We start from the raw sequence: 112,169 nt of genomic DNA on the forward strand, positions 1-112,169 counted from the left end.
GGACATCGTGTAATCCTTGGGATCAATTGTGCAGAGCCTTTTGCCCAACCGATGCACATGAATGCGGTCGGCAACCTCAAAAACATGAGGCATGTTGTGGCTGATCAGGATGATCGGAATGCCACGCGCCCGCACGTCCTGGATCAGCTCAAGCACCTTGCGGCTTTCCTTAACCCCCAAAGCAGCGGTCGGTTCATCCATGATGATAAACTTGGTTGCAAAGGCAGCGGCACGAGCAACGGCAACACCTTGGCGTTGGCCACCAGAGAGAGTCTCAACCGCCTGATTGATCGACTGTACAGTCATCAGCCCAAGCTCGGTCAGTTTTTCTCGGGCAAACTTCTCCATCGCTGGACGGTCAAGCTTACGCATGTATTTGCCCATGAACCCCTGCTTGCGGATTTCGCGCCCCATGAACATGTTGTCCGCAATCGAAAGGGCAGGAGACATGGCGAGCTGCTGATAGACAATCTCGATCCCCATATTCCGCGCATCGATCGGAGAGCTGAAGTTAACCTTTTTGCCCTCGATCAGAATCTCGCCTTCATCCGGGATTGTGGCGCCGCAGATCGCCTTCACGATGGATGATTTGCCCGCGCCATTATCTCCGATCACTGCCAGGATTTCCCCCTGGCGCAGTTCAAAGTCGGAATGGTCGATGGCGGTAACGTGGCCATAACGCTTTACGATCCCGCGGCCTTGGACGACTGGAGTTGAGTCTGACATTAGCCCGATACCTTTCTAATCCACTGGTCGACGGCAACCGCAGCGATAATGAGAAGTCCGATAAGTAAGAAGGTCCATTGTGCGTCTGCGCCCAGAAGCCTAAGCCCCAAAGTGAACACGCCAACAATCAGCGCGCCAAACAGCGATCCCAGGATGGATCCCCGCCCGCCGAACAAAGAGATGCCCCCGATCACAACCGCGGTGATGCTTTCGATATTGGCCAATTGACCGGATGTAGGTGAAACCGACCCGATGCGTCCGATCAAAGCCCAGCCCGCAAAGGCACAGATCAAACCGGATAACATATAAACGGACATCAGCGTTCTGTGCACGTTCACACCGGATAGTTCAGCCGCCTCAGGGTCATCCCCCACTGCATAGACATGCCGGCCCCAGGCCGTGTGTTTGAGCGCGTAAGCCAGAACGAAAATCAGAACGAGCATGAATATCACGCCAACCGTGAAGGTCGCGCCACCGATGCTGAATTTGGTGCCAAAAAATTGCAGGAACGGGGCGTTGGCCTCGATATCCTGACTGCGAATTGTTTCGTTTGCGGAATACAGGAAGTTTGTCGCCAGAACGATCTGCCACATGCCAAGCGTGACAATAAATGGCGGCAGCTTTACGCGACTGACCAGCCAGCCATTAAGAGCCCCGATCAGCGTTCCCATTGCCAGCCCGCACATCACAGCAATGGGCACGGGGATACCGTAGCGGAAGGTGAACTGACCCATGATGACGGATGAAAACACCATGATCGCACCGACGCTCAAGTCGATGCCGGCGGTCAGAATGACAAGGCTTTGCGCTGCGGCCACGATGCCCACGATCTGAACTTGCTGCAAGATCAGCGTCATCGCAAAGGGGGAGAAGAACTTGGACCCCAGCAGCAGACCGAAAATTACGATGGCGCCGACCAGAACGATCAACGGCACAAAGGAAGGGTTGACATGGAGAAGATGCTGCAACTTCCCCAGAACACCACGACGGTGATCTTCAAATTCCGCTACGGTTTCTGACGCGTTGGCGGCGGTTTCGAATTCCTGGGCGTTTTGGTTTGCTTCAGACATCTCTCCCCCTTTTCGTGGCTGGCATCGCGTCCACGAAATCAGTTTACAGGAAGTTTAGGTTTGCTGGTGAAAGGATTGATGAGGCGCTGCGGCGCGCCTCACCTTGTAGGGCTGCCTTTAGCCCCAGCAGAGATCCAAGCCTTCTGCGACAGACAACGACTCGACCCCATCAACCGGCTGGTCGGTGATGAGCGCCACGCCCGTGTCATAGAAGTCTTTGCCGGGTGTGTTTTCCGGCTTCACGCCCTCTTCGGCCCATTTTTTCACGGCCTCAACGCCAAGCGACGCCATCAACAGCGGGTACTGTTGGCTTGTCGCCCCGATCACACCGGCTTCGACGTTTTGGACGCCGGGGCACCCCCCGTCAACCGAAACGATCAGTACGTCGTTTTCACGCCCGATGGATTTCAGCGCCTCATATGCGCCCGCAGCAGCCGGTTCGTTGATCGTGTGAACAACGTTGATGGATGAATCCTTGGCCAGAAGGTTTTCCATCGCGCGGCGCCCGCCTTCTTCATTGCCGTCGGTCACGTCACTGCCAACCAGACGCGCATCGGTTTCGTCACCGATGACATTCGGGTCCGCCAGGTCCACGCCGAACCCGTCGAGGAAACCCTGATTGCGCAGAACGTCTACTGTCGGCTGACTGACGTTCAGATCCAGCGTCGCGATCTTGGCATCGGCTGCGGCGTCGCCCATTTTGGCCTTGGCCCATTGACCGATCAGAAGGCCGGCCTTGTAGTTGTCCGTCGCGAATGTCGCATCCGCCGAGTCAATCGGGCTCAGCGGCGTATCCAGCGCAATGACCAGAACGCCTGCATCTCGCGCCTGTTTAACCGCAGGAACGATCGAGCTGGTGTCGGATGCCGTCAGCAGAATGCCTTTTGCGCCATCGAGAATACATGTCTCGATAGCCTGAACCTGAGTTTCATGGTCGCCATCGACCTTGCCGGCAAACGCCTTGAGCGTCATGCCCAGCTCTTCTGCCTTGGCGGTTGCGCCTTCCTTCATCTTAACGAAAAAGGGGTTGGTGTCGGTCTTGGTAATCAGGCAGACGGTTTCACCAGCCGCTTGCGCGGATGCAGCGGCCAAAGTCAGCGCAGTCGCGGATGCGGCGAGCTTGAGTAGATTTCTCATGTTGTCCTCCCAGAAAATTGTTGTGGCCCCGCGCGGAATAGCGACAAGGCGGGCCTCCATCCTCCAATGAAGGTCCCGTTCAAGAAACCGTGATTCTAGCCTCTGTGTCAATAAATAAATAAAGTTTATTTATTAATTTGCCCACGTATCTTTTCATAAGAAAACAAGGTGTTTATGTTTAAGGTTATGGAAAGAGAGGCGTTGAAAATACTAACCGGCGGGGTAAGCCAAAGCGGTGTTCGTGATCATAACGAACGCCTCATTCTGACGGTTTTACAACGGCATGGACCTGCTGCCGGGGCGGACGTCGCGCGGCTGACGGGCCTGTCACCCCAGACCGTGTCGATCATTCTGCGTAAGCTCGAAAAGGACGAGATTCTCAAACGTGGGACGCCGTTGAAGGGCAAAGTTGGGAAACCTTCGATCCCCATGGAGCTCAATCCCGAAGGCATTCTGTCGGTGGGAATGAAGATCGGTCGCCGCAGCGCCGATCTTCTTTTGATCGACTTCACCGGTAAGCCACGCCAACAGCTCTCGACGACTTATGACTACCCGCTACCCGAAGCAGTGTTCGGGTTTCTGGAGGTAGGATTGGAAGAGCTTCTGGCCAATGAACCCCAGAAACTTCGGGACCGTGTATGCGGGATTGGAATCGGAACACCGTTCGAGCTGTGGAAGTGGCACGACCTTTCTGGGCTTGCGGCTCAGAAATTCAGGTCCTGGAGAAACGTGAACTTCTTTTCCGAGGTGGCCAAGTTCAGCGAACTGCCGGTCTTTGTGGTCAATGATGCTACTGCCGCGTGTCACGCGGAGCACCTCTATGGCCGCGGGGCTGAGTATCGAGACTATTTTTATTTCTTCATAGGCTCAATGATTGGCGGAGGCGTTGCATTGAATGGCACCGTATTTGAGGGCAACCAAGGCAATGCCGGTGCCTTGGGTGCCATGCGGACGACGGGCCCTTTGGGTGAAAGCCAGCAACTGATTGACACTGCATCACTGTTCCTGCTCGAGGACAGGTTGATAGAAGCGGGTGTTGATCCGGGAATTTTGTGGAAAAAGCCGCAGGACTGGAGCGGCATTTCTCGCTATGTCGAACCATGGATCGGTACCACCGCGCAGGAACTGGCCAAAGCTGCGCTGTCTATTTGCGCGGTCATCGACTTTGAGGCAATTTTTATCGACGGCGCATTCCCATCTGAAATACGTGAGGAGCTGGTCTCACGGGTTCGTCGTTACCTAGTCAACCAAGATAAACGCGGTTTGATTCCTCCGGTTGTAGAAGCTGCGGCTGTCGGAGAAAACGCCCGCGGGATTGGGGCGGCAAGCAGCCCGATTTTCCGCCAGTTTCTATTGAACACTAATGCTGGGCTTTCTGGGATGTAGTCGAAATTCATAGGGGTCAAATTTCCTAAGTAGAAAGGAACCGCATAATGTCAATCTTCTCAAAACTCTTTGGTGGCGGTGAAAAGTCGGAGCTGCAACCGGTCTCGTACAAAGGGTTCGACATTTTCCCCGTTTTGATTGCCGAGGGCGGAAAGTATCGCCTGTCGGCCCGTATCGAAAAAATCATCAGCGGAGATCGTAAGTCCTATGCGCTGATCCGGGCGGATGTCTTCGAAAGCCGGGATCAGGCCGAGAGCTTTAGCATCACCAAGGCGAAACAGGTGATCGACGAGCAAGGCGAGTGTATTTTCGGTTAACCGAAGGCAATGAAGGGATGCTGAAACAGCTCTGCACAAACCTTTTGCAGAACTCAAACGGTCATTGTCCAGAACAGTCCAAAACTGTCCTGATTGTTGAGCAAGAAGAAAGCACCATTACGCTCTCGGTTGTTGGCGATGGTCCTGGCGTTCCCGAAAACACACTGGGTAAGCTTTTTATTCCATTCGATAAACTAGAAAGTGAACGGAACAGTGTTGGGAATGGTTTGGGATTGGCGCTGTTGAAAGCTATCGCATATCATCATTCATCGCTCTTATCGACCACAAATAACTCAACTGGGTTGACTGTCTCAATTCAATTCGAAGTTGCGTGGTGACACATAATAAGTGAGCGAAGCTAACTTGGTACTTATGAAACATGGGGCCATAGAAGGTAGTCAAACGATCGAGGCCGGGCGAAATTGTCTCGAAACAGCGTTAATTTAAGGTGCTGACAGGGCGAGGGATGTCCCGCTTTGATGTAATCGGGTAATTCGGCGCGGTGGTGTGGATCAATTAGTGGACCATAATTGGCTCAAGAAGAAGGACGAACTGCTGAAACGAGCTGAGTCGGATCTGACGTTGTACGACTTGATCCTGATAATGGCTTTGACAGCACCTTCTCTGTCCCGCTGGTCGTCGGGCCTCGATTGATCGAGTGTTCTTCAGGTTCAGCGTATTGGAAACGTCCCAGCGATTGACATCGAGTAGCCGAACCGAATTAAATCGGTTTGTTCGGTCTTGATATGGTTGGCGAACTGCCTGAGGACCGTGCGGACCGGAATATCGGGCTGCTCTGATGTAATGGAAAACCTTTGAGTTGCAAAAGGCAAAACCAGTGCGCCCAAAAAAAGATCGAATGCCTCAAATTCAATGGTTTGCGTGTCGCCGAATGGCAAAAACTATGTGTCGCCCCAAATTCCTGTTGAACTTCGCACCAACCTGACCCTACCGTCTCAGTTGGACCAGAAACGAAGTGAGCGTTCGATATCGGAAGGCACCCCAGATGTTGGACATTAACTGATATTGACCTTCGCGTTTTAAACTGACCCAAGTTCCCCATGTTAATACTCCAGCAGAGAGTTACGTGTGATCTGGCTTTCCTTTTGGAGGATCAGGTCTGATTTGCAGATCAGACAGCGAAGCTGCCTGTTCCCGCTGATCTGCCACGTGGCGAACGAGGGAGAGGGCGAGGCTATGCTATTCGACAGGGGAAGTGCGGCCCGCAGGCATAGCCGTGGACACAGTATTGTCTAATAGGGGTGCCCGTGGGGAAGGCAGAGCCTTGTCCCTTACGGCCAGAGGTGTTTGGCGCGTCCAAATCCCGCTGGCCCAAAACAGGAGCGGCTGGGCGAGCTAAATAGTAACTAGTAGGGTCCAAACCAGCCTAAATTGCTGAGGTACGTCGTTAAGGAACATGCCGAGACCCAAACCGCCATTGTCGAGGGTATGTGACAGCATGTCGGGTACTCAACCAAAGATCGCTTCACTTAACATCCCTAGAGACATTCGCGCTTCCCTTCGATGTGGTCAAATCGCTCAGCGCTTGCGAAACTAGGCAATTTTGATGCCGTGCAGCCACAACCGCAATTCGTGCAATAGCGACGTTGGGACTACCATAGCCCCGCTACCAGCAGAGGTGCAGAGATAATTCAAAGCTGACAATGGATTGGATCTTGAGCGATCGATACTTTGCGGGCGAATGTCGTCTTTTGATTGCTTGCGATCAACGACTATTTCTAATCAGATGCGGCCACCTTTAGCTTGATATAAGTACTCGGCAGGCCAAGCCGCCAAGGTCCGCTGATTTCTCCAGTTTCAGTTTGCCACCATAAGCGTTCATCAGATCAACACAGATTGCCAAACCCAATCCTGTGCCGCTGACAGAGGTATCCAACCGACCTCCGGATCGAACTACTCCGTCAAGTGCATCCTCCGGAATTCCTTGTCCGTCATCCTCAATGCAAATCTCAATGCCGCCGTCTACACGCTTTGCCGCGATGTGAATTGTTGTCCGACACCACTTGAGCGCGTTGTCGAGGAGGTTTCCAATCACCTCTTCGATGTCCTGAGTATCCATTCGAACCTGAATCCCATCCTCGCAATCTGTCGTCAGAGATTTTCCTTCGCGTTCCGCCATGACCGAAAACAGTCTGGATAACCTGTTGACGGAATTGGTAAGGTCAGTTCGTGAATGCGTAAGTTCTGCGGTGTTCGACGCACGCAAACGCGCAAGTGAGCGCTTTAGCTGAGCATCAATTCGATTTAACGCGTCATCTGCAGGTTCGATATCTGCACCCGCGTCCGACAAAGTCGCCAGTTCATTTCTGAGAATTGTCGTCGGTGTTTTGAGCGCATGTGCCAGATCCGCAGCTTGTCGTCGAGAACCAGACACAATTTCACGATTCCTGTGCAACAATTTATTTAGGTCCTCAACAAGCGGCGAAACCTCTTCTGGGTAATCTTCCGGAATCAAGTCATCTCCCTTGTCCCAGCGATGCGCCACATCTGCACGCAACTTCCTGAGGGGGCCGATAATTGCTGACATCAACAACAACGAACCGGCAACTCCAATCAAACCAACCAATCCAAAAACCGGTAGCAAGTTGTTTTGCGCTGCTCTGCGTTCGCTTATCAGCTCTCGCTTGCTTTCGGCGACCGTTACGCCCCACTCGGTTCCGTCTTCGAATGTGATTCTCTGATATGCGCTACGAACGGCTTCGCTGTCCGGACCTGTGGTGTTCCAAACGATTGCCTCTTCGCTCACACGTACAGGTTCGGAAATTGTCTCGTCAAAGAGCGAGGCTGATGTGAATGTAGCCCCGTTTCCATCGGTAACCTGCCAGTATCTGCCTGAATACGGCGTTCCATAGGCTGGATCGAATATCAGTTCGCGCAGTGCCTCAGGGTTGTGCGTCGTTGCGCTCAAACCGACAACGAGTTGGGTGTGCCGGTCACGTAGCGTCTGGTCGAATTGTTCCAGAACACGGGTGTTGATGTACGAAAACACAATCAACGTTCCGACGCCGACAGAAAGCGCGCCTGTCGCAAGGCCGCCAAGCAAAGCGCGTTGGCGCAGCGATAACATCAGGCCGTATCGATCATATAGCCGCGTCCTCTGACCGTTGTAATAAGGTCAGAGCCCAGTTTCTTTCGCAGCCGGGTTATGAAGACGGCAATGGTGTTCGAATCCCTGTCACCGTCATATTCATAGATATGCTCTGACAACTCGGTACGTGACACCATGCGTCCGATGTTGTGGGCAAGGTATGTCAGAACTGCGATCTCTTGCGCCGTCAGATCAACAGGAATGCCGCCCACGCTGACGCGACCGTTTCGCGTATCGAGCATAACGTCCCCCATTTCGATAACCGGGTTCAACTGACCGCTTTGTCGGCGCAGGATGGCACGTACACGAGCGGCCAGCTCGGGCATGTGAAATGGCTTCGTCATGTAGTCATCAGCACCTGCATCAAGACCATCCACGCGCTCGCTCCACCCATCGCGGGCGGTGAGGATCAACACGGGTGTCTTGACGCCCGCGCTGCGCCATTCGCGCAGGACAGAAATACCGTCGCGTTCCGGCAACCCGATGTCGAGGATGATCATGTCGTAAGGTTCGGTCGCACCCAGGTGCAGGGCGTCAGTACCATTCTTGGCCACATCTACCACGCGGCCTTCTGCGCTAAGAAGTTTCTTAATCTGCTCGCATAGCTGCGGTTCATCTTCGGCCAGAAGTACTCTCATATTCAAAAACTACAGTCACAAGGGCTTTGGTTTAAGCCCTATTTTTTACCGTTGCCCTTGCCGTTCCCGCCAGAGTTGCCGCCGCCGTTACCACCGCTGTTTCCGCCACCATTGCCGCCGCCGTTACCACCGCTGTTTCCGCCACCATTGCCGCCGCCGTTTCCACTACCATTTCCACCTCCATTGCCGCCGCCGTTGCCATTGCCACCGCCGTTTCCACCAGCATTGCCATTGCCACCGTTGTTTCCACGGCTCGCAGAAGCTCCACGATTGCTGTTGGTGTCGCGGCTGTTGTTGGTGTTGGCGGGGTTCGAACGGGCTGCTTTCGATATTTGACGCCCAACACTGGATCGATTGGAAACGACTGTACCGGACTGGGCATTCACAATGACACTGACAATCTTTCCATCAGGCTTTTTGACAAGGATGCGATAGTATATCTGATCAGCTTGAAACGCCCGCGCATCAACTGGAGTGCCGCCATAGGCTTTCTCGACACCTTTGATAACGCGTTTCAACCGAATGGTGTCACCATTCAGAGTGGCCTTGCGAAGTTCACCTTGCCTGAGCTCGCGTGTCTGCGCGGTCGCCTGCCCAACGGGCAAAGCAACAAGCAAGCTCGCAACCATCAAGATCACCTTCGCACGCATGAATGTCCTCGTATTTTGCGGCTATAGACTACGCCTTTCGACATGAACCGATGATGAACAAGCAGTTAGCCCTGCGTTCAAGCGCTCTCAAGTTAAATGGGAACAAGCATATGAGATTCGGGCGCGAATCGTGACGATAGAACACAGCGAGTTGTTTCAGAAAACTGCTACCCGCTGAATTCCACCGAGGAGGTCAATATGAAAACCACCAGTTTGGGACTGCTTAAAGCATCGACCCTGGCAATTGCGTTGCTGGGTTCAACCGCCATCGTAGCCACCGTCGCCGTGCCGGATGTTGCCTTTGCAAAGGAAGGCAAAGGCAATGGCGGAGGAAAAGGCAACGGTGGAGGAAACGGCAAAGGCGGCGACAACGGCAACGGTGGCGGTAAGGGCAACTCTGGAAAAGGAGACCGCGGCGACCATAGCTCTGCCGGGAACAAAGGCGGAAAGAAGGGTGTTGACAAAGGTCAAGCTGGCCGGACTGCAGGAAAATCCAACAACGGCAACTCGAAGTCCAAAGCTTCGCGGTCTGTATTCGGCAATGGCGGTCGTATTTCATTGAAGGACATCTTCAGCGGAAAAAGTAAATCGAGAACGGTTACCACCTCCAGGAAAGGGTCAACGACCGGTAGCGGCAAGCAAAAGCCCCGGACGTACAAGAAGCCTTCAAAAACCGTGATCGTTGAAGAATCCATACGTCCGGCCGTCCGGACCAAAGGCAACAGGATGGCTGCGCTTCTTGGTGCCCATCCGTCCGAGTTGGGTGCCCTGAACGCAGCCAACGCCAGCGCAACCGCACTGGCGAACGCAGCGCCCAACTCTCGCGTCGGTCGAATTGCCTACTATCGCGATACCGTTTTGGCTGGCGAACCGTTGCGTGAGGAGCTTGCGGAGCAATTGGAAGATCTTGCCGGACTGGAGCCGCCGGAGCGGACTATACCCGAAATCGAGGAAGACCTGCGAACTGCGTTGGATGATGTGCAGGAGAACCAAGAGAGGGTCGAAGAACTTGAACAGGCGCTGGAGGATGCAGGTGGAGCTGATCCTGAGATTGAGGAACAACTTGATCAGGCCCGCGCAGATTTAGAGAGTTCGGTCGAAGAAGCACAGGACCTGAACGATGAAAGACAGGCCGCTGTCGAATACGAAGAAGCGACTGAGGAAGTGCGGGAACTGGCTGATCTGGTTGAAGAACAGGAATTGACCGAGCGGGAAGCCTTGGAAGCTGCAGCCAACAAACCCGTCACAGATGCCGTTGAGCAGGAGGTAAAGTCGCTCCTGGGCCTGTAAGAACAGGCAACAGCTTATTCGCCTCACGATACACGCAGTACTGACCACTCACGGATGTACTGAATGCCGGGCCAGCCATACGCTTCGCAAAGGCGGGAAATGGCTGGCCCGCACAATATGAGGCCGAGCCATTACATCGATGGCTACAAGCCTCGCATCCCTCACATTGACCACGCAGAAAAAGAAACCCCGCTCCATGTTGGAGCGGGGTTCAGTTTTCAATTCCAATATTTTGGACAGATATCGGGAATTGTGTGGGGGTCTGCTGAACTGCCTTCAGACGTTGTTATGTGCCTCGGAAAGCCGCTTGTTTTTGACGATCTGTGTTAATGCACTTTCGATAGGAGGGAAGCGACCACTGCTCGATTTGGTCGTGGTTAACAAACGCTCTTCGGCAATCTTGCCGGAGGTTTGCATCACAGCTGTTGTGCTGGACTCTTCAGTCACAAAGGCAGACTTGATCATGCGTTTCCCCTTGTCAGCGATCAAACGGAACAACGTCCCGTATGATCTAACACCGTCACTATGCCTGAGACTGTTTGAACACTCTGAGAATACATTGTTCACGTTCAGTTAATGTTGTTCGCGAAATAAAGACAAACGAATAGGCGGGCGACTAGATGGAGGAAGAACATCCCGTTTTGATGCTTTAGTTGAATTTGCGATGACAATCGCAGCCGATGATTTCAGCTCGTGAACAAACTGCTGCATCGGAAAGCAACTCTTCGCTTATGAACTCGCCAAGGCCCATTCAAGATCATATCTAAGCTAAGAAGCTGAAAAAGGCGCTGGGAATGAAAAAGATTGTTGGGATTCTGGCGGTGGCACTGACCGTGCAAGGCGCGTCATTTGCGAACGCCAGTGTCAGCTTGTGGAGCCTTAGCACGGGGCACGTTAGCGGAACCGGCGCTACCTCGCCGATCCATGTGAAATCCAAATCCGGACATTGTCCGCCGGGCTTGGCAAAAAAGGCAATCCCGTGCGTACCGCCTGGACAGGCAAAGAAATATCGACGTGGCGATTACATCTATGATGGGTATGTCCGCATTGATGATCCCAGCCGTTGGGGACTACGGCGCAACGGATATTACGTGCGTGCCGGAGATTATGTTTACGAAGTAAACCGTGAAACACATGAAGTGCTGAACCTGATAGGGGCAATCGCCGACATTCTGAATTGATAGATGTTATCGTTCACTTACTTGCATCTCTCTTTGCCGCCATTCGGTTGGATTGCGGCAGTCAAAGGTGTGGGGGGTAGAAACTGACATTCTTCGCGTGAAGGATCAATTACTGCTATCTGGCTATTGAAGTAGTGTTTCGTTTGGTCCGTAAGCGAGCTGATCATTCAACTAGAGATCGCTTCGCAATACATCCGTTCAGAGATGTTTGCGGTTTATTGGACGGTACATCGACTACAAATCTGTTGGGCACATTAGATGAGTTGCAAAATGGGTATGTGTGACACACGAACCAGGGGCCGTTTTTGCTGCCATCAAAATAGCCCAAGCTCTAAATAGACATCAGCCAATTCTTGAAGGCTCTTACTGTGACCCGATCTTGATCTCCTGGGCGACAAACTAAGTAGAGGCCCCGGTTCAATGGAACGCGGCTTTCGTCCAAGCGAATTAGCCGGCCAAGCTTAAGGTCTCTCTCCGCCAAGAGGTGTCTCGCCAAGGCGACGCCTTGGCCGTCGATCGCCGCTTCTAGAAGGACGGCGCTGTCCACAAAATTGATGTTCCGCGCCTTAATGTGATCCGCGTCCAGCCCAACTTGTGTGATCCAACTGTCCCAACCTGCGTTGAAGTTGTCATGCAACAATGGGAAGTTTGCCACATCCTCGGCGCGCATCGGAAGCTGTGATTTTTCGACGAGCGTTGGTGCAGCGACGACGATCAATTCCTCTTGTCTGATTTGCTTATGATAAAGCCCATCCCAACCGGGTTCTCCAAACCTTAACGCAACGTCGACATCGGACCTGTCGAAATCTGCAAAGGTATCATTTGTATCCAGCAATAGCGCAATTTCCGGGTGCTCTTGCTGAAACAAACTCAGCAATGGCACAAGCCACTTCAGGGCCAGAGACGTCGACAAAGACACTGTGATCGACTGGCGTTGATGAAGGCGTCTCACCTCTGTCACGCCCATCTGCAACGCAGAAAACGCTCCACGCGTTGATTGATGCAGGCGTTCCCCGGCGTCTGTAAGATTTACGCCATTGGGGTGGCGGTGGAAGAGCGTTACGCCAAGATGCTGCTCCAGCAATTTGATCTGCCGGCTGATCGCCCCATGCGTTACGTTCAACACGCCCGCTGCCTTGGTCAGGCTGGAATGTGTCGCGGTCTCGTCAAAGGCCTGAAGGGCGCGAAGATGTCTAAGGCTTTTCGACATGTGAGAAAAACTAACAGGCTTATCAAATAATATCGATAGGATCTATTGGTTACAAAGAGTTATAACGGGGTGACTCTAAGAAATCTCACGGGTTTATTTGGACGAAGGTCACATGTCAGCTTTCAAAGTTGCGCTCATGACAGGTACGGGGCAAGGCATCGGCCGAGGGTGCGCCGTTGAAATGGCTAAAGCCGGCTACAAACTCTCTTTAATGTCCCCGTCCAATCGTTCGTTAGCGTTGGCGGAAGAGCTTGGCGGCATTGGCCGTCGAGGCTCGGTTCTTGATGCGGATGATCTGCAGGCGTTGGTTGACGACACTATGCGCGAGTACGGCCGGATTGATGCCATTGTCAGTAACATGGGGCATGGCGGATCCGTGCCTGAGGCCATCAAAACCGTTGGCTTCGATCCTGACTTTGACGGACCGCTTTTGGAACTCAGCGACGAGTTATGGCACGAAAGTCTGGACATGTATGTGCTAAATGTCGTCAAGATCGCCCGTATCGTCACGCCCATTCTGATCGAACAAGGCGGTGGTGCATTCGTTAATATCTCATCCATGAACACAATCGAGCCACGTGCGCCCTATCCCATGAGCATGCTGCGTGGAGCATTGCATAGTTTCTCAAAGCTTTACGGGGACCGATATGCACGGCACAATATTCGCATGAACAACCTGCTGCCGGGGTTCTGCGAGAACGTGAACCTGTCCGAACAGGCTCGCCGGGAAATCCCCGCTCAGCGGCCCGCAACGTTCGAAGAAATTGGACAAGCTTGCGTGTTTCTCGCCAGCGAAGGAGCTCGCTATATCAACGGCCAGAGCATACTGTCTGACGGAGGCATGAACCGCGCGGTCCGATAGAGAACAGTGAAATGATTGTCAGAGCACTCAAAGATATTCTTGGAACAGAGCGGGACGTCTTTGGCCCGGGCTGGAACAGCAGACGGCTGCTTCTGGCCTCAGATGGTATGGAGTTCACGCTCACTGACACACTCATTAACCAGGGTGCAGAGTTGGAGCTTGAATACACCCATCATCTGGAGGCGTGCTATTGTATCGAGGGTAAGGGCAGAATCAGAGCAGCCGACGATGAAACCTGGCATGCCCTTGTGCCATTCACCCTTTACGCGTTGGATCAACATGACAGGCATGTGGTGCAAGCCACAAAGGCCGATCTGAGGCTTGTCTGTGTCTTCAATCCACCGCTCAGCGGGCGTGAAGTGCACCGCGAAGACGGAAGCTACGGCCCGGGAACCTAACCGGGACAGCTATTAGCAGAAAAACAAATTCCGGTCGCAAGGGCGTAATTGAAAGCGGCAACAAGCAGTAAAAACAGAACGGTAAACCGGCTAACATTACATTGCTGCCTTTCTTGGCCGTGCTTAGTGTCGCAGCAGCGTTGATAGAAGCGTGTCAATCGTATCTGGGATAACAGCAGTAAGAGCGACCTCAACGAATATCAGTTGCGCATCTGGGAACGCAGGATGAAAGGCCGCAAAATAACTACAATCTGGCTGATAGCGCATTCGCCCCAAATCGTCCAGATCGTTGAACTCGTGCATCGCCTCATAGGTGATGATCTTGTAAGGAAAACGGGCGGGGCTATCTCGGCTGATTTACTTTAGGACAAAGAAGCCTAAATTGAACCGGCTGCACAACAAATGGACGAAATAAATATCTGTTCGCTTGAGTTCCGGGTTGGATTGGAGAAAGCGCAGCATGTCGACGCGCATGGCCACAAGTTCCTGCGTCGCACCAGACGGCAGGTTCAACCGTCGCAACAACTCTTGCCGCCTTGGCCCTGAAACTTCACTAAGCCTTTATAAAGACTCACACTTCGATCAGTGTCGTAGCGGCGCGCCGTTTGGAAAAGCTGATCGGCGTCTAGCTCTAGATAGCTCTTCAAACAGGCAAATAAGTTTAGTTTCTCCGCATCATCCAGAGTTTGGAAGCGATCAAGAATCGTAGACACCATCGTGAAACCCGATACTTCACCGTCTGCGGACAGAAGCGCCTCAAATAACTAGACAATGGATCGTTTATCATCCTTGCCTCACGTTTTGTCAGGACGGTCTAGCAGTTGGTTTAATAGGTCACCTAGAAACCAATTCCGCTGCATTTCAGGGCTCCATCTGGCTACTAAGGTACTCACCTGTTCGGCGGTAGTGATCGATTAGGTGCCGAGTCGCGCTGTCTGCGTCGTGGTTTAATGCGGCGTCCAAGATTTGCTGGTGCTCAGCGGCAATGTCCCGCTTCTTGTAGCTCGAACCGCCAGCCGCCAGATAGCGATAGCGAATGTTCAGGTCGTATAGCTGCGAGCAATACCGTAGCAGCAACGGCAGTTTTGCATTTTCCAACAAGGCCATATGAAACGCTTTGTGGGCGTCTTCGAAGTCAGGCGCACCTTTTTGACTGGCCTTTTTCATATGATGGTGACGCAAGACTAACCTGTCCTCCCAAGCTCCGTCTGCATTGACGATGGAAGCGCGCAGCGCTGTTTCCTCGAGGTTGCATCGCAACAGAAGTATTTCTTCGAAGTTACACTTGCTGACCGGTGCTGCCCGAAATCCGCGCTGATCAATCCGCTCGACCAACATGTCCGATGTCAAAAGGCTAAGCGCTTCGCGAACCGGACTAGCGCCGGTGTCCAAAAGCCCCCGAAGCTGCTCGATCTTGAGTTTTTGCCCCGGAGGTAATTCTCCGGTCAGGATCATTTCGCGCAGCCTTCGATACGCGCCATGCGTGGCTGATGTCTCTTTGCCCTGAGTATCAAGCATGGCGTCCATATCCGACTGTTCCTATTTCGCGGCAAATACTCTTGAGTGCACTTAACTGAAGGCACTTGTTCCAGTCGATAGGCCAACTGAAAGGCTCAGCGAGCCTTCGTTGATCATCCAGCGCCGAAGTTCAAATTCGCGCGCACCGCTTTGGTGCATCGGATCGTCCTCGGCCAGTTTTCGGGCAGCCTCAAGACTGTCAGCACGATAGATAATCAGGCCCATTCCTTGCATGTGCTCACCAGTCTCATCCGACATTGGCCCTGCAAAAGCCAGCTGTCCCGCGCGTTCAAGCTGTGCCTGATAGGCCAGGTGGTCAGGTAGCGACGCCTTTACATCTTCGGGTTTTTTGGCAGGCGTGCTGAGTACTACGTAGAGTTCCAAAGCAAGTGCACCACGGCTTTTTGCTTCTGATTTGTAGTTCGCCCAGGCAACCATTTGCGTCCTCCAAAAATATCGATATTATTTGACATATTGCAAAATAGTCGGCAAAAATCAAGTGAACTGACATGGATGGTGAAAATGAAATACCTGGTGGGAGAGACTTTGGATGGCACAGCGGTTTTTGCTGTAAACGGCGAAAATGCAGTGAATCTAACGGCTTTGCACCCTGCAATCGGTTCGGATTTGATGGGTTTGATAGCCGAGCCTGAACTGGCCGACTCACTTGCCCCCAAAATTGACGCGGCAGGCAGTGTGCCCGTGTCTTCCATCACTCCGGCATTGCCCGTTGCCGCTCCCGGAACGATCATTTGCATGGGGTTGAACTACACGGACCACATCAAGGAAGGCGGGTATGATATCCCGGAGTATCCGACGCTGTTTATGCGTGGGAAGAATTCGATCATGGCGGCAGGGCAACCTATGGTGCGGCCGACCTGTTCCGAGAAACTCGACTACGAAGCCGAGCTTATGCTGATCGTTGGAAAACGCGGCCGTCATATCTCGGAAGAGGACGCATTGGATTATGTCTTCGGCTACACCGTGTTTAACGACGGGTCGCTGAGGGATTACCAGCGTAAAACCGTTCAATGGACGCCCGGCAAAAACTTCGATGACACAGGCGCGATCGGCCCTTTCACCGTAACGCCGGAAGACTTGCCGGAGGGAGCATCCGGCCTGAAAATCGAAAGCCGAGTGGGGGACGAAACCCTGCAAAGCTCGAACACCGCCAACATGATCTGGGGGGTCCCTCAGGTCATCGCCACGATCTCGGAATATACCACTCTCGAACCCGGTGATCTGATTGCGTTGGGTACGCCGCCGGGTGTTGGTCACGCCAAAAAGCCCAATCCACGTTGGTTGAAGCCGGGTGAAACCGTCGAGGTCGAGATTGAGGGCATCGGCATATGCGCCAGCCCCGTCATCGACGAAAAGGACGCCGAGACTAAGGTGGCCGCAGCATGAGCGCACCAACCGGGGCAGAGCTGGAGGCACTTCGCGCAAAGGCGCAGCAAGATCATCGCGATCTGCGCGAGCGCATCCCACGTCTTTCAGACGACGCAATTGCTCTGATCCTCCGCGAATCCAGATCTCATTACGCCTGGACCGACAAAGCTGTTTCTAACGAATTGCTTGAAGAGATCTATGACATCACGATCAACGGCGCGACCAGCATGAACACGCTGCCCGCCCGCTTCGTTTTCGTTAAAAGTGCGGAAGGAAAAGAGCGCCTAGCCAAGTCGTTAAAGCCGAAGAACGTGCCAAAGATGATGGATGCGCCGGTCACTGCGATCATTGCTTATGACATGGACTTCTGGAAGGAATTACCTTTTCTTTTCCCGCACGAAGATCGACGGTCACTTTTCGAAAATAATCCCGAATATGTAGCCGATACAGCGTTTCGCAATGGAACGCTTCAGGGCGCTTACTTCATGATCGCCGCGCGTGCGGTCGGGTTGGACGTCGGCGCCATGTCTGGCTTTTCAAACAAGGTCGTCGACGAGGAATTCTTCGCAGGTACGACGCTCAAGTCGAACTTTCTTTGCAACCTGGGCTACGCAGACGAAACAGGATTGTTTCACAAGCTGCCTCGCTTCTCATTCGAAAAGGTTTGCTCTTATGCATGAGGAGGTGACCCTGTGGCGATGAAAGTCAAACCTGTCGTAACCTACCGTACGACAGCTCAATGCCCGACACACGCGCGAACCGAGATCCCAATTCGCGATCTGGACGTGATTATCGACGAGCCCGTGGAACGAGGCGGAACAAATCTTGGCCCGTCTCCGACCGAAACCGCAATGGCTGCTTTGATCGCCTGCACGAATGTCATCGGGCACAAGAATGCGCACCGTTTGGGAATTGATCTTGGCACCGTGAAAATCGACGCGAAATGCAGGCTGGATCGGCGCGGTGTCCTGATGGAAGAGGAGATCGATGTTCCGTTTCCCGAAATCGAACTCACTGTGAATTGCGATACGCCCGCCAGTCAGGAGGAGCTGACACGCGTGGGCGAGGAGACAGCCAAGTATTGCGCCATCGCAAAACTGTTTCAAGCGGCAGGCACGGACCTGACCGTCAACTGGGTCAAAACCAACCAATAAAAATCGACAGGACCCGACTTTCTGGGAGGAGAGAAATGAAAAACTGGACTAAACGCAGCCTAATGGGATTTGCTCTGGCAGGCACCATGGCGTTGCCTCTTGCAGCAGAAGAGACCATTTCCGCCGTCGTGATTGATGGCTATCCCGATCGGGCCTTGTGGGTGAAAGAACTCTCCAACTTCTTCATTCCAGAAGTGGACAAGCGGCTGGCCGACTCCGGCAACTACAAGATGAACTGGCAAGAGAACTATGGCGGTTCGATCGTAAAGCCGAAGGGCGTGCTGGAAGGGATCCAGCTTGGCCTTGGCGACATCGGCATTGTCACAACTATCTTCCATTCGTCCAAGTTGCCCAGTCAGGGGATATCGGGGTCGACCCCCTTCGTGTCATCGGACTCTCGCGCGGTAGCCAAAGCCGTGGATGAGATCGCGCGCGAATACCCAGCGATGCAAAATGAGTTCGCTGCGCAGAACCAAGTCTATCTGGCGACCGGTGTAGTGCTCGATACTTATCAGGTTTTTTGTACAGAGCCGGTCTCGGCTGTTTCTGATCTGGAAGGCCGAAAAGTGGCAGGGGCGGGACTGAACCTCCGATATCTCGAAGGTATCAAAGATGCCGCGGGGGTTCGTGGTGGCCTGACCGATTTCTACAATATGCTGCAAACCGGCCTTGTTGATTGTGCGATGCTGTGGCCTGAAGCAGCCAAGACCTTCAAGATCGCCGAAGTGGCTCCCTACATGCTCAAAGCTGACTTGGGTGCCGTGAACTCCAAGACGATCACAGTGAATTCTGACTATTGGGCAAAGTTGCCGGATGAAGTCAAAGGCGTTCTGCAGGCCGTCGCAATTGACTACCGTGATCATGTGGCTGGCATCGCTATGGACCGGGCTGCGGCCTCAAGGGACGCATACACCGAAGCCGGCGGGACGATTGTCGAAGTTTCGGACGAAGACCGAGCGGCCTGGGCCAACGCAATGCCAAATGTAGCACAGGAATGGGCAGCCACACTGAATGAGAACGGTGAACAAGGCGACGCGATACTGGCCGCTTATCTCGGCAAGCTGCAGGACGCCGGTTTTACCGGAGTGCGTGACTGGACAGCCGAGTAACAGTCTGGCGATCCACGAAAGGGGCCTTTCATGCTGAAGACCGCAGTTGCTGGCTTGTCGCGGGTCGCCAATTCGCTTGCTATCGCCGCCAACGCATTGGGTACGCTTGTCGTCCTTGCGTTGGTGGTCATTCTGAATGTCGACGTCATTGCGCGCGGTCTGTTTTCGGCACCTCTGCGTGGCACCTATGAAATGGTGCAATTTTCGGTCGTGATGATCGTTTTTTTGCAGCTGGCCGACGTAGTCAGAGTGGATCGGCTGACGCGCTCGGACGGGTTTCTGAACCTGCTACACCACCGCCGTCCTGGGCTAACGGCCAACCTGAGGCGCATTATCAATGCCATCTCCGCAATCTTCATGGGTCTGATTGCTTATGTAACCTTTCCCGAGTTCCTGCATATGTGGGAGACACAGGACTACTTCGGAGTTCCGGGTCTTTTCACTCTGCCATGGTGGCCGGTCAAACTGGTCATCGCGTGCGGTACTGCGCTTGCCTGCGTGATCTTCCTTCTCAAGGTTGTCACGGCGCAGGACCGCCCGCATCTAATTCGTGCACCTGAACATGACGAGGCCGCAGAATGACGCCGATTGAGATTGGCCTGATCTCGGTCATAGCCATCGTCTTTCTGATTTACGCAGGCGTTTACATTCCCATCGCATTGGGCGTGGTCTCGTTCGTGTCGATCTGGCTGATGCGGGACAATTTCACGCTTGCGCTCAACCTGCTGAAAGTGGCGGTCGGCGACAGCGCGATGGAATACAGCTTTGCAACCATCCCATTGTTTACTTTCATGGGGCTCATTGTCTCAAAAGCCGGGTTGGGCAGGGACATCTACGAAGTCATGACCATGCGATTTCGCAAAGTCAAAGGCGGTATCGGTATGGCAACCGTTGGAGCCAACGCCGTCTTTGCCGCAGTGACTGGGTCGTCAATAGCCTCCGCATCCGTGTTCACCAAGGTCTCGGTCCCGCAGATGATGGCGCAGGCTTATAACCCACGCTTTGCTGTTGGCGTGGTCGCCGGGTCTTCGGTTTTGGGGATGATCATCCCGCCCTCGGCGATGCTGATCATCTATTCCTTTGTCGCCGAGCAATCTGTGGGGGACATGTTCCTTGCGGGCGTTATGCCGGGGATCATGCTGGCGATCGCTTATGTAGGCGCGATTTGGGTTATGGGTCGTTTCACCCCAGCATTCGTCGGTGGCCGCGTTGTCGAAGACACCGAGTGGATGTCAGGGCGCGAGATAGCCTCCAAAACACTGCCGACACTGTTCATCATTACCATCGTCCTTGGTGGTATCTACACAGGTTGGTTGACTGCCGTAGAAGCTGGGGCCGCCGGAGCTCTCGTTGCGCTAATCATCGCGGTTGCCCGTAAGTCGATGTCTCCACGCGCATTCTGGGACGCGTTGCTGGAAACCGGTCACATCACAGCCGCGATCCTGTTCCTGATCACGGCCGCTTCAATCTACAGCCGCATGCTGGGGCTGGCCGGGCTGCCCAATCAACTGCAGGATATGCTTGCGGGGAATTCCGCATCTTTCTGGTCGATCATGCTGCTCTATGTTCTGTTGATGCTGTTTCTGGGAACATTGCTCGACACCGCATCGATCATTCTGATTGTGGTACCGCTGTTCCTGCCCATGGCCGAAGCGCTTGATATGTCGCTGATCTGGTTTGGCATTATCACCGTGGTCGGGGCTGAAATCGGTCTTTTGACACCACCTTTGGGTATATCCTGCTTCGTTATCAAATCCACGATTAACGATGACCGCATATCACTTAAGGACGTGTTCATGGGCGCGCTTCCCTTTGCGTTCGTGATGCTGATCGTTCTGTTCATTCTGATCGAGTTCCCGATCCTCAGCCTTGCCCTGATTTAAGGAGGACAAGATGCGCTCTGTCACCAAAGACAATATCACCGACGTCTTCATGGGGTACCTGTCCAAAGATACTGATCCACGGATGCGTGAAATCATGGGCTCCCTGGTCAAACACCTCCACGACTTTGCGCGGGAAACCAACCTGACGCATGACGAGTGGCGGGCCGGGATTGCGTTTCTGGAAGGCTGCGCTGCGGTGGAAACCGAGGATAGGCATGAATTCGTGCTGGCCTCGGACGTGTTGGGCCTGTCGTCATTGGTTGATATGCTGCATTCCAGTGCCGATGCGACCAGTTCGTCCGTTTTAGGTCCATTTCACGTCTCGGGCGCCCCCCCGCTGCCAATCGGTGGCGATATGAAGCGTCACTACGGCGGGCCGGTTCTACTTGCAGAGGGCGTGATCCGCGATACCGAAGGTCATCCGATTGCCGGGGCAGAACTGGATATCTGGCAAACGGCACCCAACGGCCTCTACGCCAGTCAAGATGAAGAACAGGACACCTATTCTTTCCACGGGCTGATGTCAGTTGGCGATGATGGCAGATATGCGTTCACCACAGTTAAACCAGTTGAATACACCGTGCCGTCTGACGGGCCAGTCGGTGATATTCTGCGCGCTTGTGGTCGCCATCCATGGAGGCCCTCACACTTGCACTTTATCGTCAAAGCCCCCGGGTATCGCTCACTCGTGACGGAGATTTTTCCGGACAATGATCCCTATTTAGATCAGGATACTGTCTTTGGCGTTCGGGACGATCTGGTAATGACATATGTTGAACGACCTGCATCAGAATTTCCCGATGGCATGGAGCTTTCTGGTAAGATTGCCGAACCTTTCTTGCACGTGAATTTCGACGTGACGCTTGCCAGGGTCTGAATGATATTGAGGAGGCTTGAGGTGCTGAAACATATCTCCATTTTAAGTGCAGCGTTATTTTGCAATACCGCCGTCGCAGAACAGCGACCGATCTTTGACGCACATATTCACTACAGCCACGATGCTGTCAAACTGGTTCCGCCTGAACAGGTGGCCGAAATCCTTCGAGATGCAGGCGTGCGTAAAGCGCTGATTTCCAGCTCGGATGACAATGGCACTCAGCTATTGTTGGCAGTGGCACCGGACATCGTTGTTCCGGCGCTTCGCCCTTATCGTCGTCGCGGTGAGATCAACACCTGGATGCACGATGAAACTGTAATCGAGTATCTGGAAACAAACCTGGCAAAAAACAACTACGAGGCCATCGGCGAGTTTCACGCTTACGGAGATGACATCAAGACGCCGGTCATCCAGCGTATGATTGCACTGGCGAAAGAGCGGAACCTAATCCTGCACCACCATGGTGATCGCGAGGCCGTTGACTTGATCTTCGAAACATGGCCGGAAGCTCGGGTATTGTGGGCCCATTCTGGGTTTGACGATCCAGCCAGTGTGGTCGATGCGCTAGACATCTATCCCGGGCTATGGGCCGATCTGGCATTTCGTTCGGACATGGTTTCGCGAGGCCGTGTCGACCCGGATTGGAGGGCTGCGTTCCAAGCCCATCCCGATAGGTTCATGGTCGGTACGGATACGTTCGCACCTGAACGTTGGTACTACGTAGGCCCTCATGCCGATTTTTCGCGTGAATGGTTGGATTTGCTGCCGGACCAGATCGCAGACAACATTGCCTATGCTAACGCAGAACGTTTGCTGGCATCAGAATGACCCACTGCGCTGCTTGGTTTCTTATATGGTCCAGCGCGGCGGTTGCTTGTGAAGCGACGGGGCAACGCATGAATTCGGAAGTTCAAAACGCACCCAAGGTTTATCTGGCGGTCGACGAAATTCCGTTGGCCCAACCGTTTTCGGTGTTGGTTTCAGTTTGTAGTGAAACTGCTGTGGGCCAAATGCGTGTGGATGCAATCATGCCCGCTCATCAACATGGTATGAACTATACTCCCAAGGTTACCGCATTGGACGGCGGAGTGTTCCGAATTGATGATATGTTGTTTCACATGCCGGGTTTGTGGGAACTGCAAATCAATGTCGACGTCAGTGGCCAATCGGTGTTCTACACGTCAGAAATTGCGCTGAAATGAAGCTGTGGATGACAGCTGCGCTAATTTTTCTGACCGGGGCGGTACGTGCAGATGTCTTGTTGACCGAAGACGAAATTGAACAAACGTTGTCCTTTGGGCCGTGGCCACTATCCTTCCAGCCGGATCCAAGCAATAGATTTTCCAAAGACGCCACGGCAATCAAGCTCGGACAGGCTTTATTCAACGATCCGGTGTTGTCGGTCGATGGTGCATTTTCCTGTGCAAGTTGTCATGATCCTGAACAGGCATTTACGATGCCGGAGGCGCGGGCACTCGGTCGTGATTTGTTAAATCGAAACACACCATCACTGCGAAACCTTGCCGGGCTGCGCTGGTATGGTTGGGGCGGCAAAAGCGATAATCTTTGGGCAGCCAGCCTGCATCCGATCATCGAAGAACAAGAGATGGCGCATAGTGCCGAAAGCCTAAAGATAGCTATCTCTGAAAGTACCTACATTGATGATTTTGAAGCCATATTTGGTCACCTCCAGGATCAAAGCCCTGAACTTTTTCTGGTGAATACTGCAAAAGCTCTTTCTGCTTACTTAGAGACCTTAGCCACCGACCGGACGATATTTGACGATTTTCGCGATGCTTTGGAGCGCCGAGATATTGCAGCGGCTAAGGAATACCCCGAAGCAGCTCAGCGAGGTCTTCAGCTCTTTTTAGGGCGCGGGAAATGCGTATTTTGCCACAACGGTCCGAGGTTTTCCAACAACGAGTTCCATGACGCTGGTGTGCCATATTTTCTGAATGAAACCGAGGTTGACCAAGGTCGGTTCGGAGGATTGAACATTTTACTCTCAAGCCCCTACACATTGGACGGCGACTGGAACGACGATCCAGAAAAGAAAGGTGCCTGGGCCGTTCGAAATGTACGCAGGAGCCATTCTGATTTTGGGACCTTTCGGACGCCCAGCCTGCGGGGAGTGGTTGAAACCGCTCCTTACATGCATGACGGCAGCTTAGGTGATCTGAAATCTGTGATACGGCATTACAGCAAAATTGATACTGAAAGGCTGCACGCCGATGGTGAAGCCATTCTTTCGGAATTGAATTTGTCTGAGCAGGAGATTGCAGACTTAGTTGCGTTTTTGGTCACGCTCTCCAAGGATTCTTAATAAAGCACTGGTGTTAAGGGCTTGGGAATGGGCTAATTGGCGAGCTATCTTAGCCTCTTCGTCTCGGGGATTAATTCGCTTCCGAAACTCTTAAACCTCCGCCTTTCACAAGCAGATCCACAATTGCGTCGACCCCGCTTCTGTGACGAAGTGACGAAAACAAGAAGGGCCTTCCTTTACGCATCATTTTCGCATCACGTTCCATAACTTGCAGCGAAGCGCCAACATGCGGTGCAAGGTCGGTCTTGTTGATTACGAGGATGTCTGATTTCGTAATCGCCGGCCCGCCTTTCCTGGGTATTTCTTCGCCTGCAGCGACATCGATCACGTAGATGGTCAGATCCGCCAGTTCCGGGCTGAATGTGGCTGATAGATTGTCGCCTCCGCTTTCAATCAAAACAATATCGAGATCCGGATGACGTGTCTGCATCTCGGCGACGGCGGCCAAATTGATCGAGGCGTCTTCGCGAATTGCTGTATGCGGGCAACCGCCAGTTTCGACGCCGATGATCCTGTCCCGCGGCAGGACCTGCATGCGCATCAGCGCTTCGGCATCTTCCTGCGTATATATGTCGTTAGTAATAACTCCCACCGAACAGACATCGCGCAGCGCTTCAGACAAGGCGGCGGTCAAAGTGGTTTTTCCGGCTCCTACTGGGCCTCCAATACCTACGCGAAGCGGGCCGTTCATACTGGTCATGTGCGGAAAATCCTCGAATATTGTGTTTCGTGCTTCATGGCCGCAATGTCCCCCAAGAACGCGGTAGAGCTTAACTCATCCAGGCTCGCCTTTTTTGCCCTTTCAGCAATCTGGGCACACAACTGTGTCAGCTGGCGGATCAACCGCTGCGCATCGGTCTGTCCCAGTGGTACAAGACGCGTCGCACAGGCGACAAGGTTGCTTGCGAATGCTTGCAGAAACATCTTGGTCGTCAGCTGCAAGGGAAGGTTTTGAAGTCTTGCAGCCCGTCCAATCGAGACGGGGTAGGTGAATTGCCCAAGGTCCAATTCCCAGACACCTTTAGTGACGTTTCCGAAGGCCTGTCCCAGCAACTCGGTTTCCATGAGCCTTTCGGATGTCGCACAAAAGGCGCGCGCCGCGATATCGACGTTGATCAGTTCTTCTTTGTCATGCGCGTTGAAGGCCGCCACAACGAACACAGCATCATTCCACCCAGAGCCATGTTCCAGCACATCTGAAATCCAGGCTTCAGTATCCCGAGAATTCGCGACAGTTCCCCCGTCAATCGCAGCTTCAAGCCCGTGAGAGTAGGCAAACCCCCCTACAGGATAGGCAGGGGACAACCATTGTGTCAGCGTCAGGATGTCGGCGTCAGTGGGTGTGGCCATGGGTCCTGCCGTGGCCATAGGCCCCGCCTTCGGGGTTGAATGGTTCATTCACCTCTCGCACCTTTGCTCCGATTTTAAGAAGCATATCACGGATGACGTGATCGACTTGGATCAACAGGCGGGTCTTTTCGATCTGACAAGGCGTGTGCCGATTGCCGATATGCCAGGCGATACGTGTCAGGTCCGGTGCTTTTACCTCCAGCAACACTTCCGGTGCTGCCTGTATTTCCACTTCGCGACCGTCGTCCAAAACCAACGCGCCACCGTGGTTCAGTGAGGTCGTTTGCGCGAGATCGATGAGAATCTGTTCGCCGCTTTCGCAGGTAAGAACCTTACGCCGCAAAAAACGGTCGTCGTAGGTCAACGAGAGACAGTCTGCCGGATCGCCATGCGTGTGATCCGAATACTGGCGCGCAGTGCAGAGCAGGGCGGTCATACCATCACCTCCTCTGCAGCGGGAATAGTCAGAGCCAGATTGAGTCCGAGAACACTCGGTGCACGATCCGTTCGCGCGTCAGACCGCGGTTTTTCAGCTCTTCGTCGCTGAGCGATTGCAGGAATTCGACTTGCCGGACGCGAGATTGTGCTTCGGCTACGCTGATCAGGGCCGAGTAAATTGACGACCCGATGGATACGATTAAACCGGCCAGCGAAAAGCGCGTGTTTGTATGTGTTGCTGAGTGTGCCATTTGGACCCTCGTAAACGTTGGTCCTCCCATGGGTTTTTATATCTGTCATATTGGCCTCACTTAGAAGTGCGTATTTGGTCATTGCTGCCTTGCACGCGCCGCAACGCAGCACATTTTTTGATCAGAATAAAAAATATCGTTGCGCCATCGGCAGCGTTTCGGCGGGTTGGCAAGTCAGCAATTCGCCATCCGCACGCACCTCGTAGGTTTCCGGGTCGACCTCGACATGCGGTGTCGCGTTGTTCAGCAGAAGATCCTGCTTGCCAATTTCTCGTGTGTTTTGGACGGCGACGGTTTGCTTTGCCAATCCCAGTGTATCACCGATCCCATCCGCGTGGGCCGCCTGCGAGACAAATGTGATCGCCGAGTTTTCCACCGACCGTCCGTAAGCGCCAAACATCGGCCGACTATAAACCGGCTGCGGTGTAGGGATCGACGCGTTGGGATCGCCCATTTGCGCGCAGGCTATGGTGCCGCCTAGCAGAACCATCTCGGGCTTCACGCCGAAAAAGGCCGGGTTCCAAAGGACGAGGTCAGCGCGTTTGCCTTCCTCGATGCTCCCGATCTCGTGGCTGAGCCCATGGGCAATAGCAGGGTTGATCGTATATTTGGCGATATAGCGACGGACGCGAAAGTTGTCGTTCTCACCGGTTTCTTCGGCTAGGCGCCCGCGCTGTTTCTTCATCTTGTCAGCGGTTTGCCACGTGCGGATCAAAACCTCTCCGACCCGACCCATAGCCTGACTGTCAGACGCGATGATGCTGAATGCGCCCATGTCGTGCAGTATATCTTCGGCTGCGATCGTCTCACGCCGGATGCGGCTTTCGGCAAAGGCCACGTCCTCGGGGATGGATTTGTCGAGGTGGTGACAGACCATCAGCATATCCAAATGTTCCTCAACCGTGTTCACGGTGAAGGGCCGCGTGGGATTGGTGGAGGACGGCAGAACGTGGTTCTCGCCGCAGATCTTGATGATATCCGGGGCATGGCCTCCGCCTGCGCCTTCGGTGTGGAAGGCGTGGATAGTGCGACCCTTCATGGCCGCCACGGTGTTTTCGACAAAGCCTGATTCATTGAGCGTGTCAGTGTGAATCATCACCTGCACGTCCATCGCGTCGGCCACCGACAGGCAGCAATCAATGGCGGCCGGGGTGGTTCCCCAGTCCTCGTGCAGTTTCAGGGCACAGGCTCCGGCTTTGACCTGTTCTTCGAGCGCGGCAGGCAGCGAAGCGTTGCCCTTACCCGCAAAGGCCAGATTCATCGGGAAAGCATCCGCCGCTTGCAACATCCGCCCGATATGCCATGGACCGGGGGTGCAAGTGGTGGCCAATGTCCCATGCGCAGGACCTGTGCCACCGCCCAGCATGGTGGTCAGGCCGGAATGTAGTGCGTCTTCAATCTGTTGCGGGCAGATAAAGTGGATATGACTGTCGAACCCACCTGCCGTCAGGATACGACCCTCGCCAGCAATGGCCTCGGTTCCGGGTCCTATGATGATGTCGACACCGGGTTGTGTGTCGGGGTTTCCCGCCTTGCCGATCTTGGCGATCCGCCCGTCTTTCAGGCCAACGTCGGCCTTGTAGATGCCCGAGTGATCAACGATCAGAGCATTAGTGATGACCGTATCCACAGCGCCTTCGGCACGCGTGGTCTGAGATTGCCCCATCCCGTCGCGGATTACCTTTCCGCCACCAAACTTGACCTCTTCGCCATAGCTGGTCAGATCACGTTCGACCTCGATCACAAGATCGGTGTCGGCCAACCGCAGCTTGTCCCCTGCGGTCGGGCCGAACATCGCGGCGTAGTCTGAGCGCTTGATCTTTGCTGGCATCAGAGTGCCCCCATGACCTTTTGATTGAAGCCGTAGACCCTGCGCGCACCACTGATCGGGATCAGCGAAACTTCGCGGGCCTGCCCCGGTTCGAACCGCACAGCGGTGCCTGGCGCAATGTCCAGGCGCAGGCCACGCGCGGCAGTTCGGTCAAAGTCGAGCGCCGGGTTGGTTTCGGCGAAATGGTAGTGTGAGCCGACCTGAACCGGGCGGTCGCCGGTATTGGCAACCATCAAAGTGATCGCATCAGTGTCGGGGTTCAGGGTGATTTCACCATCAGCTGGGAATAGCTCCCCGGGGATCATTTGTTCAGCTTTGTGATTAGCGCGACAGCAGCCAGCGCAACAACCGCCAGCCCAACGCCCATCGCCGCATAATCGGCGCCGTGCGCGTGGATATGCGTTCCGTTGTGGGCTGCTGCGGGGCCAGCGAAGATCAGGGCGGGGAAAAGCATGCGGGTCATTTTGGTTTCCTTTTCAGCGAATGGGATTGTGGACGGTCACCAGCTTGGTGCCATCTGGAAAGGTGGCTTCGACCTGAACCTCGTGGATCATTTCGGGCACACCTTCCATGCATTGCTCTCGAGTGATCACCTCGGCCCCGGCCTGCATCATGTCAGCAACTGAACGTCCATCGCGCGCACCTTCGAGCACGGCGTCGGTGATCAGAGCGATCGCCTCTGGGTGGTTCAGTTTGACGCCGCGTGACAGTCGCTTTCGGGCGACCTCGGCGGCCATGGCGACCAGAAGTTTGTCTTTTTCACGAGGTGTCAGGTTCATGTCAGAGCATCCAGCATCGGGGTAATGTGTCTTTGTTCAACCGGCGCAAAATCGGCATCAATGTGCGGCGAAGAGCCAGGCTGTTGTCGGCCAGAATACGGATAGCCAGAAGGCCGTCTTGGACTAGTGTTGCCCCTGCGTCCTCGGGCAGCATTTTGCGAATGGAATCCAGATGACCTTCGGCCGACTCCGAAGCAAAGACGATCAGCGCCATCGCTCCTGCGCCGTTTGCAATATGCAGCTTGGACAGATGCTTGTGCCAATCACCAGAGAACCGGATCGCGTCAAGGAACACCGTCTTTCCTTGGCGTTGTATCTCGATTCGATCGTTTAGGCGGATATCGGTCAGCGTCTCTCCCATCGCAATGCGGCCGAAGACCAGCGGCTCTACCATCAGCATCTCGGCATCTGGCGCCATCTCGATTTTCAGGCGTCGCTCCAGAGCGCTGCCATTGAACAGAATAGTCTCTTGCGGCAACCAGTTCAGCCGGGCTTCAGTCTCAACAGTCAGATGATTGGTAATCTGGCCACATTCTTGCGGCTTGGCCTTGTAGGCGCGCTCGCACGCTTGTGTTGTCAAAGTCAGCGCCGTTCCTTTTGCTGCCTTACCGGAAAGTCGAAATGAGTCGCCTCCGGTTACGCCGCCTGCCGTGTTAAGAAGAACCGCGTCAAGATCAGGTGTGTTGGTTCTGGGGAACAGACATTTATAAGACCCGGACTGGCGAAACTTGTTCAGCACCGTTCTGTCACCCAATTGCTTGGTACTCAAACTGACGGCGCCTGCAGCGCGCGGTGGAATAGCACTGTGCATAGGCAATATGGCTGCAACGTGGGTAATAGGGCACCTTTGGAACTTTGATTGGTGCCACTTGTTTCTCTGTTGAAGGGGCGGAACACTAATCTACAGAGTCGAAATCTGCTTAATTCGACATCGCGCGGCTAAATTTTAGACAGCGACCTCGGTCTTGGATGAAAAAATAGGCGCATCGCGCCGATTTTTCGAATTGGGTTAAAGGTAAGTTGCCAAGCTTGCTGCGATGCAGAAACCGTATGGGTGCCACCGCGGAGATGACCCGGGGGTGTGTGACGGCTGCGCGAATTGGACCTCGAACACAACCGCCACACGGAACGCAACAACAGTTGCGGGGATCAGGTAGAAGAAGAGTGTGCCTTTGTGCAAGCCCTCTCTCCCGGCCCCGCCAGGAGGATCACATGAAATCGCTCAAATCCACACTCGCCGGATCGGCAGTATTTGCTGTCATGGCCACCGCCGCCTTGTCGACCGAAGACACGATCAAGGTTGGAGTGCTGCATTCGCTTTCCGGTACGATGGCGATCTCGGAAACGACGTTGAAAGACACCATGCTGATGCTGATTGACCAACAAAACGCCAAGGGCGGTCTGTTGGGTAAACAGCTTGAAGCTGTCGTGGTCGACCCGGCCTCTGACTGGCCTCTGTTTGCCGAAAAAGCGCGTGAGCTGCTAACCGTCCATGAGGTGGATGTAATCTTTGGCAATTGGACTTCGGTGAGCCGCAAGTCGGTTCTGCCAGTGATCGAGGAACTAAACGGTCTTCTGTTCTATCCGGTCCAGTATGAGGGCGAAGAAAGCTCTAAAAACGTCTTTTATACCGGTGCCGCTCCGAACCAACAGGCCATCCCCGCCACGGACTATTTCCTGGAGGAACTGGGGGTCGAGAAATTCGCTCTGCTCGGCACAGACTATGTCTACCCCAGGACCACCAACAATATCTTGGAAAGCTATTTGAAGCAAAAAGGTATCGCGGAAGCAGATATCTTCGTCAATTACACGCCTTTCGGCCATTCCGACTGGTCCAAGATCGTGGCGGACGTGGTCGCGCTGGGCGCGGATGGTAAAAAAGTCGGTGTGATCTCGACCATCAATGGTGACGCCAATATTGGTTTTTACAAGGAATTGGCAGCGGCTGGTGTTTCGGCAGATGACATTCCGGTCGTGGCCTTCTCGGTCGGTGAGGAAGAACTGTCCGGTTTGGACACCACCAACCTCGTCGGTCACCTCGCCGCTTGGAACTACTTCCAGTCGGCGGATACTGAGGCCAACGCGGAATTTGTGGACACCTGGAAAGCCACCATGGGTGATGAACGTGTGACCAATGACCCGATGGAGGCGCATTACATCGGCTTCAACATGTGGGTAAACGCCGCGACCGAGGCCGGTTCGACCGAGGTCGATGCCGTGCGCGCCGCGATGTATGGGCAGGAATTCCCGAACCTGACCGGAGGCACCGCTGTGATGCTGCCGAACCATCACCTCGCGAAACCGGTTCTGATCGGCGAGATTCAGGAAGACGGCCAGTTCGATATCATCAGTGAGACTGATGTCGTGCCGGGTGACGCCTGGACCGACTTCCTGCCGGAGTCGGCTGTGCTCGTCTCGGATTGGAAAGAGCTGGGTTGCGGTATGTACAACACCGAGACCAAGACCTGCGTTCAGACCCTGTCGAACTACTAACAGACCACGCAAGGCGGGTTTGTTTGCCCGCCTTGCCACAAAAGACATTCGGGTTTCACCACATGGTACGACTTTTCCTTGCGGGCCTCGCAATCCTGTGCGCCTGCCTGACTGCCAACGCTCAAGAGGTCGGTCTACAACCGATCCTGCAAGAGCATCAGGAGATCATCGCCAAAAGCTCGCGCAAGACGATCAAACCGGCGATTGATGCGATTGCGTCAAGCGGCTTGCCCCAAGCGCAAGTGATGCTTGAGACATGGGCAGCCAAGAACATGTGGATGCGCAAGTCGGACGGTCTGTTCTTCGCTGGCCAGAAAGGAGAGGGGCGGTCGTATGAATTGACCGACTTCGATACCGGAGAAGTCGTCGGTACATTTGAGAAATCCGAGCTTAGGCAGCTGAAGCCCAACAGCGGTATCCGCGCGATGATCGGGACCGCTCTGGTCCGGTTCCAACTGACCGATCCGGATCGCGCAAAACGTCTGGCCGCATTGCAATCCATCCAACGTGATCCCGAAAGTGCACTCTTGGAGCCACTTCGCGCTTCGATAGGGGATGAACCCGAAGCAGAATTGAAGGCGCAAAAGCAGCGGCTGGAACGGTTGCTGACGATCGGTTTTGACGAAGATGCCGCAGCCCGCGTGGCCGCAATCGAAGAAATGTCCGGCGATCTGGGCGTAGACGTTCGTGCGGCTCTGAACCCGTTGGTCGTCACTGCCCGCCAAGCCGCTACCGAATTGCCCCAGGACCTGAACGTCGCCGTTATTCTTGAAGCGGGGTCAGACGCCTTAACGCCTGATGAAGCATATGACTTGCTCGTTGCAGGAAACCTGGCCGCACCGCGTGTTTCGGCGGAAGATATCAGATCGGCACTGGCGGCCAATATAGAAGGTGGTCGTGTAGGTGGTACTCCCGTCGCACAGCTGAATTCAGATGCAATGCGCGCGCGTGCGTATACCTCTCTGGCAGAGGCGGGGACTGTGCCAGCCTTGGTCACGAAGGCGGATGTCAACGCTGCAGTTAACACGCATGTATTCTTCGAAACCTACAGTGAGCCATCTGCCGAGGTCACTGAAGCAGCAGAGAAAGCCCTGCAACAGATCGAACTGAAGGTCGGCCTGAACCAAACACTCGACCTGACGCTGGACGCGATCTCACTGGCGTCGATCTATTTCCTCGCCGCCATCGGTCTGGCCATCACCTTCGGCGTGATGGGCGTGATCAACATGGCCCATGGCGAGTTCATCATGATGGGTGCCTATACTGGCTACGTGGTGCAGCAGATTATCCCTGATCATACGCTTTCGATCATGGTTGCTATTCCAATGGCTTTTGCCGTCACCTTCGCGATGGGCGTCGCTATGGAGCGGTTGGTGATCCGCTGGCTTTACGCTCGCCCGTTGGAGACGTTGCTGGCGACTTTCGGCATCTCAATTGCCCTACAGCAACTGGCCAAGAATATCTTTGGCACGCAGGCGCGCCCGCTGACTGCTCCAGGTTGGTTGGATGGTTCGTGGATGCTGAATGACGTGGTTTCAATCAGCTACATCCGCATTGCGATCTTCGTTCTGGCGCTTATTTTTCTGGGACTTTTCCTCTACATCATCAAGCGGACGAGGCTAGGGCTTGAGATGCGTGCAGTAACGCAGAACTCGCGCATGGCGGCGTCAATGGGGATTAATCCCGGGCGAGTGAATATGCTGACCTTTGGGCTTGGCTCCGGCATTGCCGGCATCGCCGGGGTCGCGATTGGCCTATTCGCCAAGGTCACGTCCGATCTGGGCAGCGACTATATCGTGCAAAGTTTCATGACAGTGGTTGTGGGTGGTGTTGGTAACATCTGGGGCGCGCTTGCAGGTGCGGGCATGATCGGCTTCTTGCAGAAGGGGATCGAGTGGATGAACCCGTCGAACACCCTCGCGGCCCAAACCTACATGATCATCTTCATCATCATTTTCATCCAGTTTCGGCCGCGGGGCATTATCGCCCTCAAGGGTCGCGCGGCGGGGGATTGAGCCATGGAACGCAGCTTTATCGCCAAGAACCCATCCGTGCTGGTCTTTCTTGCCATCCTGTCCCTGTTCACCCTGAGCGTAACCATCCTGTCCGAGGGATTCGGGATCGGTGTAATCTCGACCAGTTTCGTCAAAACGCTGGGCAAAACCCTGTGCCTTTGCCTGATCGCAGTGGCGATGGATCTGGTCTGGGGCTTCACCGGCATCCTGTCACTGGGTCACTTCGCCTTCTTCGGGCTGGGGGGCTACATGATCGGCATGTGGCTGATGTACGAACGCACCCGCCTGATCGTGGTCGACTCGCTGGCACAGGCCGAAATTCCACCGACGTCGTCCGAAGTGGTGGACGCGATTGGAACACAAGTCTTTGGCGTTGTCGGATCGTCGGAGTTTCCGTTGATCTGGGCGTTCTCCCACAGCCTGACCCTGCAACTGATCCTGGTTGTGCTGGTCCCGGGTCTGTTGGCGCTGGTCTTCGGATGGTTGGCTTTCCGGAGCCGTGTCACCGGTGTATACCTATCGATCCTGACACAGGCGATGACGTTGGCACTGGCCCTGTATCTGTTTCAGAACGACAGCGGGTTGCGTGGGAACAACGGCTTGTCCGGCCTGCAGAACCTGCCAGGTGTCACCGCCTCGCAGGACGTGGTGTCGATCTGGTTCCTCTGGGCCTCGGCGCTGGCCTTGGGTCTGGGCTATATGCTGGCAGCCTGGATCGTGTCAGGCAAGTTCGGCTCGGTCATCCGCGGCATTCGCGATAACGAGGCACGGGTGCGCTTCCTTGGCTATTCAGTCGAGGTATTCAAGCTGGCCGTCTTCACCCTGACTGCTTGTATCGCAGCCATTGCCGGCGCGCTTTATTACCCGCAAGCAGGCATCATCAATCCCGAGGAAATGGCCCCTATCGCCTCGATCTATTTGGCCGTCTGGGTCGCCATCGGTGGACGAGGCCGATTGTATGGCGCGGTAATTGGTGCAGCTTTTGTCAGTCTTCTGAGCACGTGGTTCACGGGCGGACAGGCCCCGGATATTCCGCTTGGATTTTACACGATCAAATGGGTCGACTGGTGGCAGGTGCTATTGGGCATAACTTTTGTGTTGGTTACGCTGTTCGCCCCGCAGGGTATCGGAGGATTGTTCGACTTGTGGACCGACAGCCGCCACCCGGACAGGCATGGGGCAAATCTGGGACCGGATGACGGCGCTCTGCGCGAGAAGGAGGCCATCGAATGAGCACTTTGCTTGAGGTTAGCGGCGTTTCGGTCACTTTCGATGGTTTCCGTGCTATCAACAACTTGTCGTTTCAGATCGGCGAGGCCGAGCTTCGCGCCGTGATCGGCCCAAACGGGGCAGGCAAGACCACGTTCATGGACATCATTACAGGTAAAACCCGGCCCGATGAAGGACGTGTCATCTGGGGGGAGAAATCGGTATCTTTGTTGGGGCTGTCCGAGGCAAAGATCGCGCAGGCTGGGATCGGAAGGAAGTTTCAGAAACCCACGGTTTTCGAAGACCAGACCGTGCAGGAAAACCTGTTGATGGCGCTTCAGAACAAACGTGGCTGGCTTCACGTGCTTTTCTATCGAACCTCCACTGACGATTTGCAAAAAGTTGAAGATCTGGCTGTCGAAATCGGTCTGAATCAGAGTTTAAGCCGCAAAGCTGGTGAACTGAGCCACGGTCAAAAGCAGTGGCTGGAAATTGGCATGCTGCTGGCTCAGGAGCCACGACTTTTGCTGGTGGACGAGCCTGCCGCTGGCATGACACCGCAGGAGCGCGAACACACCACCGACTTGCTAGTACAAGCCGCCAGAACCCGTGCCGTTGTCGTGGTGGAACACGATATGGAATTTGTACGACGCCTGAATTGCAAAGTCACGGTTCTACACGAAGGGTCCGCCTTGGCTGAAGGCAGTCTTGATCACGTGACATCTAACCAGGACGTCATCGACGTATATCTAGGGCGCTAAACAATGCTGAAGCTAACAGAACTGACTTTGCATTATGGGCATTCGCAAATCCTCAACGGGATTTCCATGGAAGCCAGACAAGGTGAAGTGACTTGCGTCATGGGGACCAATGGTGTCGGGAAAACCAGCCTTATGAAAGCAATATCAGGTACGCATCCGCGATCGGGCGGCAGTCTGGAACTGGACGGGGAAATTCTGGGCGTCCTGCCTGCTCATCAAATGGCGTGGAAAGGTGTGGCCTATGTCCCACAAGGTCGTGAGATATTTCCTTTGCTCACAGTTCGCGAAAATCTTGAAACGGGGTATGCCTGTCTGCCTGCCAGCGAACATTTCATTCCAGGTGATATATTTGATATGTTCCCGGTCCTCAAACAGATGCAAAACCGTCGCGGAGGTGACCTTTCTGGCGGTCAGCAGCAACAGCTGGCGATTGCACGGGCATTGATAACACGACCAGGCCTGCTTCTGTTGGACGAGCCGACCGAAGGTATTCAGCCCAACATCATCCAACAGATAGGCGAAGTCATCCGACACCTCAGAACCACGAGCGGAATGGCAATCATTCTGGTGGAGCAATACTTTGACTTTGCCTATGAACTTGCCGACAGATTTATCGCGTTGCGACGAGGAGAAGTCATAAGCAACGGCACCAGGGAAGACGTGACACGCGGTGAGTTGCTGCAGGCTGTAACAGTCTAGTGCTGATACTTGAAATTGCTTTCGGAAGTGAAGGATGAAATCCAGATTTAGTTCGGGACATAGTTTGACCCTACGAACATGTTAAGTACTAACAGTTTTTCCTTTTGAGATACCGTCGTTCGCTGACCCCTGCCTTGAGCGGAGAATTGTTTTGATCAAGTGAAGGACTTCATATCGTACTGAGGTTATGCTTGGCCTTTCCCCCAATTTGTATCGCAATTTGGGTAGTGGCGTGCAGGCTCCGTGGCCTACGAGCCATATTGCGTCAGGTTTCTATTATGCGTGTAAGTTTCGTACGATCGACTTTGGAGGCATGACGCTTGTCCATAGGGATGTTCTTAATCGAAATCACATTTGGAACGCCAAAACCAAGCGCAGATTCACTCCAATCGTCGATGTGATCCGCGGAACCTTGGACGCAAAGTGTGGGGCCTGCTTTGGTATTGACGAGCGCGCATCGATCTACACCTGGCCATCGCTGTGCCGCGACTTCGATAGCAAAGGGGAAGAGCGTACCTGAAAAGACTTCAATTTCGGACTCGACGCGCCCCCATAACCATAAACGCCCGTCATCATCCAGCGCGCCAGCGTCACCGGTCCGGTGCCATATGACACCACCTTCTTCGATTTTATTGTTCTTCGAGTGGGTCGGGTCCAAATACCCGTCATTCACATGTGCGCCGGCGACCTGAATTTCATTGTCGCGGATGCGGAGCGTGATTTCGGGCACTGGGTATCCCACAAGAAGACCCCTTCCAACAGCCATGTCGTGGTGATCCTTCACAGTGATATCCGCGGCGTCGAGATGGGCAATCGGTTCAGCCTCGGTCGACCCATAGACGCACACAACCGACAGACTGTGCCGGGTTCTCAACGCCTCGACAAGATTCGGAAACACCGGACCGCCGCCGGTGAACACCGTGTGCAACGGACCGGTATCGTCGGATTGAATCAGTTTTTCACATAGCGATGGTGGGATGAGGGCCCGGGTGATCTGTTGCGTTTGAAGCCAACTTTCCAACTGCACGGACGACAATCGGTCCAGCTTGCTAAACCTCCAGTTCGGTAAAACACTTGTGCGCCCGGCCGCCAGATTGATCAGGGTGAACACCGGAAAGGCCACCAGATCGCGCTCGGCCTTGCGGCTGTCGAGGAGGGGTGCGATGGCATCGTGCTGCGCCATCAGAAACGCGTGCGAGCGCGGAATGGCCTTGGGCTGGCCAGTAGTACCAGAAGTAAAGGAAATAAGGGCGATATCGTCCGGTTGTACCTTTTGCGCCACCGGGTTGCTGCGGCTTTTACCAGGCGTCAGCAGGGGCAGGGCCCAGAGATCCGGAACCAGAAATTTCAGCAAAGAATACGCACCCGCTGCACAGAACGCTTTTGGCTTCGTTGTTCGGGCGGCGTGGCGCAGACCGGCCAGCCCCAAGGCTGGCTCTGGTAAGACAACGGTTGCGCCAAGGGTCCAAAGCGCAGCCAGACTCGCATATAGGTCCGCGTTGACAGGCATGGCCAACAACACGCGATCACCTGACTGGATACCCTTGTCCTGCCACCGACCTGCCAAGTGCTGAACGCGCGTGTGCAGGGTTTGAAAGGTGATCTCGCGGCCCTTGCCGTCCACTATGGCTGTCCGGTCAGGAACCCGTTTAACCGCCGCGGCGAATTGGGACAGCAGGTCAGCCATTCAGCTTCCGTCCAAGCAAAGTATAGCGCCGGAATATTGTCGCGCCTTCCGCTGCACTGCGCTCGGCGGAGGTGTTGTCATCATGGATCAGCGCATGAATGGCGGTTTCGTACCCCATCCTGAGCGCCGCCTTGTGAAACCGGTTAGCCAGATGCCGTCCGGCGCCCGGTTCGAGACTTGCATAGGTCTTGAGGATTGCGGATGCCGGATTGGGGCCTTCGGCATAATTGGGAATGCCAAACAGAAACCCGGCCAATGTCCCGTCATGGCGGCGCGCAAAAAGGATCAGATCGCGCTTCATCATCGGCACAACTGGCATATACATGGCCAGAAAATCTGCCTCGGCAATCGGCTTGTAGAACGCGTTGTTTGAGAACGCACGGGTTGAAAGTTTGAAGACCTGACGAAACAGGGCCTCGGGGTCTGTTCCATCCCATTCTTCCACGACAAAACCATCGGTTACTGGCGGTGCTGATCCAGCGGCGTTCCGCAACGACACCCGGGCCGAAAAATACCGGCTGATCTCTGTAAATCCCGCCGACTGGAAAACCCTGGGCTCATGAAGTTTGTTGGTAGGCTCCATCAGGAACGGAGCGGACCCGTCGCTATCCGAGACGAACCGGTAACTGTGCCAGGTGTCGCCCGACATTGGCCCAATAATGCGGTTGAGGCCGGCGTCTTTCACCCTCTCGATCCCTTTGCACAGGATTTCGGCACCGGCTTCGGGCGTTTTGCAGGAAAAATCGCCGAAGGTCGCGGCGCGCGCGCCCTCCCAGATCGGACCGTTCAGATAAACGGTCAGCTTTGCATCCGCCGTTCTGATGATCTCATTGGTCATGAAAAAACTCTGGCAAAGAACCCAGCACTTAGCGATCCAGCAACGATCCAAACGTAGTAAAGCAACGGCGGCGCGAGGGCCAACAGCGTCAGCCTGAGCACCCTATCTTTTTCGAACCAATGTGGTCGGAGCAACGGCGCTGCGGCTGAACAAGCTAATGAGAACAGGGCCAGTACAGTCAGCGGTTCAGCCCAGTTCGACTGTTCAGAATTCTGGGAAACAGCCCAAGTTCGAATGAAATAAAGGACAGCCGCAGCAAGTGGTATAACAACAGGAATGGGACGCAGCGCCACAGCAGCGAGGCCCATAGCCAGCCCCATCGCACTGAGCCCAAAAAAGGAAACTGCATCCCATCCCGTTGCATTTCCCACCGCAAGCCAACCAAATCCCAAAAGCCCCAAGGCGGCTATGATATCCAGATCGGGGTACTTACTGTCACTAGGAGAAGCGGTACGCGCCCAGCCATGTGCGGCAAGAACCATGATCGGCAGTACTGTGTTCTGCAGCTTTGCGGCGGCCAGCAGCAAAAAAACCGCGACAACATAGACACGGGTCGCATGTTTGGTCAGGCCCAGTTTGGTTCCCACTACGCCGAAGCTGGCAAGGGCGGCAAAGAACATGGCGGCCAACAGCGCGAGCTCTGCCAAAGAGCTGAAATAGTGGCCGTTTAGGAAAATCAATAAGCCAAGCGGCAGGAACAGGTTGTCAAACCCGCGCCAGCTTTGTGCCTCGACTAATGTACCAAAAGCCGCAACCATAAGGCACAACATCATGATGTTAGATGGCGGGAGTTTCGATAAGAACAAAAAGCAGATGATCGCAACCAATAGTGTTACGACAAAAAACACCACTGATCCTTCTAAGCTCTTGTCGCCATCTTCTACCACGTAGCGTTTGGTTCCATACGTGGTCCCGGCAAGCGCAGCGGCTGCATCCGCGAGTGTCAGAACGGCGATTGGCAGTATGTAGAACAGCGTGTTTTCCCCGGCTAGCAGAAAGCAAAGCCCAACTGACAGGGCGAGCAGAAAGTCGCCGTAGGACGTACGATCCACACCATGCAAAGTTGCACCCAGACCCGACGAAAAACGAGGCAGGCGCAGCACCAGCATCACCAGGATTGTGGCCGCAATCAGCATGTAAACCGGCCAGCGATCGGGAAACAACCAGGGCAGCAACAACGCAAAGAGGCCGGTGCTGACATGCATAAGCTTGCGCTGCACTTCGGGTTTCAGGCCCGCTGTATTAGCCAGATTGCGTATAATCATCATTACGCCGACCAGAGCCAGCACCGACCCCGCCGCCAGCAGAATCTGCCCAATAACAGTCACGGTTGAAACTCTTCGACGACGAAATCCGAATAGAAGAATGCCATGTCGCGGGCCTTCTGCTGTGTTTCGATGTCGGTCAGGGTTTCAACCTTGTTTCTGAATTCCGGCGGAACCCTCCGGGGTGCCATCATGTTCCAATAGACTAGTCGGGCATTTGGCTCTGCAGCGGTCAGGATCGACCCGTAAACCTGATGGAAGGTCTCGGGCGACATGTACTCGAAGATGTCGGACAGGTTGAATCCTCTGGCTTTTTCGTCGGTCGACACAAAAGCCTCAAGCGATCCAAGGCGGATGTCGAGACGATCCAACCGGGATCGGATTGTCTCATAATGCTCGGAACGCCACGCCATCGGCAGCGCGTCGCTATGATCGCCTTTGAGAATCCAGTGCAGATAGGGATTTTGCGAGGGATCGGTGGTGACTCCCGCATGACGGATGCGGCGGGCGACATGTTGGGCCGGACTACCCTCTACATGGTCGAAAAACGCACTGTCCCGGCCCATGCGGCCCATGACGAGGCGAGAGAAGAAGATGTTCAGCAAAAGACGCCATCGCACCGTGTTGAACCGCGTGTCGAAGAATGTCAGTCGCTCTGCGGGCGAGCGGGGAACAAACACTGCGTCGATGGTTCGGCGTGAATGCACAAGAGGCAGTAGCCAAGTTCGAAAGATGCGAAAATAGCGCTCGAACTTGCCGACGCCACCGATGCCGTGTTTTTCGACTTCCGTGATCAGAGTCCGCCAGAAAGCGCGCGTTTCGGCATCTGTGGCTTCCAAAACCTGGTTCAGCAATGCGCCCCGTCGGGTACTTCGCCGCGAGCCGGTGAGTTCAATGAATTCGGGATGGGTCAGCACCTTATAGGCCGCGATCCTGAGCTTAAGGCAGGCGATCTGGGCCGGTGAAAGATCCAGAACTACAACGCGCGCGGGATCGAGTGTCAGCATTGCCAGCGCATTATCCCCGGCAGAGCAGATGGAGACCAATGTCTTGCCCGCACAATCGCCCAGGGCGGAGGTGAGAACATCCGCGTCTTCCCACAGTTGGGCATAGCGGATATGGTCGAAATCCGCCTTTTTCTCAATCTCACTGCTACCCATCGCAGCGTTCCACCGCACCGCTTGCCCCGTCGACCCGGATCATCTCGCCATCTTCGATCCAGTTTGTGGCGCCTTTCAGGCCAACCACGCAGGGGATACCCAGTTCGCGTGCGACAATCGCAGAATGTGACAACAGAGATCCCCGTTCGACGACGATGGCGGATGCGTTCGAGAATACGGCGATCCAGCCCGGATCGGTGTGGCGCGCCACAAGTATATCTCCGGGGTTCAAGGCCTCGGTGCGCGGGTCGCGGATCACGCGCGCGCGCGCCTTGATCTGACCTGCGGAACAGCCCGTGCCCTGCTTCATCCGTGCAGGGTCCACCTCGGCGTCTACGCTCTCGGACCAGACCGGCGCGATGGCGGGGCCACGGATTTCGATGCGTTCCGGCGGGTCGGGGCGTCGGGACGAGGCTTCGTCTTCCAGTTTGCGCCGCGCAACGATGCCTTTCAGATCAGATGTCAGGCTATAACCTTCGACTGCTCCGAGAACTTCATGTGTTGTCAGGAAGAATACATCCTTTGGCGATGAAAGCAGGTCACGCGCAGCGAATTCGCGGCCGATGCCCAGAAACACGCGCCGCGCATAACCAAATATGCGCGTGCGTTCAAAGCGCAGGTTTTCTCGGTCGCGCACCCGCGCCTTGGTCCAGCCCAAAATCCATTTGGCGAAGTACCGTTTGAGTGGGTTTGACGGAAACAGAGCCTTCCAGTCCGGTTCATCGCCGTCCTGACGCCCGGAAGGTGGACGTTCAGCGCTGGCTGCAATGGCCAGCAACAGACTGGTCGGGTCATCGCGTAACGGAACGCTTTCTAGCTTGAGCTCTTCCGTACACCGGTCGCCGAACTTCTCAAGATACGCATCAACCTCGGCTTCGATTTGTCGGTGTCCTGACAAAACCGACAGATTTGCATTGGCCTTCAAAGGAGCGGCAAGCCCTGCCTGCCGAACCAACTCTCCCATCCGGGCGATGCGTTGCGCGGGTTCCGCCGAAACGATATCACCTTGCCCGATCATGAGGTCGTTGTGCAGGGTCAACCCGGCCTCGCCCAGCCACTTTTGCAGCAGGTTGCGCGAGCCGCCAAAGGCAATCATGCACAGGAAATCGTTGATCAGCGGGGCATCCCACCGATCCAGCAGAGTGCTTTCAATGCGCCGGTATTCCGCAGCCAGTTGGGTCGCGTTAGAGGCATCCACGTTCAGCCCCGTCTGTAATATGTCGTTCAGCCTGCGGTAAAAATCACGCCGGGTCTGCGGTAGGCGGATGGCCTGCCAGATCAGGCCGCCCGCAACCTTGGCCAGTTTCGCGTACTCCACGATCTTGTGCCAGCCGGTGGTGGGGGGTGGGGCAAGAGCATCCGTGACCTCACGCGGCATCGGTTCAGAAACGCCCATCATCGTTTCCATATAGTTGCGGTTCAGTGAAAACCCGGGCAACAGTGCCAGCGCGCGATACCAGTTGATCAGATTGTAATAGGCGCGCCCGTCCACCCGCCCCAGTAAATTGTCAAACACAGTGGGGTTCAGCGCGACCGTGTGCCGGGACACGCCCAGCAGCCTAACGAAAGCGCGATATACCTGAGAATACACGTGCAGGGCAAAGGAATAAGTCAGCGGGCTGACGATGCCCGGATAGCTTTCGACGATATTGGAATTGTCGAAAATGGTAAGCGTCTGATCTTCGAGCGGGGCAGGGCGCAGGGCCGTGGTGATCGGGCGGGCCTGCAGAATATGCAGCCCTTGCGCATCAATGGCCCATTCGATGTCCTGAGGAGAACCAAATAACGCCTCGGCCTTTCGGGCGAGGGCCGCGATGGATCGCGCCTCCGTGACGGTCAAATGTGCAGGGGCGTCAGGAGCGCTTTCCGGTACGCCATCTGCATCGATGACCCAGTCTTCTCCGTCCGCTTTCCCCGACACAAGCTGCTCTGCAAGCCCGTCAATCGCTGAGATCACGACCACATCGCGCCGGCCACTGACCGGATCGGCGGAAAAGGCTACCCCGGCCGCTTTGGCATCGATCATGCGTTGCACGATGATTGCGGGGGCCTCGGCCTCGCCACCGGATTTGACCGCGCGGTAGGTTTCGATCGTTGATGAGAAACCGGATTGCCAAACCTGCTTGGCCGCCGCGATCACACTCTTGCCGGGAACATTCAGGACCGTTGCGAACTGTCCTGCATGGCTGTGGTCCACGCCATCTTCGGACTGGCCAGAACTGCGTACCGCGTAAGGCCCGGACCCGAGTGTTTCAAGCGCGGTGGACACCGCCGGTCGCAGGCCTTTTTGCGCGATCGGGCCCGATTGCCCCATACGAAACGCGTCATTTGTGATGACAAAGAATGCGGGCGGGGAAAACCCGTGCTGTGACAGATGCGACAGGGCTGCCGCTTTGCCTCCAACCACAGAGATGTCGTTGGCATCCATTTGGTCGACGATGAAAGTCATGCTACGGCTCCGATCAGGTAGGGTAGGAAACCAGCCGTGGCATAGCTGAAAAATACCCACAGACCGGAAACAGCGTCCATCCTGTTTTGTGCTTTCTCAGTGGGTGTCTGACTGTAGTGGAATACAGCAACCCCGCAGGGAACCAGCGCCAGTGTGCCGATCAGGGCGCTTGGCCAGCCAACCCCGGTGGCGCTTCCTGTGCCGGCGAGAAGCGCGTAGGATAACAGAACGCAGCCGATCCAGATACGTCCCGCCGTACGCGGACCCCATAGGGAGGAATAGGTGTCGACCCCTTCGATCTCGTTTTCGGGCGCCCACAATTTCCGCCCGATCTCAAGGACGCAGCCATTCACAAAGGACAACGCCAGGAACAGCCATATTGAGGGTGCCGCGCCGCCTGCCGGCAGCCATTCGAGGCCAGTCAGCAATAGATCGATCAAGGGCATGATTGCCATATGGCTGAGCAGGTACAGAACCGGCCGGGCCTTCAGCCAGGCCGGGACACCGAATTCAATTGTCATCGCAGCGAGCCAGATCCAAACCGCGCCCAACAGCCACAAAACCGACGGGTGCCAGAACCAGGCAGCCGCAAGTGCAATTGGAATGGTCAATAAGCCCAAGCTCAAAACTTCGCCTGGTGAGACCAATCCGCGTGGGATTGGCCTGTTGGGTCGGTAACGTCGGTCATCCTCGGCGTCCTTGAACTCGTCACAGACCCGCATCTGGAAGAACAGCGCCATGGCCAGCACAAAACCGGCGGCAAAGGCAGGCCACTCGGGCAAGGGGCGGTCTGCCAGACGGGCAGACACACAAATGCTGGCCGAGGAAAACACCAGCAACAGGGGGACGGTTTTCTTAAGCGGAAAGCGCTCGGATTGGTAAATCCAAAATCGGTTCTGAAAGCTCATCTGTGGCGGGCCAGACTTTCATGGGCGCGGGTGAAATGACCGGCAGCAATCGCGGCGACAATGGAGATTTCGCCGCATAAGCACGTGGCCGCAGCAACTTCGGCCAAAGCCGTGCCACACCCGCTGCCCCGTAGACCGAGTATGTTCAGTGCTGCTGCCTGGCTTGGCAAACCGGTTCCGCCGCCAACCGAGCCGACAAGGATATTCGGAAGCGTAACCGAGCAGAATAGATCGCCGCCCCTAGGTTCCATACGCGTGACGCCCATTGCACTTTCGGCAACGCAGGCCGCGTCCTGTCCGGTTGCGATATAGAACGCAGCCAGCCCGTTGGCATAATGCGCCTGTGCGCCAAACTGGCCAGACAAATGTGCGCCCAGATTGGCGACACGGCCATAGTCCAGCATCGCCTCGACCGTCGTTCCCAGTGTCTTTTCGACAATCTCAGCCGGAAGCGTAACCGAGGCGCTGACTTTCCGCCCGCGCCCCGTCACCAACCCCAGCGCCGAGGCCTTTTTGTCGCCCGAGAAATTACCTTCGACATACCAGTTCTCAATCGCAACAGGACAGCTATCCGCGATTGCGTGGCAAAGGGCGTCGGTGGCGATTGTCACCATGTTCTGACCTGCAGCATCACCAGTGGTATAGCGGCAAATCAGGAAAACGACGTTGGTGTCAATGAATGGCTCCAGCGATACAAGCTTGCCATGACGGGTCGTCGCTTCGGCCGCAGATTTGAGCATGTCAACATTGGTCACCACCCAATCCACAAATTGCCCCGCTCTTAGCAGGCTATCGAACACAAAGGCCGGGGTCCGCAGCACGCCTTCGTATAAAACAGCGGTACTGATACCGCCCGACCGAGTGGCGGCGTAGGCGCCCCGGGCATAAGATGCGACCAGCGCTGCCTCGGTTGTTGCGAGGGGGACATGAAAGTCGCCGTTGGCGTTCATTCCGTTCAGGCGTAAGGGGCCAATAACCCCGACTGGAAGCTTAACCGTCCCGATGAAATTCTCGATATTGGCGCCATAGGTTTCGGCATTTTCGATAGCCGCCGAATCTGCAATTTGTGCCTGATCCTTGTCGCTGGCCGTTGGTTTCAACTTCTCCCAGAATCGTGCGACCATCTCCTTGGTCGGCTTGCGAGATGGGCGTAAGGTTGAAAACTCTGCATCGCTTGGCGCCATCTGCTGAGGTATCTGGTCAGCATCAAATCGTGCTTTTATGCGTTGAAGCATTTCCCGGACATGAAACGGAATTACCAATAGCGCGCTCCAATAGATTTTCTGTGCAACGCTGTTGCAACCAAAAACCGCTGCGAGGCAAGTTATCAGTCGTTTGATCGAAATCCAGTCAAATGTTCATCGATCAAGTGTTTGATCCTAAAGGGTCTCGCATTTGTCGCAGTTGAAAGTTCCGGTAGGCCTTAGGACGATGATCTTGGCGCGACACGCATCGCAAAAAGGGAGTGTAACCCTTTTGAAACTAAACGCTAAGCGTTCAAACTGGGGGTGCTTTTCAGATGCCTTGCTCTTTACCTGAGGTACAACCAGATCTCGCATCAAACATTATGACCAGCGAGCTACTCGGTTCATTACTATGCCGTCATTCACACGGTGGGTGCAAGAACCCGCCATCCAAGATCTGTTTCGGTGATGACCGATCAAACGTCTGCTTTGTAGTGTGCCAGAAACATCGCGACGCAATCGTCCAATACATCTTTGGGCGTCGGGTTCTCGCCAAGGAAGAACTCTGGCCAGAAGAAGAAGTTTTTTACAAGCGCCAGAAGCTGGTTGGTCGCAAGAACCGGATCAGCCTTTCGGATCACGCCTGCATCCATGGCTTCGCTGATCAGCCTCGTTATTGGGTAATCATGTGTTGCTGTTTCAGTGAAGAATTGCCGGGAACGTTCAAGGTCACGGATCAATTCTGAGATGACCATCCGGTTCAATCCGATGGCGGTCTCATCGGTGATCACCCCAATGTAGCGCCACAAGGCGTTCTTCAGTTGCTCAACGAAGTCTCGATCCGGATCATAGGGCACTGGCTCCATGCTCCGGTTCTGCTCCAGCATGATCTGTGAGATCGCCTCGAAAAGGGCCTCCTTGCTCTCGAAGTGATTGTAGAGCGTGCGACTCGATACGTTCGCTTTTTTGGCAATGGAGGTGGTCTTGGCCCCCAGAAACCCCTGTTCTTTGAATTCATCGATGGCTGCGTCGATGATATCTTTTCGTTTTTTTTCAGTGCGCTTCAAGATTTCAGCCTCAAAAAGTAAAAAGACATGTTTACAAAACACTGCCCATCACCATAAGTAAACACAACGATTTACTTTAGCAAGGCGCAATGCTGCCTGATCCCGAAAGGACCAAGACCATGACAACTCAAAATCTCACAGCGGGCAAAAACGAAGTCACCTTCAAATCCTTTGGCGTGGATTTGGCGGGCGATCTCTACCTGCCCGAAGGCTTTGATGAGACCAAGACCTACAAGGCCATCGTGGGGGCCAGCCCGTTCCCTCAGGTCAAAGATCAGATCCCGGCTACTTACGGGCCGGAAATGGCCGCGCGGGGTTTCATCTACCTCGGTTTCGATTACCTCGGCATGGGCTCGTCCCCTGCGCTGCCCGGAGAGTACAAGCAATCCCGCTACATGTTCCGGCTGATCGAAAACACCTGGGACGCCGTGTCTTACCTCGGCACTCTGCCGTTCGTTGACGAGATTTACGGTCTGGGTGTTTGCCAAGGCGGCTCGATCATCGCATCCGCCGCCGTGACCGATCATCGCATCAAGAAGATCGCCATGGTGTCGGGCATGATGGCGGCTGATGGTTTTCAATGGACCGACCGCGATATGGTCAATCAGCAAATCGCGGCCTCGAACGCCTCGATGCAGAAGATGTATGAAACCGGCGAGCCGGATTATGTCGAACCATTTGGGCTAAATGATGAGCAAACCCGAGAAGAATTTGTTGGATCGGGTGTCAACCCGATGGCCGGAGAATCCTATGACTACTACGGACGCGATGGAGTCAAAGGCCCGGTTGCGGTTCCGACCTATACCAACATGCATATCGGCGATCAGGGCATGCAGTCTCTGATTTCCATTGGAGAGGCTTATGCCGATAAGATCGTGCAGCCGTCCCTAACCATCTACAGCAGCACGGCCTTTACAGCGCCGTGCTCCACCCAATTTGTCGCGAAGTTGACGAATGAACATGAGGAGTTGGCTTTCGATGAATTCAGCCACGTGGACTTCTACTACAAGCCAGATGCTGTGAAGGCGTCGACGGACGCTGTTGCTGAATTCTTTGGCAGATAAACAGATTAGGCGGAGGTCATTCCGTGACCTCCGCCATTTCGATTGATGGAGCGCGTATCAATTGATCGTGCACTCGGGAATTTTACCGTCATCCCATGTGCTTGTCGAAGAACTCAATCATCGTTTCGGGATGTTCCCCGAAGAAGTTGTAGCCGATGAAGCGCCGCGTATCGCCGTCCTCGATCCAGTGCAGTTTCTTTTCTTCACCCGGATTCAGGTCAAAAGTGGTCTGAACGTCTTCGGGGATCGTCCAGACATCATCCTTGTTCTGCACAGTGTATGTCGGCATGGTAACGTTTTTGGCGTGAAGATGAGGGGTCATTTTGTCCAAGGGCAAGCCTTTAATCTTTTCAATCTCTTCGCCCAGAACGTTATGAAACGCAGCCAGCCCCATCGCGTCCATCGATACCTTTGACATGACATTGATGGACGCGGGTTGCGTGCAAACAAACGCTTTCACGTCATCAATGTATTTGAGGCATTCCGTCATGGTGTGCATCACGACACTGAGCCCGTGAATTGGTAACTTTTGCACTCCTGCGAAACACAATTGACAATTTTGGACTCCATTTTACAGAATCGGCCATGATCCATCCAATTGATCGCAAGCTAGATATCGTTGTCCTGGTGAGTCCGCATTTCAATGTTTCGGCGACTACGTCTTTCGTGGATCCTTTCAGAATAGCCAATTACCTGACAGGTTCGGCTCGATTTTCTTGGACCTATGTCTCGGACCTCGGTGGACCAGTTGAGTCTAGCAGCGGCCTAGTCGTTGACACTGCCCCATTGGCGGCCGTGACGGGGCGCAAGCCCTGGCTGGTTCTGGTGAGTACAAGTTGGTCACCTGAACGTCACGGAACATCTCAGTTTAAGGTGGCCCTTCAGAAGTGGGAGGCGTGCGGAGCAATCGTTGGCGGCTTGGATACTGGTGCGATTGTTCTTGCGGCTGCTGGACTGCTTAACGGCAAGACAGCGACGGTTCACTATGAGCACATCGATGCCTTTGCTGAAATGGCCCATGATACCACAGTGTCAGAGAACATGATTGTTATGGATGGAAAGATGTTCACTTGTTGCGGGGGTTCCGCAGCGACTGATCTGGGTTTGCGGTTTGTGCACTCTGTCGATGGTGAGAGTATCGCCAATGCATCTGCGCGATATCTTTTTCATCACAATGTACGCGGTGAGGGCCAATCACAGAACCCCAAAGACGTGGAGCCACTGGGGTATGTCACCTCTGGGGTGGTAAGGGACGCGATCGACTTGATGGAGGCACATTTGGAAGCCACTTTGTCGATCCCTGAAATATCAGCGAGGTTGAAGATTTCGCAACGACAACTTAGCAGATTGTTTCGGCAATATGTCCAGAAGTCGCCGATCGAGTACTACCGTGACATACGCCTTGATCGCGCGCGTGGACTAGTAACCCAAACAGAGCTGAAATTCAGCGAGATTGCAGAAGCATCAGGATTTAACGGGCAAGTTCATTTCAGCCGGGCATATCGAAGCCGTTTTGGCCTCACACCAACTGCAGACCGTATTGAAGGCCGTACTCCATTCGAGTTCCGCGCGTGGCCAATGTTCAAGCCTGATATTAAGTCCGAAGGTGTTGGGTAGCTTTTTGCATCGCCGTAAGCATCTTGTCGCGTTGCGCTGATAACTCTTCGGTGCTTTGCCCTTGAGTTTGATCGTTAATGCCATCGACCAGTTTATTGATGACATCCTCATCAAGACGAGGGTTGCCCAGGTCGTCCCACCAGCCATTGAATGTATCCTTGAAATGGTCACAGAAGGCCCGCAGACCGCCGTCGCCTGCACCCAGGTGGAAAAGCGTCGTCGGACCCATCGCGGCCCACCGCAATCCCGGGCCGGCCCACATCGCTTTGTCGATGTCTTCGACGCTCGCAACGCCTTCAATCGCCATATGGACGGCCTCGCGCCATACTGCAGCTTGTAAGCGGTTTGCGACGTGTCCGGGCATGCCCTTCTTGATCCGGATCGTGACTTTACCCAGATCTTCGTAGAACGTCTCTGTTCGGTTTAGAACATCTGAACCGGTTGCGTCGTTCGCCGTCAACTCGACCAGCGGAATGAGATGTGGCGGGTTGAACGGATGACCTAAGATGAGCTTACTCGGATCGCGCCATCCCTGTTGGAGAGCCTCGAGTGTTAAGCCGGATGTTGAGCTTGAAACTATTGCATCAGCACCCAACTCTGGCTCAACTTCCGCATAGGTGGAATGTTTGATCGGCAACCGCTCGGGCACATTCTCCTGAATGAACTGCGCGTTTCGCACGGCCTCAGCTGCGGTCGGTGCAAAGGTGATCGCATCTCGGGTGGCGTGGCCAACTTGGCCCAATTCTTCCAACGCAGGCCACGCCTTTTCAATGTATTTACGGACGGATGCCTCAGCGTTCGGATCGGGATCAAATACAGTCACACTGCGACCCGACGCGAGGAACAGCGCTGCCCAGCTTGCCCCGATGACACCGGCTCCGAGAATGGCGGTTCTTTCGATTTCCGACATCAGAACAGTCCCGGATTCAGGGGGGATGCCGCAGTCATACCACCGTCCACAGTGAACAGTTGGCCAGTCGCAAAAGACGACTCGTCAGAAGCTAGCCAAACAGCCATCGCAGCAATGTCTGCGGGCTTACCAAAGCGTTTGACCGCATGGCGTGCCAGCGCGTCTGATCTAGCCTTTTCCGGGTCATGGGCGAGTTCGAATGCTGCGTCCAGCATGCCCGTCTCAATCCATCCCGGGCAGATTGCATTGCAGCGCACCGCAGGTCCATGGTCCACCGCGACAGAGCGTGTAAGCCCATGCACAAACGCTTTTGAAGCATTGTAGAGCGCCATCGACGGGTCAGCGGCATTGCCCGAGATCGAACCAATGTTGATGATCGAACCACCCTGAGACATTTTCGGAACAAAGGCGCGGCAACAGTTAAAAACGCCTCGTGCGTTTACTCCCATCACCAAATCCCAATCCGCGTCTGAGCTTTCGGTCACTGTTTTTTCGACCTGAACGCCGGCGTTGTTTACCAGGATATCTACCAGGCCGATTGTTCGGGCAGTACGTGCAACCGCTTCGGGATTGGATACATCCAGCGTATACCATGCTACGTGATCCGGTAGATCATCTGGCTTAGGGCCGCGCCCGCAGGTGGCGACAGCCGCACCTTCGGCTGCGAAGGCCTCAACGATGCCGCGACCAATGCCCTGTTTGCCGCCGGTAACAAAGGCGCGTTTCCCAGCTAACCGCATCAGTGTGCCACCATAACGTGACGGACTGCGGTGTAAGCATCCAGCGCATAGACCGACATATCGCTGCCCGTGCCTGAGCCCTTCATCGCGGCCCATGGCATCTCGGGGGTCGCAACCCCATGCGTGTTTACCCAGGTGAATCCATAGCGCAACTTGGACGTCATTTGCATTGCTCTCCCAACATCTCGTGTCCAAACCGATGAGGCCAACCCGTAAGGTCCGTTGTTGGCGGTCTTCAACGCATCTTCTGCCTCAGAAAACCGAGAGACAGTTACAACGGGTCCAAAAACCTCATTGCAGGCGATCTCTGCTGTGTTGTCGACATTGGCGATGACTGTCGGCTGGTAGAAAAAGCCGTCTTCTTCGCCAGACACCCCACCGGAAACGATTTCAGAGCTGCTGCGCGCGCGATCCACAAAACCCGCTACACGATCCCGCTGTGTCGCAGAGACAAGCGGGCCCATTTCCGTTCCTTGAGCTTTCGGTGCACCGATCTGGATCTGGCCAACCTGATCGGCAATCGCGGCCACAAGTTTGTCGTAAACTCTGTCTGCAACCATCACGCGGCAAGGCTGTGCGCAGTCCTGACCGGCATTGAAGTAGCTGCCATATCGGATCGTCTCGGCCACAGCATCGAGATCAGCATCATCAAAGACAATGACTGGCGCCTTGCCGCCCAATTCCAGATGAACGTGTTTAATTTTCTGGGAAGCAGCCCGCATTGCAGCCATGCCTGTCGCCGGAGAACCCGTAACACTGATCCCTTCCATCTGTGGGCTGTTCATCAGGGCATTCCCCACGCCGGGCCCGCGACCATGGATCACGTTAAGCACGCCTTTTGGCAGAACATCTTGTAACAGTTCTGCAAGTCGCAGAGTAGATAGCGGCGTGATCTCGGACGGTTTCAACACCACCGAACATCCTGCCGCAATTGGTGCAGCAATCTTCCAGGACGCCATCATCAGCGGGTAGTTCCAAGGGGCGATGGCGGCGACAGGGCCAATGGGGTCGCGCCGGATCATCGACGTATGACCCGCGACATACTCTCCAGAGGCAGACCCCATCATGGTGCGCGCAGCCCCGGCGAAAAAGCGAAAGACATCAATCGTCAGCGGCATTTCATCATCATGAGCCGATGGCCAGGGTTTTCCCACATCTAGGCTCTCAAGTTCTGCCAACTCATGGCTGTTCGCCTCGATAACATCAGCTATCTGACGCAAGATTGTAGCGCGTTCTGCAGGGGTCGTAACCGAAAAGGTCTCAAATGCCTCTGCTGAGCCGCGCACCGCCGCCTCGATCTGTGCATCGCTGGCTTCTTTTGCGGTACCAATAACCTCTCCTGTTGCAGGGTTCAGGATGTTCAAGGCGTCGCCGGTGCCTTCAACCATTTCGCCGTTAATCAACATGTTCGTCTGCATATGCGTCTCCTCAGAAGCCAACCTGATCGCCGCCTTTTAGTGCGAGCCGCATGCGCGCTTCTGCTGGCGTCGCGACCGTAAGGCCAAGGTTTTCAACGATTGATCGGATGCGCGTGACCTGTTCCGCGTTAGATTTTGCCAACTCACCCTTGCCGATGAACAGGCTGTCTTCGAGACCGACACGCAGGTTACCGCCCCGCATGGCGCTTTGGGTCGCAAATGGCATTTGGTGACGACCAGCGGCAAGGACCGACCATTCGTAATTCTCTGCTCCGAACAGCTTATCGGCTGTGTTGTGCATGTGGGTCAGATGGTCGGCATCTGCGCCAACGCCACCCAAGATGCCAAATACCATCTGAATGAAAAATGGCGGTTTGATCAGGCCCTGATCCACGAACCATTTGACGTTGTAGAGATGTCCAAGATCATAGCATTCGAACTCGAACTTGGTGCCGTGATCTCCACCAAGTTTTTCGATGGCGTAACGAATTGTTTTGAAAGTGTTGGGAAAGATAAAGTCTTCCGTCATCTCCAAAAATGGCCGTTCCCAGTCGTGCTGAAACTCGGTGTATTTCTGCAGCATCGGAAAGATACCAAAGTTCATGGATCCCATGTTGAGCGATGCCATCTCTGGGCTGGTAGATGTCGCCGCCAGCAGCCGCTCATCCATCGACATCCCCAAGCCGCCGCCGGTCGAGACATTCATCACAACATCGGTGGACTGCTTGATTACGGGTAGAAACTGCTTGAACAGCTCAGGTCGGGGATCGGGTTTTCCTGTCTCCGGGTGCCGTGCGTGCAGGTGAATGATTGATGCCCCTGCCTGGGCCGCCTCAATACTGGCCGTCGCAATCTCGGCCGGTGTAATCGGCAGATGCGGTGACATTGACGGCGTATGGATGCCTCCGGTCGGCGCGCAAGTGATAATGACTGGCTTGGGCATCAGAGCTTCATCTGCTGCACTTGTGCAGACAGCCCCCCGTCCAGAACCCACAACTGGCCAGAGGCATAGCGCGCCTCGTCCGAGGCAAGCCAGTTGACCAGATTTGCAATATCCTCGGGCGTCCCGTAGGTCCGCATCGGATGAACATCGCGCACGGCCTTTTGCAGCGTTTCAATGTTGCCACCTCCTCCGCCGGATCCATCGCCGTTGAAGAAGCTCTGCAGCATTGGAGTGTCGATATAGCCAGGGCAGATGGCATTCACCCGGATACCTTCTGGGCCATGATCGCAAGCCATTGCGCGGGTCAAAGCGTGAACTGCACCCTTGGTCGCGCAATAGGCCGCAAGCCCAGGGTCTGCGATGAACCCGTCGTAGGAGCCAAAATTGATAAGGCTTGCGCTATTCCCTGTCTTCGCCGCTTCGCGCAGCAATGGGATGGCGTATTTCGAGGTCAGGAACGTGCCCGTGGAATTAACCGCAAAGCTTTGATTCCATTCCTCCAACGTGGTCTCTTCAACCGTTTTTTCGATCTCGATCCCCGCCGCGTTCACTAGGATGTCCAACTTTCCGTGTGCGGCGCGCACATGATCCATCGCCGCAACCGAGTCTGCTTCTTGAGTCACATCCAGCTTTACAAAATGACTGCCGTCGTCGTCGTGTTGATCTAACGACCCTTCCGGTGTGAGGTCAGCGGCAAATACCGTTGCGCCTTCTCTTAGAAACCGAGCGACAATCGCGCGCCCGATCCCACCGCGGGCACCAGTCACGAGAGCAACTTTTCCGTTCAGCATCATTGGTTTCAATCCTTCAATGGCGGATAGCGGTAGCGGCGTGCAGCCACTGTCCAATCCATATTGTTGCGTACATACTGCTGACTTGCATCGGACGGCGGGTTGTAGTCCCAAGGCTCGCTGGCACCGGCCTTCATCGCGGCATGTAATGCACGGCGCGATTTTTGCGTGGCGATTATCTTCTTTCGCAAAGCACTGCCGTCCCACCGTTCGGCGACTTCGGCTGCAAAACGAGTTTTCGCGTCGGAGTAGCTTGGGTCCGAAGCTAAATTCTTCGTTTCCATCGGGTCAGCACCCAGGTCATAGAGCTGCGGTGGGTCGCTATCACAATGAATATATTTTAAGGGCCCGCGCCGGATCATGATCACAGGATAGCCCGTCATCTCGGCACAATATTCTCCGATCGCCTCATCAACTGAATCTTCTTCACCCCGAGCCAAAGGCATAAGGCTACGACCGTCGATCGGCTCTCCGATCATCGTCTCATCACCGCCGCCGATGTCGATAAATGTCGGCAAAAGATCGATCAGTGACACTGCATTTTGAGCGGCCCCAACTGAGATGCCTGGCCCGGCCATGACCAGTGGAACGCGTGCGGAGTGTTCGAAGAAGTTCATTTTGTACCACAGCCCACGTTCACCCAGCATGTCGCCATGGTCGGCTGTGACAATCACAATGGTGCTGTCCAACTCGCCCGTTTCTTCGAGTGTTTGAACCAGCTCTCCGATTTTGCTGTCGAAGTAACTGACGTTTGCCAGGTAGGCATGGCGCGCGCGCAGGATTTCTTCCTCGGTCAGTGGCACATAAGACGCTTCGATCCCATCCAATAAACGTCGTGAAAAGGGGTCTTGATCCTCCAACGCGGGCACAAACGCGGGCAAGTCAATTTCATCATCCGTATACAGGTTCCACCATTCGGGCCGCGCAACGTAAGGATCATGCGGGTGAATGAAGCTCACCACCATCGCAAAGGGCGCATCGTTCCCACGTGCTTTGTCTCGGGCAACATCGAAGAGCCAGCGATTGGCGGCAAAGCCAACTTCGTCGTCATAGTCGATCTGGAAGGTAGCGTGGGCAACGCCGCTTTCCTTCACCGTTTGCATGTTGTGATACCACTTGTCGATCCGCTCGTCCTGGGCCTCCCAATCCGGGGTCCACGCAAAATCAGCAGGATAGATGTCGGTTGTCACACGATCCTCAAACCCATGCATCTGATCCGGTCCGACAAAATGCATCTTGCCTGCCAAACAAGTACGATAGCCCAGCGATTTCAGATAATGCGCAAATGTCGGCACCGAAGCCTTGAACTCGGATGCATTGTCGTAAGCTGCGATGCGACTGATGTGCTGACCCGACATAAAGGAAAACCGTGAAGGCGCACAAAGAGGGGAATTGCAGTAAGCTGCATCAAAGCGCATGCCGCGCGCGGCCAACGCGTCAAGATGTGGCGTCTTGGCGACCTTATGCCCGTACGCCCCTGTGAAATGCGGAGCCAATTGGTCCGCCATGACCAAAAGGATGTTTGGCCGCGTCACGTGGCACCTTTTGCGTAAGCGTCCAAGACTAAGCCATGGAAGTGATGAACGGCGTGCTCGGACTTGCCGGACCCGTCCGGGTCATTGACGATCCGACCTTGGGTGAACGCAGGTGTATTCATCCCGCGCTGCACACTTTCGACGAGGCTGATATCTTCGACCTGAAGTACCTCGTCCAGATAGCGAATTGCATCCAGCTCCATCGCGTCAGGTTCCGGCGTCTCAAGGAAGAAGTCATAGGTCTCAAGCGTCCGATCTGGCCCAACAGGGATGATGTTCAACACGATCATGCTGGACCGTCCGGGATATCGCATTAGGCAAGTGGTTGGATAGAGCCACCAAACCGCGTGAGTTTTCACCGTGGCGTTCGAAACGTCATAGGCGGTATTTGGACTGTTGCCTGCGTCAGCCATATGGCTGGAGTAAATGCCGTAGGTTGTAACCTTGTAGGTATCCATATCCACGAGGTCACAAAAATCCTTATGGGCCGTAGGGCAATGATAGCACTCAAGGAAATTGTCCACGACGTTCTTCCAATTCGACTTGATGTCGTAGGTCAGACGGTGGCCAAAAGTGAGTTGATCCACATCCGGTGCCCAATGGCGCACCTCGGTTTCCAGGTTTCCGGATTGCTCTGACAAAGAGGCAGCCGTCGGATCCAAATTGACAAAAACAAAGCCGCAAAACTCTTCGACCTGCACTTCGTCGAGGCAAATCTCATCCTTGTTGAAGTCTTCGAGGTTTTCAGTATGTGGCGCACGCGCCAATTGCCCGTCAAGCTTATAGACCCAGGCATGATAGGGGCACATAATCCGTGTGGTATTGCCTTCGCCTGATAGCAGTTCATGGGCACGGTGTTTGCATACGTTGTAAAAGGCGCGAAGCTTACCCTCTTTGTCGCGCACAACCGCAATAGGTTGACCGGCAACATCCACTGTTACAAAGGACCCCGGCTCTCGTGTTTTCTCGACATGACACACCCATTGCCAAGTTTTGGAGAGGATGGAGCGAAGGTCTGCGTCAAACCACTTGTCCTGTGTGTATGCCGCAGCCTGTAACGAGCTAGAGCGTGATGGATCGACGTGATAGCCCAAGGAAATTGTTTCTGAATCGGTCATGCTGCCCTCTCCCGTTAAACTTAAACCTATTTCAAGTGAGATTCGGGGATATGCTTAATCGGCCGCTAGTTTGATCATTTTCGACAGTTATTTGACCTGCGGGGACTCTGTTTCAATCTCTCGAGCGCCGGATTTAGTCGAGGAGCAATTCAACCCTTATAGGTGTCGGACTTGTCAAAAACGAAACAATTCAAAGGATTATCGGAAGCTCAAGCGTAACGCTCGCTCCTCTTTCGACTTGGTTGATTAAGACTGATCCGTCGTGGCGCTGCGCCACCGCAGAGACGATTGACAAACCCAGGCCACTGCCTTCGGAATATTCCAACTGGGAGAACCGACTAAATGCAGTTTCGCTTTGGTCGGGCGAAAGGCCAGCGCCGTCATCAGCGACAGTAAGCCTAACGTTTCCGCCGTCAGAACGCAGGACGACTGAAATGCGGCTCAGTTTAGCGCCACCGTGCTTAACAGCATTGTCTAACAGGTTCTTTAGAGCTTCAGTTAGAAACACCTGATCACCTGATACTATGACCGCCGTCTCGGGCATCGTGACATCAAACTCGATGCCTTTTGCAAGAATGTGAACTCCCATTTCTGCGCAGGCTTCTTCGACAACCGAGCGGAAATCAATTTCAACCATTTGATCTTGGTGCGTCGGTTGCCTGAGCCGTTCAAGTGATAGCAGTTGTTCAGCGACTGTTGCTGAGTTCTTTGCCGCTGCGACAAGCTCGATGATGCGTTTATCGCGGTCTTCATCGGTTTTCGCATCTCGAAGCGCTTCGGCCATCGACTGAACGGCGGCCGCAGGGTTACGTAGCTGATGTGCCGCTTCGGATATGAACACCTGATGGGCATTGATACTTTTTTCCACCTGTCCAAAGAGTCGATTCAAGGTTTTGACGACACCTTGAACCTCGACCGGTACCGGGCGTTTGATCTCACTCAGGTCATCTGGTGAGCGCAGGTCGATTGCGTCCTGTAAATCCAGGAGGGGCCGCAGCCCGCGAGCAACTCCGAACCATACCACAAATGCCAGAGTGGCAAGTAGGATTCCCATGAGAATTCCTGCGCGGATTGACAGCTCATTTGCAAACGCGTTGCGATCCGCCATACGTTGCCAAACTGTGACCGTCGCATCTCCTATGAGATTTTCTATGGTCACACGTTCTGTCAGCTTAAGAACTCGCACCGGCTCGTCGCGATAGAGTGCTTCGAAAAACTGCGGCCTGTTCGCCTCTTGTGCAAACGGGTTCGCGGGTGCCGGAGGGTATGCATAGCCAGTCACGTAGATGCCACCCGGGCCCGTAACATGATAAAAGATCTCTCCGCCCGACGCGTCGCGGATCAAGCTGCGCGTGGTGGGCGAAAGTGCGTCACCTCCTGAAATCGCAACATCTCGTGAAATTGCAAGACCGGCAGATAGCAGGCTGTCGTCAAACAGCTCCTGAGCCGTTTCCTGGGCAATCATAAAGCGCCAAAGCCCAAGAAGGATCGCAAGCAATACCAAGGGTGTCAGGATAAGAATGAAGAGTCGTAGCCTGAGGGAGCCGTGCCTGATCACTTCTGCACCTCAAGAAGGTACCCCAGACCGCGCGCTGTCTTGATCTTAATGCCGAGATTCTGAAGGCGTTTTCGTAACCGCGAAACATGAGGTTCAACAGCTGAGTCATCGACATCGGCCCCAACGCCATAGACATAATCTGTGAGTTGGCTTTTAGGAACAATTCTGCCCCGACGCTCCAACAGGCATTCAAGCACCGCTATTTCCCGCCGTGGTATATCCATGACTTGGCCCTGAACACTAACCTGACGCGATGCGCGGTCGAATTCGAGGCTACCGATGCTCTCCCGCGCTCCGTAGTCAAGTTCTTTGCGCCGAGAAAGTGCTCGGACGCGTGCTTCTAACTCGTCCATTTCGAAGGGTTTTACCAGATAGTCATCTGCGCCCATATCCAAACCGGTCACCCGGTCGCTTGTTTCGGTGCGCGCTGTTAGCAGGATCACGGGCGCACTGTCACCACGTTCGCGAAGCGACCTCAGGATGTCCAACCCTGACCGGCCGGGTAGGTTGATATCCAGAACGATCAAATCCGCGCCTTCTTGTTGAAGGTACAGGTCAGCCGCATCTCCGTCAGTCAGTATATCTGCCGCATGACCTCGGTCACGAAGGCGATAAGCAATGGCATTGGCGAGTGGCTCATTGTCCTCGACTATGACGATCCGCATTGGGTCTCCTGCAAGTTTCGCGCAAGGTTGGCGCTCCATGATTGCCAGATGGGAGGGGGAATCAACCCCACAGTTCTATTTGCGATCACGGTAGCGCCGGGGGCGATGACGTGATTGTCTGGTCAACAGGGAGGAACCAATGACCATTTCCAACTTCACCCGTCGCGCCGTCGTGGGGCTGATCGCCGCCGCCGGTATCGCTGCACCTGCCGCTGCCGAGGTTGATTTCTCGGGCAAGACCATCGAATGGGTCATCCCGTTCTCGGAAACGGGTGGTTCGGCGAAATGGGCCAACTTCTTTGCGCCGCTTCTGTCCGAAGCTCTTCCGGGTCAACCGACCGTGGTCGTGAAATTCATGCCGGGTGCTGGTTCGACCAAAGGCGCAAACTGGTTCCAGGAACAAAGCCACGATGATGGAACCTTGTTGTTCGGCACTTCCGGTTCAACTCAATTCCCTTATCTGCTGAGCGATCCGCGCGTGCGTTATGAATACAACGACTGGATCCCGGTTATGGCGTCCGGGACGGGTGGTGTCGCCTATCTGAACGCAGAAGATGGTGCCAAGTTTGATGGCTCCGCAAATGCGTTGAAAGACACGAACTTCATCTACGGCTCGCAGGGCGCAACGCGTCTGGATCTCGTGCCGCTGTTGGCATGGCAAATGCTGGGTATGAACGTTGAGCCAGTCTTTGGCATCAAAGGCCGTGGCGATGGTCGTCTGATGTTCGAACGTGGCGAAGCTAACATCGACTATCAGACCTCATCCGGCTATTTGGGTGGATCCGCCCCGCTGGTTGAGGCCGGTCAGGCTGTGCCGATGATGACCTGGGGGGCGCTGGATGCCGATGGAAACATCGTCCGCGACCCGACCTTCCCTGATATTCCAACCTTCAAAGAGGTTTGCGAGGCAACGGATGGTTGTGAAACCAGTGGCGAGGCGTGGGACGCTTGGAAAGCGTTCTTTGTCGCAGGTTTCCCGGTTCAGAAGTTGGCTTTTCTGCCTGGTGATACACCACAGGAAGTGGTCGACGCCTACACCGCAGCGTTTCAGGCTGTGACCGAGCGCGGCGACTTTGCTGATATTTCGTCCAAACGCGTCGGTAAGTACCCGGTATTTGTGGGCGACGGTTCCAAGGCGGCGCTGCAAACCGCGACAAACGTCGACGACAATGCCAAAGGCTACGTTCTGAACTGGCTCAAAGAAGCCTATGGTGTCGAGCTGAACTAAGCCCACACACCACAGCGCGCACTCCAATGTCGGGTGCGCGCTTTTTCAAACACAAGACAGTATATGAAAGGCGGCCGCTATGGAGGTTTTCGCCACCGCTCTTCCTGCGCTCAATGATGCGTGGGGTTTGATCCTGCAACCTATCGTACTGGGGTATCTTGTTCTCGGTGTCGTTATGGGACTGGCCGTAGGTGTTTTCCCGGGACTTGGCGGTATTGCCGGTTTGTCCTTGTTGCTTCCTTTCATGTTCGGGATGGACCCAATCCTTGGTTTGGCGCTGATGATCGGGATGGTCGCCGTTGTTCCGACCTCTGACACCTTTGCTTCTGTTCTTATGGGGATCCCCGGCAGCTCCGCCTCTCAGGCAACTGTCCTAGACGGCTTCCCAATGGCGAAGAAGGGTGAGGCCGCGCGGGCACTATCTGCCGCGTTCGCTTCATCGCTGTTTGGCGGTTTGGTCGGCGCAACCTTCCTAACAATGTTCATTCTGGTCGCGCGGCCCATCGTTCTGGCGTTTGGTCTACCAGAGATGCTGATGATCACCATCCTCGGCCTTTCCATGGTTGCCATTCTGGCTGGGCGCATCCCCTTAAAGGGCGTCGCAGCTGCTGGGCTTGGGTTGATGGTTGGCACAATTGGTGAGGCGGACGCTGGCGGTTCGCTCCGTATGGCAACCTATGACATTCCGTATCTGACAGATGGTTTGAAGCTGGTCATCGTTGGATTGGGCATCTTTGCCGTTCCCGAAATCGTCTCGCTGCTGCGGCAGGATCGATCGATTGCCAAAGGGGCTTCGCTGGGGGCGGGTTGGCTGGACGGCGTCAAAGACTGGGCCGCGAATATCTGGCTGTCTGTTCGCTGCTCGATCATCGGGGTGGTCGTTGGCGTCATTCCCGGCCTAGGCGGTTCGGTCGTCGACTGGATCGCTTACGGCCATTCGGTTCAATCGACCAAAGATAAAAGCAACTTCGGCAAGGGCGAAGTACGTGGCGTCATCGGGCCGGAAAGCTCAAACAACGCCAAGGAAGGCGGCGGGCTGGTGCCTACGCTACTGTTCGGCATTCCCGGCTCGGGCTCGATGGCGATCTTCATCGGTGCAGTGGCTCTGTTGGGATCTGGTGACATCGAGGTCGGTCCAAGCATGCTCAAGGACAATCTCGACATCACCTATTCGATCGTTTGGCTTTTGGCGCTTGCCAACGTCGTGGGCACCATCCTGTGCATCGCGGCTTCCGGAGGCATCGCCAAGCTGACAACGATCCGCTTCACCTATCTGGCACCTTTCCTGTTCATGCTGATCAGCTTTGCAGCCTTCCAGTCCGGTCAGAACTTCGAAGACCTTCTGGCGCTGTTCGTGATCGGCCTGATCGGGATCTTCCTGCGCCGGTTCGATTGGTCGCGCCCTGCCTTTCTTATTGGGTTCGTGCTGTCGAACCCGGTTGAGAAGTTTACCAATCAGGCGTTCCAGATTGCCTCATTCCGGTTCCGCAAAAGCTTTGGTGAGGGCATGGAGTATGTCTTCAGCCCGATCGTGATTGTTCTGATCTTGGTCACTGTGGCTTCGGTCATTTTAGGAATTCGGCAGGCTAAGATGATCATGGCCGAAGGTGAAGTCCAGTCTGGCAGCAAGCGCGCGCCGTTGATCTTCCTGCTGGTGATCATGGCCTACCTAATCGCGGCATTGATCAACGCCAACATGATCCCAGACTACAACATGACCGACAAGATCATCCCGTTGGTGATCGGCAGTGTGTCCTTGTTCTGCTGCGTGATCCTGCTGATCCAGATGATGCGGAGACCCGAGGGTGATGCAATCTTTGCCGATAAGGAAATTGCCGGTGAAGATGCGAGCGCTCCGCATGGGCTTTGGTCGACGTTGGCGTGGTTTGCAGGTCTTATCGCGGCAACGTGGGTTGTTGGTTTCATCCTAGCCCTGATCGGGTTTCTGATTGCCTTCTTCCGCATTCGAGCCGGTTCAAGCTGGCAGATGACGCTGATCCTGACAGCCTGCGGCATCGGTTTCATGTGCGTCATGGCAGGCGCTCTGAACCGGGATTTCCCACCGGGACTGTTGCAAGACATGGTGAGCCTGCCATGGCCACTGAAATGAATGCTCCACTGAGGTCCGGTCTGCGAAGCAGGCAGGTCGGACAAAGCTGAAAACACAACAGTTTTTGACGGTTTGTAGAGGAGGGGTTCGAGATGACCCAGACAGCAATCCCGTATATTTTCATGCGTGGCGGCACTTCGCGGGGGCCCTATTTTCGTCGCTCTGACCTGCCCGTGGATATGGACACGTTGGCTGATGTGCTGGTCGCTGCCCTAGGGGCCGGGCAGGCGTTTAACATTGACGGAATCGGTGGCGGTACTGCTGTGACGACCAAGGTAGCCATGTTATCTGTCAGCGATGATGAATGGGCCGATATCGATTATTTCTTCGCGCAGGTTTCGGTTGAGGAAAAGCTGGTCGACTTCAAGCCAACTTGCGGAAACATTCTTTCCGGCGTCGCTCCGGCCGCAATTGAAATGGGTTTGTTTCAGCCTCAAGGCGATGAGACCGTGGTCCGGATACGCGCAGTTAATACGGGTGCGCGAGTGGTTGCCAAAGTGCAGACCCCGGGTGGTGAACTGGCCTATGAGGGCGATGCCGAGATTGCCGGAGTTCCCGGGCAATCTGCACCGGTACAACTGAGTTTTATGGGAGTTGTGGGTTCGGCAACGGGTGCATTTCTGCCCACCGGAAATCTGCGCGATACGGTGCAAGGGGTCGAACTGACCTGTATGGATGTCGCCATGCCTATGGCTATGGCCCGCGCCACCGATTTTGGACTAACTGGGTATGAAAGCGCAGAAGAACTGGACGCCAACCGCTCGTTCTTTGCCCAGATGGAGGCAGTTCGGATCGAAGCCGGGGAACTGATGGGTATGGGGGATGTATCGAAATCGGTAACCCCCAAATTCGGGCTGTTGGCACCAGCCGAAGAGGGCGGAACCCTTGCAGTTCGGTATTTCATGCCATGGAAAACTCACCCGACAATGGCCGTTACGGGTGCGCAGTGCATGGCGTCTTGTGCTTTGACGCCCGGAACCGTCGCTGATGGGTTGTTGAACCGACCTAAGGCAAGCCCGGCTGAAGTTGTGCTGGAACACGCTTCTGGGAAGATTGATGTGCTGGTGGACTTCTCGAATGACGGGGACTTCAACGTAAACTCTGCTGGTCTGGTGCGGACTGCGCGAAAGCTTGCAGATGGGCATGTTTACATACCCGGATCTGTGTGGAGTGGCAGTTGAAACTGGGATCTCCGTTATGTATACTAAGGTATACAATATGAAGGTGCCACGATGAACAATTATTCTGAATGCCTCGATATTGCGCGTCAGGAACTAAGGCTGGCGCAGTCGGTCCTGCGGCGGGACATTGCGGAATACCCGACACCGATCGCCGGGTGCGATGAGCAGTTCAACCATTTGCTGGATCAAAGCGAGCGGGTCCGCAATGCGCTTGCAGCACTCGATACGCTGCATTTTGTGCCGACGCCAAGAAAACTGAACACCGGGCAGGGTGTGGAAAGTCGATGAAGGTTCACATTCTGGATGATTGGTTTGATACACTGCAGGGCTTGCCTTGTTTTGGAAAGCTATCCGACCACGAAGTGAAGATCTGGACAGATCATGTCGAGGATACCGATGAATTGGCGGCACGGTTGCAGGAGGCCGAGGCGTTGGTTCTGTTTCGCGAACGCACCAAGGTAACCCGCGACTTGATCGAAAAGCTGCCGAACCTGAGATTGATAAGTCAGCGCAGCGTGTATCCGCACGTTGATGTGCAGGCATGCTCGGACAACGGTGTTCTGCTGTGTTCAAACATGCATGGTGGAACGCCTTCGTATGCTGCAGCCGAACTCACTTGGGCGCTGATCATGGCTGGGATGCGCGATTTACCGGCGCAGATGGCCTCGGTCAAAGCGGGGCGGTGGCAGGCCGGAGTTGGCAAGACGCTGAGAGGGCGGCAGCTGGGACTGTACGGCTATGGCCGTATCGCACGCGCTGTCGCGGGCTACGCCGAGGCATTTGGAATGAATGTAGTCTGGTGGTCCTCAGATGAAGGTCGGGTTCGGGCGCAGGCAGATGGTGTTCAGGTCGCCGCGAACCGCGAAGCTTTCTTTGCCAACAGCGATGTTGTCTCGATCCATGTTCGCCTGAAGCCAGGCACAAACGGCATCATTACTGCGTCGGACTTCGCGCACATGAAGCCGGGATCACTGTTTGTGAATACATCCCGTGCTGGCCTTATTGCAAAAGGGGCATTGCTTGGGGCGCTGAATGCCGGCCATCCCGGGAAGGCCGCAATCGATGTCTTCGATTCCGAACCCCTCAATGATCCGAAAGACCCCTTGCTTTCGCATCCAAATCTGATTGCGACGCCGCATATCGGCTTTGTGACCGAGGATGAGTTCGATCTGCAATTTTCGGACATTTTCGATCAAGTGAACGCCTACGCTGCAGGCGCTCCGGTTCACATGATCAACCCCGAGGTTTGGACCAGCGCAGGATAAGGTTGGCCGCTATCGGCGCACCGATGATTACCAACACGATCCTTGTCAGATGATGTGTGATCACAAAGCCCAGATCCGCGCCTGAGACGATGGCCAGAACTGTCATTTCTGCCTGCCCGCCGGGGGCAAAGGCCAAAAATGCCTCGACCGGTTGGCCCAGCCCCAAGGTGGTGACAACGGCAGTGAAAGCGGCCGCCAGAACGGCGAGGACAATGACATAGGCGATGCCCGCCGCTACCACACGGCGTAGTTCGACCCATGTGACACCTACGAATTTCACGCCGATTCCGCAGCCGATAAAGAACTGAGCCGCAAGGATGGCCTCGCGAGGCGGTCGGGTGTGAATGAAGTCGCCCAGTGACAACGCAGCCGTCAGGATCATTGGCCCTAGAATCGACGCCCCGAACAAGCCGATCCGCTCACCGCCTTTCCAGCCGACAAAGGCAGCAAGAACCATCAGCGCCAATTCATGTATCGGCAGGTTGCGCGCGGGCTCTCCGATTGGGTTGGTGAGTTGGGCGTCGTAAAACACCGTAAGAAACAGAGGGGCCAGCGTTACAATAATCAGAACGCGGGTTCCGTGGATTAGGGACAGCGTTCGCGGGTTAGCGCCAGCCTCGGCCCCGAAGATTATCATATCCTGCAATCCGCCGGGCATGGCCGCGTAAAACGCGGTCGTGGTATCAAAGCCCCAGACCTTGCGGAAGAATGGCACTCCGACCAGCGCGATCAGCAGGATAAAGAACGGGATCAGTGCAATCGACGCTGCCATCTTCGGCAGTTCTGCAAATAGGGCTGGGGTAATCGAAGCCCCTACAGCCACGCCGAGTATGGTGCGCGCCGCAATCGAGACCTGACCAAAGCCTTCCATTGGAGCATGAGCCAGAGCCGCGATCAGACACGCGCTCATCGGGCCGAACAGAAAAGGCAATGGCAGATCCAACGCCCAGAATAGCCCTGTGCCAAGAAGTGCCAAGCCCAGTGTTAGGGCCCGCTTCGCTAGGAGAGAAGGTGTATTGTTCTGGGTGGGCAAAGTGCAGCTTCCGACAATATTGACTCACTATGTATCCAAATGTATACAAATGGACGCAAGAAGACAAGTGAGCACGCGATGACCATTCAGGACGACCCCTTACAGCCTGGTCCGCAAGGCAATTCGGCGTATCAACGCCTGTTGGATGAGATTCGCGAGGGTACCCTTCTGCCCGGCGAGCGCCTGCGCGAGATTGAGCTGTCTGAACGGTTGGGTGTCAGCCGAACACCGGTGCGCGAGGCGATCCGGCAGCTGGAGACCGACGGCCTGGTCACGCATGTACCGCGGCAGGGCGCGACCGTCCGCAGTCTGGATTACGCCGAGGTGATGGAACTCTATGAGATGCGCGCAGTGCTCGAGGGCACTGCGGCCCGTCTAGCAGCGCGTGCGGCGTCGGATGTCGAATTGGACGAGTTGGATGTTTTGAATGATCGTTTGGCAGAGGCTGGCACAGGTCCAGACGCGGCTCGGATCAACCGGATATTTCACGCCACGCTTTTGGATGCAGCCAAGAACCGATTTCTCGCGAAATCCATGTTGTCCTTGCAGAAGGCGCTGCTGATCCTTGGGCCGTCGCAATTGTTGGACGGAGATCGGGCCGAAGCGGCAGTCGCTGAACATCGGCGTATTATGGCCGCGCTGAAGGCACGTGATGGCGCGGCGGCCGAGACAGAAATGCGCGGGCATATTCAGGCCGCACAACGAATGCGTATCCGGGCGTTGCAGGAACGCGATCGGACAACCGACGAAAATCACTAGGTAGACAGGATATGGCCACCCAAATGGAAGCTTACGATATCGCTGTGATCGGTGGCGGGAACGCTGCTTTATGCGCCGCGATGACCGCCGCCGAAGCCGGTGCCCGCGTTCTGATACTGGAAACCGCACCAAAACCCTATCGCGGAGGAAACTCGCGCCATACGCGCAATTTTCGCTGCATGCATGGTGGCCCTTTGGGCCCGTTGATCGAAGAGTATAGCGAAGACGAATATCTCGCGGACTTGATGAAGGTCACCGGCGGCAAAACTGACGAGCATCTGGCCCGCCTCGCGATCCGCACTTCCGAGGAATGCCTGCCATGGATGGAAGAGCACGGTGTCAGGTTTCAACCCTCTCTTTCCGGAACACTTTCTTTGGCGCGGACAAATGCCTTTTTTATGGGAGGCGGGAAGTCTCTGGTGAATGCTTATTACCGAACTGCGGCGGGTTTGGGTATCGATGTTTTGTATGAAGCCGCCGTCACGCATTTGGAGCTGAACGGGGATCGGATCGAATGGGTCGACTATACCTATGAAGGTCAAAACCACCGGATAATGCCAAAGGCAGTCATCGTCGCCTCGGGCGGGTTTCAGGCCGATACGGATTGGCTGACCCGTGCATGGGGTGAGCCTGCAAAAAACTTTCTGATCCGAGGCACTCCTTATAACCGAGGCGTGGTCCTGGCTGATCTTCTGGACCAAGGCGTCGAGAGTGTTGGCGACCCGACCCAATGCCACGCCGTTGCTATCGATGGGCGTGCACCGAAATTTGACGGTGGTATTGTCACCCGTCTGGATTGTGTGCCGTTTTCGATCGTCGTGAACAAGGATGCCGAGCGCTTCTACGATGAGGGCGAGGATGTCTGGCCCAAGCGCTATGCAATCTGGGGGCGCTTGGTGGCAGCCCAACCAGATCAAGTTGGCTATGTGATCATCGACGCCAATTCGTTGAATCTGTTCATGCCGTCGGTGTTTCCACCGCTGAAGGCAGATACGTTGGAAGAACTGGCCGGGATGATGGGCCTGCCTGCCGAAAAGTTGACCGCAACAATCGCTGAATTCAACGCCGCCTGCGGAGACACCAGCGCCTTTCATCCGACAGAGCTGGACGGCGTTTCAACATCTGGCTTGAACCCGCCCAAGACCAACTGGGCGCGTCCGATCACCGAGCCGCCATTTTACGGTTATTCGCTGCGTACGGGCGTAACCTTCACCTATTTGGGCCTCAAAGTCGACGATGCCGCGCAATGTTCGAGCGCCGACGGCAAAATCAAAAACATGTGGGCGGCTGGCGAAACCATGGCGGGCTCGATCCTTGGGCAAGGTTATCTAGCCGGTTTCGGCATGACCATCGGAACCGTCTTTGGACGCATCGCAGGACGTGAGGCCGCCGCTTATGCAAATTGAATTGATACAGGAAGCCCGCCGTCAGGCTGAAATTTGCAACGCCTGCCGCTATTGCGAGGGCTATTGCTCGGTCTTTCCGTCGCTTCATGCGGAACGCGCGTTCTCGGATGGGGACATCACGCAACTGGCCAACCTGTGCCACAACTGCCGCGGCTGCTACTACGCCTGCCAGTACACAGCCCCGCACGAGTTCGACCTGAATTTGCCGAAGGCTCTGGCCGAGGTACGGAGGGACAGCTGGGAAAGCTTCGCATGGCCGCAGCCGTTGGCGCGCCGATTTCACACCCATGGCGGGGCGATTGCGCTGGCACTTGTGGTCGGATTTGCCCTGTTGTTCTGGGCAGTTCGCGCGATAGGTTCCAGCGGAGGGGACGGGTTTTATGCCGTTCTGTCGCATAATGCGATGGTTGCGATTTTTGCTCCGGCATTCTTGCTGCCACTCTTTAGCATTGCCATCAGCCTAAGGCGCTATTGGGCCGAGGTGGGGGGAAAACCCATCAAAATGGCGGACCTGCTGGCCGCCTTAAAACGAGCGGGTAAAATGCAGGATCTTGCCGCAGGTCATGGTGAAGGCTGTAATTTTGAAGACGAAGACCGGTTCAGTCAGGCGCGACGTCATATTCACCACGCGATCATGTATGGCTTCCTGCTTTGCTTCGCGTCGACCTCGATTGCAACGGTTATGCATTATGGCTTTGGAATGCATGCGCCGTACGGGTTCTGGTCTTTGCCCAAACTATTCGGAATCTCCGGCGGTGTGTTGTTGACAGTGGGTTGCTGCGCCATGGCAATTCTCAAGCAAAGGTCCGATCGCAAGCTCGGTGATGCTTCGGCATGGGGCGGCGATATCGGTTTCATCCTGTTGCTGGGATTCGTCGGTTTTAGCGGACTTGCTCTTTACGCTTTCGGATCAACGGCTTTGATGCCCGCGTTGCTTGCTATTCATCTTGGATCGGTCCTGACATTCTTCCTGCTAACGCCCTACACCAAGATGGCCCACGGTTTCTATCGGCTTGCTGCTCTTATCAAAGATGCGCAACAGAAAAGAGATAGTTACTAGGCTGCGGCGACCCTGTCGCCCCTTGGGAAGCGGTAGAAAAGTATACTTAAATCGCAGCTTGAGGTCTGACTTTGGGATCAGACAGGGCGGTCCCACCTTGGTGTCGTTGAAGCAAATTGCCCTCCCGTATGTAGAGCGCAATCACGATCATGATTCAGCCTTGCGACCGGCACCTCTAGATCGCGCAGCCCGGGCCGATAATGGCCCGGGCCACTCCCAGTTTGCTTTAGCTGGCCAGGCCGCAGGAGGAAGAGTCGCTGTTGTTGGTGGTGTCTGTCTCCGTCACACCATCGGCCGGATTGGCATTGACGGTGATCTTGAAGGGGATCTGCTCGCCACCTTTGACCTCGTCCGGGAATTCGAGCGATAGTGTGGTCTCATCCCCGTTTGGCCCCAGTGCCGGTGTCGGCAGATCGACCACCACGCCGCTCTGGAAGAAATCGACCCGCGTGGTCGAAGGCCCGGCAGCCCCTGCACCAATGTTACGCACGATGATCCTCAACTTGCGCGGCTCCTCACAATACCAAGCCGGGAAGGGTGGCGGGCCGGGAGGGAAGGGCTGCACCGGGATCAGGTCCGGTTTGTCCTCGGGTGGAGGCGGCGGCGGAGGTGGCGGTGGCGGGGGCGGTACCTTTTTGATCAGCCGAGGCACGACTGGTTCGACATCGATGGTTTCCACTTCGCCTTCACCATGGGCGGCGGTGTAGACCGCGACCACGTCCAGCGGTGTTTCGCTGTCGATAAAGACAAACCCTTTCAGGAAACAGCATTCGGCCACCCGCAGGTGTCGTGCCACATCTTCGCAATCGATCTCCATCGATTCCCAGGGACCGAGTTTGTTCTTCGTTCTGGCCGAGACATTACCCGGTTTTTCGTTTGGCAAGGCCGACGACACCCGTTTACGAAAACGCACAGCATCTCCGCTGCCGTTTCCGATGTTGATTGCTGTGTGATAGCGGCCCTGGGACAAAATGCGGCCCTTGGAACAGCCGCAGACGAACTTGACAGCGTAACGATAGGTCATCTTCGGTTCTTCCTCCTCGCAGCAAGGGGTGTCATCTTCGGCGCGGTTCACCTCCATTCGGCGAAGGGCGACGTTGTTGTCACCAAGTGCCAGTCGATCGACAGGCAGACTGCCTGCGATCGTCTCGACATTGCTGCGGTCTTCTGGCGTATCCACGCTGGCAAGAATGTATTCCTCGCACAGGTCCTCGGGGCACCATGGGATCGGGCCGACGATCACTTCGTCGCCACAATGCACTGACTGGCCGATGGGTTCGCCTACGATCAGCGGATCCCAGTCATCCGGCCATGTGGTGCCCTTGCCTTCCGTCGCGCGGGCTAATGACAAAGTCACTGATTGGGCTGGGTAGTTGCCGCGATTGCCGATCCGGACATACAGATAATTCTCGACGCAGCGGCGCGGAGTCTCGTGGTCGGTGCTGCCGTCAGGACGGTGCCGATTCCAGATGCCGGGAGCATTGTTGCCCGGTTGGTGCCAAGGGTATTCACCCTGTCGTCCGTCATCAATGAAGACGTCAACATCAGGCGGGGATCCGTTGTAGAGCGCCTGTTTCTCAAAGCCCCAGCGTACCACTTTGTGTGCCCAGCCTCCGGCTGCACCGTCGAATTGAGCAGTGTTCTCGTCTGATTCCTGCAAGGCGCGGGAAAAACCTTCGACTGTGTTGGGCACGATCCCAGCCAAAAGCGGCACCGCCTGCAGGATCAGATAGATCGTGTAGCGGCTGGCATGCAGCCTGTCGTCCAGTTCTGTGGAATCACCTCCGAGAGATCGATAGATTCGGCCCAAAGTAGTGGCATTGATCTCGGTCGACCGATATCCGCCCACGTCCATCGTGCCACCCCAGCCCCAACCCGAGGCGACCGACCGATCCCATCGCCGGGTGATCAGGTTACTGAAGGGGAAGGTGCGGAAACGATCCGGCGCAATACCTTGAGGATCGTAAAGTATTGCCGCCAGCGCGTCACCAAAGCCATGACAAAAGCCGAAATTGGGCCAATTGAGATGATCCCATAGCACCGCGTGCCCGAACTCATGCGCCGATACGCGCGAGTCTGTGGCCATGCCGACTGTGGAGCCATTTGCCGCAAGCGCATAACGAAAGCGTAGTACACCATTGCCTATGGCATTGCCTGGCGCCTGAGCATTCACCGGTCCTGCAATGGGATTGAACCAGCGGTGATCAACATCCACTGGGAAGGTCACCCCGTCGAAATAGCTGGGCAGATCGAAGCCCAAAGACTGGACGAAGCGATACAGGAAATCATGGTTGTAGTACGCACAGACCGCCGCGAAATCGTCGCTGTCGGCGGGATAATCAAAGATCGATGCGGCACCGGCGTTTTCAGTCGGTGGGGCGATGTTTGGTGTGTCGAGATCCCGTACCGCCACCAATTCGCCGCTTAGTTCCACCGGTGCGCCACCGCCCGGTAATATCAACCGTTCCAGCGCCACCAGTTCGCGTTGCGCATCCAAAAGCGCAACCGGGGCCGTCGGATCAAGCTCTGAATCTCCTGAAAGTGATATCGGGTCGTCTGTGAAGACGTAACCCGAAACACACCCCACCAATGGCCGGATGTAAAGCACCGCGCCGGTTTCCCAATCGACCAATGCTCGCCAGTTCAGCTCTCCGTAGTCGGGAATTTTGCAGCCAAAATGCACAAGGCTTACGAAACGCCATTCGCCGTCCTTGATGCCCTTTGGTACACGACCGATCTCTGGCAGCGGGGTTAACTCGGCCCCTTCGATCTCGCCTGGTTCTTTGTGTGGCAGGCGATGTTCTGTGTCGTAGCGATAGACAAAGTCCCGGGTGTCATTAACCTTAAATTTTGTGAACTTGGCCCCTTTCACTGCTTCGCGCAGAACCGTGCCAGCTTGTTTGTCGCGGCCAGCAGGCGGAGTAGGGGCGTTGCTGAGTTCGATATCGGCAGCAACACTTGAGGACGAACCGGTGACCACATTGTCTGGGCCGGCCATGCGTAGTGTCAGACCGCGCTCCCAGACCGGGATGCCGTGATGTGTCTGACGAAATGTGAAGACCAGAAAGGACTGTACTGCCTTGGCTTCTTCCAGCCGCAGCTTGCTGCCCTCCTCGCGATTATACTTGCCTGAAACACTCTCGCCGAGCCTGTCAAGAAAATCGGGCTTTATCCGGTAAAGCCCCGCCACTTCGGCGGCATAAGCCTGCGCCACATCCAGCGCACTGGTTCCTTTAGAACGCCCTCCAAGAGGGTCGCCATGATGCTGAAGTCCAATGATCGCGCCGTCTGGCGCACGTTCAAATACTGTTTCGGGCATGTCTGCCTCCGTTCAAAAGCAATCTGAAACGCTGGCCCAGAGGCCCCGGATCGCCCGGCCGAACGGCAAAGAAAAAGAACTTGTTGTAATAAAAAAAGAATAACGAAGCGCGATGGCCGGAGAGACCCAGCGGCGATCCTGCCAACAAAGCTATCGTAACATTTATTGTCGATTCCCGCAAAAATCTGCCCGCTAAGCCGGAAGGCGCGATCACCTTTGTTTTGCTATCGCCGCTCACCCGAGGCTCTCGGTCAATGCGAGCTGTAGGTGCAGGTATGTAACGGTTAGCGCCGTACAACTGGCATCGAATTTACAACGCCATTGCGGATGTAATCACTGTGTTGATGAAGAAGAGGGGCATCAGACTAGGAAGCTATGAATAACCACACGCTCTCTCAGCACCGTTGTGAAATGTTACGGGGCGTCCTTGGCCCCTCTGTGTAAGGTATATCTCGACTGCCTCTGACAACGGTACAGAGGCAGCAGAAGTCTCGTTCAGTACAACCGGCGTTGCGGCAGAATTGGCTGCGCCGAGTCGTAACATATGCTTTCCAGGCACTTGCATATCCTGCGACCTCAGATGAAACCAATACTCATGCAGTTGATCAGCCGCTCTTCTTGTTCTCGTCGCCTCTACGTTTGCCGAGTGAGCACGCAAAGAAAATGCGATCCAAGAAGAAAAGTAATAGCGGCAAAGCTCCTTGTGGATGCGGTGACTGAAGAAAAAAACATCTTCTTTCACAATGGTGTACTTCGGCGAAATGGTCTCTGAGATGGTCTACCGCTCCAACCTACGTTGAAAGCTGGAGTGAAACCAAGAGTTTATCGATAGCCGTAATAGTCTTCGATAGCGCAGAGCAATTCACCCAACCTATCCCGGTTTGTGATTGCCGGTCTGTTCTGAACTCTTTTTTGGATCAATGCGCCTTTCAACGACGCCGTCGGGTCGTTTTCGGTTAGACCGCATGCAACTGCGTATCGAAAGACCTCTCCGATTGTTGTTCGCAGACGACTGGCCGTCTCAATGTTTCCGGCGCGCTCCTGTTTCTTCAGTACCGCAAGAACGTCGCTGGGCGTAATCTCCATGACTGAACGGTCGCCGATGTCTTTGTTTGCAATCTCGATCAGCCAGGCTTTCTTTTTCATTGTCGCTTCTGCGCGACCTTCAGCCTTGTTTTTCTCCAAGGGTTCGCCAGCCAAGATGTCGAAGCGACCACGCTGAGCTCGCTCTGAAGCAAGTTTGCGTTCCTTCTTGACGGCCATCGGGTCAATACCTTCCAACAGAAGTTTGCGATCATTGTCGCGCTTCTCTCGGGCTTCCTTCAACGATATCAACGGATAAGGTCCGTATGACATTACTTTTTGCTTACCGTTGAAGCGATAATGCTTCTGCCAAAGCATAGACCCGTTTGGTTCTACTAGTATGTAGAGCCCATGTGCATCTGACCGCTTTTAGGAACGTTCTTCAGGCTTCATGTTTTTTAAGGCCATATCTGTCAGAGGCATTTCAATCACATGTATTGTTGATACCCCGCATAATACCAACAACTCTGGCGGATTGAATTGGACAAATGCGGAACACGCTGGACAGTCAGTCTCCGAATTTTAAACAATATCAGTTAGTTCGGGCGAACTCGGATGATCTTGGATGTTGGTATGGTGCCCGGGGGCGGAATCGAACCACCGACACGAGGATTTTCAATTATTGGCCCCGAGCATCCGAACTGTACCAATAATGCCAGATATTCTTGAAGAGCTAAGACCATTCTTCCAAGCGACTACCTTATCACGTCCAGTCTATGTCGAACGAACCCAGAACAATCTGGGCCGAGTTACACAAAAATTACACAAGCATTCGTCGGAGGTTGCCAACTTGTTTACATTCACCAAAAGGCGACGACCGCAAACGGTCCTTAAGCAGTCATCTGACAATATCGCTCAGATGGCCGCGTTGAGCCCAAAGCGGACATCGGCCGCCGGGTAACTCTGCATCAATTACCGGAGCGGTGGGCTGTCAAACCAGGGGTTCGAATGAGAAGACTTCCACGCCATCGTCGAAACCGCGCAAGGTGTGTGATCCCAAAGTGCTGGGTGTTTCGGTGACAAGTTCGGCAAACTCGCTCGTTGCAAGAATGGGTGCATCAACGGACCGGGTCAGCCCCTCCAACCTGCTGACCATTGCGACGGAAGTCCCGGTCACCGTGAAGTCCAGCCTGCTTTCAGTTCCCACGTTGCCGTAGATCGCCGCGCCCATGTGCAGGCCGATTCCAAAATCCGTTCGTTTCTCGGGCTCAATTTCCTCGCGCCTTTGAAACGCTTCCCGTGCCGCCGACAGGGCTGCCTCGCACATGTCCTCGGGCAGCCGCCGATGACCATCAAACGGGAAAATCGCGAGCAATCCATCACCGACGAACTTCAGCACCTCGCCACCATGGTCGTGTACCGCACCCGCGACAGAGTCAAAGTACCGGTTGACCGCGGCCACGTAGTCACCCGGTGACAGGCGTTGGCTCAGGGCCGTAGAGCCGTGCATGTCGCTGAACAGAAGTGCACAATCGATCTCGCGGACATCGCCACGCGAAATTTGGCCGTTCAAGACGGATCGGCCTGAAATCCTGCCCAGGTAGGCCTCCATCAGTTCAGCCGCCAGGAACTGCTCCGTGAAGACGTGGACGGTGCCAAACAGTGGTATCGACAGTCGCGTGAGGCCGTCGATTTCCCGCTGTGTAAAGCCGGAGCGCCTTTTTGTCGCGAAGGACACCGAAGCGCCCAGTACCCACTGAGTGCCGCTTTCGAAGGTAATGCTCCGTTTGCCAAACGGAACGGAAAATACCAGGTAATCGGTGATGCCCGATGCAGCCAGCTTCTGGTAAATCGGATATTTGTCACGGGTTGACGGATCGGTCAGATTGGCACGCAGCACCGGCATCATTTCCGTCTCGCCGACCAGCCCGTCGGCCAGATCCCAGATATCACTTTGAAAGAACTTAGTGGCTATTTTGGCGGTCAGCTTGGTGTTTTCGCCGAACGGCGCCTTGTCAAAAAGGTCATCGGTCACTGAACTCCGTGGCATGACAGTCCAGTCTATGCGGTCCGTTGATGCATCCCAAGTTGCATCGACCAGTCCGATGACGGGATGCATCATGAGACGGCCCAGCGAAACCCGCGCGACTGGCACACCGCCGTCGATCAGCCTGTGACTGAGATGCTCAACCAGGCCACCAACATCGCCGTCGAAAAAGGCCAGCTTTTGCAACCAGTCTGCAATACGGTCGAAAACATCGGACATGACGCACTCCTCAACCTGCACTTTGTAATAGACGACCGCGCATGTCATTTGAATTGTTGAGCGGCCCATGTGGCCGCTTTGTCCGCAATGCAGTCGTTCAATGAATTTGGCTGAGTGACCGCTTTGGGCCCGAAGCGGACATCATTTGTGTCCACCCGAGGGATTTATCAAAGCAGGAAAAACATCGTGATATGGTAGGGCAGGAAAACTCTAGTATGGAGGCAACCCAATGGCGGTTGAAGCAACCCAAGAACAACTTGAGGCTGGCCGCGGATATGAAACTCTTTTCGTCCCAGCTCTTTTTGCCCCTTGGACCAAGCACCTAGTAAATGGAGTAGGTGTCAATGACGGCGACCATGTTTTGGACATTGCTTGCGGGTCGGGCGCGCTTGCAAGAGATGTACTCGCGCGTGCTGGCCAGAAAGGGCGCGTGGTTGGTCTCGATCCAGCTCCCGGAATGATTGCTGCTGCAGGAGAAGTTGAATCCAAAATCGAATGGGTTTTTGGTACTGCTGAGGAACTGCCATTTGGTAATGATTCATTCGAATGTGTTGTTTCTCAGTTTGGAGTCATGTTCTTTCAGGACCGCCAGAAAGCAGCCAATGAAATGTTTCGGGTGATCAAGCCGGGTGGGAGACTGGCCATAGCGGCCTGGCATTCCATCGATCAGAACCCCGCGTATGGTGACATCGTTTCGGTATTGGATGAACACGTATCTTCTGCAGCAGGGGATGCAGTCAGGTTGCCGTTCTGTTTAGGTAATCCGGATCAGGTCGCTGAACTGCTATCACTTTCCGGCTTTGAAGATATTGATTTTGAAACAAAAACCGAACGTGCAAATTTTCCCAGCACTCGAACAATGGTGGAAGTTGAGCTTCGCGGATGGTTACCGCTTTTCGATATACATCTTAGCGAGGAGAAGGTTTCGGAAGTGTTGATTGAGGCCGAACCGAAACTAGGAAAATACGCTACATCCAATGGAACTGCCGTATTCCCAACAACCGCTTACATTATGACCGCTCGTAAGTCAGATTAGCTGGAACATACTGTTTTCGTTTGATCGGTAGCAATTAGCCCAAAGTATCTCGCACCACCTAGCCCTATTTTTGCAGCCGTTCTACGATACAGCGGTTGAGTTTCGACCGAGCATGATAAGCAGACATTGCCCACCAACCAATGATTTCGTCTATTCTGAGCTTTATGCGGCGAGGCACCGAAAATGCTGACTCAGAGGTCTCCATGCGTAAACGCAATGGCACCAATCAATGCAAAAATTCTAGTTCTCTAACGCACGACTTCTTGAAGCACTTCGCCGCTTACGCCATTTGGGCGCGCTGTGCTCAGCAAGGCGGACAGAGTAGATGCTATGGATGTTGTGCACACTCGGCGCGCGACGCGTTGCGGCTCAATGCCTGGGCCGGAAACAAGATGGGCACATGGGTGTCGCGATCAGATCACCCCTCACACCCTTCGCCACACGGCGGTGACGCATTTGGTTCAGGCGGGTGTAGACCTGCCTACGGTCCAGCGGATTTCCGGTCACAAGACGTTGTCAATGGTTGCACGCTACGCGCATCAAAGCGGCTCGCACATCGAAGCCGCAATGGATCGGCTGGAAGTGCGGGTCAGCGGCACACAGCATGACAACATCCGCAGGCTGAAGCCGAAAAATTCGGCCTGATTACACACGAATTACACGTGCATTTGAATTCATCAAGCCGGATGAAGTCTAACCCTTTGATTTTTATGGTGCCCGGGGGCGGAATCGAACCACCGACACGAGGATTTTCAATCCACTGCTCTACCCCTGAGCTACCCGGGCACGGGAATGGCGTTTGCCATTGGGTGGAGGCCTTCTATGACTTGCCACAGGCAGTGTCCAGAGGCTTTTTGACATTTTTTCAATGCGGGCGAGACGTGGGGCTTTCGGTTGGTTCCGAGGTCGTCTCGGCGTCTTCTTCACGTTGCGATGGCACCGCATAAGAACCGTTTAGCCATTTTGCCAGATCGATATCCGCGCAGCGTTTGGAGCAGAATGGTCGAAAAGCCTGCTGGGTATCTTCTCCGCAGATCGGGCAGCTCATTTCAGGATCTCCGTCAATGGGATACGACCACGTTTGCGCTGTAGTTCGAAATGGCCAAGCGGGGTCCAACCGGCCAGGATCGTCTCGTCAGGATCGGACTTGAATGCCGACCGCAAGGCTGATTCGAAACCCCTCCGGTCTTTCTTGGGCATCGGTGCAATGTCCAGAGTGATCTGCCCCCCCAACCCGCGCACGCGCAGGGCGCGCGGCAGGGCTTTGGCGCAGGCGAAGTTAGCTTTGGTTCCCGCCGCGAGAGATGTGTCGGCGCCGGTGTTCACATCCACCGCAACCAGCGCGCGGGTCGGTTGGATATAGAGGTGTCCTCCACCGGGAAGCGCTTCGGAAATCCCCTTTGCTGCATCGAGCGCATCAACGACACCGTGGTCCTCAAATCCGCCGGATGCGGTCACGACCTCGGCCGGGTCCGTCCAATCACGCCAGGCCAGGATATGCGGACCATCGCCCTCGCTCAGCAATTCTGGTTCACTGCCCGTATCAGCCAATACCTGCTCGGCAAGTACCAGCATGGCTGAGATATCTTCAGCGATTTCATCTGCATCCGCCGCCTGACAGCACGAGCGCAGGATCAGGCCGTGCGTGCTGTTTCCCATTTGCTCATGCGCGATTTCGAGAAGTTGGTCGCGCATATCTTCATCACGGATTCGGCGCGAGATGTTCAGGCCGGGCGCGTCAGGTGTCACGATCGCAAAGCGGCTTTTGAACAAAATACGATTCGAGACGGGTATGGCTTTGCCGGGCTCGGCATATCCAGTCACCTGCACCAGTAGCAAAGCACCGGGCGACAACCCTTTGACTTGCCTCAGAAAAGCCGGGCCGTCGGGTGTGGTGAGAAACATGCCGCCCTGACCTTTGACCGGGCGATCGGCGCGGGCGCGGTAGATCGTACCTGGCGCAGGGGCATCTGTGGCGATCAGGAAATCGTCGAGAACACCATCCACCATCAGAGCTGCAGCTTCGCGTCCCTGAATATGATCCAGAATGATGGTACGACCCTTCATGAAACCTCGCGATATAAGGGATAGCCGATGCCTTGCAGCAGTGCAGCAGTTTCGGACAGGGGTAGGCCGACGATACCGGTGAACGAGCCTGAAATCCACGGGATGAACGCACCGGCAGGACCTTGTATTGCATAGGCTCCGGCCTTGCCCTGCCAGTCATCCGTCGCAAGATAGGCATTGATTTCGCTGTCGGACAGACGTTTCACTTTTACCTGAGAAACCACGTCACGCTGGAGGATTTTATCCCCGCGCCGCACAGCGACCGAAGTGATCACCCGATGGCGTCGGCCGGACAGGGCGTGCAGAAACTCAGCAGCTTGTCCCGCGTCTTCGGGTTTGCCAAGAATGCGGCGACCCAGTGCGACCGTTGTGTCAGCACATAAGGTGATATCATCGCTATCAGCTTGAACAGCCTGAACTTTTTGCCGGGTGATGCGGCTACAATAGGGGGTCGGCAGTTCGCCATTCAGCGGCGTTTCATCGATATCCGGCGGACGGATCGCATCGGGCTGAACGCCAAGCTGCGCCAGCAGGTCCAGCCGCCGCGGGCTGCCCGATCCGAGGATAAACGCCATGTACGAAGCGTTACTTGAAGCGATAGTTGATCCGACCCTTGGTCAGATCATATGGGGTCATTTCGACCTGAACTTTGTCGCCGGCCAGAACACGGATGCGGTTCTTGCGCATCTTGCCTGCCGTATGTGCGATGATCTCATGGCCGTTTTCCAGCTCGACCCGAAACGTCGCATTAGGCAGGAGTTCCTTCACGACACCGGGAAATTCGAGCGTATCTTCCTTGGCCATGTTGTCTCCATCATTAGGTTGCACCTGCAGAATCTGCAGATCGTGCGCTTAAATGAGCCTATTTCGGCCTTATTTCAAGGGCGAAGTCACCTAAAGGGGTGATATTGTGACTGAATCGACCCGAGCGTCTTGCTCGGTCCAGTGCGTGCGGTTCAACACCCACCCGTCTGCGCGGACGTTTGCAATTGTGGACAGGTCGGCCTCGGCATAGGTCCAGCCGGCGGTATTCAGCGTGCCCTCGGCAAGCACTCCCGTCGGTGGGAACCCGATATCGGGCGGGCCAAACACGCCACCCATGCCGGTATTCATGTCGACTGCTTCGGACCATTCATTGCCGCCAACTAACGATGACATTACCGTAACACATTGATTTTCAAGGGCACGAGACATGGCGCCGATCCGCACACGCCAATACCCGGACAGGGCTTCGGTGCAGGATGGTACGAGGATCAAGTCGGCCTCTCTCAGGGTCCGACCCAAGAGAGGGAACTCACTGTCATAGCAGATCAGAACGCCGATTTTACCCAATGCGGTATCAAACAGCTTCAACGAACCGCCCGGGGCGATGTCCCAGGCCTCGCGTTCAAACCGTGTCATGATCTGCTTGTCCTGATGATCGAGACGACCGTCAGGAGCGTAGAACATTGCGCGGTTCACCGGGCGCCCTGGTCCGTCGATGACCGGGGCGGAAGCCCCCAGAATGTATGTGTTGTACATCTTTGCAAGGCGCGAATGCACAACTTGTACATCTTCCATCCGGTCGGAAACCGCCCGGATTGAGCGTTCGAGATCACCTGCCACCTTAGGGCCGTCGAGCGTCGACAACTCCATCGCGCCGTATTCGGGAAAGACCAGAAGGTCGGCACCTTGTCCTGCGGCCTCGGAAACCCATGCCTCAAGCTTGTCTTCATATTGAGCCCAACTATCGAGCCAATCGAGGTCGTAGGCGGCGGTGGCGATTTTCATTCCCAAGTCCTATGTCTGGTCGCTGCGCGACACTAGAACAGCAGATCGTCCAGGGCTACTGCAATCGCGGCGCGGGTGGTTCTGAAACCTATGTTGCGACTTACTGTTTCGAGGCGGGTGTGTGTTTATTGGCAGGCTTTCTCGGCCGCCGGTGCAGAGATTGCATCGAATGGCTAATCAGAGGTCGAGTTGACCTATCGAAGAACCTGAACGAAACAGGCAAGGAACTCCACCTTGGGCATCAACTTTGCAACTTCTTCAAGCGCGCGAAGGGGCCGTTTTACATCAAGAACATTGGCCCCGGGGATATCGACTCACAGAAACAAGGCGTTGTCATTTGTAACGGCATCGTGCACCAAGGATGCGGCCAGAAGGGCAAATCCGGGGATCAGGTATGTCCTCGATCTGGTCGGTCAGGCTTGTTTGCGAAATCCCGAAAAAGCGGTGAAACGCTTTGTCCAGACCTTCGTGAATCTCGAACCCTTCATCGAAAGCGAGGAAGGCGAACCCCAGTGTAATCAGCAGCCAGATAATATGCTTGCGTTGCAGGAAAACCTGAAAATTAGCCAAGGCGACTTAATGGACGCGATCAGGCTGTCGCAAAACGGTCACTAACACGCGCTCTGATCGTCGGTAAACTGCGGCTCAATCGGGGCTTCAAGTTCATTTTGGGTGTGGATGTCGGGCTTGATTACCGGATCGGATCACTCGGGATTTTCCGCACGGAACAGGGCCCATGCGTCCTGCGAGGTGCCGTCCGGCTTGGTGCATATACCCACCTGACCCGAACCAGTGTCTTTGATCTTGTAGCTGCCTCCGGTCTCAAGGCAGTAGGCTGCTGCTGGGTTCACCACCTGATGCGTTTTTCCATGTGCCTTGCGGTACAGCTCCCATGCATCGGCGGACGTACCGTCGCTCAGTGCGCAGCGAGACGTGGTCAGGTCATATTCGCCTCCAATTGAGCCACAGTACACGGCGGCGGGATTTGCAAGGCCGACCGGCTTGCTGCCATCCGCGCCCGCATGGTGTTCACGAAAATAGGTCCAGGCATCGATCCGGGTGCCGTCGGGCAATTGGCAGATACCGCTCTGACCGTCCGGGCCGTCATGTATACCGTAGAGCCCGCCTTGCGCGATGCAATATGTTGCCGCGGGATTGGCCAGACCGGTGTTGGCAGAGCTTGCGGCGGGCAGGGCCATTGAAAAGGCCATCGTCAGGGCCGCAATCGGGCCTGCGGAATTCAATAGACGCTTTGTCATGGTCACCTCGCAACATTGTGGACAGGGCAGGTTCTGAGGATTTTCGCCGTTTTGCAGATCGATCCGGTCTTGCACGGATACTTGGATCAGAGTTGTTCCACCTTGATCGAGTCTGCGGGATAAAAGGCCAAGTGATCCTTGATTTCGGCCACCGCGTCGATCGGGTTTTCATAACTCCAAGCGGCGTTTTCGGTGACTGAGGATTTGTTTACGATCGAGAAATGCGTGGCGTCTCCCTTGCCTGCGCATTGGGTGACTTTGTTGGTCCGATCCAGAAAGGCCATCGCAATGTCCGCACGCGGGAAGTAGATAACCGGGTCTTTGTCGCCTTCCAGAAGTTCCAGCGCGTTGTTGGTTTCACCCAAAATCGCGCCGCCTGAACGGACGCTCCATTTGCCCGGTGCTTTGCGGATCGTGATGGTGTCTGTCATTCCTGTTCCTTCCCTCGTCGTGTCAGGGCTTCTCCTCTGCCCAAACTATGTAACAATCCGGTGTCAGACCGGTGCGGTTGCGGCATCCAACCACAGTTGAGCGGCGTCGCCCAGCCTTGGCCGGACTTTTTCCGCCACGTCGCGGTGATAGGCGTTCAGCCAAGCACGTTCCTCTCGTGTCAGCATTTCGACTACAATCAAACGCCTGTCGATTGGGACATAAGTCAGCGTACGCCAGTTCAGCATGGCGCGTTCGTCGTCACCGCTGGGCAGGTTTGGGGCCTCTTCCACTACGACAAGGTTCTCAAGCCGGATGCCAAAAGCACCCTCGCGGTAATATCCCGGCTCGTTCGACAGGATCATACCCGGCTCAAGCGGGACATGGCTGACCCGAGACAGGCGCTGAGGGCCTTCATGCACGCTGAGATAGGTACCGACCCCATGACCGACCCCATGGTTGAAATCCTGCCCGGCCAGCCACAGCGGCAGCCGCGCTACGCATTCGATATCGCGTCCTGCCAAGCCAACAGGCCAGCGTAGCATCGACATGGCGATCATGCCTTTGAGGACGCGTGTAAAGCAGGCCTTCTCCTCATCCCCAACATCGCCGATTGCAATTGTGCGGGTGATATCGGTGGTGCCGTCCAGATATTGCCCACCGCTGTCCAGCACCAGCAGGTGACCGTTTTCCAGCCTGCTGTCGGTTTCCTCGGTCACGCGATAATGCATGATGGCCCCGTTCGGCCCGGTGCCCGCGATGGTGTCGAATGAGATATCCTGCAGCGCGTTGTCCCGGCGGCGGCTTTCTTCCAGCCGCGTTACTACCTGTGTCTCGGTCAGGGTGCTGGGCTTCTGCGCGTCCAGCCAACACAGCAGTTCGATCACCGCTGCGGCATCTCGCAGATGTGCCTCGGCCGTGCCTGCGATTTCGGCCGGGTTCTTGCGGGCTTTGGGCAGGGCGCAGGGATCGCCGCCATCGACCATACGGTCCCCCAACGCATCCGCTACGATCTGCGGAACCGTTCCCGGATCGACCTGTACCTTGCCTTCAAGTGCCTCAACCGCTGTCAGGAACGCGTCGGGTTGGTGTTGGGTGACCTGCGGGCCCAGATGATCCCCGATCCCGGTCAGTTTGGCAGCGGCCATGAACAGATCCACCCGCCCATCACCGTGCAGGATGGCAAAGCCATGGGCCACAGGGTTGTATGCGATGTCCGCGCCGCGGATATTCAACAACCACATGATCGAATCCGGCAAGGTGATCACCGCTGCCGCACGATCTGCGCTCTGCAGGTCACTCGCGAGGCGCTTGATTTTGCTCTCGGCGCTTTCACCTGCAAATTCAATCGGATGTGCCCTGACAGGATTCATCGGAGGGTCGGGTTGATCCGCCCAAATTCGGTCTACAAGGTTATCACAGCGCACCAGTTCGACGCCGCTGCCTTCAAGCTCTTTCTGTGCAGACGAAATCTGTCCTGCAGCGTGGAGCCACGGATCAAACCCGACTTTGCCGCCATTTGGCAATTGCTCTTTCAACCAGGCGCTCAGGCTGACATCTGGCCATGGGACCGGCGTGTAATCCTGTGCGACCTGGGCCTTTACCTGAGTGCGATAGCGCCCGTCGATGAAAACCCCGGCAATGTCCGTGAGCGCCGCGCAAAACCCCGCAGAACCGGTGAATCCGGTAAGCCAGGCCAGCCTTTCATCCCGAGGGGCCACATATTCACCCTGATGCGCATCCGCACGCGGGATCAGGAAGCCCTGCAGGCCTTCGCGCGCCAGCTCGTCCCGCAAAGCGGCCAGTCGTGGTGGGCCTTGCTCGGGGCGTGCGGTCACTTCGAAACTCTGGAACATGGGCGGCCTCATTCGTCGGTCTTGCTGCGCGCAAACCTGCGGCCTGCGGTAGGAAATGTCCAGCGCCCCGGCGCACACTATTCTTCTGTCTCAAGAAAGCGTTGAATGGCCTGGATATACGGGTTGTAGGCCTCATTTCCAGGCAATGGTATCTGGTTGCCGGTCTCAAGGATCACAAGCGAGGCATTGGGGATTCCAGCCGCCAGTTTGCGCGCCTCGGACAGGGGGTGAACGGCTGTGTGCCGCCCGTGCAGAACCAGAGTGGGGCATTGCACCATCGGAAGAAGTTGCAGCACCGAGGTGCTATTGGCGATGTCACGGTAGTGAAGTCTTTCCTCGCTTGAATAAAGTGTCTGCAATTCATTCACCATGTGCCGAACGCTATCCAGCGGACCTTCGGGAAAATAGCTGAATTCAGCGCCCATAGCATAGCCGCTGCCCGGCTTGTTCCAGCCTTCCGCGATCAGTGACCGGATCGAGTCGGGTTGTTTGGTGTCTTCCCGGTAATCTCGCCCTTCAGCCCATCCGCCGGAGATAACCAGCTTGTCAATCCGCTCGGGGTATCTTGCGGCGAAGTGTAGGGCAGGGAAGGTGCCGCCCATTTCACCGAGAATGGAAAAGCGGTCAAACCCCGCTGCATTCACGACGGTCAGGATTTCTTCTATTCTGCGGTCATACACCGCCTGATGATCGATGTTTGAGCTGACGTCATTGTCCTTGTTGTAGCGTAACAGGCGGAAACGGTTTGCCATGTCCTGTAACCGGGTACGCTCGGACGGGATGCGCCATTCCGCCTCCAGATCGTGCACGACCGAACCGATGCGCAGCACCGGCAACCCATCACCGGAAAGCGTGTATGGAACAGCGCGGCCCTTTGCACCGCGCGCGTAACGCAGCCGTTGCGTATGGTTGTCTACGCCTGAATCGGTGTCGGCGTCACAGGTCACATCCGTCGCCATTTGCAACCCGCGCCGTACGACTGTCCGAATGATCCGCTGCGCTTTGCCATCGTCGCCGACTGCTTTACGCGCCGCTGCGATACGTGCGCTGATGGTAGAATCCGAGACAAAGCGGCCACTCCATACCCGCGCGATGATCTCGTCCCGGGGCACCAGCTTACCTGGGTGCTGGGCCAAGAGGACCAACAGATCGAATACCTGAGGTTCGATTGCGACGGGCTCATCCCGGCGGGTCAGGACGTGTCGATCCACATCCAGAATACAATCTGCAAACTTATAGCGCATGGGGCAAATACACTCCGTTTCTCGCGGAACGACAAGGTTCAACAACAATCTCAAGGGTTTCTAGGGCGTATCTCAGGACCAGCTACAAGCAGGCCGGGCAGGGTTGGGACACTATCCAAGCAGATAAACAGGAGAACGAATAATGTTCCTGCCCTTCGATATAGCGCTTATGCGCTATCCGTTACGCCACCATAAGCAAAGTCGACTTCAGCGGTGCAAAAACTGGCTTGGATGGCACTAAGTCTGCACCGTCGAAGCAGGGCCGTCAACTGGCCCGCTTCATCCCCATCACACGCGCTCGGGCGCGGGGGTCGCTGTCGAACAGCGCGGCCAACTGCTCGGTCATGGCACCTGCAAGCTGCTCGACATCGGTGATCGTGACGGCGCGGTCATAATAGCGGGTCACGTCATGGCCGATCCCTATGGCCAGCAATTCCACCATCTTGCGTTTTTCCACCATCGCAATCACGTCGCGCAGGTGTTTTTCCAGATAGTTCGCCGGGTTCACGCTGAGCGTTGAATCATCGACCGGAGCGCCATCCGAGATCACCATCAGGATCTTGCGTGCCTCGCGCCGGGCAAGCATCCGGCGATGCGCCCATTCCAGAGCTTCACCGTCGATGTTTTCCTTCAGCAGGCCTTCTTTCATCATCAGCCCCAGATTGGGCCGCGCACGCCGCCATGGGGCATCGGCGCCCTTGTAGATGATATGGCGCAGGTCGTTCAGACGCCCCGGTTGCTGCGGGCGGCCATCGTTCAGCCACGCCTCACGCGCCTGACCGCCTTTCCACGCGCGGGTGGTAAAGCCCAGAATCTCGACCTTGACGTTGCAGCGTTCCAGCGTTCGGGCCAGAACATCCGCGCAGATCGCGGCGATCGAAATCGGACGTCCGCGCATCGAGCCGGAATTGTCCAGAAGCAGCGTCACCACCGTATCGCGGAATTCGGTATCTTTTTCGACCTTGAAGCTTAGTGGCGTGGTCGGGTTGGCCACGACGCGCGCCAGACGTCCGGCATCCAGAATGCCTTCCTCGCGGTCGAATTCCCAAGACCGGTTCTGCTGTGCCTGCAAGCGGCGTTGCAGCTTGTTGGCGAGACGGCTGACCGCGCCCTTCAAGGGCTCCAACTGCTGGTCCAGATAGGCGCGAAGGCGTTCCAGCTCGGCCGGTTCGGCCAGATCTTCAGCTGCGATCTCTTCGTCGTGGGTGTTCAGATAGACCTTGTAATCCGGGTCCGCCTCCGACGCAGGTGGCGGGGCTGGCGGTTCTAGCGGAGCCTCGCCCTCGGGCATTTCAGCCTCATCACCCATCTCATCCTCGGCCATCTCGTCCATCGAGACCTGAGCCTGAGACTGGTCCTGCTGTTCTTCCTGAGTTTGTTCAGGGGTTGCATCGGCGTCCTGTTCGTCCTGATCATCCTGCCCGGTGCTGTCGGGATCGGGCTGCTCTTCGGCGTCATCTTCGGCCTGATCTTCCTGTTCGTCGTCCAGTTCATCCGGGTCATCACCCAGCTGATCGCCGTAACCCAGATCTTTGATCATCTGTCGGGCGAATTTGGCAAATTCGGCCTGGTCCGAGAGGATTTCGTCAAGATTTTCCAGCGTCCCGCCGGCCTGTTCCTCGATAAATCCGCGCCACAGGTTCATGACATTCTCGGCGGCAGGCGGCATGTCGCGCCCGGTGGCCAGATGCCGGATCAGATAACCCGCCGCCACAGCCAATGGCGCATCCGCAGGCTGTTTGCACTGATCATAGCCGCGCCGGATCGCCTCATGCCCGATCTTGACGTCGATATTCGACGCGGTGCCGGGCATGTCCCGCGCACCCATCGCCTCGCACCGGGCGGTCTCCATCGCCTCATAAAGATCCCGTGCCATATCACCCGGAGGGGCATATCGCGCATGGGTCGCGTCATCATGATATTTGCGTTGTAAAGCTAACGCGTCTGCCGTCCCGCGCGCCAACAGAACCTCTTCGCGCGTCATCCGGCGTGAGACCTGCGGCAAACGCATCGACTCGCCCGACAGGCCCGATGGATCAACAGTGTAGCTCACCGACAATTCGGGGTCGTCGGCCATAACTTTAGTAGCCTCGGCCAGAGCCTTCTTGAACGGATCAGCAGGATTGTCGTTCTTCTGCACCATGTTCAATCGCCCTTTGTGTTGCAGTGACCCGCCGCATCAATGCGAAACCGGATCCCCCTTCATCTGGCCAAAAATACCTCCGCCGGAGGTATTGCGCCCCGGAGGGCGCAATTCATATTGCTTAGCCCAAGCTCGCGCTCGCCGCGCTTTCCGGCAGTTCCTCATCAAAGCAGCGCTGATAGAACTCGGCAACCGTCTGGCGCTCTAGCTCGTCACATTTGTTCAGGAACGACAGGCGGAAGGCATAGCCGATGTTGCGGAAGATTTCTGCGTTTTGGGCCCAGTTGATCACGGTCCGGGGGCTCATCACGGTGGACAGATCGCCGTTCATGAAGGCGGTCCGGGTCAGGTCGGCGACGGTGACCATCTGGCTGACGGTCTTGCGGCCCTCGGCGGTGTTGTAATGCGGCGCTTTCGACAGAACGATCATAGTCTCGGCATCGTGGCTGAGATAGTTCAGCGTCGAAACCAGAGACCAGCGGTCCATCTGCGCCTGGTTGATCTGCTGTGTACCGTGATAGAGGCCGGTGGTGTCGCCCAGACCGACGGTGTTGGCCGTCGCAAACAGGCGGAAGTTCGGGTTCGGTGTGATGATCTCGTTCTGGTCCAGCAAGGTCAGTTTGCCGTCATGTTCCAGCACGCGCTGGATCACGAACATCACATCCGCACGGCCTGCGTCGTATTCGTCGAAGACGATGGCAACGGGGTTGCGCAGCGCCCAGGGCAGGATGCCTTCGTGGAATTCAGTGACCTGCTTGCCGTCGCGCAGTTTGATCGCGTCCTTACCAATCAGGTCGATCCGGCTGATATGGCTGTCGAGGTTGACGCGAACGGCGGGCCAGTTCAGACGCGCTGCGACCTGTTCGATATGAGTCGATTTCCCCGTGCCGTGATAGCCCTGAATCATCACCCGGCGGTTATGGGTAAAGCCCGCAAGAATCGCCAACGTGGTCTCGGGGTCGAACTTGTAGGTCGGGTCGATCACCGGCACGCGGTCGCTGCGTTCGGCAAAGCCTTTGACTGCCATATCGCTGTCAATGCCAAACACCTCGCGAACCGAAATGTCCTCGGTGGGTTTTGCGTTGATGTCGATCGATCCGTCAGCCATGCGCCTTGTCCTTATCCTTTGGCCCGTTCACCGGGTTTGAACCCGTGTGTGGTGCAACATATTGCGGGCAAGGGCAAGGGAAAGAGGCGGTCGGATCACGCTAGCCGGATGTTTCTTTGAAACTGGCCTTATGATGGCGCGGGTTCTAGTGAAAATCCCGGCTTGGGAACAGCCGCTTGGCCTGTTCGCGCGGATGGCGCGCGCTTGGGCCGTTCTGCCGGGGGCGCGGGGTGTCATCCGCTTGCGGTTGGGTGATGCCGATGGCCTCGTCCAGCGGATGCCCAAGCTCGGACAGTTTATGCGACATATCGGTGATTTCCTGCGCGATCAGATGCACGACGATCCCCTCGCGCTGCAGATACCCGCGGACCTGCAGCAACCGCCCGCCCATCACGATGCGGCGAAAGCGTTCATAGACCTTGGGCCAGACAACCACATTGCTGACCCCGGTTTCATCCTCGAGCGTCAGAAAGATCACGCCCGAGGCAGTTCCCGGTCGCTGGCGCGTAATCACCAACCCGCAGACGCTGTAGCGGCCCAGCGGGATGTCCTGCAGCGTGGCATGCGGCACAAGGCCGGGCAGGGACGGGCGCAACAGCTCCATCGGGTGCGAGCGTAGGGTCAGACGGGTCGAGACGTAGTCTTCGACAACCTCCTCGCCCAGATGCATCACCGGCAGGTTGACCTGCGGCTCGTTGATGCTCTCGCCATCGATGGGGTCATTGAACAGCGGCAGGGCGGTTCGGCTGCGGATGGCTTTGACATGCCACAGGGCGTCGCGCCGGGTCAGGTCCATGCCGGAGAACGCATCCGCCTCGGCCAGACGGGTCAGAACATCCGGGCGCAGCCCTGCGCGCAGCCACAGCGTTTCGGGGTCCGGATAGCCATTGCCCCGCGCAGCCACGATCCAATCTGCGTCCTCCTGCTTGAACCCTTTGATCTGGCGAAAGCCCAGCCGCAGGGCCAGCGCCCCGTCAGCACGACGTTCCAGCAGATTGTCCCAGGTCGAGGCGTTTACGCAGACTGGGCGGATCTCGACCCCATGCTCGCGCGCGTCGCGCACGATTTGGGCAGGCGCGTAAAACCCCATGGGCTGCGAATTCAGCAGCGCGCAGGCAAAGATCGCCGGGTGGTGGCATTTCATCCAGGCCGAGACATAGGCCAGCATGGCAAAAGCCGCTGCGTGGCTTTCGGGAAAGCCGTAATCGGCAAAGCCTTCGATCTGGCCAAAGCAGCGGTCGGCGACTTCGGGCGTATAGCCATTGTTCAGCATCCCTGCGATGAACTTGTCGCGATAAGTGCCAATGGTCCCCATGCGCCGGAATGAGGCCAGCGAGCGGCGCAGGTGATCCGCCTCTTCCGCCGAAAACCCTGCACCAACCACGGCGATTTGCAGGGCCTGTTCCTGAAACAGCGGCACGCCCAGCGTGCGCCGCGTCACCTCTTCCAAGGCGGGACCGAAGGGTTCGGATTTTTCCAGCCCGTTGCGCCGTCGGATATAGGGCTGCACCATATCGCCCTGAATGGGGCCGGGGCGAACGATGGCGACCTCGATCACCAGATCGTAGAATTCACGCGGCCTCATCCGGGGCAGGAAATTCATCTGTGCCCGGCTTTCGACCTGAAACACGCCCACCGCATCAGCGGCGCAGAGCATGTCGTAGGTCGCCGTGTCCTCTTGCGGGACGGTCGCGATGCTGAGGGTTTCGCTGTTGTGCTGTTGCATCAGGTCAAACGCCTTGCGGATACAGCTGAGCATCCCCAGCCCCAATATATCCACCTTCAGAATGCCAAGCGCGTCGATGTCATCCTTGTCCCATTCGATCACGGTGCGGTCTTCCATCGCGGCGTTTTCGATCGGGCAGAGCTCATCCAGCCGCTGCTTGGTGATGACAAACCCGCCCACATGCTGCGACAGGTGGCGGGGGAAGCCGATGATCTCGCCAATCAGGCGAACCGTCTGCATCAGGCGTCGGTCCTTGAGGTCGAGGCCCAGTTCCTGCAACCTCTCGGCATCAACGCCGCCATTGCTCATCCCCCAGATCTGGCCGGACAGGCCCGCGGTGACGTCCTGAGACAGGCCCATCACCTTGCCCACCTCGCGGATTGCCGCGCGAGATCGGAAATGGATGACCGTGGCACAGAGGCCCGCGCGGTGGCGGCCATATTTCTCATAAATCCACTGGATCACCTCTTCGCGCCGCTCGTGTTCGAAATCCACATCGATATCCGGCGGCTCACCCCGGTACTTCGAGACAAAACGCTCGAACACCATGGCGATCATGTCGGGGCTGACATCGGTGATGCCCAGCAGATAACACAGGATCGAATTGGCGGCTGATCCGCGCCCCTGACACAGAATGCCTTGCGAGCGGGCGAATTGCACAATGTCATGCACGGTCAGGAAATAGGCCGGGAAATCCAGATCGGCGACCAGCGCCAGCTCTTTCTGCATCAATTGCAGCGCACGCTCGGGCGGGCCACCCGGATAGCGCCGTTTCAACCCCTCGCGCGCCAGACGTTCCAGTCGCGCCAGCGGGGTCTCGGTACTGGCGATCTCGTCGGGGTATTCATAAGACAGCTCGCTCAGGTCAAAGCTGCAGCGGTCGGCGATTTCCAGCGTGCGGCGCAGCGCGCCGGGGTGGTCCTGAAACAGCCGGGCCATATCCGCGTAGCCTTTCAGCCGCCGCTCGGCATTGGGCAGGGCGCGGGTACCGATCTGGTCAATCGTGATGTGTTCGCGCATGCAGGTCAGCACATCGGCCAGTTGGCGGCGGTTGCCACGGTGCATCAGCACATCGCCCACCGCCACCATGGGGGCCGAGGCCCGCAGCGCCGCCTGCGCACAGGCCGCCAGATAGGCCCGGTCACTGCCGTCATAACGCGGCACGGCCCCCAGAAACACCGCATTGGGGAATTGCCGCCGGACGGTCTGAATATCGGGGATGGCCTGTTTCAACCCTGCCTGAGGCAGCGCAATCAGGATCATCCCCTGACAGGCCGCCAGCATGTCTTTCAAATCCAGATGACAGTCGCCTTTCTCGGCCCGTCGCTTGCCCAGCGTCAGCAACCGGGTCAGCCGCTGATAGGCGGCGCGGTCGCGGGGCAGGGCCAGCCAGTGCACCGCGCTGTCGCGCAGAACCAGACGGCAGCCAACGATCAGCTTGGGCAGGGCGGGTACGTCCGGTTTGTCGATCGGGTGCACATGCCCGACCTCTTGCCGGGATGAGGAATCGAGCCGGTGTTGCGAGCGGATTTGAACCGCGCCTTCCGCCTCGCGCCGCAGCTCTTTCAACGCGTTCCAGCCCCGGACCACCCCAGCCAGAGAGTTTCGGTCGGTGATCGCGATGGCTTTCAGGCCCAGCTCTGCCGCGCGGGTTACCAGCTCTTCTGGGTGCGAGGCTCCGGTCAGGAAGGTGAAATTTGTGGTCACGCACAACTCGGCATAGCCGGGGTCCTGCGCGTGTGAGCTGGGCGGGTTCGGTTTGCTCATGCGAATTCCCCATGCACGAACCATCCCGGATTCTGCGGCGTGTAATACAGCCACAATCGCCGCCCCTGCCGCGTTTCAACCTGCCAGTAATCGCGCAAGCCCGTGCGCCAGTTCTCATCCTCGAGCCACCATTCGGGGCAGATGCGTTCGGGGCCGGTTGAGCGGCCTGTGGTCAGCGACATGCGCCGCCAGCGAAAGCGGCGCGGCGGGTGCGGGCCTGATCCGGCGATGGGTTCCGGCGGAAACAGCTGCAGGGGGCGCGGGCGCAGGGCGACCCACCCACCCGCGGGGTCGGAATAGGCGGCGGGCGAGATGATAAAGCTGCGTTCGGGGATGTGGCTTTGCGCGGGCAGCAGGCGGTGGATCTGATCCAACCCGATCCGGGTGCCGATGCGGGTGATCAGGTCATCCAGTTGATCTTTGCCCCGGCTTGCGGCGCGGCTGATCTGGCGCACCGGCAGGGGTTCCACCAGCGTAGCCTCCAGCCGCAGTTGATCGACGCCAAAGCCTGCATCCACCTCGGTCAATCCACGCTCGAACAGGGGCAGGATGCGATATGGATCACGCAGAGGGCGGGCCAGCCGCAGTTCGACCTGCTGGTGGTCCTGATCCACCCGGCGCAAGGTGATGCACAGCTTGCGCGCGCCCATTTCCTGCGCTTTCAGCTTGTCGCAGAGCCGTTCCAGCAGCCGTTCCGCCCCGGCCATCATGTCGGACAACAGCCCAATGGGCTCGGGCAGGGTCATGCGCACGCCGTAATGGGGCGGGTCGGCCAGCGGGGTAATCTGTTCGGGTTGATCCCCCAGCGCCTGATCCAGCCGCATCAGCACCTCGGGGCCAAAGCGGCGTGTCAGCGGTGCGCGCGGGGTTTGCGCCAGCTCGCCAATCCGGCGCAGGCCCAACCGTTGCAGCGCGACCGAGGTATCCTCATCCAGCCGCAGCGCTGCCACCGGCAGGGCGCGGATGGCCTTCAGCGTATCCTGGGTCGCAACCCCTTCGCCATAATGGGCCAAAGCCCAGGCCGCGCCGCGTGTCGGGGCCAGACCGATCTGCACCGCCAGCCCGGCCCGGGCCAGACGCCTGCGCATGTCGGTCAGCATCATCTCTTCCCCGCCCGCAAGATGCGCCGATCCGGTGATGTCCAGAACCAGCCCATCCTCACCCTCGAGCCCGACCCAGGGGCAATAGCGCGTGGCCCAGCGGCGCAGGGCGTGCAGAAACCGTTGATCTCCTTGCGGGTCGGCAGGATGGCTTTGCAGATCGGGGCAAAAGGCGCGGGCATCGGAATAGGGCATGCCGCTGTGCAGGCCTTGCCGCTGGGCCTGCACATTCAGGCAATACACCCGGTTTGCATTGTTCTGTTTCAGCGTCAGAACAAACGGCCCATCCGCCGGGCGCACACGCAAAGCCCGGTCGCTTGCCAGCCGGGGAAACCAGAGTGAAACGATGCGGCGCTGCATCCCGCCGAACATATAAAACCCCCAAATGTTCTACATTTGTTCTTATATGTTCTTGACCCTCAAAGAGTCGAGTCCTTGAGGGCCAGATCGTCAGGAATTCAGAGCCCGCGCGCTTACTTCAGCGCCCGCGCCAGAAAGGCCTGCGTGGTCTGGTGCGAAGGGTGGTCGAACACCGCTTCGGGCGGGCCTTCTTCAATGATCCGACCGCTGTCGAGGAAACAGATCTTGTCGGCGGCCTCGCGGGCAAAGCCCATTTCATGCGTGGCCATCACCATCGTCATGCCCTGTTTCTTCAGCATCAGCAGAACATCCAGCACCTCGCCCACAAGTTGGGGATCGAGGGCCGAGGTGATCTCATCAAACAGCATGACCTCAGGCTGCATGGCCAAGGCGCGCACGATGGCGACACGCTGCTGCTGACCGCCCGACAATTGGTCAGGGTAATTATGCATCCGATCGGACAGCCCGAACCGGGCGAACAGCGCCTCGACCTCGGGCTGCAATTCGGCGCGGGTCAGTCCACGCACCCGGCGAGGTGCGAGCATGACATTCTCAAGCGCGGTCATATGCGGGAACAGGTTAAAGCTTTGGAACACGATCCCGATCCGGGCGCGCACCGATTGCGGGTTGAGACCAGGGATCGAGATATCCTCGCCATCCAGAAAGATTGCGCCGTCTTCGATGGGTTCCAGCAGGTTGATGCAGCGCAGCAGGGTGGATTTGCCCGACCCGGATGCGCCGATCAGGCAGACCATCTGGCCCTCATCCACGGTCAGGTTGATCCCGTCACAGACCGTGCGGTCGCCAAAGCGTTTCACCACGCCCTGAAGTTCCAGTTTGGGCATCAGCGCCTCTCTCGCATTTGGCGGGCCATCAGGTGATCGGCGTAGCGGGTGGCGGGGATGGTGACGATCAGGAAGATGATCGCAGCCCCCACATAAGGGGTGAAATTCGCCAGCAGCGATTTGAACACCCCGGCCTGACGGAAGATTTCGACCGGGCCGATAAAGCTGAGCAGCGAGACATCCTTTTGCAGCGCAATCAGCATGTTCATCTGTGAGGGCACCACGTTGCGGATCGCCTGCGGCAGCACCACGTCGCGCATCACCTGCCGTTCCGACAGACCCAGCGATAATGCGGCGGCGCGCTGGCTGTGGTGGACGCTGTCGATGCCTGAGCGGAAGATTTCAGCCACATAGGCCGAGTAAGTCAGGATCAGCGCCAGCGAGCCCCATATGTAAGGCGAATTCCACGGGCGCGGCAGGCCGAGCCCCGGAATGCCGAAGCCGATCAGATAGACCGTCAGGATCACTGGCACGCCGCGGAAAATGTCGGTGAACGCCGCGCCAAAGATGCGCAGCGGAAACAGGGCAGGTGATTTGGCATCCCGCGCCAAGGCAATCAACAGGCCAAGCACGGCGATCGCCGGTGCGGACCACAAAAAGATCATCACGTTGATCCGAAACGCCTCAAGCAGTTTCGGGAAGGTTTTGACAAGCGTCTCGCCGTTAAAAAAGCTCTGCTGAACCTTCGACCAGCCCGGAGCCAGCGGCACCAGAAAGTAAATCGCGGCCACAACTGTGACCGTGCTTATCGTGGCGATCACCAACGACCTGCGTCGTTGGTGCGCCTCGTACCGTTCGCGGCGGGTCATCCCCGCCGCCTTATGATCTGCCATGTTACTTGATCAGAGGGACACCAGTGGTGTCCTGCAGCCATACGGCTTCGATTTCGGCCAGTTTGCCGTTAGCTGCGAGTGCCGCCAGCGCCTCGTCCACGCAGGCTTTCAGAGGGTTGCCTTCTTCCATCAGCATGCCGAAATGATCCGGATTGTCATTTTCATCCGCCGGGAACTGACCGATGACCTTTGAGCCTTCGATCATCACCGCGCTGAGGAACAGGGCGGTGGGCAGATCGAACAGGGCCGCATCAATCTGGTTGGCCGACATGGCGGCGTTAACGTCAGCATTGTCACCATAAAGCAGCGGATCACTGTCAGGTTGGATGATGCTGGCCAGTTTTGGCACCGCCGTGGTCGAGCCAACGGCCCCCCATTGCAAACCTTTCAGCGCTTCAAGCGTCGGGGCAGTGTCGGTCGAATTGGGGCTGACCAGAACTGCCATCGGGGCGGTGTAGTAAGGGGTAGAGAAATCGACCACCTGATCCCGTTCGGGCGTGATCGAGTATTGCTGCATGTTGACGTCAAATTCCTTGGCGCCGGGTTGGATCGCCTCATCGAACGAGGATCGGACCCAGACCACATCATCGGCCGCGAACCCCATTTCTTCGGCGACGGCGTAAGCCACAGCAGCCTCGAACCCTTCGCCACTTTCAGGCGCGTCATCAATCACCCACGGATAGTAGGCCGGGTTGCCCGTTGCGATGGTGAATTTGCCGTCTGTCAGCGTTTTGCCGGCAGCGCATTGGTCTTGTGCATAGGCTGCTGTTGACAAAAACAGAATTGAAGTTGCCGCGATCGAGAGTGTCTTGGACATCCGATACAAACCTCCTGTTGGATTGGGTTGCGGTCAAAGTAATTCTGCCTAACCCGACTGTCCAGCGGATGCTTGATCGTCGACCTGCAGGACGGGTTGGCGTTCATGTGTCCGATGACATTGTGCCGGTCTCTTCGCCTGCCAGGAATCCCAGGGACGACACAGTGAGGAAACCTGTTGCATCAGTGACCGCACGCTCGGCCAACGGTCGGAATGCGGCGCAGGAACTGGCAATATTCTGCCGGAGAACAGTTGGGCTCTTTTCTTTTTCCTAAAGATATTATTAAAACTGCTTCACCACTCAAACCGGCAAAGAACCTTCTTGCAGTACAACGCACGCAATACCGATACGATCTGGTCGCGCCTGCCCGGCGTCGCGCGAATTGCCTTTGTTTTGGGACTTTTCAGTCTGATCTCGGCCTGTGCTAAGAATCCGAATGAGGTGGACTTGGATCCCGAACGTCAGGCCATGGCGTTGCAAGAGGTCTCAAGAAAACATGCGCTGGGACAAAGGGTGTGGTGCGTGCCCTACGCACGCAACCTCAGCGGCATCGAAATTCGTGGCAATGCCAAGGATTGGTGGGGCAAGGCCCGCAATGGATTTGACCGGGGTAATGAACCGGAGGTCGGTGCGGTGATGTCGTTTCGGGCCACCAGAGGGATGCCCCTGGGACATGTGGCTGTCGTGTCCGATATTGTCACCGAGCGGGAAGTCATTGTGAACCACGCAAACTGGCTCCGGAATAAGGTGTCGTTGCAGATGGGCGTGAGGGACGTGTCCAAAAACAATGATTGGACGCTTGTCCGGGTTGAAAGCCGGCCGGGCAGTTACGGCAGTTCGTACCCGGTGAACGGGTTTATCTATCCGAATTTTGGTGAGTAATCTGAGCTCTCCGCGCCCCGGCCGGTAGCTGGTACGGTGAAGCCGAGCGTCCGACCTGCCGCTGTCATCCGTGCGCGTGTGTTCGGTGGCGGGTATGTTTACATTGACACATGATCAATGACTGCAGGGCAGCGCAAAGCAGCCACTTGAAAACCAGGTGGCTTCCTCATCTAACGATATCCGTCTGGGTCGTTAGGGGTGTGTAGCAATGTGCCTTCAAACGCATCGAGATCATCAGTCATTTGCAGCCAAGGCAATTTGCTTTGCTTGTTGACGTGAAAAGTCGGTTTGAAATCTTCCGGGTTTTCGAGCGACGCTGCGTAAAGGTGCATACCACCCGGATAATGATCGGCTTCAAATCCAATAGGTGATCCGCACGTCCCGCAAAAGTGCCTGAAAACGCCTTTGGAACTTTCATAAGTGCCGGGTTTATCGCCGGTCCACTCAAAGTTCTCTATCGGCACGCCTAACCAGGCAACCACCGGCGCGGCACAATTCCGACGGCAATCATCGCAGTGGCAATAGCATGCCCATGTTTGACTGCCCTGGTAGGCCCAGCTCGTTCTTTTACACAGACAATACCCGTGCGTCGCCATTCGATTTCCCTCCCAACCTCCTGAAACATAGGACGCAGGTAAGTTTTGAGATGGATATTTTGGGACGTTTCATCAGCAGAAAACGTCGGCGCTCAGGGCCAATTTGGACTCTTTCCCGCCATTTGAATGAAAATTGAGTATCTTTGGCATCAGCTCATACGCTTGGCTGATGTCCTCATGAAAAGAAACCCGCCGAAATTTGGCGGGTTTCATGTGGTTCAATGGTAGTTCGTTGCCTAGATCAGCCGAACACACGCCCCAGCGCGCCGTCTACGGCGTCGGTGATCTGATCGATGTCGTCCGCTGTCGCGATCAGCGCCGGTGAGAAGCACAGCGTGTTGTTGCGGCTGGGGATCGAGCGGTTGGTGGCACCGATGATGACGCCCTGCGCCATACAATCTGCGACAACGGCCTGAACGCGCTTTTCGTCCATCGGATCCTTGGTGGTCCGATCGGTTACCAGCTCGGCGCCAAGGAACAGACCCTTGCCGCGCACGTCGCCGATGACTTTGTGCTTTTCCATCAGCGCCTGCAGGTTGCCCATCATGCGATCACCCATGTCGACGCAGTTCTGCAGCAGGTTTTCATCCTGAATGATGCGCATGTTTTCAACCGCTGCCGCCGGACCGGCAGTGCAGCCGCCAAAGGTCGAGATATCACGGAAATAGTTCATCGGGTCTGCCGCGTCGTCTTTGAACATGTCAAAGACTTCCTCGGTGGTGACCATGCAGGCGATCGCGGCATAACCCGAGGCAACGCCCTTGGCCATGGTCACGAAGTCCGGCTTGATGCCGTACTGCTGGTAGCCGAACCACGTGCCGGTCCGACCTACGCCGCAGACAACCTCGTCAATGTGCAGCAGGATGTCGTATTTCTTGCAGATCTCCTGCACGCGGGGCCAATAGCCTTCAGGCGCTTCGATGACGCCACCGCCTGCGGTCACGGGCTCAAGGCACAGGGCACCAACAGTGTCAGGGCCTTCGCGCAGGATGACCTCTTCGATCTGATCTGCAGCCCATTCGCCAAAGTTCTCTTCCGGTGCGCCGTCCAGCTCGTGCTTGCGGTACTCCATGCAGTGAGGCACGCGCACAAAATCGGGTGCAAAGGGACCGTATTGCGCGGTGCGCTCGTCCTGACCACCTGCCGACATGGTCGCCAGGGTGGAGCCGTGATAGTCGCGGTCGCGATACAGGATCTTGGTTTTCTTGCCGCCATATTTCTTGTGCGCGATCTGGCGGATCATCTTGAACGCCTTCTCGTTCGCCTCAGAACCTGAGTTGGTGTAGTACACGCGGCTCATGCCCGGCATTTTGTCGATCAGCATTTCCGCGAAATTCGAACCGGGGATCGAGCCTGCGGTGTTGGCGAAGTAGCACAGCTTCATCAGCTGGTCATAAACCGCCTTACAGATAGATTCGCGGCCATAGCCCACGTTCACGGTCCAGACACCGCCTGATACGGCATCCAGGTGCTCTTTGCCCTTTTGGTCCCACACGCGCATGCCTTTGCCTTCGACAATGATACGGGGATCGTTGGTCTCAAACGGCTTGTGCTGGATCAGGTGATGCCAGAGGTGGGCGCGGTCGGCTTCGACGACGCGGGAAAGATCGTTTTCGTTGAACGTGCCGTCCATGACATGTCCTTTCAAAAGTGGGGCGCGCGGGGAATCAGTAGGTCCCGGCGGGCGCAAAGTGACGTGATACTGCAGATCAACGCGAATGGTGCGCGTGAAGTAGGGCCAGATTAGCCCATAGGATATCTCCAGTGTAGCTCAAACGCGTATTAATACGGGTTTGTTATGACGTAAACTTTGTGCTCAATACGACAATCTGACGAGTTTGGGAGGATCGCCGGATGACAGCCACACCTATCTACCAGCAACATCTGGATAAAACCCCGGCGAATTTCACGCCGTTGTCTCCGCTGAGCTATCTTGAGCGGACGGCGGCAGTGTATCCGGATTACCCATCCGTTGTGTATGGCGAGCGCCGGTATAGCTGGGCAGAAACCTATGCGCGGAGCCGACGTCTGGCCAGCGCGCTGACTACGCGTGGCGTAGGCGTGGGCGATACAGTCTCGATCATCGCGGCCAATATCCCCGAGCTGTATGAGGCACATTTTGGCGTGCCCATGGCAGGGGCGGTGCTGAACGCGATCAACACGAGGCTGGATGCGCCGATCATCGCCTTCATTCTGAACCATGCCGAAGCCAAGGTTCTGCTGGTCGATCCCGAGTTTTCAGGCGTCGTGAAACAGGCGTTAGCGCAGGTGGATCACAACATTCTGGTGATCGACATCGAAGACGCCAGTTTTGACGGTGGCGAGCGATTGGGAGATCTGACCTATGAGGGTCTGCTGGCCGAGGGTGATCCAGAGTTCGACTGGTCTTTGCCCGCAGATGAATGGGATGCGATCACGCTGAACTATACCTCGGGCACCACCGGCAACCCCAAAGGTGTAGTCTATCACCACCGCGGCGCGGCGCTGAATGCAACATCGAACATTCTGACCTGGGGGATGCCGCAGCATTCGGTCTATCTGTGGACCTTGCCGATGTTCCACTGCAACGGCTGGTGTTTCCCGTGGACGATGGCGGCCAATGCGGGAACCTCCGTCTGCCTGCGCGCCGTACGGGACGAACCGATCTATCGCGCCTTCCGAGAAGAGGGTGTGACCCATTTCTGCGGCGCGCCGATCGTGCTGAACATGCTGGCCAATGCACCGGATCACCTCAAGGATTTCACGCAGCAGATCAAGGCGATGACCGCTGGCGCTCCACCGCCGGCCAAGGTGATCGAAGCGATGGAAGGGATGGGTGTTGAGGTTACCCATGTCTATGGGTTGACCGAGACTTATGGTCCATCCGTCGTCTGCGCGTGGAAGGACGAATGGAACGACAAGGGTGCAGAGGACCGCGCCGCGCTCAAGGTGCGTCAGGGTGTGAAATACGTGGCATTGTCTGGCTTGATGGTCGCAGACCCTGAAACCATGGAGCCTGTTCCTTCGGATGGCGAAACCATGGGTGAGATATTCATGCAGGGCAACATTGTCATGAAGGGCTATCTCAAGAACGCTGAGGCGACAGACAAAGCCTTCAAAGGCGGGTGGTTTGCCTCGGGCGATCTGGGCGTGATGCACCCGGATGGCTACATCGCGCTGAAGGATCGGTCCAAGGACATCATCATCTCGGGCGGCGAGAATATTTCATCGGTCGAGGTTGAGGATACGCTTTATAAACACCCGGCTGTTATGGAGGCGGCGGTGGTGGCCCGCCCGGATGAGAAATGGGGTGAAACGCCGTGTGCATTTGTTGAATTGAAACCGCAGGCAGAGGCGAATGAGGCGGAGATCATCGCTTTCTGCCGGGATCATATGGCCCATTTCAAAGCACCCAAGACGGTTGTGTTTGGGGCGTTGCCCAAGACGTCGACGGGGAAGATTCAGAAGTTCATCCTGCGCGACCGGGCGCGTGAATTGGCTTAATCGAAGATCGACAGATCAAGTGGCAGCATCTCGCCCATCCAGATAGCGCGATCCCGGTGATCAGCCAAGTGATCGCCGGTTTCTGGATGGGTGAAAATGGTCAGCCCTTGCCGGTTCAGGATCAGCCAGGGAAAGACCTGATCAAAGGCTTCGGCTGGAAAGCCCAGCTGGCAACTCCATCGCGGATGCGGGCCAACATTGCGCGCATGCATGTGGCCCATCTGGACAGCGGGAAACAGACGCGCGGCCTCTTCACAGACCTGCCGTGCCGTGTCCTGAGTGTCGGCGTCGAAATAGACATGGGCGTGGTAGCCGGTGATCTTGGGCATGGGGTTCTCCATCTGTCGTTGCATAGAAACCTAAGGACGGCGCGAGGATTTGTGCACCCGCACCGCCACACAGACTCTGTGCGCCGGTTCAGAGCGGAGCGTGCAGGTCAGGATGGGCTGCGGCAAAGGCCGAATGCTCGGCGCAGACGGCCTCGAGTGCTGTCAGGCGTGGCATATCGGATAGATCAACTTCCCACCGGCGCGCATTATAAAGCTGTGGGATCAGGCAGATATCGGCCAGGCCCGGCGTTTCACCGGTGCAGAACGGGGATTGATCAAAGCCGCCCAGCAGCGATACAAACGCGAGCAGACCCGGCCGGATGAAGTGACGCATCCAGTCGCCGGGCATGTCGCCTGCACCTTGGCTGAGCGCGGTGGCATGTTTGGCAACCGACAGATTGCAGACCGGATGGATATCCACCGCGATACTGTGCGCCAATGCCCGCGCCGCGGCTCGCTTGGCCGGATCGGTTGGCAGCAGACCCAGTTCGCGGGTCTCATCCAGATAATCGATGATCGCCAGCGATTGGGTCAACCGAACCCCATCGATATCCAGCACCGGGACCAGACCTTGCGGGTTGCGGTCCAAATGATCCGGGGCGCGATGCGCCCCGTTCACCAGATCCACGACGACCGGGCGGTAGGTGATCCCAGCCAGATTCAGTGCAATCCGCACCCGGTAACTGGCGGACGAACGCCAGTAATCAAACAGAACCACTTCGGACATACGATGGTTAGCCTTTGCTTAGTTCCTTGGCATGCAGCCAGTCGGCATGCTGAGGGGCTCGTTTTGTGCGCGACCATTCTTCGAGCATATCCCATTTGACCGAATCCAGCCGGGCCAGCATGGCCTCTTCCTCGGGGTCGGGGCAAGCCAGTTCCACCCGGTGACCGTTCGGATCGAAGAAATAGATCGAATGAAAGATCGAATGATCCGTGACACCCAGAACCTCGACGCCGTTGGCTTCGAGATGGTCCTTGAATGCGATCAGCTCATCACGGTCCTTCACCTTGAATGCGATGTGCTGCACCCAAACCGGCGTGTTGGGATCGCGCCCCATTTCCGGCTTGGTAGGCAGCTCAAAAAACGCCAGCACATTGCCATTTCCGGCATCCAGAAACAGGTGCATGTAGGGATCAGGTTCATGGGTGGAAGGCACATGGTCTTCGGCAATCGCCAGAATGAAATCCATGTTCAGCATCTTGCCATACCATTCTACGGTCTCTTTCGCGTCCTTGCAGCGATAGGCGACGTGGTGAATCTGTTCGATTTTCATGGGCTTACTCCTGTTTCAGGGCTGCGGCGTCCAACGCCTGCTTCAGCACCGCGTTGTCGCCGATGTGGTTTGCCAGAACCAGCACAAGGCGCGCGTTGAACGCATCGCTTTCGGCTTTCTCAAGCCCTTCATGGGCGGCCACCAGATCGGCATAGAAATCGTCTGCCTGGGTCAGATTGGATGAGAGGATCAGATCAGCCATGTCGCTTACTCCTTGCCTGTGGCGCGGCGCACCGCGTGCCGGAATGCATTTTCTTCGTAGGTGTCGCGGCGGGCGGCCACGTGCTGATCGGGACGGATCAGATAAACCGCTCCGCTGGCATCGCCTAAATAGCGGCGCTTCAGCGTTAGGGTCGGGTCGTCTTTGACCGAGAGTGCCAGGCGTTTGACGATGATGCCATCGACCTCGATCTCATCTGGTGCATCGGCGTCGATGGTCAGCAGCGTGAACTGTCCAGCCAGTTTAGGCAGTAGAAAGCCGTCACCCAAAGGCGCATCGGGGCAGGACGCTCCGGGACGCGTCTGCGTCGGCCCGTTCAACGCATCCGCCGAATTCAACGACGAGCCGTCATAGACGCAAGGTACGCTCAGGCGGCCAGAATTCACCATCGGGCGGGCGAAGTCATAGTGCTCGCTCAAGTCCAGCACCGCGTCGCGCAGGATGCGTGACATCTGCGATTTCGGGGTGATGAAATCGGTCGAGCGGGTTGAGTTCAGGATATTCTCGTCCGCGCCGTGAATGCGTTCCTGATCGTAACTGTCCAGCAAAGATTCAGGGGCGTTGCCCTCAATCACCAGTTTCAGTTTCCAGCACAGGTTGTCGGTATCCTGCACGCCCGAGTTTGCGCCCCGTGCGCCAAACGGGCTGACCTGATGGGCACTGTCACCGGCAAAGATCACGCGGCCATGGCGGAATTGCTCCATCCGGCGGCACTGGAAGGTGTAGATGCTGACCCATTCCAGCTCGAAATTTACCTCCTCGCCCAGCATGGCCTTGAGGCGCGGGATCACGTTTTCCGGGCGCTTTTCGCGTTCCTTGTCGATATCCCATCCCAGTTGCAGATCGATGCGCCAGACGCCATCGGGTTGTTTATGCAGCAACGCAGATTGGCCTTTGTTGAACGGCGGATCGAACCAGAACCAGCGTTCCGAGGGGAAATCGGCCTCCATAATCACATCAGCGATCAGGAAGTTGTCTTCGAACACGCGGCCGACAAAATCCTTACCCATCATTGCGCGCATGGGTGAGCCCGCGCCGTCGCAGGCGATGACCCAATCCGCCTCGATGGTGTATGAACCCTCAGGCGTTTCGACCTCAAGCTTGACGTGATCGGGGTGGGTTCCAACGGCTTCGACCTTGTTGCGGCCGCGGATTTCGATCGGTGCACCCTGCGCTTGCAATTCGCGGACGCGGTCGACCAGAAACTGCTCGAAATAGTATTGCTGCAGGTTGATGAAGGCCGGGCGCTGATCGCCGCTGTCGGGCTGCAGGTCGAACTCGTAGACCTGACGTTCGTCGAAGAACACCTTGCCCTTGTTCCAAAGAACGCCCTTATCCACCATCGGCTGCCCGCAGCCCAGACGGTCGAGGATTTCCAGCGGGCGCTTGGCAAAACAAATGGCGCGGCTGCCGAAGCTGACCTTGTCGTTGTCGTCCAGCACCAGCACCTCGACCCCTTGCTGGGCCAGATCGATGGCGGCGGCCAGACCCACCGGACCGGCCCCGACAACGATGACCTTGTGGCGCACGGGCGCTGGCGCGGATTGATCCGGGCTGGCCTCGTAGGCATAAAGTGGAACTTCAAAAATCTTGTTCACTCTCTCTCTCCCATTTCTGGCGCATCGGGCGCACCTCATCTGTTCCCCGGCGCAGTTGCGCCGGAGGTCTTGCGTTAGAGTTTCACCGTCAAATCCGGGCCGCCACGATCTGGATCAAATCCGGCCCGGAATTCTTAGCCCTGCAGGGCCTCCCACATCTCCAGATCGCGCTGGGCGGTCCAGATACGGGGCGTGTCGATGCCGCGGGCCTCGTCATAGGCGCGGGCAACATTGAAGGGCAGGCAGTGTTCGTAGATCGCATAGTCGGCGAATTTTGGGTCGCATTCTGCGCGCACGGCGTCCCAGGCTTCTTTCAGCGAACCGCCACGCGCCGCGACCTTTGCTGCCGGGCGGTAGGTGCTTTCCACGAAATCGCGGGTGTTTTTGATGGCCGCGTTGACCATGTCTTTACCGACCAGAGCGTCGCCGCGCCCCGGCGCGATAGCGTCTACGTCGAACCACTTGATCTCATCCAGCGTATCGCCCCAGTCGCTGAAATGCCCGTCGCCGCAATAGCAAGCCGAGTGGTATTCGACGATATCACCGGTGAACATGACATTCTGATCGGGCACGTGGATGACGATATCGCCAGCGGTATGCGCACGGCCCAGATGCATCAGGTCGATCCGGCGGTTGCCCAGATAAACCGTCATAGTGTCGCTGAAGGTGGTGGTGGGCCATGTGAGGCCGGGGATGCTTTCGTGTCCTTCAAAGAGACGCGGGAAGCGTTGGAATTCGCTGTCCCAGTCTTCCTGACCGCGTTCAACCACCATGGCGCGCGCCATATCCGACATCAGGATCTGTTGCGCACCAAAGGCGCTCGCGCCCAGCACGCGTACTGCGTGGTAATGGGTCAGCGCCACATGGGTGATCGGCTTGTCAGTCACCGACCGCACGCATTCGATCACCTTGTTGGCCAGACGCGGCGTCGCCTGCGCCTCGACAATCATCACGCTGTCATCGCCGATGATCACGCCCGAGTTCGGGTCGCCTTCGGCGGTGAAGGCATAGAGCCCTTCGCCCACCTCGGTGAAGCTGATTTTCTTTTCCGACATGTCCCCCTGGGACGCAAATGCCTTGGTCATATCAGTGATTTCCCTTCTGGACAGCGACTGGCTTTGATGATGTTGTCGCCATATGTTTGAGCGTCGATTTTTGCCCTATTGGGCAACCGCTTGTGTTGTCATTGCCTGCGCCATCATCCTGCTGTGGATGGGCCGCGAACCGATTTGCAAATGCGGTTATGTCAAGCTGTGGCATGGTGAAACCTTCAGTTCCGAAAGCTCGCAGCATCTGACCGATTGGTACACGCCCAGCCACATCATTCATGGCTTTCTGTTTTACGGTCTTCTGTGGCTGGTGGCGCGCCGCCTTGCCGTTGGCTGGCGGTTGTTCATCGCCACCTTGATAGAAGTCGCGTGGGAGATTTCCGAGAACACCAATGCCGTGATCGAACATTACCGCGCGGTCACGATCTCGCTGGATTACTACGGCGACAGTGTCGTCAACTCGATCGCCGATATTGGCGCGATGATGCTGGGGTTCTGGTTGGCGCGTCGCCTGCCGATCTGGATGACGGTCACCATTGCGCTGGGGTTCGAGATCGTGACCACCGCGCTGATCCGCGATGGTCTGACGCTGAACGTGCTGATGCTGCTTTATCCCATCGAGGCCGTTAAGGACTGGCAGAGCGCGCTCTGAATATGCGGACTGGACCTGCATCAATCTCTGGCGAATGGATTTTCGAGTGCGGGCAGCACGGTGCCGGTGCAATCGCCGAACCCGATGGTATAGCCGTCGCCCTTGGCTGCGCCGGTCAGGGTCAGCGTGTCCCCGTTCTCGATGAAGGTGCGGGTCTCGCCTGTGTCCAGCGTCAGTGGCTCTTTCCCGCCCCAGCTGAGTTCCAGAAGTGATCCGCGCTCTGGCTTGTTCGGCCCCGAAATGGTGCCGGACCCCAACAGGTCGCCCGTGTTCATCGGACACCCAGACGTCGAGTGATGCGCCAACTGCTGCGCCGCCGAGTAATACATCTCGCGATAATTGGTTCGTGCGATGGTCGTGGCGTCTTTATTCTCGGGCGCCATCGTCACGGCCAAATCGATGTCATAGAGCATCGGGCCGCAATCCTTCAGGTGGTCCAGCAGGGCAAACTCACGATCGGGCGTATCGCAACGGAACGGTTCCAGCGCCGCTTTGGTCACGATCCACGGGCTGATCGAGGTCGCGGTCGCCTTGGCCTGAAATGGCCCCAGCGGCTGGTATTCCCAGGCCTGAATATCGCGCGCGGACCAGTCGTTTAGCAGGACATAGCCAAAGATGTTGTCATCGGCTTCCTGCACTGAAATTGGGCCGTCAGACGGTGTGCCCACGATTGCACCCATCTCTAGTTCGATATCAAATCGACGGCTGGGCAGGAAAGCAGGCAGGTCCTGATCGGGCGATTTCAACTGACCCCAGGGGCGACGGATATCTGTGCCTGAAACGACAACAGACGACGCGCGGCCGTTATAGCCGATGGGGATGTGCAGCCAGTTCGGCGGCAATGCGTTTTCCGGGCCGCGGAACATGGTGCCCACGTTCTGGGCATGGTGGCGGCCCGCGTAGAAATCGGTGTATTCGCTGACGGCAAAGGGCATGTGCATCTCGGCCTCGTCCTGCGGGATCAGCAGACCTTCGATCTTGTGCTGTTCGTCCGAATCTTCAGCCAATAGCGTAGAAAGGCGGTCGCGCAATGCAGCCCATACGGCAGGGCCTTCTTCCATTAGCGGATTCCAGAAGGGCAGATCGAACAGCGGCTCATCCGACAGCGCGATTAATCCATCAGCTTCGGCAGCAGTCACGTCGAAGATCATGTCGCCGATGGCAACGCCGCAGCGGGGCTCGGTGGTTTCGGTCGAGAACACGCCATAAGGCAGGTTGTTCAGCGGGAAGGGGTGGTCGGCGGAATTGGCCGATGCGACCCAGGATTTCTTCAAAGGCATATTGCGTCCTTATGTCTTTCGGTTACGAGGCGGCGCGCAGGGATTTGAAGCCCAGCAGGACTGCCGCCAATATCATGAAGCTGCCACCGATCCGGTCGAGCCAAAGCCTTGCCGGCCCCTGCAGGCGCCGGGCCAGCCAACTGGCAGTGGAGCCATAGGCCATCAGAAACAACCCGTCTATGATCAGATATGTGGCCGAGAGGATGGCGAATTGCGGCCAGAATGGCAGCGCGCCATCGATGAACAGCGGAAACAGAGCGGCGAAGAACACCACCGCCTTGGGATTCGCGGCAGAGGTGATGAAGCCCTGCATCCAGAGCGCCCTGCGGCTGGCACGTAGCGCATCGTTGGTTTCGGCAACACGTGCCTTCACGATTTGCTTGACGCCGAGATAGACCAGATAGGCCACGCCCAACCACTTGATCACGGTAAAGGCGGTCCCGGACGTGGCGATCAGGGCAGCCAGACCCAGACCGGCGGCCAACATTTGAAAGAAATTGGCCGTCAAATCACCCGCAGCGGTAAAAAAACCTCGCCACAGCCCATTGGTTGCCGAGTTCGACAGCATCAGCAACTGGCTTGGCCCCGGTGTGCTCATCAGCAACAACACCGTCGCCACATAGGTGATCCAGATATCAAAACTCATCTCGTCTCCGGTGATCCTTCAACTTGTCACTTGTCGAATAATAGTTGATTTTGTAACTAACAAGGATGACCCAGCCTAAAAATGACCAAAAAGATGAGTTTGATTTGCGAAATTTCCTGCCGTTCCTGTTGAATCAGGCGGCCGAGGAAAGTTCGCTTGAGTTTCAGCGCGTTTACAAGGATCGCTACGGAATGCTGCGCACCGAATGGCGGGTGCTGTTTCATCTGGGCAATCATGGTGAGATGACCGCACGCGACATTGTTGAGCGTGCCAAAATCCACAAAACCAAGGTCAGCCGTGCGGTCAGCCGATTGCAACAGCGCCGATATTTGCAAAGGTTGCGGGATGAAAATGACCGGCGGGTTGAGCGGCTATCGCTGACCTCGGCTGGCCAGAAGGTTTATCGTGAGCTAAGCGGTATCGCGCAGGATTATGATCAGAAACTGGCATCGCGTTTCACCACGGGTGAGGCCGCATTGCTGCGCATGATGCTGCGACGTCTGGCCGGAATGGATTAGGGTACTGGTAATCCGGTACAGCTGCCCCCAGATCAACGTCATAACGGACACAGGAACGACACATGACAGCGCCGGATTCCCCAACGGCAAAATCCCATGATCTGATAGATTGGTTGGTGACCCGAGGCCTGGAAGGGGCCGACAAACAAGAACTTTTGGACGGGTATTGCACCCGTTTGGTTGATCTTGGTGTGCCCTTGATGCGCTTTCATGCGGCGCAACCGGCCTTGCATCCCGTCTATGGCGGAACGGGCTATAGCTGGTACCGCAGCAAAGGAAGTAATCTGGAAACCTTCGAGTATTCCGAAGAGCCCAGTGAAGTTTGGACACAAAGTCCGCTGTATGCCGTATTGCACGAAGATATCGATGCTATCCGTGAACGGCTGGTCGACCAGAACGAACCCAGCCGCTTTCCTCTGCTAAACGAGTTGCGGGAAAACGGAGCCACGGACTACTACGCGACTGGCATCAGCTTTGATGTGCCGGCTCAACGCAACCCCTATGATGCGAAAGAGGCAATCGATGGCGTCTTGATGTCCTGGTCCAGCAATGCGCCGGAAGGATTCTGCGACGATGATCTGGACGTGATCAATACGGCGTTACCGCATCTGGGGCTGGCTCTGAAGTCAGCCTCGAACGCGCGGGTGTCGAAAGATTTGATGCGGGTTTATCTGGGCCGCGATGCCGGTCGTCGGGTCTTGTCCGGTGAAATCCGTCGCGGGTCACTGCAGCAGATCGATGCGGTGATCTGGAACTTCGATCTAGAAGGGTTCACCAGCCTGTCAGAAGAGATGCCAGGGATCGAAGTCATAGATATGCTGAATGACTACCTGGGTGTGGTGGTCGATGTTGTTCATCAATGCGAAGGCAACATCCTGAAGTTCATGGGCGACGGTGTCATGGCGATGTTTGATGTCGGCGAGATCGATGCCGATGCCCGCGCTGCGCTGGCTGCGGCGACCATGCTGCAAGAGCGTATGGCCGAATTGAACACTCAGCGGAGTTCACGGGGACAACCGGTTTCGAACTATACGCTGGCATTGCACTCTGGTGAGATCCTCTATGGAAACATCGGCTCCGAAAGTCGGCTGGATTTCACGGTAATTGGTCCGGCGGTCAACCAGACGTCCAGAATTGCGGGGATGCATCGGTCACTGGGGCAGCGCATCCTGATTTCCGACGATGTAGCCCGCGCGGCCCATCCCTGCGATCAGGATCTGATCTCGGTCGGTCGCTATATGTTGCGGGGCGTGGCAGAGCCGAAAGAGCTGTTTACGATTTACAGAACGGCGGGCTAACCGATCACCGACACCTGTGCCAACGCGTGCGACTGCTGCTGCGCACGATTTCATAGAATGAAATCGATCCGGAAACTTTTAAATTTTCCGGGGTCTTGGGCGGATATGTTGGGTAATTCGAGCTGTGGTCGCTCAGAAATCGATCTCAACACCCGGCAAGCTCAGTTCCTTCATCATGTCGCGCAGTTCCTGGCGTGCGGCGATGTTGGAGATATTGAGCTGCTTGACCCCGATATCCTTGAGGTCCAGCAAAGTCAGTCCGCGCGGGAACAACTCGCGGAAAATCACTCGCTCGGAAAAGCCCGAGGCGACGCGGAAGCCGATGCGCTGTGACAGCATCTCGATCGCGCGTTGCATCTTTTCCTTGTTGACCATGCGCTGGGTGCCGACCCGGTTGCGGACGACGACCCAGTCGATCGGTTTCAGCCCAGCTTGGGCGCGCAGTTGGCGGGCATTCCAGACCATCTCGGAATAGACTGAGGGGCCAAGGATTCTCTCACCTTTGGAATCGATCCGCGCCAGCAGGTCAAAATCGATGAAACTGTCGTTCAGCGGTGTAATCAGCGTATCGGCCAGCGAATGTGCAACCTGGCTGAGTCGAGTGTGCGAACCGGGGCAGTCGATCAGGATGAAATCGCTATCGCTTTCCAGTTCGGCCACGGCGGCTGAAAGGCGGTGGTCATAGATGTTTTCACCGGGTTGCAGAGCGCTGGCGTCAATCTCGGGCAGGTCGTGGTGGCGTGGGCTGGGCAGAGACAGGTCCGAGCCGTTCAGGAAGTTCAAGCGGTTCTCGAAATAACGACCCAGACTGCGCTGCCGCAGGTCAAGATCGAGTGTGCTGACCTTGTGCCCCAGCCGTGCCAATGCAGTGGCCACATGCATCGACACGGTTGATTTGCCTGCGCCGCCCTTTTCGTTCCCGACCACAATGATATGTGCCATGCCTGTATTCCCAAGTCCCGCCGTGTTTGCCTACACGTTGTTGGCAGCCACTATATGTTGTGTAGGCCGGGAAGGGAAGAACCTCGGGCCGTCTTGAGCGGTATTATCAAGCCTCAAATTGGAAAAGTGCTTGGTACTTGGGGGTTAGGGTAAATCCTTGCCAAACACACACCCCTGATTCACTGTCCATCCTATGGATTTGTGATCGAGGGCAGCCATTGGATCATCTGTTTCTGAACGTTTTGAACGTGGTTCTGCCTGTCCTGATTTGCGCTGGAATCGGTTACGCTCTGGCTTTGATCAGGGCCCCCTATGACAACAAGGTTATTGGCGGGATCGTCTCGCGGGTCGGGTATCCGACGCTGATTATCTCGCACCTTTCAACCACCCAGATTGCGGTCGGCACCTTTCTTGATGTCATGATGGCCGCCGCTTTGGCGATTGCAGGTTTTGGGCTGTTGGGGCTTGTCGCGCTCAAACTGATGCGGCTGCCGGTGCGGGCATTTCTGACGCCACTGATGCATGGCAATGTCGGCAATATCGGCCTGCCCATTACCCTTTTGGCGCTGGGCGATGCGGGTATGGCCTATACGATGGCATTTGTGGTGGTTGTGCTGATCAGTATCTTCACGATCGGCATGTGGATTCCGGCCGGAGAGTTCTCGCCCAAGAAACTGGCGACTTCGCCGATTATTTACGCGGTCGCACTGTCGCTGGTGTTGATGGCGACGGGCACCAGCCTGCCGCAACCGGTGGCCAAATCCTTTGATATTCTGGGAGGTCTTTCAATCCCGCTGATGTTGCTGACGCTGGGCCACACGCTGGCGACCCTGCGGATCAAAAGCCTTGGCCGAGCCGTTTTGCTGACAGCGCTGCACCTGCTGATGGCTGCGGTGATTGCCAGCGCGTTGGTCTGGAGCTTCGGCTTCACCGGGGCTGAGCGGGGCGCGGTGATCCTGTGCTGTTTGATGCCATCCTCTGTCGCGACCTATTTGTTTATCGATCAGCATGTGCCGGAATACGGACCCGATGTGGCCGGGTTCATTCTGGTTTCGACTCTGTCCACGATCCTAGTGCTGCCAGTGGCGCTGTCCTACTGGATCTAATAGGCGCTGGGCGCGCAGCGCGCTAAAAACAGTATCTATCAGCAAAAAACCGTTTAATAATAGGCACAACACGGTGCCCGAAGGGCCAGCGCGCTATTCCTGAACGGGGGACAGGCAGATGCCAAAAGACGTCACTGAGGACATATCCGGCGCGGGAGGGGCACGTCTGGTTCTGGTGATGACCGCGCTGTGCATGATGGTTGTTGGCTTCAACACAACCGCCGTTGCGACGATCCTGCCAAATCTGAAGGCCGAGTTCGATCTGTCGCCTTCCAGCCTGCAATGGGTGATGGCGATCTATACAGTGGTTAG

At 56.2% G+C, this 112,169-nt stretch carries 112 protein-coding genes, 1 tRNA gene and 1 pseudogene (2 of these 114 cut by a window edge); 42 read left to right on the top strand and 72 right to left on the bottom strand.

What is annotated here, in order from left to right; genetic code table 11:
• From ACR0KC_RS17890 to ACR0KC_RS17900, 3 genes are all read right to left on the bottom strand, one after another.
• A protein-coding gene (locus ACR0KC_RS17890) for an ATP-binding cassette domain-containing protein (RefSeq protein ID WP_170392954.1) crosses the window boundary here: on the bottom strand, positions 1–726 show its 5' portion. It extends 57 nt beyond the left edge of the window; only the first 726 of its 783 coding nucleotides appear in the window; its start codon is at positions 724–726; the stop codon falls past the left edge of the window.
• A complete protein-coding gene (locus ACR0KC_RS17895; RefSeq protein WP_170392953.1) occupies positions 726–1,796 on the bottom strand; it encodes an ABC transporter permease in 1,071 nt (356 codons plus the stop codon). Before ACR0KC_RS17895 ends, ACR0KC_RS17890 begins: the two co-directional genes overlap by 1 nt.
• A 117-nt stretch (positions 1,797–1,913) precedes the next feature.
• Complete coding sequence (locus ACR0KC_RS17900; RefSeq protein WP_170392952.1) at positions 1,914–2,933, bottom strand: sugar ABC transporter substrate-binding protein; 1,020 nt, start codon at positions 2,931–2,933, stop codon at positions 1,914–1,916.
• A 186-nt stretch (positions 2,934–3,119) separates the two neighbouring features.
• Between ACR0KC_RS17900 and ACR0KC_RS17905 the strand changes: the two genes are divergently transcribed.
• Genes ACR0KC_RS17905 through ACR0KC_RS17915 form a run of 3 tightly spaced genes read left to right on the top strand, consistent with a single transcriptional unit; the run spans position 3,120 to position 4,974 of the window.
• Entirely contained in the window at positions 3,120–4,319 is a 1,200-nt protein-coding gene (locus ACR0KC_RS17905) for an ROK family transcriptional regulator (protein ID WP_170393677.1), read from the top strand.
• A 47-nt stretch (positions 4,320–4,366) separates the two neighbouring features.
• Positions 4,367–4,636, top strand: coding sequence for an HlyU family transcriptional regulator (locus ACR0KC_RS17910; protein ID WP_480772069.1), 270 nt, complete (start codon positions 4,367–4,369; stop codon positions 4,634–4,636).
• A 17-nt stretch (positions 4,637–4,653) separates the two neighbouring features.
• Positions 4,654–4,974: an ATP-binding protein gene (locus ACR0KC_RS17915; protein WP_170636310.1), complete on the top strand. Its 321-nt coding sequence runs from the start codon at positions 4,654–4,656 to the stop codon at positions 4,972–4,974.
• Positions 4,975–6,395: 1,421 nt separating this feature from the next.
• Here ACR0KC_RS17915 and ACR0KC_RS17920 read toward each other — a convergent pair.
• From ACR0KC_RS17920 to ACR0KC_RS17930, 3 genes are read right to left on the bottom strand one after another with little or no spacing between them, the layout of a single operon-like run.
• The gene (locus ACR0KC_RS17920) at positions 6,396–7,724 is read right to left on the bottom strand and encodes a sensor histidine kinase (protein ID WP_480707298.1); all 1,329 of its coding nucleotides are present in this window, start codon (positions 7,722–7,724) and stop codon (positions 6,396–6,398) included.
• A complete protein-coding gene (locus ACR0KC_RS17925; RefSeq protein WP_170395997.1) occupies positions 7,724–8,383 on the bottom strand; it encodes a response regulator transcription factor in 660 nt (219 codons plus the stop codon). The genes ACR0KC_RS17920 and ACR0KC_RS17925 overlap by 1 nt, the downstream gene beginning before the upstream one ends.
• Before the next feature lie 38 nt (positions 8,384–8,421).
• Complete coding sequence (locus ACR0KC_RS17930) at positions 8,422–9,033, bottom strand: PepSY domain-containing protein (RefSeq protein ID WP_480772071.1); 612 nt, start codon at positions 9,031–9,033, stop codon at positions 8,422–8,424.
• Positions 9,034–9,231: 198 nt separating this feature from the next.
• Here ACR0KC_RS17930 and ACR0KC_RS17935 point away from each other — a divergent pair, with 198 nt between their 5' ends.
• Positions 9,232–10,323, top strand: coding sequence for a hypothetical protein (locus tag ACR0KC_RS17935; RefSeq protein ID WP_480772072.1), 1,092 nt, complete (start codon positions 9,232–9,234; stop codon positions 10,321–10,323).
• A 276-nt stretch (positions 10,324–10,599) separates the two neighbouring features.
• Here ACR0KC_RS17935 and ACR0KC_RS17940 read toward each other — a convergent pair whose 3' ends face one another.
• Positions 10,600–10,788, bottom strand: coding sequence for a hypothetical protein (locus ACR0KC_RS17940; protein ID WP_480772073.1), 189 nt, complete (start codon positions 10,786–10,788; stop codon positions 10,600–10,602).
• Positions 10,789–11,117: 329 nt separating this feature from the next.
• Between ACR0KC_RS17940 and ACR0KC_RS17945 the strand changes: the two genes are divergently transcribed.
• Positions 11,118–11,504 (top strand): excinuclease ABC subunit A, encoded by a 387-nt coding sequence (locus tag ACR0KC_RS17945; protein ID WP_255612012.1) that lies wholly within the window; start codon positions 11,118–11,120, stop codon positions 11,502–11,504.
• A 331-nt stretch (positions 11,505–11,835) separates the two neighbouring features.
• Here the strand turns inward: ACR0KC_RS17945 and ACR0KC_RS17950 are convergent, their stop codons facing one another.
• Positions 11,836–12,714, bottom strand: a complete 879-nt coding sequence (locus tag ACR0KC_RS17950; RefSeq protein ID WP_480772074.1) for a LysR substrate-binding domain-containing protein — start codon at positions 12,712–12,714, stop codon at positions 11,836–11,838.
• A gap of 112 nt (positions 12,715–12,826) precedes the next feature.
• On the opposite strand from ACR0KC_RS17950, the gene ACR0KC_RS17955 reads away from it, so the two are divergent.
• Positions 12,827–13,576 carry an SDR family oxidoreductase gene (locus ACR0KC_RS17955; protein ID WP_170609894.1) on the top strand — a complete coding sequence of 250 codons (750 nt, stop codon included), beginning with the start codon at positions 12,827–12,829 and terminating at the stop codon, positions 13,574–13,576.
• 11 nt (positions 13,577–13,587) lie between these two features.
• Positions 13,588–13,974 (top strand): ectoine synthase, encoded by a 387-nt coding sequence (locus ACR0KC_RS17960; RefSeq protein ID WP_480772075.1) that lies wholly within the window; start codon positions 13,588–13,590, stop codon positions 13,972–13,974.
• 123 nt (positions 13,975–14,097) lie between these two features.
• On the opposite strand, the gene ACR0KC_RS17965 is transcribed toward ACR0KC_RS17960, so the two are convergent.
• The 4 genes from ACR0KC_RS17965 to ACR0KC_RS17980 all read right to left on the bottom strand — a co-directional run bounded on the left by ACR0KC_RS17965 (position 14,098) and on the right by ACR0KC_RS17980 (position 15,930).
• Positions 14,098–14,277, bottom strand: coding sequence for a malonyl-CoA decarboxylase domain-containing protein (locus tag ACR0KC_RS17965; RefSeq protein WP_480772076.1), 180 nt, complete (start codon positions 14,275–14,277; stop codon positions 14,098–14,100).
• 54 nt (positions 14,278–14,331) lie between these two features.
• A complete protein-coding gene (locus ACR0KC_RS17970; RefSeq protein ID WP_170513185.1) occupies positions 14,332–14,499 on the bottom strand; it encodes a malonyl-CoA decarboxylase N-terminal domain-containing protein in 168 nt (55 codons plus the stop codon).
• Positions 14,500–14,835: 336 nt separating this feature from the next.
• Positions 14,836–15,501, bottom strand: coding sequence for a GntR family transcriptional regulator (locus ACR0KC_RS17975; protein WP_480772077.1), 666 nt, complete (start codon positions 15,499–15,501; stop codon positions 14,836–14,838).
• Positions 15,502–15,543: 42 nt separating this feature from the next.
• On the bottom strand, positions 15,544–15,930 hold the full coding sequence (locus ACR0KC_RS17980; protein ID WP_480772078.1) for a YciI family protein: 387 nt from the start codon (positions 15,928–15,930) through the stop codon (positions 15,544–15,546).
• A gap of 84 nt (positions 15,931–16,014) precedes the next feature.
• Here ACR0KC_RS17980 and ACR0KC_RS17985 point away from each other — a divergent pair, with 84 nt between their 5' ends.
• From ACR0KC_RS17985 to ACR0KC_RS18030, 10 genes are all read left to right on the top strand, one after another.
• The gene (locus ACR0KC_RS17985; protein WP_480772079.1) at positions 16,015–16,899 is read left to right on the top strand and encodes a fumarylacetoacetate hydrolase family protein; all 885 of its coding nucleotides are present in this window, start codon (positions 16,015–16,017) and stop codon (positions 16,897–16,899) included.
• Positions 16,896–17,561 (top strand): malonic semialdehyde reductase, encoded by a 666-nt coding sequence (locus ACR0KC_RS17990; RefSeq protein ID WP_480772080.1) that lies wholly within the window; start codon positions 16,896–16,898, stop codon positions 17,559–17,561. The genes ACR0KC_RS17985 and ACR0KC_RS17990 overlap by 4 nt, the downstream gene beginning before the upstream one ends.
• A gap of 18 nt (positions 17,562–17,579) precedes the next feature.
• Positions 17,580–18,035 carry an OsmC family protein gene (locus ACR0KC_RS17995; protein WP_480772081.1) on the top strand — a complete coding sequence of 152 codons (456 nt, stop codon included), beginning with the start codon at positions 17,580–17,582 and terminating at the stop codon, positions 18,033–18,035.
• A gap of 35 nt (positions 18,036–18,070) precedes the next feature.
• The gene (locus ACR0KC_RS18000; RefSeq protein WP_480772082.1) at positions 18,071–19,144 is read left to right on the top strand and encodes a C4-dicarboxylate TRAP transporter substrate-binding protein; all 1,074 of its coding nucleotides are present in this window, start codon (positions 18,071–18,073) and stop codon (positions 19,142–19,144) included.
• A 30-nt stretch (positions 19,145–19,174) separates the two neighbouring features.
• Positions 19,175–19,726: a TRAP transporter small permease subunit gene (locus tag ACR0KC_RS18005; RefSeq protein ID WP_170392797.1), complete on the top strand. Its 552-nt coding sequence runs from the start codon at positions 19,175–19,177 to the stop codon at positions 19,724–19,726.
• Complete coding sequence (locus ACR0KC_RS18010; protein ID WP_480772083.1) at positions 19,723–21,027, top strand: TRAP transporter large permease; 1,305 nt, start codon at positions 19,723–19,725, stop codon at positions 21,025–21,027. Before ACR0KC_RS18005 ends, ACR0KC_RS18010 begins: the two co-directional genes overlap by 4 nt.
• A gap of 10 nt (positions 21,028–21,037) precedes the next feature.
• Positions 21,038–21,904, top strand: coding sequence for a dioxygenase family protein (locus ACR0KC_RS18015; RefSeq protein WP_170597623.1), 867 nt, complete (start codon positions 21,038–21,040; stop codon positions 21,902–21,904).
• Positions 21,905–21,925: 21 nt separating this feature from the next.
• Positions 21,926–22,732 (top strand): amidohydrolase family protein, encoded by an 807-nt coding sequence (locus ACR0KC_RS18020; protein ID WP_170625010.1) that lies wholly within the window; start codon positions 21,926–21,928, stop codon positions 22,730–22,732.
• A gap of 68 nt (positions 22,733–22,800) precedes the next feature.
• On the top strand, positions 22,801–23,106 hold the full coding sequence (locus tag ACR0KC_RS18025; protein ID WP_480772084.1) for a hypothetical protein: 306 nt from the start codon (positions 22,801–22,803) through the stop codon (positions 23,104–23,106).
• An 8-nt stretch (positions 23,107–23,114) separates the two neighbouring features.
• Positions 23,115–24,227, top strand: coding sequence for a cytochrome-c peroxidase (locus tag ACR0KC_RS18030; RefSeq protein WP_480772085.1), 1,113 nt, complete (start codon positions 23,115–23,117; stop codon positions 24,225–24,227).
• A gap of 70 nt (positions 24,228–24,297) precedes the next feature.
• Here the strand turns inward: ACR0KC_RS18030 and ureG are convergent, their stop codons facing one another.
• The 9 genes from ureG to ACR0KC_RS18075 form a co-directional block, all read right to left on the bottom strand.
• Positions 24,298–24,927 (bottom strand): urease accessory protein UreG, encoded by a 630-nt coding sequence (gene ureG / locus ACR0KC_RS18035; RefSeq protein ID WP_170636300.1) that lies wholly within the window; start codon positions 24,925–24,927, stop codon positions 24,298–24,300.
• Positions 24,924–25,577, bottom strand: a complete 654-nt coding sequence (locus ACR0KC_RS18040; protein ID WP_480772086.1) for an urease accessory protein UreF — start codon at positions 25,575–25,577, stop codon at positions 24,924–24,926. Before ACR0KC_RS18040 ends, ureG begins: the two co-directional genes overlap by 4 nt.
• Entirely contained in the window at positions 25,561–26,013 is a 453-nt protein-coding gene (locus ACR0KC_RS18045; protein WP_170392789.1) for an urease accessory protein UreE, read from the bottom strand. Before ACR0KC_RS18045 ends, ACR0KC_RS18040 begins: the two co-directional genes overlap by 17 nt.
• 28 nt (positions 26,014–26,041) lie before the next feature.
• The gene (locus ACR0KC_RS18050) at positions 26,042–26,266 is read right to left on the bottom strand and encodes a DUF1127 domain-containing protein (RefSeq protein ID WP_170392788.1); all 225 of its coding nucleotides are present in this window, start codon (positions 26,264–26,266) and stop codon (positions 26,042–26,044) included.
• Between the two features lie 121 nt (positions 26,267–26,387).
• Positions 26,388–28,097, bottom strand: a complete 1,710-nt coding sequence (ureC, locus tag ACR0KC_RS18055) for an urease subunit alpha (RefSeq protein WP_480772087.1) — start codon at positions 28,095–28,097, stop codon at positions 26,388–26,390.
• Positions 28,097–28,402, bottom strand: coding sequence for an urease subunit beta (locus tag ACR0KC_RS18060; RefSeq protein ID WP_170402578.1), 306 nt, complete (start codon positions 28,400–28,402; stop codon positions 28,097–28,099). The genes ureC and ACR0KC_RS18060 overlap by 1 nt, the downstream gene beginning before the upstream one ends.
• On the bottom strand, positions 28,399–28,560 hold the full coding sequence (locus ACR0KC_RS18065) for a peptidase M23 (protein WP_480772088.1): 162 nt from the start codon (positions 28,558–28,560) through the stop codon (positions 28,399–28,401). The genes ACR0KC_RS18060 and ACR0KC_RS18065 overlap by 4 nt, the downstream gene beginning before the upstream one ends.
• A 13-nt stretch (positions 28,561–28,573) precedes the next feature.
• Positions 28,574–28,876, bottom strand: coding sequence for an urease subunit gamma (locus ACR0KC_RS18070; RefSeq protein WP_480772089.1), 303 nt, complete (start codon positions 28,874–28,876; stop codon positions 28,574–28,576).
• Position 28,877: 1 nt separating this feature from the next.
• Positions 28,878–29,645 carry an urease accessory protein UreD gene (locus tag ACR0KC_RS18075; protein WP_480772090.1) on the bottom strand — a complete coding sequence of 256 codons (768 nt, stop codon included), beginning with the start codon at positions 29,643–29,645 and terminating at the stop codon, positions 28,878–28,880.
• Between the two features lie 443 nt (positions 29,646–30,088).
• On the opposite strand from ACR0KC_RS18075, the gene urtA reads away from it, so the two are divergent.
• The 5 genes from urtA (at position 30,089) to urtE (ending at position 36,053) form a co-directional block, all read left to right on the top strand.
• Entirely contained in the window at positions 30,089–31,369 is a 1,281-nt protein-coding gene (urtA, locus tag ACR0KC_RS18080; RefSeq protein WP_170392782.1) for an urea ABC transporter substrate-binding protein, read from the top strand.
• Positions 31,370–31,431: 62 nt separating this feature from the next.
• A complete protein-coding gene (gene urtB / locus ACR0KC_RS18085; RefSeq protein ID WP_480772091.1) occupies positions 31,432–33,384 on the top strand; it encodes an urea ABC transporter permease subunit UrtB in 1,953 nt (650 codons plus the stop codon).
• Between the two features lie 3 nt (positions 33,385–33,387).
• Positions 33,388–34,617, top strand: a complete 1,230-nt coding sequence (gene urtC / locus ACR0KC_RS18090; RefSeq protein ID WP_170424908.1) for an urea ABC transporter permease subunit UrtC — start codon at positions 33,388–33,390, stop codon at positions 34,615–34,617.
• Complete coding sequence (gene urtD / locus ACR0KC_RS18095) at positions 34,614–35,354, top strand: urea ABC transporter ATP-binding protein UrtD (RefSeq protein WP_170424910.1); 741 nt, start codon at positions 34,614–34,616, stop codon at positions 35,352–35,354. The genes urtC and urtD overlap by 4 nt, the downstream gene beginning before the upstream one ends.
• Positions 35,355–35,357: 3 nt before the next feature.
• Entirely contained in the window at positions 35,358–36,053 is a 696-nt protein-coding gene (gene urtE, locus ACR0KC_RS18100; protein WP_480707328.1) for an urea ABC transporter ATP-binding subunit UrtE, read from the top strand.
• Between the two features lie 265 nt (positions 36,054–36,318).
• On the opposite strand, the gene ACR0KC_RS18105 is transcribed toward urtE, so the two are convergent.
• The 8 genes from ACR0KC_RS18105 to ACR0KC_RS18140 form a co-directional block, all read right to left on the bottom strand.
• Positions 36,319–37,740, bottom strand: a complete 1,422-nt coding sequence (locus ACR0KC_RS18105) for an AMP-binding protein (RefSeq protein ID WP_480772092.1) — start codon at positions 37,738–37,740, stop codon at positions 36,319–36,321.
• Positions 37,733–38,578 carry a hypothetical protein gene (locus ACR0KC_RS18110; protein WP_480772093.1) on the bottom strand — a complete coding sequence of 282 codons (846 nt, stop codon included), beginning with the start codon at positions 38,576–38,578 and terminating at the stop codon, positions 37,733–37,735. The genes ACR0KC_RS18105 and ACR0KC_RS18110 overlap by 8 nt, the downstream gene beginning before the upstream one ends.
• Positions 38,575–39,906: a hypothetical protein gene (locus ACR0KC_RS18115; RefSeq protein WP_480772094.1), complete on the bottom strand. Its 1,332-nt coding sequence runs from the start codon at positions 39,904–39,906 to the stop codon at positions 38,575–38,577. Before ACR0KC_RS18115 ends, ACR0KC_RS18110 begins: the two co-directional genes overlap by 4 nt.
• Positions 39,903–41,003: a BtaA family protein gene (locus tag ACR0KC_RS18120; RefSeq protein ID WP_480772095.1), complete on the bottom strand. Its 1,101-nt coding sequence runs from the start codon at positions 41,001–41,003 to the stop codon at positions 39,903–39,905. The genes ACR0KC_RS18115 and ACR0KC_RS18120 overlap by 4 nt, the downstream gene beginning before the upstream one ends.
• Entirely contained in the window at positions 40,996–43,452 is a 2,457-nt protein-coding gene (locus tag ACR0KC_RS18125) for a PEP/pyruvate-binding domain-containing protein (protein ID WP_480772096.1), read from the bottom strand. The genes ACR0KC_RS18120 and ACR0KC_RS18125 overlap by 8 nt, the downstream gene beginning before the upstream one ends.
• Complete coding sequence (locus tag ACR0KC_RS18130) at positions 43,449–44,360, bottom strand: UbiA family prenyltransferase (RefSeq protein WP_480707338.1); 912 nt, start codon at positions 44,358–44,360, stop codon at positions 43,449–43,451. Before ACR0KC_RS18130 ends, ACR0KC_RS18125 begins: the two co-directional genes overlap by 4 nt.
• Positions 44,357–45,595: a hydroxymethylglutaryl-CoA reductase gene (locus tag ACR0KC_RS18135; protein WP_480772097.1), complete on the bottom strand. Its 1,239-nt coding sequence runs from the start codon at positions 45,593–45,595 to the stop codon at positions 44,357–44,359. Before ACR0KC_RS18135 ends, ACR0KC_RS18130 begins: the two co-directional genes overlap by 4 nt.
• Before the next feature lie 425 nt (positions 45,596–46,020).
• Positions 46,021–46,611, bottom strand: coding sequence for a TetR/AcrR family transcriptional regulator (locus tag ACR0KC_RS18140; RefSeq protein WP_480707341.1), 591 nt, complete (start codon positions 46,609–46,611; stop codon positions 46,021–46,023).
• Positions 46,612–46,730: 119 nt separating this feature from the next.
• Here ACR0KC_RS18140 and ACR0KC_RS18145 point away from each other — a divergent pair, with 119 nt between their 5' ends.
• The gene (locus ACR0KC_RS18145; RefSeq protein ID WP_480707342.1) at positions 46,731–47,675 is read left to right on the top strand and encodes an alpha/beta hydrolase; all 945 of its coding nucleotides are present in this window, start codon (positions 46,731–46,733) and stop codon (positions 47,673–47,675) included.
• An 88-nt stretch (positions 47,676–47,763) separates the two neighbouring features.
• Here ACR0KC_RS18145 and ACR0KC_RS18150 read toward each other — a convergent pair whose 3' ends face one another.
• Positions 47,764–48,165 (bottom strand): alpha/beta hydrolase, encoded by a 402-nt coding sequence (locus ACR0KC_RS18150; protein ID WP_480772098.1) that lies wholly within the window; start codon positions 48,163–48,165, stop codon positions 47,764–47,766.
• A 95-nt stretch (positions 48,166–48,260) separates the two neighbouring features.
• Here ACR0KC_RS18150 and ACR0KC_RS18155 point away from each other — a divergent pair, with 95 nt between their 5' ends.
• Positions 48,261–49,292 carry a GlxA family transcriptional regulator gene (locus tag ACR0KC_RS18155; RefSeq protein WP_480791449.1) on the top strand — a complete coding sequence of 344 codons (1,032 nt, stop codon included), beginning with the start codon at positions 48,261–48,263 and terminating at the stop codon, positions 49,290–49,292.
• Here ACR0KC_RS18155 and ACR0KC_RS18160 read toward each other — a convergent pair.
• The 9 genes from ACR0KC_RS18160 to ACR0KC_RS18200 all read right to left on the bottom strand — a co-directional run bounded on the left by ACR0KC_RS18160 (position 49,270) and on the right by ACR0KC_RS18200 (position 58,970).
• The gene (locus ACR0KC_RS18160) at positions 49,270–50,202 is read right to left on the bottom strand and encodes a 3-hydroxyacyl-CoA dehydrogenase NAD-binding domain-containing protein (RefSeq protein WP_480615304.1); all 933 of its coding nucleotides are present in this window, start codon (positions 50,200–50,202) and stop codon (positions 49,270–49,272) included. The genes ACR0KC_RS18155 and ACR0KC_RS18160 overlap by 23 nt on opposite strands.
• On the bottom strand, positions 50,202–50,942 hold the full coding sequence (locus ACR0KC_RS18165; RefSeq protein ID WP_480707345.1) for an SDR family NAD(P)-dependent oxidoreductase: 741 nt from the start codon (positions 50,940–50,942) through the stop codon (positions 50,202–50,204). Before ACR0KC_RS18165 ends, ACR0KC_RS18160 begins: the two co-directional genes overlap by 1 nt.
• Positions 50,942–52,360, bottom strand: a complete 1,419-nt coding sequence (locus tag ACR0KC_RS18170) for an aminobutyraldehyde dehydrogenase (protein ID WP_480707346.1) — start codon at positions 52,358–52,360, stop codon at positions 50,942–50,944. The genes ACR0KC_RS18165 and ACR0KC_RS18170 overlap by 1 nt, the downstream gene beginning before the upstream one ends.
• Positions 52,361–52,370: 10 nt before the next feature.
• On the bottom strand, positions 52,371–53,303 hold the full coding sequence (gene kce / locus ACR0KC_RS18175) for a 3,5-dioxohexanoate:acetyl-CoA acetone transferase (RefSeq protein WP_170395496.1): 933 nt from the start codon (positions 53,301–53,303) through the stop codon (positions 52,371–52,373).
• Positions 53,303–54,097, bottom strand: a complete 795-nt coding sequence (locus ACR0KC_RS18180; protein WP_480772101.1) for an SDR family NAD(P)-dependent oxidoreductase — start codon at positions 54,095–54,097, stop codon at positions 53,303–53,305. Before ACR0KC_RS18180 ends, kce begins: the two co-directional genes overlap by 1 nt.
• A 5-nt stretch (positions 54,098–54,102) precedes the next feature.
• Positions 54,103–55,629 carry a choline-sulfatase gene (gene betC, locus ACR0KC_RS18185; protein ID WP_480772102.1) on the bottom strand — a complete coding sequence of 509 codons (1,527 nt, stop codon included), beginning with the start codon at positions 55,627–55,629 and terminating at the stop codon, positions 54,103–54,105.
• Positions 55,626–56,747, bottom strand: coding sequence for a ring-hydroxylating oxygenase subunit alpha (locus ACR0KC_RS18190; RefSeq protein ID WP_170636277.1), 1,122 nt, complete (start codon positions 56,745–56,747; stop codon positions 55,626–55,628). Before ACR0KC_RS18190 ends, betC begins: the two co-directional genes overlap by 4 nt.
• Positions 56,748–56,937: 190 nt before the next feature.
• Positions 56,938–58,305: a sensor histidine kinase gene (locus ACR0KC_RS18195; RefSeq protein ID WP_480707349.1), complete on the bottom strand. Its 1,368-nt coding sequence runs from the start codon at positions 58,303–58,305 to the stop codon at positions 56,938–56,940.
• The gene (locus tag ACR0KC_RS18200; protein ID WP_480567518.1) at positions 58,302–58,970 is read right to left on the bottom strand and encodes a response regulator transcription factor; all 669 of its coding nucleotides are present in this window, start codon (positions 58,968–58,970) and stop codon (positions 58,302–58,304) included. The genes ACR0KC_RS18195 and ACR0KC_RS18200 overlap by 4 nt, the downstream gene beginning before the upstream one ends.
• 139 nt (positions 58,971–59,109) lie before the next feature.
• Between ACR0KC_RS18200 and ACR0KC_RS18205 the strand changes: the two genes are divergently transcribed.
• From ACR0KC_RS18205 to ACR0KC_RS18225, 5 genes are all read left to right on the top strand, one after another.
• Entirely contained in the window at positions 59,110–60,198 is a 1,089-nt protein-coding gene (locus ACR0KC_RS18205; protein WP_170402506.1) for a type 2 periplasmic-binding domain-containing protein, read from the top strand.
• Positions 60,199–60,277: 79 nt separating this feature from the next.
• Positions 60,278–62,308 (top strand): tripartite tricarboxylate transporter permease, encoded by a 2,031-nt coding sequence (locus ACR0KC_RS18210; RefSeq protein ID WP_170565303.1) that lies wholly within the window; start codon positions 60,278–60,280, stop codon positions 62,306–62,308.
• Between the two features lie 92 nt (positions 62,309–62,400).
• Complete coding sequence (locus tag ACR0KC_RS18215; protein ID WP_170565300.1) at positions 62,401–63,489, top strand: 4-oxalomesaconate tautomerase; 1,089 nt, start codon at positions 62,401–62,403, stop codon at positions 63,487–63,489.
• A gap of 51 nt (positions 63,490–63,540) precedes the next feature.
• On the top strand, positions 63,541–63,777 hold the full coding sequence (locus ACR0KC_RS18220; protein WP_170391780.1) for a hypothetical protein: 237 nt from the start codon (positions 63,541–63,543) through the stop codon (positions 63,775–63,777).
• Positions 63,774–64,754, top strand: a complete 981-nt coding sequence (locus ACR0KC_RS18225; RefSeq protein ID WP_170392732.1) for a D-2-hydroxyacid dehydrogenase family protein — start codon at positions 63,774–63,776, stop codon at positions 64,752–64,754. The genes ACR0KC_RS18220 and ACR0KC_RS18225 overlap by 4 nt, the downstream gene beginning before the upstream one ends.
• Here ACR0KC_RS18225 and ACR0KC_RS18230 read toward each other — a convergent pair.
• Complete coding sequence (locus tag ACR0KC_RS18230) at positions 64,723–65,787, bottom strand: AbrB family transcriptional regulator (RefSeq protein WP_480707350.1); 1,065 nt, start codon at positions 65,785–65,787, stop codon at positions 64,723–64,725. The genes ACR0KC_RS18225 and ACR0KC_RS18230 overlap by 32 nt on opposite strands.
• 78 nt (positions 65,788–65,865) lie before the next feature.
• On the opposite strand from ACR0KC_RS18230, the gene ACR0KC_RS18235 reads away from it, so the two are divergent.
• Genes ACR0KC_RS18235 through tcuB form a run of 3 tightly spaced genes read left to right on the top strand, consistent with a single transcriptional unit; the run spans position 65,866 to position 69,012 of the window.
• Entirely contained in the window at positions 65,866–66,546 is a 681-nt protein-coding gene (locus ACR0KC_RS18235; RefSeq protein ID WP_170392730.1) for a GntR family transcriptional regulator, read from the top strand.
• 11 nt (positions 66,547–66,557) lie between these two features.
• Positions 66,558–67,952 (top strand): FAD-dependent tricarballylate dehydrogenase TcuA, encoded by a 1,395-nt coding sequence (gene tcuA, locus ACR0KC_RS18240; protein ID WP_480707351.1) that lies wholly within the window; start codon positions 66,558–66,560, stop codon positions 67,950–67,952.
• Complete coding sequence (gene tcuB / locus ACR0KC_RS18245) at positions 67,942–69,012, top strand: tricarballylate utilization 4Fe-4S protein TcuB (RefSeq protein ID WP_480772103.1); 1,071 nt, start codon at positions 67,942–67,944, stop codon at positions 69,010–69,012. Before tcuA ends, tcuB begins: the two co-directional genes overlap by 11 nt.
• A gap of 226 nt (positions 69,013–69,238) precedes the next feature.
• On the opposite strand, the gene ACR0KC_RS18250 is transcribed toward tcuB, so the two are convergent.
• The 4 genes and pseudogenes from ACR0KC_RS18250 to ACR0KC_RS18265 all read right to left on the bottom strand — a co-directional run bounded on the left by ACR0KC_RS18250 (position 69,239) and on the right by ACR0KC_RS18265 (position 75,620).
• Positions 69,239–72,331 carry a hypothetical protein gene (locus tag ACR0KC_RS18250; protein ID WP_480772104.1) on the bottom strand — a complete coding sequence of 1,031 codons (3,093 nt, stop codon included), beginning with the start codon at positions 72,329–72,331 and terminating at the stop codon, positions 69,239–69,241.
• Positions 72,332–73,153: 822 nt separating this feature from the next.
• Positions 73,154–73,594 (bottom strand): tyrosine-type recombinase/integrase, encoded by a 441-nt coding sequence (locus tag ACR0KC_RS18255; protein ID WP_480772131.1) that lies wholly within the window; start codon positions 73,592–73,594, stop codon positions 73,154–73,156.
• A pseudogene (locus ACR0KC_RS18260) lies at positions 73,589–73,768 on the bottom strand (Arm DNA-binding domain-containing protein); the annotation flags it as partial. The gene ACR0KC_RS18255 and the pseudogene ACR0KC_RS18260, both read right to left, overlap by 6 nt.
• Before the next feature lie 577 nt (positions 73,769–74,345).
• On the bottom strand, positions 74,346–75,620 hold the full coding sequence (locus ACR0KC_RS18265; protein WP_480772105.1) for an adenylate/guanylate cyclase domain-containing protein: 1,275 nt from the start codon (positions 75,618–75,620) through the stop codon (positions 74,346–74,348).
• A gap of 229 nt (positions 75,621–75,849) precedes the next feature.
• On the opposite strand from ACR0KC_RS18265, the gene ACR0KC_RS18270 reads away from it, so the two are divergent.
• Together ACR0KC_RS18270 and ACR0KC_RS18275 are read left to right on the top strand one after the other, a co-directional pair.
• Positions 75,850–76,656, top strand: coding sequence for a class I SAM-dependent methyltransferase (locus tag ACR0KC_RS18270; RefSeq protein WP_480707355.1), 807 nt, complete (start codon positions 75,850–75,852; stop codon positions 76,654–76,656).
• 372 nt (positions 76,657–77,028) lie between these two features.
• Positions 77,029–77,301 carry a tyrosine-type recombinase/integrase gene (locus ACR0KC_RS18275; protein ID WP_480772132.1) on the top strand — a complete coding sequence of 91 codons (273 nt, stop codon included), beginning with the start codon at positions 77,029–77,031 and terminating at the stop codon, positions 77,299–77,301.
• 66 nt (positions 77,302–77,367) lie between these two features.
• Here the strand turns inward: ACR0KC_RS18275 and ACR0KC_RS18280 are convergent.
• The 6 genes from ACR0KC_RS18280 to ACR0KC_RS18305 all read right to left on the bottom strand — a co-directional run bounded on the left by ACR0KC_RS18280 (position 77,368) and on the right by ACR0KC_RS18305 (position 80,493).
• Positions 77,368–77,442 (bottom strand) — tRNA-Phe (locus ACR0KC_RS18280).
• Positions 77,443–77,521: 79 nt separating this feature from the next.
• On the bottom strand, positions 77,522–77,704 hold the full coding sequence (locus ACR0KC_RS18285; protein ID WP_170513305.1) for a DNA gyrase inhibitor YacG: 183 nt from the start codon (positions 77,702–77,704) through the stop codon (positions 77,522–77,524).
• Positions 77,701–78,723, bottom strand: coding sequence for a ribonuclease E/G (locus ACR0KC_RS18290; RefSeq protein ID WP_480772106.1), 1,023 nt, complete (start codon positions 78,721–78,723; stop codon positions 77,701–77,703). Before ACR0KC_RS18290 ends, ACR0KC_RS18285 begins: the two co-directional genes overlap by 4 nt.
• Entirely contained in the window at positions 78,720–79,298 is a 579-nt protein-coding gene (locus ACR0KC_RS18295; RefSeq protein WP_480616262.1) for a Maf family protein, read from the bottom strand. Before ACR0KC_RS18295 ends, ACR0KC_RS18290 begins: the two co-directional genes overlap by 4 nt.
• Before the next feature lie 10 nt (positions 79,299–79,308).
• The gene (gene infA, locus ACR0KC_RS18300) at positions 79,309–79,527 is read right to left on the bottom strand and encodes a translation initiation factor IF-1 (protein WP_005978431.1); all 219 of its coding nucleotides are present in this window, start codon (positions 79,525–79,527) and stop codon (positions 79,309–79,311) included.
• Positions 79,528–79,617: 90 nt separating this feature from the next.
• Positions 79,618–80,493 carry a carbon-nitrogen hydrolase family protein gene (locus ACR0KC_RS18305; RefSeq protein WP_480707357.1) on the bottom strand — a complete coding sequence of 292 codons (876 nt, stop codon included), beginning with the start codon at positions 80,491–80,493 and terminating at the stop codon, positions 79,618–79,620.
• 234 nt (positions 80,494–80,727) lie between these two features.
• Between ACR0KC_RS18305 and ACR0KC_RS18310 the strand changes: the two genes are divergently transcribed.
• Positions 80,728–81,108, top strand: coding sequence for a hypothetical protein (locus ACR0KC_RS18310; protein ID WP_480707358.1), 381 nt, complete (start codon positions 80,728–80,730; stop codon positions 81,106–81,108).
• Between the two features lie 89 nt (positions 81,109–81,197).
• Here the strand turns inward: ACR0KC_RS18310 and ACR0KC_RS18315 are convergent, their stop codons facing one another.
• From ACR0KC_RS18315 to ACR0KC_RS18365, 11 genes are all read right to left on the bottom strand, one after another.
• Entirely contained in the window at positions 81,198–81,752 is a 555-nt protein-coding gene (locus ACR0KC_RS18315; protein ID WP_170609811.1) for a DUF333 domain-containing protein, read from the bottom strand.
• An 86-nt stretch (positions 81,753–81,838) separates the two neighbouring features.
• The gene (locus tag ACR0KC_RS18320; RefSeq protein ID WP_170392698.1) at positions 81,839–82,183 is read right to left on the bottom strand and encodes a DUF427 domain-containing protein; all 345 of its coding nucleotides are present in this window, start codon (positions 82,181–82,183) and stop codon (positions 81,839–81,841) included.
• Positions 82,184–82,246: 63 nt separating this feature from the next.
• On the bottom strand, positions 82,247–84,037 hold the full coding sequence (locus ACR0KC_RS18325) for an aminopeptidase P family protein (protein ID WP_480707359.1): 1,791 nt from the start codon (positions 84,035–84,037) through the stop codon (positions 82,247–82,249).
• Positions 84,038–84,114: 77 nt separating this feature from the next.
• Positions 84,115–85,281, bottom strand: a complete 1,167-nt coding sequence (locus tag ACR0KC_RS18330) for an alpha/beta hydrolase (protein ID WP_480772107.1) — start codon at positions 85,279–85,281, stop codon at positions 84,115–84,117.
• A gap of 265 nt (positions 85,282–85,546) precedes the next feature.
• Positions 85,547–87,424 (bottom strand): cobaltochelatase subunit CobT, encoded by a 1,878-nt coding sequence (cobT, locus tag ACR0KC_RS18335; RefSeq protein WP_170513326.1) that lies wholly within the window; start codon positions 87,422–87,424, stop codon positions 85,547–85,549.
• A 121-nt stretch (positions 87,425–87,545) separates the two neighbouring features.
• Positions 87,546–88,532, bottom strand: coding sequence for a cobaltochelatase subunit CobS (cobS, locus tag ACR0KC_RS18340; protein WP_010437533.1), 987 nt, complete (start codon positions 88,530–88,532; stop codon positions 87,546–87,548).
• Positions 88,533–88,677: 145 nt separating this feature from the next.
• Entirely contained in the window at positions 88,678–92,025 is a 3,348-nt protein-coding gene (locus ACR0KC_RS18345) for an error-prone DNA polymerase (protein ID WP_480772108.1), read from the bottom strand.
• Positions 92,022–93,497, bottom strand: coding sequence for a Y-family DNA polymerase (locus ACR0KC_RS18350; protein ID WP_480707362.1), 1,476 nt, complete (start codon positions 93,495–93,497; stop codon positions 92,022–92,024). The genes ACR0KC_RS18345 and ACR0KC_RS18350 overlap by 4 nt, the downstream gene beginning before the upstream one ends.
• Before the next feature lie 101 nt (positions 93,498–93,598).
• Entirely contained in the window at positions 93,599–94,330 is a 732-nt protein-coding gene (locus ACR0KC_RS18355) for an amino acid ABC transporter ATP-binding protein (protein ID WP_480707363.1), read from the bottom strand.
• Positions 94,330–95,163 carry an amino acid ABC transporter permease gene (locus ACR0KC_RS18360; protein ID WP_010437538.1) on the bottom strand — a complete coding sequence of 278 codons (834 nt, stop codon included), beginning with the start codon at positions 95,161–95,163 and terminating at the stop codon, positions 94,330–94,332. The genes ACR0KC_RS18355 and ACR0KC_RS18360 overlap by 1 nt, the downstream gene beginning before the upstream one ends.
• A gap of 1 nt (position 95,164) precedes the next feature.
• A complete protein-coding gene (locus tag ACR0KC_RS18365; RefSeq protein ID WP_480707364.1) occupies positions 95,165–95,980 on the bottom strand; it encodes an ABC transporter substrate-binding protein in 816 nt (271 codons plus the stop codon).
• Between the two features lie 322 nt (positions 95,981–96,302).
• On the opposite strand from ACR0KC_RS18365, the gene ACR0KC_RS18370 reads away from it, so the two are divergent.
• A complete protein-coding gene (locus ACR0KC_RS18370) occupies positions 96,303–96,863 on the top strand; it encodes a CHAP domain-containing protein (RefSeq protein WP_480772110.1) in 561 nt (186 codons plus the stop codon).
• Between the two features lie 170 nt (positions 96,864–97,033).
• On the opposite strand, the gene ACR0KC_RS18375 is transcribed toward ACR0KC_RS18370, so the two are convergent.
• Both ACR0KC_RS18375 and ACR0KC_RS18380 read right to left on the bottom strand, forming a co-directional pair.
• Positions 97,034–97,459: a GFA family protein gene (locus tag ACR0KC_RS18375; RefSeq protein ID WP_223116959.1), complete on the bottom strand. Its 426-nt coding sequence runs from the start codon at positions 97,457–97,459 to the stop codon at positions 97,034–97,036.
• A 241-nt stretch (positions 97,460–97,700) separates the two neighbouring features.
• Complete coding sequence (locus ACR0KC_RS18380; protein ID WP_170392687.1) at positions 97,701–99,092, bottom strand: aminotransferase class III-fold pyridoxal phosphate-dependent enzyme; 1,392 nt, start codon at positions 99,090–99,092, stop codon at positions 97,701–97,703.
• Positions 99,093–99,313: 221 nt separating this feature from the next.
• On the opposite strand from ACR0KC_RS18380, the gene ACR0KC_RS18385 reads away from it, so the two are divergent.
• The gene (locus ACR0KC_RS18385; RefSeq protein WP_480772111.1) at positions 99,314–100,942 is read left to right on the top strand and encodes an acyl-CoA synthetase; all 1,629 of its coding nucleotides are present in this window, start codon (positions 99,314–99,316) and stop codon (positions 100,940–100,942) included.
• On the opposite strand, the gene ACR0KC_RS18390 is transcribed toward ACR0KC_RS18385, so the two are convergent.
• The 6 genes from ACR0KC_RS18390 to ACR0KC_RS18415 form a co-directional block, all read right to left on the bottom strand.
• Positions 100,939–101,271, bottom strand: a complete 333-nt coding sequence (locus ACR0KC_RS18390) for a DOPA 4,5-dioxygenase family protein (protein ID WP_170402428.1) — start codon at positions 101,269–101,271, stop codon at positions 100,939–100,941. The two genes, ACR0KC_RS18385 and ACR0KC_RS18390, sit on opposite strands and share 4 nt — an antisense overlap.
• Before the next feature lie 88 nt (positions 101,272–101,359).
• Positions 101,360–101,998 (bottom strand): maleylacetoacetate isomerase, encoded by a 639-nt coding sequence (gene maiA / locus ACR0KC_RS18395; RefSeq protein WP_480772112.1) that lies wholly within the window; start codon positions 101,996–101,998, stop codon positions 101,360–101,362.
• A 7-nt stretch (positions 101,999–102,005) separates the two neighbouring features.
• A complete protein-coding gene (locus ACR0KC_RS18400; RefSeq protein ID WP_480562532.1) occupies positions 102,006–102,548 on the bottom strand; it encodes a VOC family protein in 543 nt (180 codons plus the stop codon).
• 4 nt (positions 102,549–102,552) lie between these two features.
• Positions 102,553–102,750 carry a DUF2783 domain-containing protein gene (locus ACR0KC_RS18405; RefSeq protein WP_170392682.1) on the bottom strand — a complete coding sequence of 66 codons (198 nt, stop codon included), beginning with the start codon at positions 102,748–102,750 and terminating at the stop codon, positions 102,553–102,555.
• A gap of 5 nt (positions 102,751–102,755) precedes the next feature.
• Positions 102,756–104,366, bottom strand: coding sequence for an FAD-dependent oxidoreductase (locus ACR0KC_RS18410; RefSeq protein ID WP_170392681.1), 1,611 nt, complete (start codon positions 104,364–104,366; stop codon positions 102,756–102,758).
• A gap of 134 nt (positions 104,367–104,500) precedes the next feature.
• The gene (locus tag ACR0KC_RS18415; protein WP_170392680.1) at positions 104,501–105,451 is read right to left on the bottom strand and encodes an MBL fold metallo-hydrolase; all 951 of its coding nucleotides are present in this window, start codon (positions 105,449–105,451) and stop codon (positions 104,501–104,503) included.
• Positions 105,452–105,503: 52 nt separating this feature from the next.
• Here ACR0KC_RS18415 and ACR0KC_RS18420 point away from each other — a divergent pair, with 52 nt between their 5' ends.
• The gene (locus tag ACR0KC_RS18420) at positions 105,504–106,067 is read left to right on the top strand and encodes a DUF2585 domain-containing protein (RefSeq protein WP_170392679.1); all 564 of its coding nucleotides are present in this window, start codon (positions 105,504–105,506) and stop codon (positions 106,065–106,067) included.
• A 20-nt stretch (positions 106,068–106,087) separates the two neighbouring features.
• Here the strand turns inward: ACR0KC_RS18420 and fahA are convergent, their stop codons facing one another.
• On the bottom strand, positions 106,088–107,347 hold the full coding sequence (gene fahA / locus ACR0KC_RS18425) for a fumarylacetoacetase (RefSeq protein WP_170392678.1): 1,260 nt from the start codon (positions 107,345–107,347) through the stop codon (positions 106,088–106,090).
• Positions 107,348–107,369: 22 nt separating this feature from the next.
• Positions 107,370–107,993: a LysE family translocator gene (locus ACR0KC_RS18430; RefSeq protein WP_170609788.1), complete on the bottom strand. Its 624-nt coding sequence runs from the start codon at positions 107,991–107,993 to the stop codon at positions 107,370–107,372.
• 65 nt (positions 107,994–108,058) lie between these two features.
• Between ACR0KC_RS18430 and ACR0KC_RS18435 the strand changes: the two genes are divergently transcribed.
• Positions 108,059–108,511, top strand: a complete 453-nt coding sequence (locus ACR0KC_RS18435) for a MarR family winged helix-turn-helix transcriptional regulator (RefSeq protein ID WP_170392676.1) — start codon at positions 108,059–108,061, stop codon at positions 108,509–108,511.
• Positions 108,512–108,573: 62 nt separating this feature from the next.
• Entirely contained in the window at positions 108,574–109,809 is a 1,236-nt protein-coding gene (locus ACR0KC_RS18440) for an adenylate/guanylate cyclase domain-containing protein (RefSeq protein ID WP_170392675.1), read from the top strand.
• A 132-nt stretch (positions 109,810–109,941) separates the two neighbouring features.
• Here the strand turns inward: ACR0KC_RS18440 and ACR0KC_RS18445 are convergent, their stop codons facing one another.
• Positions 109,942–110,751 (bottom strand): division plane positioning ATPase MipZ, encoded by an 810-nt coding sequence (locus ACR0KC_RS18445; protein WP_170402416.1) that lies wholly within the window; start codon positions 110,749–110,751, stop codon positions 109,942–109,944.
• 218 nt (positions 110,752–110,969) lie between these two features.
• Here ACR0KC_RS18445 and ACR0KC_RS18450 point away from each other — a divergent pair, with 218 nt between their 5' ends.
• Positions 110,970–111,857, top strand: coding sequence for an AEC family transporter (locus ACR0KC_RS18450; RefSeq protein WP_480567470.1), 888 nt, complete (start codon positions 110,970–110,972; stop codon positions 111,855–111,857).
• 118 nt (positions 111,858–111,975) lie between these two features.
• A protein-coding gene (locus ACR0KC_RS18455) for an MFS transporter (protein WP_170392671.1) crosses the window boundary here: on the top strand, positions 111,976–112,169 show its beginning. The gene runs 1,396 nt beyond the window's last position; only the first 194 of its 1,590 coding nucleotides appear in the window; its start codon is at positions 111,976–111,978; the stop codon falls past the right edge of the window.

It is taken from the genome of Ruegeria sp. CF3, assembly GCF_056537365.1.

What these genes read in the sequence shown, in the direction of transcription:
- ACR0KC_RS17895 (WP_170392953.1), bottom strand. Translation starts at nt 1,796, where the DNA reads ATGTCTGAAGCAAACCAAAACGCCCAGGAATTCGAAACCGCCGCCAAC.
- ACR0KC_RS17900 (WP_170392952.1), bottom strand. Translation starts at nt 2,933, where the DNA reads ATGAGAAATCTACTCAAGCTCGCCGCATCCGCGACTGCGCTGACTTTG.
- ACR0KC_RS17905 (WP_170393677.1), top strand. Translation starts at nt 3,120, where the DNA reads ATGGAAAGAGAGGCGTTGAAAATACTAACCGGCGGGGTAAGCCAAAGC.
- ACR0KC_RS17910 (WP_480772069.1), top strand. Translation starts at nt 4,367, where the DNA reads ATGTCAATCTTCTCAAAACTCTTTGGTGGCGGTGAAAAGTCGGAGCTG.
- ACR0KC_RS17915 (WP_170636310.1), top strand. Translation starts at nt 4,654, where the DNA reads ATGCTGAAACAGCTCTGCACAAACCTTTTGCAGAACTCAAACGGTCAT.
- ACR0KC_RS17920 (WP_480707298.1), bottom strand. Translation starts at nt 7,724, where the DNA reads ATGTTATCGCTGCGCCAACGCGCTTTGCTTGGCGGCCTTGCGACAGGC.
- ACR0KC_RS17925 (WP_170395997.1), bottom strand. Translation starts at nt 8,383, where the DNA reads ATGAGAGTACTTCTGGCCGAAGATGAACCGCAGCTATGCGAGCAGATT.
- ACR0KC_RS17930 (WP_480772071.1), bottom strand. Translation starts at nt 9,033, where the DNA reads ATGCGTGCGAAGGTGATCTTGATGGTTGCGAGCTTGCTTGTTGCTTTG.
- ACR0KC_RS17935 (WP_480772072.1), top strand. Translation starts at nt 9,232, where the DNA reads ATGAAAACCACCAGTTTGGGACTGCTTAAAGCATCGACCCTGGCAATT.
- ACR0KC_RS17940 (WP_480772073.1), bottom strand. Translation starts at nt 10,788, where the DNA reads ATGATCAAGTCTGCCTTTGTGACTGAAGAGTCCAGCACAACAGCTGTG.
- ACR0KC_RS17945 (WP_255612012.1), top strand. Translation starts at nt 11,118, where the DNA reads ATGAAAAAGATTGTTGGGATTCTGGCGGTGGCACTGACCGTGCAAGGC.
- ACR0KC_RS17950 (WP_480772074.1), bottom strand. Translation starts at nt 12,714, where the DNA reads ATGTCGAAAAGCCTTAGACATCTTCGCGCCCTTCAGGCCTTTGACGAG.
- ACR0KC_RS17955 (WP_170609894.1), top strand. Translation starts at nt 12,827, where the DNA reads ATGTCAGCTTTCAAAGTTGCGCTCATGACAGGTACGGGGCAAGGCATC.
- ACR0KC_RS17960 (WP_480772075.1), top strand. Translation starts at nt 13,588, where the DNA reads ATGATTGTCAGAGCACTCAAAGATATTCTTGGAACAGAGCGGGACGTC.
- ACR0KC_RS17965 (WP_480772076.1), bottom strand. Translation starts at nt 14,277, where the DNA reads ATGCACGAGTTCAACGATCTGGACGATTTGGGGCGAATGCGCTATCAG.
- ACR0KC_RS17975 (WP_480772077.1), bottom strand. Translation starts at nt 15,501, where the DNA reads ATGGACGCCATGCTTGATACTCAGGGCAAAGAGACATCAGCCACGCAT.
- ACR0KC_RS17980 (WP_480772078.1), bottom strand. Translation starts at nt 15,930, where the DNA reads ATGGTTGCCTGGGCGAACTACAAATCAGAAGCAAAAAGCCGTGGTGCA.
- ACR0KC_RS17985 (WP_480772079.1), top strand. Translation starts at nt 16,015, where the DNA reads ATGAAATACCTGGTGGGAGAGACTTTGGATGGCACAGCGGTTTTTGCT.
- ACR0KC_RS17990 (WP_480772080.1), top strand. Translation starts at nt 16,896, where the DNA reads ATGAGCGCACCAACCGGGGCAGAGCTGGAGGCACTTCGCGCAAAGGCG.
- ACR0KC_RS17995 (WP_480772081.1), top strand. Translation starts at nt 17,580, where the DNA reads ATGAAAGTCAAACCTGTCGTAACCTACCGTACGACAGCTCAATGCCCG.
- ACR0KC_RS18000 (WP_480772082.1), top strand. Translation starts at nt 18,071, where the DNA reads ATGAAAAACTGGACTAAACGCAGCCTAATGGGATTTGCTCTGGCAGGC.
- ACR0KC_RS18005 (WP_170392797.1), top strand. Translation starts at nt 19,175, where the DNA reads ATGCTGAAGACCGCAGTTGCTGGCTTGTCGCGGGTCGCCAATTCGCTT.
- ACR0KC_RS18010 (WP_480772083.1), top strand. Translation starts at nt 19,723, where the DNA reads ATGACGCCGATTGAGATTGGCCTGATCTCGGTCATAGCCATCGTCTTT.
- ACR0KC_RS18015 (WP_170597623.1), top strand. Translation starts at nt 21,038, where the DNA reads ATGCGCTCTGTCACCAAAGACAATATCACCGACGTCTTCATGGGGTAC.
- ACR0KC_RS18025 (WP_480772084.1), top strand. Translation starts at nt 22,801, where the DNA reads ATGAATTCGGAAGTTCAAAACGCACCCAAGGTTTATCTGGCGGTCGAC.
- ACR0KC_RS18030 (WP_480772085.1), top strand. Translation starts at nt 23,115, where the DNA reads ATGACAGCTGCGCTAATTTTTCTGACCGGGGCGGTACGTGCAGATGTC.
- ureG (WP_170636300.1), bottom strand. Translation starts at nt 24,927, where the DNA reads ATGACCAGTATGAACGGCCCGCTTCGCGTAGGTATTGGAGGCCCAGTA.
- ACR0KC_RS18040 (WP_480772086.1), bottom strand. Translation starts at nt 25,577, where the DNA reads ATGGCCACACCCACTGACGCCGACATCCTGACGCTGACACAATGGTTG.
- ACR0KC_RS18045 (WP_170392789.1), bottom strand. Translation starts at nt 26,013, where the DNA reads ATGACCGCCCTGCTCTGCACTGCGCGCCAGTATTCGGATCACACGCAT.
- ACR0KC_RS18050 (WP_170392788.1), bottom strand. Translation starts at nt 26,266, where the DNA reads ATGGCACACTCAGCAACACATACAAACACGCGCTTTTCGCTGGCCGGT.
- ureC (WP_480772087.1), bottom strand. Translation starts at nt 28,097, where the DNA reads ATGCCAGCAAAGATCAAGCGCTCAGACTACGCCGCGATGTTCGGCCCG.
- ACR0KC_RS18060 (WP_170402578.1), bottom strand. Translation starts at nt 28,402, where the DNA reads ATGATCCCCGGGGAGCTATTCCCAGCTGATGGTGAAATCACCCTGAAC.
- ACR0KC_RS18065 (WP_480772088.1), bottom strand. Translation starts at nt 28,560, where the DNA reads ATGACCCGCATGCTTTTCCCCGCCCTGATCTTCGCTGGCCCCGCAGCA.
- ACR0KC_RS18070 (WP_480772089.1), bottom strand. Translation starts at nt 28,876, where the DNA reads ATGAACCTGACACCTCGTGAAAAAGACAAACTTCTGGTCGCCATGGCC.
- urtA (WP_170392782.1), top strand. Translation starts at nt 30,089, where the DNA reads ATGAAATCGCTCAAATCCACACTCGCCGGATCGGCAGTATTTGCTGTC.
- urtB (WP_480772091.1), top strand. Translation starts at nt 31,432, where the DNA reads ATGGTACGACTTTTCCTTGCGGGCCTCGCAATCCTGTGCGCCTGCCTG.
- urtC (WP_170424908.1), top strand. Translation starts at nt 33,388, where the DNA reads ATGGAACGCAGCTTTATCGCCAAGAACCCATCCGTGCTGGTCTTTCTT.
- urtD (WP_170424910.1), top strand. Translation starts at nt 34,614, where the DNA reads ATGAGCACTTTGCTTGAGGTTAGCGGCGTTTCGGTCACTTTCGATGGT.
- urtE (WP_480707328.1), top strand. Translation starts at nt 35,358, where the DNA reads ATGCTGAAGCTAACAGAACTGACTTTGCATTATGGGCATTCGCAAATC.
- ACR0KC_RS18105 (WP_480772092.1), bottom strand. Translation starts at nt 37,740, where the DNA reads ATGGCTGACCTGCTGTCCCAATTCGCCGCGGCGGTTAAACGGGTTCCT.
- ACR0KC_RS18110 (WP_480772093.1), bottom strand. Translation starts at nt 38,578, where the DNA reads ATGACCAATGAGATCATCAGAACGGCGGATGCAAAGCTGACCGTTTAT.
- ACR0KC_RS18120 (WP_480772095.1), bottom strand. Translation starts at nt 41,003, where the DNA reads ATGGGTAGCAGTGAGATTGAGAAAAAGGCGGATTTCGACCATATCCGC.
- ACR0KC_RS18125 (WP_480772096.1), bottom strand. Translation starts at nt 43,452, where the DNA reads ATGACTTTCATCGTCGACCAAATGGATGCCAACGACATCTCTGTGGTT.
- ACR0KC_RS18130 (WP_480707338.1), bottom strand. Translation starts at nt 44,360, where the DNA reads ATGAGCTTTCAGAACCGATTTTGGATTTACCAATCCGAGCGCTTTCCG.
- ACR0KC_RS18135 (WP_480772097.1), bottom strand. Translation starts at nt 45,595, where the DNA reads ATGCTTCAACGCATAAAAGCACGATTTGATGCTGACCAGATACCTCAG.
- ACR0KC_RS18145 (WP_480707342.1), top strand. Translation starts at nt 46,731, where the DNA reads ATGACAACTCAAAATCTCACAGCGGGCAAAAACGAAGTCACCTTCAAA.
- ACR0KC_RS18150 (WP_480772098.1), bottom strand. Translation starts at nt 48,165, where the DNA reads ATGACGGAATGCCTCAAATACATTGATGACGTGAAAGCGTTTGTTTGC.
- ACR0KC_RS18155 (WP_480791449.1), top strand. Translation starts at nt 48,261, where the DNA reads ATGATCCATCCAATTGATCGCAAGCTAGATATCGTTGTCCTGGTGAGT.
- ACR0KC_RS18160 (WP_480615304.1), bottom strand. Translation starts at nt 50,202, where the DNA reads ATGTCGGAAATCGAAAGAACCGCCATTCTCGGAGCCGGTGTCATCGGG.
- ACR0KC_RS18165 (WP_480707345.1), bottom strand. Translation starts at nt 50,942, where the DNA reads ATGCGGTTAGCTGGGAAACGCGCCTTTGTTACCGGCGGCAAACAGGGC.
- ACR0KC_RS18170 (WP_480707346.1), bottom strand. Translation starts at nt 52,360, where the DNA reads ATGCAGACGAACATGTTGATTAACGGCGAAATGGTTGAAGGCACCGGC.
- kce (WP_170395496.1), bottom strand. Translation starts at nt 53,303, where the DNA reads ATGCCCAAGCCAGTCATTATCACTTGCGCGCCGACCGGAGGCATCCAT.
- ACR0KC_RS18180 (WP_480772101.1), bottom strand. Translation starts at nt 54,097, where the DNA reads ATGATGCTGAACGGAAAAGTTGCTCTCGTGACTGGTGCCCGCGGTGGG.
- ACR0KC_RS18190 (WP_170636277.1), bottom strand. Translation starts at nt 56,747, where the DNA reads ATGACCGATTCAGAAACAATTTCCTTGGGCTATCACGTCGATCCATCA.
- ACR0KC_RS18200 (WP_480567518.1), bottom strand. Translation starts at nt 58,970, where the DNA reads ATGCGGATCGTCATAGTCGAGGACAATGAGCCACTCGCCAATGCCATT.
- ACR0KC_RS18205 (WP_170402506.1), top strand. Translation starts at nt 59,110, where the DNA reads ATGACCATTTCCAACTTCACCCGTCGCGCCGTCGTGGGGCTGATCGCC.
- ACR0KC_RS18210 (WP_170565303.1), top strand. Translation starts at nt 60,278, where the DNA reads ATGGAGGTTTTCGCCACCGCTCTTCCTGCGCTCAATGATGCGTGGGGT.
- ACR0KC_RS18215 (WP_170565300.1), top strand. Translation starts at nt 62,401, where the DNA reads ATGACCCAGACAGCAATCCCGTATATTTTCATGCGTGGCGGCACTTCG.
- ACR0KC_RS18220 (WP_170391780.1), top strand. Translation starts at nt 63,541, where the DNA reads ATGAACAATTATTCTGAATGCCTCGATATTGCGCGTCAGGAACTAAGG.
- ACR0KC_RS18225 (WP_170392732.1), top strand. Translation starts at nt 63,774, where the DNA reads ATGAAGGTTCACATTCTGGATGATTGGTTTGATACACTGCAGGGCTTG.
- ACR0KC_RS18235 (WP_170392730.1), top strand. Translation starts at nt 65,866, where the DNA reads ATGACCATTCAGGACGACCCCTTACAGCCTGGTCCGCAAGGCAATTCG.
- tcuA (WP_480707351.1), top strand. Translation starts at nt 66,558, where the DNA reads ATGGCCACCCAAATGGAAGCTTACGATATCGCTGTGATCGGTGGCGGG.
- tcuB (WP_480772103.1), top strand. Translation starts at nt 67,942, where the DNA reads ATGCAAATTGAATTGATACAGGAAGCCCGCCGTCAGGCTGAAATTTGC.
- ACR0KC_RS18250 (WP_480772104.1), bottom strand. Translation starts at nt 72,331, where the DNA reads ATGCCCGAAACAGTATTTGAACGTGCGCCAGACGGCGCGATCATTGGA.
- ACR0KC_RS18255 (WP_480772131.1), bottom strand. Translation starts at nt 73,594, where the DNA reads ATGGCCGTCAAGAAGGAACGCAAACTTGCTTCAGAGCGAGCTCAGCGT.
- ACR0KC_RS18265 (WP_480772105.1), bottom strand. Translation starts at nt 75,620, where the DNA reads ATGTCCGATGTTTTCGACCGTATTGCAGACTGGTTGCAAAAGCTGGCC.
- ACR0KC_RS18270 (WP_480707355.1), top strand. Translation starts at nt 75,850, where the DNA reads ATGGCGGTTGAAGCAACCCAAGAACAACTTGAGGCTGGCCGCGGATAT.
- ACR0KC_RS18275 (WP_480772132.1), top strand. Translation starts at nt 77,029, where the DNA reads ATGCCTGGGCCGGAAACAAGATGGGCACATGGGTGTCGCGATCAGATC.
- ACR0KC_RS18285 (WP_170513305.1), bottom strand. Translation starts at nt 77,704, where the DNA reads ATGAGCTGCCCGATCTGCGGAGAAGATACCCAGCAGGCTTTTCGACCA.
- ACR0KC_RS18290 (WP_480772106.1), bottom strand. Translation starts at nt 78,723, where the DNA reads ATGAAGGGTCGTACCATCATTCTGGATCATATTCAGGGACGCGAAGCT.
- ACR0KC_RS18295 (WP_480616262.1), bottom strand. Translation starts at nt 79,298, where the DNA reads ATGGCGTTTATCCTCGGATCGGGCAGCCCGCGGCGGCTGGACCTGCTG.
- infA (WP_005978431.1), bottom strand. Translation starts at nt 79,527, where the DNA reads ATGGCCAAGGAAGATACGCTCGAATTTCCCGGTGTCGTGAAGGAACTC.
- ACR0KC_RS18305 (WP_480707357.1), bottom strand. Translation starts at nt 80,493, where the DNA reads ATGAAAATCGCCACCGCCGCCTACGACCTCGATTGGCTCGATAGTTGG.
- ACR0KC_RS18315 (WP_170609811.1), bottom strand. Translation starts at nt 81,752, where the DNA reads ATGACAAAGCGTCTATTGAATTCCGCAGGCCCGATTGCGGCCCTGACG.
- ACR0KC_RS18320 (WP_170392698.1), bottom strand. Translation starts at nt 82,183, where the DNA reads ATGACAGACACCATCACGATCCGCAAAGCACCGGGCAAATGGAGCGTC.
- ACR0KC_RS18325 (WP_480707359.1), bottom strand. Translation starts at nt 84,037, where the DNA reads ATGTTCCAGAGTTTCGAAGTGACCGCACGCCCCGAGCAAGGCCCACCA.
- ACR0KC_RS18330 (WP_480772107.1), bottom strand. Translation starts at nt 85,281, where the DNA reads ATGCGCTATAAGTTTGCAGATTGTATTCTGGATGTGGATCGACACGTC.
- cobT (WP_170513326.1), bottom strand. Translation starts at nt 87,424, where the DNA reads ATGGTGCAGAAGAACGACAATCCTGCTGATCCGTTCAAGAAGGCTCTG.
- cobS (WP_010437533.1), bottom strand. Translation starts at nt 88,532, where the DNA reads ATGGCTGACGGATCGATCGACATCAACGCAAAACCCACCGAGGACATT.
- ACR0KC_RS18345 (WP_480772108.1), bottom strand. Translation starts at nt 92,025, where the DNA reads ATGAGCAAACCGAACCCGCCCAGCTCACACGCGCAGGACCCCGGCTAT.
- ACR0KC_RS18350 (WP_480707362.1), bottom strand. Translation starts at nt 93,497, where the DNA reads ATGTTCGGCGGGATGCAGCGCCGCATCGTTTCACTCTGGTTTCCCCGG.
- ACR0KC_RS18355 (WP_480707363.1), bottom strand. Translation starts at nt 94,330, where the DNA reads ATGCCCAAACTGGAACTTCAGGGCGTGGTGAAACGCTTTGGCGACCGC.
- ACR0KC_RS18360 (WP_010437538.1), bottom strand. Translation starts at nt 95,163, where the DNA reads ATGGCAGATCATAAGGCGGCGGGGATGACCCGCCGCGAACGGTACGAG.
- ACR0KC_RS18365 (WP_480707364.1), bottom strand. Translation starts at nt 95,980, where the DNA reads ATGTCCAAGACACTCTCGATCGCGGCAACTTCAATTCTGTTTTTGTCA.
- ACR0KC_RS18375 (WP_223116959.1), bottom strand. Translation starts at nt 97,459, where the DNA reads ATGGCGACGCACGGGTATTGTCTGTGTAAAAGAACGAGCTGGGCCTAC.
- ACR0KC_RS18380 (WP_170392687.1), bottom strand. Translation starts at nt 99,092, where the DNA reads ATGGACGGCACGTTCAACGAAAACGATCTTTCCCGCGTCGTCGAAGCC.
- ACR0KC_RS18385 (WP_480772111.1), top strand. Translation starts at nt 99,314, where the DNA reads ATGACAGCCACACCTATCTACCAGCAACATCTGGATAAAACCCCGGCG.
- ACR0KC_RS18390 (WP_170402428.1), bottom strand. Translation starts at nt 101,271, where the DNA reads ATGCCCAAGATCACCGGCTACCACGCCCATGTCTATTTCGACGCCGAC.
- maiA (WP_480772112.1), bottom strand. Translation starts at nt 101,998, where the DNA reads ATGTCCGAAGTGGTTCTGTTTGATTACTGGCGTTCGTCCGCCAGTTAC.
- ACR0KC_RS18400 (WP_480562532.1), bottom strand. Translation starts at nt 102,548, where the DNA reads ATGAAAATCGAACAGATTCACCACGTCGCCTATCGCTGCAAGGACGCG.
- ACR0KC_RS18405 (WP_170392682.1), bottom strand. Translation starts at nt 102,750, where the DNA reads ATGGCTGATCTGATCCTCTCATCCAATCTGACCCAGGCAGACGATTTC.
- ACR0KC_RS18415 (WP_170392680.1), bottom strand. Translation starts at nt 105,451, where the DNA reads ATGACCAAGGCATTTGCGTCCCAGGGGGACATGTCGGAAAAGAAAATC.
- ACR0KC_RS18420 (WP_170392679.1), top strand. Translation starts at nt 105,504, where the DNA reads ATGTTTGAGCGTCGATTTTTGCCCTATTGGGCAACCGCTTGTGTTGTC.
- fahA (WP_170392678.1), bottom strand. Translation starts at nt 107,347, where the DNA reads ATGCCTTTGAAGAAATCCTGGGTCGCATCGGCCAATTCCGCCGACCAC.
- ACR0KC_RS18430 (WP_170609788.1), bottom strand. Translation starts at nt 107,993, where the DNA reads ATGAGTTTTGATATCTGGATCACCTATGTGGCGACGGTGTTGTTGCTG.
- ACR0KC_RS18435 (WP_170392676.1), top strand. Translation starts at nt 108,059, where the DNA reads ATGACCCAGCCTAAAAATGACCAAAAAGATGAGTTTGATTTGCGAAAT.
- ACR0KC_RS18440 (WP_170392675.1), top strand. Translation starts at nt 108,574, where the DNA reads ATGACAGCGCCGGATTCCCCAACGGCAAAATCCCATGATCTGATAGAT.
- ACR0KC_RS18445 (WP_170402416.1), bottom strand. Translation starts at nt 110,751, where the DNA reads ATGGCACATATCATTGTGGTCGGGAACGAAAAGGGCGGCGCAGGCAAA.